This window comes from Paenibacillus allorhizoplanae, from assembly GCF_927798215.1.
In the GTDB taxonomy this organism is placed as follows: domain Bacteria; phylum Bacillota; class Bacilli; order Paenibacillales; family NBRC-103111; genus Paenibacillus_E; species Paenibacillus_E allorhizoplanae.
In genome coordinates this window covers 1-115,343 of sequence record NZ_CAKMMW010000010.1, presented here as the reverse complement: position 1 = coordinate 115,343, position 115,343 = coordinate 1, and the positions used below count along the sequence as shown (strand labels likewise).

Below are 115,343 nucleotides of genomic sequence, written 5' to 3'. Positions count from 1 at the left end.
AATTCCTTGCCATTTCACGCCCTCTGATCATATCCATTAATGCACCTTTGTAAATAAACGGCTCATAAGAGTCATATACCCATTGATAAACATTATTGATACCGCTGTAGGTAGGATACCATTGCGTTCCACCCAGTAAATTTAGGATTTTTGCCACATCCTGGATCAGGGCTGCTCCATAACCTCCATTATAAGCAAACTTGCCATGCATCACGAAAGAACCATCCTGATAGAACCCGTCACCCGTTGTCACATAGTCCATCACTTTAGACAAGGCGTCTCTTGCATTAGACAGCATTGTATCCGATTTCATAATAATGCCTTGCACAGCCAGATAGGATGCTTTCCAAACACGGTTAGTTCCTGTAAGTTCGGTTAAGTCTATACTCATTTTGGTATTATCGGGAGAAAAATGTTGAATCATATTCATATATTTCGTAATTCTTTCTGGCGTAGCTAACAGATCATCGTACATTAATAAAACAGCATCTGAGAGCTGAATGGGTGTACCGATCTCTAAGTCATACCATAGATCCCATGAAGATACCGGATATACCGTTTCGTTGTACCGATTCACATACATCCATTCCAAGGCGTCGAGGATGTCAGTTTTAAGCGTTTGATTCCCATAGAAGCTGGATCCAACGCTTTTGTAGGCGATCGCCATCTCTTTAATTCGAGTATAGTTCTGAGTAAGATGCAACGGCTTACCGATATTGGCTGGATCGTATATATCTGCCCATAAATAAAGCCTGCCTGATGCTTTATTCAAGCTACCCCAGCTGGATTGGGCTAACAAATTAACTTTATACGCAACATCGGGATCAGAAATGTTATACCCCGTACCTCCGGTCAAGGTAGCTTCATACTTTAATCTTAAATCATCATACACATCGTTTGCACTTACACTACGCAATCCTACTTGACCAAAAACTGAAAATAAGAGTGCTAAAATTAAGATCACACCTAATTTCTTCCTAAACCTTTCCAACATAACAAAACCACCATCTCTCTCATTGATTATTCAGCCATAGGCTAGAGATACAGAAAAGACGGATGAGCTAGGGCACGCCATACTGCCCTTTCTTCCGTCCTCTCCTTAGCTTATATGATCACAACTTTTCAGAAATTATTTCTTCTTATTGCTGTTATACCAGTCCGTTTCATATTTGATCCTTTCAGTACCGGCTTGTGCTCTCCATTGCTTCACATACGTATCAAAGTAATCGAGCGGTTGTTTGCCAAGCATGATCTGAGCGGCTGCTTCTTGGAAAAGCGTACCACTGAATTCCAACTCAGGCTTTGCGGGTAATTTTGTAGGAGGGAGACCCGCCACAATACTCTTCATTCCTTCTGAAGCGGCGACTTTATAAGCCGAATCCACTTTGTCGGCTGCTTCCTTGCTGCCCAATTGAATTTCCAGGAAGTCTCTGTTGTAGGCGACCAGATTGAAGGTACTTGGACGCCAAAGTGCCGTTTTGTCATCTGTATCCTTTTTGAGATCATAGGTAATTTTGCCGCCATCCTTCTTGTACGTTACGTTTGGTATCCCAAAATTAACATACTCTTGACCTTCCTGACTAACAAGCCAATCAAACATTTTGATGATCGCAGCTGGATCTTTCGCGGCTTTGGTGACCATGAACGACTTATTCGATGCACGAACCGAAGTGCCTGAACTTTCTACGCCAGGCGCTTTTGGCGTTTTAATGGCAATCACATTCGCTCCAATACCCGGAAGAGACTTGTTCAATTTGTCCTGCCAATCCCAAGCAAGCGAAGGTGTGTGCACCCAAGCACCAACCAAGTTATTCTGGATCTTCTGCTCCCAGACATTCCGTTTGTTTGTCAGAAACTCGCTGTCAATCAGCTTTTCTTCAACTAATGTCCGGAAAAATCCAAGCGCTTGCTTCATATTAGGACTAATAACCGATGGAACTACCTCGCCATTAACTAATACACGGTTAAAAGCATCCACACCGTACATGGTCATCACATTGTCAACCCAACTGAACTTTTCACGACCCGAGATCGCCATCTCATCTTTTTTGCCGTTGCCATTCGGATCCTTATCACGGAATGCCCGCAGCATCGTCAACAATTCATCAGGCGTTTGGGGCGGGTTGGCAATACCAACCTTATCCATCCAGTCTTTACGCACATATAGAACATTATTTCCTAGCTGTCCTTCTGGAATCGCCATGATTTTACCATTCGTTGTGACTTCGTCCCAAGCGGCTTGCGATATCATTTTTTTCAAATTAGGCCCGTATTTATCAATATAATCGTTTAATGGGATAATCTGTTCATTTTGCAATAGTTCATAATTAATACCCCAACCTCCGACGACATCGGGAATATCACCGCTGGCAAATTTAATTCTAACCTGCTCCCCATACTGCCCATGCGGTAGGAATACCCAATCCAGATCCGTATTCGATTTTTGAGCCAGGTATTTCATCGTTGGGTCATCCATCGTCTTCCCACCTGGAATCGGTTGGTTAACATCACTTGCGAACACGCGGATTTTGACCGGTGCTGCTGCTGGTGTGGCAGGCGCTTGCGAAACGCTTGTTTGCGTACTTGTTTGACTCGGTGTTGTGCTAGAACTGCTTCCCTCATTACCCGAAGAACATGCTGTGAGAAGCACGATTGTTGACATTGTTAAGCAAACCGTACTCCCCCATTTCTTTTTGAAACTCATATTCTTACCCTCCCTAGGTTTTCTTCATGATCTATAAAGGCATATGCCTGAATATTCAGTTATTCTTTGACAGAACCAAGCAACGCTCCTTTAACAAAATGCTTCTGTAAAAAAGGATAAATCAGTACAACGGGCACGGTGGCTAATACAATCGTGGCCATTTGAATGGCGACCGGAGAGAGCTTGATGCCGCCTTCTGCAGCAGCACCTGCCGTCGAGTCCGAATCTCCATTGGCAATCAGCGAGTATAGGTACATTTGCAGCGTTTGTTTGTTGCGGTCATTAATGAACAAGAGCGGTCCAAAATAATTATTCCAATGGCCCACTGCATAAAACAAAAGGAGTGTCATGACAATCGGCATGGACAAGGGGACGACGATACGCCATACCATGCCGTATTCGCTCATGCCATCCACACGAGCTGCATCGAATAAATCATCGGGTACCGTACGAAAAAACGTCATACATAGAATCATATTAAAGGCACTAATGGCACCCGGCAGGATGAGAGCCCATATGGAATTTAACAGAAATAAATTTTTCACAAGCAAATACGATGGTATGATTGGCGCGCTAAAAATCATCGTAAAAATGATTAACAGCATAAAAAACTTTCTTCCTTTTAAATCCATCTTGGACAACGGATAAGCGGTAATCATTGTTAGTACCATATTGACCGTGGTACCTATCACTACGATTTGGACTGTCATCCAACCTGCCTTCCAGAAAGTGCTATTATTCGCGACTAATTTGAAATTATCAAGGGTCGCTTCTACCGGCCATAAGATGACCCTATTATGAATAAGAGCATTCGAGGAACTGAACGAGCCTGCGATAACGTAAAGGATGGGAAGCATGGCTGCAACTGTAATCAGGATGAGAAAACTGACGTTAGAGACATCGAAAACCTTTTCACCGAATGATTTTCTAATTTTCATATACGACCACCTAGAATAACCCTTCCCCAGAAACTTTTTTACTGATTCGATTTGCCGTAATTAAAAGCGTGAAGCCGATGACAGATTTAAACAGCCCTATCGCGGTTGTGACGCTATACTGCCCCCCTAAGATACCTTGCCGATAGGCATAAGTATCCAACACTTCACCTACCTTAAGCGTAGTTGGGTTTAAGAATAAATACACTTGCTCGAAGCCAACATCCAGTACGTGGCCAATTTTGAGCAGCAGTAGAATAACAATAGCAGGTAGAAGTCCTGGGAATGTGACATGCACGAATTGCTTCCATCGTCCTGCCCCATCAATTCTCGCTGCCTCATAATAGGAAGGGCTTATCCCCGCCAAGGCTGCCAAGAAGATGATGGTACTCCACCCCATCTCCTTCCAGATGCCAGAACTGATTAGCAACGTGCGGAAGTATTCCGGCATCTGCAAGAAACTGATTGGCTCATATCCGATCCATACCAACACCATGTTAACGAAACCTGTCTGGCTAGAGAACATCATATAAACTAAGCCGTATACAATCGTCCAGGATAGAAAGTGAGGCAAGTAAAGCAACGTTTGCACCAAGCGTTTAAACGCGAAATGTCTCAGTTCATTCAACAAACAAGCGAGTATAATTGGAGCAGGAAACGCAAAGATAATTTGGTAAAAACTTAAGATGATCGTATTAGCGATTAATCGCTTGAATTGTGGATACGTAACTAACTGCTCGAACCATTGAAATCCGACCCAATCACTCTTAAGGAATCCTTTGTAAATATTGTAATCTTGGAACGCAATGACACTTCCTAGCAATGGAATGTATTTAAAGATAACAAAATACAAAATTCCCGGCAGCAGCATCAAGTACAACGGATGATTTCTCCTTAGATATCGGAAAAGCGACGACTTAACAACACCTGTGGAGCCTTCAGACGCTCCTGCAAGTAATGCCTCATGTTTTGTTGATAGCAACTTATTGTTCAATCCATTCCATTCCTTTCTCTATCTGTATGAATTTATTATAAGGGACTTGCAACTTACCTCATACCGGATAAGCGTTCGTTTATACCTGACGATATTCGGGAGATTGGGCAAAAAAAGACACACCTTTCGGTGTGTGGGGTACTTATGAATTATGATTCCATTCGCTTTTTGTAATCCAACGGATTCAAACCGAAATGTTTTTTGAATAATTTCGTGAAATAGTCGACGTCTTCGTAGCCGATACGATTTGCGATTTCGTACACTTTTAATTGGGAGTTTAGCAAGAAGTCACGCGCATGATTCATCCGTTCTACCACGATAAATTGCCAAACAGTCATGTCCGTTTCCTGCTTGAATAAGGTGCACATATACGTTTTATTGTGCGAAACGAAGTCAGCCAAATCCTGCAAATTGATTTTTTCACCGTAATGGCCCCGAATATATTGTTTCACCATGTCCACAACCTTACTCGACTGATTGTCACGGATGCCGCGCATGGCTGACATTAAGCTATTGGAGCCTTCCTCCAGCCTTCGAACTGCGCATAAGCGAAAATAACTGCGAATAGCATGAAAGTGCAGCAGGTTCTCCCCAAGCCCCAAATCTTTCCCCTCATCCAACTCCAGTCGAATCTTATCCTTCGCCATCTCTTCAATGACCGTTTGCAGCCATAGATTGGAAAGCACATGTAATAAATAGTAGTTGCCTGCCACCCATCCTTCTAGTAACTCAAGCGTTTCGACAATGAGCAGCGGCATCCTATCACTCCGCAGCGTTTGGATATGCTCGATCCATCGTTCCATCCACATTCGGTTCATCGGCAGCTTGCGCAATATCAATTGGGCAGCCTCGTGGTTTCGTTCCTGTATAATGCGATCCGTCGCCGAGCTCAAGGACTCATTAAAGGCTCGTGGATCAATCGGTTTTAAAATATAGTCCAGCGCAAAGAGCTTGATGCTGCGTTGCGCATATTGAAAATCGTCATAACTAGAAACGACCATACATTTCATCCACGGATAGAGCCGATTGATATGTTCAATCAATTCTAATCCATCCATAGCCGGCATCCGGATGTCCGTGATACACAAATCTGCATAATTTTCCTCTAGCCATTCCAATGCTTTAACACCGTTTGAAGCGGTTCCCGAAACCACCGTTGTATCGGTATGCCCCGATACAAATTTAGACAGACTGCTGCAGATTAACATGGAATCATCTACAATAAGCACGCGAATCATGTTATACCCCCCTCTAAGGATCGATAAGGAAAACGAATGATAATACGCGTCCCGCCTTCTGGCAATAATGGCTCGACAGAAACGCCTGTTTCCGGCTCCGTATAAAACATTTTCAACCGATAGTGAACATTCAATACCCCAATTCGGGAAAAGCGCATGTAGTCTTGCTCCTTTTCCCCCATGCTCAACGCCTGTTGAATCGTATTCAGCCTTTCCTCGGTAAATCCGATCCCGTTATCCTCAATGACGATTTGGACATATCGATCCTTCCAACGCGTTGTCGAAATTCTAATCAGCAAACGATCCCCTGTCACTTCATAAGCATGTTTCACACTGTTTTCAACGAATGGTTGGATAATGGCTTTAAGACATTGCGCGTCCTCTACGGAACTATCTTGTTCAAGACTTAACGATATATTGTCACCGTACAGAATACGAATGATAAAAAAGTAATTTTTTAAGTGGTCAAACTCATCCTTTACGGTAACAATGGTTTGCTGATAATTGGATGTGTACCGCAGCATGTTAGACAAAGCAATCGTCGTCTGTTGAATATCGGGTTGTTCGGCCAAATGAGCCATAGAATTGATTGATTCCAGTGCGTTATATAAAAAATGGGAATTAATTTGTGATTGTAGGGCAGACAATACCGCATGCTGCTGGACAAGACGGGTCTCAGCGAGCTGAATAATGGCGTTTTCTATTCGATCTAGAAGTAAATTATAGGCGGATGCAAGCTCGGCCACTTCATCGATCCCGCTCACCTGAGCACGGACATCGAATTGATCCAATTTCGTCATTTTGATCGTCCTACGCAGTTGTTTAAGTCTTCGAGTTATGGAATGAGAGGTTAAATAGGCAAGAATTGAAGCTATCAAAAGCCCCGCAATTGTAAGCGTTATCGTCAAATGACGAATATTAGATATACTTTTAGCCAAATCTCCGTAAGGTACGATAACGATAACTTTCCAATCGGTACCTGTGATCGTTTGATAAACGATCATTTGTTTCGATTTCGCGCTGTAATAGGAACCAGAGAGGTTGGAACTGATATTCGTAAAAATACCCGGATCCAGCTTTGTATTGATTTGTTCTGGGTCGGGATAGGACACAATCGTTCCAGATTGATCAACAATCATGCCAAGCCCGTGCTCGCCAAGCTGGATTTCATTTAGTATTTCTTGCGTAGCCAGAAGGGAAATATCGATGGCCAAGTAACCATTTTGTTCGGCAAAACGAAACTTTTGCGCATAAGTTAAAATAGGGATGCTCTTCGGCCTCCCCGCTTTGTCGGTGTACTTATCATCCATACCATAATAACGTGAAAACTTCCCTGTCAGATTCATACTACCCAGCCATGACTCATTTTTCATCGAATAATAAGGTGCCAGAATCGATTCCCACATGTATTCGTTGCGATATGTGCTCTCGTTCCCACTCTCGTTATACAACTTGATAGACAAGGTCTCTGGATGATAGGTGGAGAAGGGTGTAATCCATGTTTTTTCTATCTTTTGATAGCTATCATAGAGGCCATATGGATCGTTAGGTCCCGTCTTTAACCAGTCCTGAAACTCCCTACTTCCGCTAATTGTGCGAAAGAACTGTTCATTATCCCTGATATATCGACTCAAGTTCAGGTTCGCTTGCTTCAGAATCTGGTTACTGAAACGCACCACATCATTATCGATCGCCTCAGAGCTTTTAATGAAGCTGAATGTGCTGACCCCGGTTACCGTTATAAAGATAGTGGCAAAGATAATTAAAATGAGCTTCCATTCCAATGAACTCCGGATTGCTTGAATCATGCTCATTTCCTCCTCAAACAGATGTCTGCGCTTTCAGACTCCTTTTTCAAGATTTATGTTACCAAATATTACCTACGATCACCAGAGTTTAATAGATAGAAATCCAGTTAACTAAGTTTAGGTAATGTTAAATGCCAAAAAAGCCAACTGACAGGTAGTTGGCTTTTGGGTATTTTATATAGAGAAGGCTCTTTGAAACCCTCGTCATTCCTTAGTCGCCTGCAGCGAGAACGTGAGTGGAATCTCGTTTGCTGAGTCATTCCATCGCCACCGTCCGTCCTCGCCCTGCGACATGAACGGAAAACGTCGGTTGCCCCCGTGGGAGAACTCATGGAGATAGTCCAAACGCAGGCCAGCAGCAATCAAGGCGTTCAGGATATCGCTGAAACTATAACTCCAGGCATACTCGACGCTCCGCTGATTGGCCGCTGGATCAGAATATGGCAGGAGACCCTCGATCCGAATTGGTTGCTCCATGTGAAAGTAAGGGTAACGTGTGTGCAAATCCGTCACATCGGCAGTATCATCAAAGACATTGAGAAACGGATGCTCATCCTGTAGGTACAAGACGCCGCCTGGTTTGAGGAAATGCGCGATGATTTTCGCCCACTGACCAAGATCGGAGAGCCAACACAAGACACCGCCTGACGTAAAGATAATATCGAACGTATCATCCAGAACCTGGGGCAACTTGTAAATGTCCGTGCAGAGAAAACGCGCGTCTAGTCCTGTTTCCTGGCTCAAACGCTCGGCGAGCGCAATCGCATCATCGGAAAAATCTACCCCGGTAACGTGCGCACCGAGACGAGCCCAGGAGAGCGTATCCAAACCAAAGTGACATTGGAGGTGCAGCATCGACTTTCCCGCCACATCGCGCAGTTCCTCGTGTTCAATCGGGCCAAGGGTGGATTTCCCTGCCTTGAACCCCGCGATATCGTATCTGGCCGTGCTCCCGGCATTAACGGCGGTGCGGGCGTTCCAATGCGCCCGGTTAAGTTCCGTATAGTCAGTCATGGATGAATCTCCCCCTCAATAGTGAAGAAACTTATAAATCGCCTTCCTATTAGACATATAATCCTATCCAGTAATTAACATCTAATTATACTTTACTAGCCAGATTCAATTTATATTCAATATCCGATAATTTGCAAGAAAAAGCAAAAGGGCCAAAAAGTATATGAATTACGGTACAATGGCGGTGCTATTCGATAACCCCGTTCTATTCCAAAAAAAGAGGAGCTGCAGTTATGAACTGCAAGCTCCTCAACTATAGTTTCCCGCTTGTTGAACGAAATTGTTTGGTTAATTCAGAGAACGAGGATGTTGACTGAGATTATGTGAAAGATCTTGTTCTATCGGTATATTTAATTGCTTTAATGCTAACAATACTGCGCCAGCTACTGGAGAAAATGCGGGTTTAGTAAGCCTATACTTCTTGTTATTACCATTACTCATTTGGGAAGCAAGCCTTAATTGTAAATAGTCACTGTTAACAACACTGCCTATTAAAAAAACATTAACTTCTGCATTAGTGAAGTAGGATGCGAGCATTTCTACTCCTACCATTATCTGATGGACTGCTCGGTCGCAAACAAATTTAGCCAAATTACTACTTTGAACAGCGGCTTTGGTAATTAAGGGTGCAAGTTGAGCAAACTTTCTATTACGTTCTCTCTGATCATCAACAAACCCCTGCAGCGCGAGTTGAGACAACTCTTTGACAGTGGACAGTTCCCAAAACATTAGGATGTCACTGACCAAATCATGATCGCTAGCATCGATGTTGCCAGAAAGTAACTCGAATGTTGTTTCATAAGCAAGAAATCTAGCCGCACTTGCTGCATAATGATGCAAGTCATAATTCCTAATCTGCTGTCCTTCCTCATTTACTGCATAAATAATGGACCCTGTCCCTGCAATCACAATAATTCCCGGCTCAGTAAGAAGTGCTCCACTGTGAGCTACTACTGCATCGTTGACGTGTTGCTTCAGGCAATCTAATCCCTCTATTGCTGTCAGCGGGCATACCCATTCGAGATCGGCTTTGGAATCTAAACCAGCAATACCAGCAGTCAAAGCCTGTACATGTTTCACGTTTCTTCCTGCCTGTTGTAATGCTTCCTCAATTGCCCCTTGTACATTTTCCCTCGCATGTAAATCCTTATGAATGGAAGATGCACCTTTCTCAACATATGATAAAACATGTCCTGCGAGGTCTACTGCCATTACCCGCGTATGAGTGCCACCACCATCAATTCCTATAACAATATCTTTCGTTCTCTGGACTATGATCGATCTCTCCTCATACTCAGTGAATTAAAATCCGGGTAAACACATCAAATATTTACATTCGCTACACGATTCCAAAACCCTGCTCTTACTTGAATAGGCTAACGCGTATGCCGGAAGTCTTATCCTCATCGTGTCCGCTTCTTGAATTGATACAGACAATGCGTTTATTTAGTTATTTTGCAAATTAAAAAAGCACCCCTATGTCTGATATCATGAAGTTTGAAAATTCATGTTCAGCCACAGAAGTGCCTCTTCTTTATGCTGTTATAGTCCCAATGTGTCAAATATCTTTATTTCCTGATTCCCATTTCCGTAATATTCACTTTAACAGCCAATCTAACGTTCATCGTTTGGTGCTCTTGCTTCCATTCCTCTGCATTCACTGCTAATCACCTTTTCTAATCATAATTTCTAATTCATTGTGTCTCGTCAAGGGAAAAATTATACAGAATCCAAGCATGAAAAAAGGAGCCCGGTGCTCGGTGCTCCTTCACTTTTCACACAGTTATTGTTTTAGTTGATTACACATGGACTATTGTACGATTAAGCCAATCCTTAAAGTGTGTCGTGGTAATTCGAGCATTGCTACCAGTTGGAACGAGGGATTGATCATTCACCTGTACGGATCCATAGTAGGGCGCTTTGGCGTCAGTGACAACCTGGCGTGGGTCTTTCGTTGCGCTAAAATATTGTCGAACGAGCTCGTCCATACGAATCTGATCGGGCCCAGCCACATCGACAATGCCATTCACTGGCGCCGCCAGTGTGAAATCGACGAGTGCAGCTGCAACATCATCTGAAACGATAGGTTGCATTAGGGCGGAAGGCAAACGAACGGTTTCCCCTTCTGTAGCCACATCAGCAATGCCGCCGATGAATTCGAAGAACTGTGTCGCGCGGGCGATCGTATAAGGCACTTTGGACTTCTGAATGAGCTCTTCTTGCGCCATTTTTGCGCGGAAATAACCACTTTGTAGAAGACGTTCAGTACCAACAACCGACAACGCAATATGGTGACTTACGCCAGCGGTTGCTTCAGCAGCAAGAAGGTTCGTATTTGATGTAACGAAGAAATCCAAAACTGCCTGATCTTCCCACGAAGGCGCGTTTGACACGTCAACGACAACCTGTGCACCGCTAAGCGCTTCTGCCAACCCTTCACCGGTGATCGTGTTGACACCTAAAGATGGTGATGCTGCCACTACCTCGTGACCAAGCTGACGAAGGTTGTTTACAAGTTTTTTCCCAATAAGCCCACTACCACCGATAACCACAATTTTCATGTTAATTCCTCCTAGTTGTATAGCTATAAATTATTTTATATTTTCCCCTTCGCTCATATGGGGTATCCATTTCATTTAATTCCTAGCCGCCCGTCTTAACCTCCTTTTGTTTTGACACTACTAAGACAATTAGCAACTTCAATTTGTGACATGTTTCAATGTCGGGCAATGAAAAAAAAGAGAAGTCATGTAACTGACCTCTCTTTACCTTTTAACTGAATCGTCTTTTTGAATGACGTTCTCTCTATAGCTTTTACCCCAATCGTACATCATCTGCAGTAAAGGCATCAGACTTTGCCCATACCCCGTCAGGGAATATTCCACTTTAGGAGGATTCTCCGCATATACTTCACGACAAATGAGAAGGTCCTCTTCCAGCTCGCGAAGTTGATTCGTTAACATTTTCTGTGTAATGCCGGGGATGAGCCGCTTTAACTCTCCGAAGCGCTTCGTCCCTTCCAATCCCAGATGCCACATAATGATTAACTTCCACTTTCCTCCGATAACGGCCAGTGTAAGTTCTTTCTCACAATTAATATCCTGCAAATTAATGCGTTCTTTGACTTCAAGTGCCATTCTGTTGCGGCCTCCTCTCTACATACTCATTATACAGTAGTTAGGAAGAAGCCTTCTACCTCATGATATTATTCTAAATTTGCATGATTTTCATACATCCTGCTCGCATCCATTTCTAGCATTTGCATGAGGCTTATGATCACAATATCGTAAAATAAAAGCAGCGTTTGCTCATATAAACTCCCCATAGGCTGTACGGAAACATCGGCATCAACTTGATCTTTGCGAGCTCCAGTCAGCATAATCGTATGATTCGCCATTCGCCCTATAGTCGAGTGTGCAGACAGCGTAATCAAGACAACCTCCGCATGAAGCGAAGCGGATTTGTTCGCAAAAGCGACTAGTAGGGGGGTCTCCCCTGACCCTGAGCCAATAACGAGTAGATCGCCGGCTTTTATCGCGGGTGTAACCGTCTCCCCAACAACATAAACGGGAATCCCCAATTGCATGAGTCTCATGGCAAAAGCACGTCCCATTAGTCCCGATCTTCCCGCTCCCGCAACAAAAACCCTGTTCGCTTTTATAATCCGCTCGGCAAGCCCTGTAACTTCATCTTCATTGATTTGCAGAAATGCTTGATAAAGCTCAGATGCTACCTTTGATGACCCTGCCGTTTGAGAAGGAATCATGCACTCACCATGCCGCTTGCACCAACCGTTGCATCTCCGCAGCTGCTGCTTGTCGATTCTCTTGCCCCGTAATTCCCCCTCCGACAATGACCAAGTCAGGTCTTGCCGCCAATACCTCAGGTAGTGTATGCAGCTTAATTCCTCCAGCGATAGCTGTTTTAGCATGTTTAACCACTCGTTTAATTGTGGCTAAGTCTTCTAACGAGTTTTTCCCAGCGGCTTGGTGATCGTAACCGGAATGAACGCAAATATAATCTACGCCTAGTGCATCAATTTCTTGTGCTCGTTTTGCCATATCAGGCACATTGATCATGTCGACCATAATCTTGGTTCCCTGCTTTCTTGCTTCAGCGACAGCGCCGCTGATGGTCGTATCATCTGAAACCCCCAGCACCGTGATGATGTCCGCTCCTGCTTCAGATGCCTTCATGACTTCATAACCGCCCGCATCCATAATTTTTAAATCTGCCAGTACTTTGACATGAGGATATGCGGCTTTCAATTCTTTGACAGCACGTAAACCTTCATTAATGATAACCGGTGTGCCAATTTCCACAACATCAACATAGGCTGCCACTTCATTTACAATCTCTTTCGCTCCTTGAATATCCACTAAATCTAGTGCCAATTGCAGTTCCATCTATAATCTCTCCCTCTATTTGCAATTCTGGTGAATGCCATAGACCCATTGTAGGGCCATGACGCTCATCAGAAAAGTAGGCACTTCAATGTGCGTAGTTACTTGAAAGTAACTGGATTTAGAAGGAATTCGTGCAGATGAATAGCGCCAACAAGCCGCCCAACGCAAAAATGACCAAGCCTCACCTCTCAGAGTGCCTGGTCTTTTCACATTATCAATCTAGTAGTTACGCTATTAATTTCAATCCTACTGCAGCACTTAGCACCATCGAAATGAACACAATTCTCTTCCAATTCTTAGATTCTCCATAGAACAGCATCCCCACGATTGCACCTCCAACCGTCCCAATCCCTGTCCAGACCGCGTAAGAGGTACCCATCGGTAAGCTTTTCATGGCTTGGCTTAAAAATCCAAAACTCAGAACAATACCTACGATGAAAATAGCAAAGCTGCGAATATTCTTCGCTTTATTAATTTGGTTCATTCCGACGACACCTACAACTTCAAACACCCCAGCAAATATGAGAAAAAACCAACCCATTAGACTGCAGCTCCTTTCTCACCGCTTGTCACAAATTTCAATCCAAACACACCGGATAATAGAAGTAGAATTAGGAATACTTTAAGTAACTGGAAGGGCTCTCCGAAAAATAGCATTTCCACGATGACCGTTCCCGCTGTCCCCATACCTGTAAAGACGGCATACACGGTTCCCACTGGCAGTTTGGTAGACGCACTAATAACAAGATGAAATGAAATGTACATAGCAATGATCGTAGCGATCCACGTCCATGCCGTATCCGAATGTTTTAAACCTGTCACCCATATCACTTCAAAGATGACACCAACGAAAATATAGATCCAATACCGATTCATGTGAGTAACCCCCTGCTGCTTTACTTTACTTTTTGATACCGCGCCAAAAGACGAACCAGGATGATTCAAGCCTTTTCATCGACCGAGCAGAACCTCCAAATAGCAATTCCACAAACATGCCATCTAATACCGCAGAGAACGCAACCGTGGCCGTATCGCTGCTTACTTCAGGGCTAATAGTTTCATTGTGCAAAGCTTGATCAAATAGCGGCATTATCATGGTTTCAATCGTATCTAGATGGCAGTAACCTTGCTTAACAATCTCATCATAGAGATGGGACGGCGGAAAAAAAGCCACGCGCAAGAAAAATTTCGTATTATCATCCTGTTCATAACGTTCTTGATATTGGATCAGAAATCCATAAAGAAGTTGATCAATGGAAAGATCCTTATTTTTATTGAGATACGTACGAACAAAATGTAATTCTTTCTCCAGCACCTCATCAAAAAGAGCAAGAAATAGTTCATCTTTACCTTTGAAATGCGTGTAAATCGATTGTTTTTTGATACCAACATCCGTAGCAATATCTGCAAGCGATGCACCTTCATAGCCATTTTTAGCAAAATGAGTGCGCGCTACTTCTTTGATCCTTGTTGCTGTCATAACATCTTCCCTTCCGAACGTTCGTCAGGATTATGATAACATGTTATCTTTCGGAAGGCAACCTGCGATCGTTGAGCATACGTAAAGAGCCCACAATTATTCCAATATACAATGCGACATCACCTGCAAAAAAACATCATCATCGGCTTGTTCGCATGCTTTTCCAATTATTGAATACATATGTAAGTATTCGATAACCAGGAGGACACACGTCATGTCACAACATGGGCAATCGTTCATGAAAGGAACGTTCGTCTTGTCTGTCGCTGCTTTCATCAACCGTATTCTCGGTTTTATCAGCGGCATGTATATCGCTCGTGTACTGGGCGCAGAGGGAATCGGCATCTTGATGATGGCTCATCCACTCGTCCCGCTCGTCATTACAATTACGGAGCTTGGATTGCCGGTGGCCATTTCCAAATTGGTCGCAGAGGCCAACGCTCGCGGCGAACGGATGAAGGTGAGGCGCATCCTGCATGTCTCTCTCGCAGTCACGGGCTTCTTAAGCGTAGCACTCACGACCATATCGTTATTCGGCTCGGAGTGGATCGCATCCATTCTGCTTAGCGACCAACGCGCGTATTACGCGATGCTGGCCATTACGCCGATCGCGCCGATTGTCGCTGTTTCCGCCGTTTTGAAAGGATATTTCCGCGGTATGCAGCAAATGAAAACCATTGCCGCTTCCGATGTACTGGAGCATACAGTTCAAATTGCCTGCGTACTTGCGTTAGTCCACCTCTTACTCCCTTATGGCGTCGCTTATGCGGCTGCCGGAGCGATGGCTGCCTCTGTCGTCAGTGAAGCGATCAGCCTCCTATTTCTAGTGGCAAGCTACAAACTTTACGGCGAATCCAAGATGCCTGGCGAGACTTGGGCAAGCCACTTGAAACAAGGAAGAAGCACGCTCGGCGAGCTGCTTCAAATCGGATTGCCAACGACGGGGCACGGCGTTATTCATTCGTTGTACAGCACCTTCCAACCGCTGCTCATTACGACCAGCCTAGCGCTGGCCGGGATCGGCACGGCGTTAGCCACGAAGCAATTCGGGATGTTGGCTGGCTATGCGTTTCCGTTACTGTTCATGCCAAGCTTTATCACGCAGTCCTTGTCCACCGCTCTCATTCCTGCAATTGGCGAGGCCGCAGCGAACAAGAACAGTCTGCTCATACATGAACGGATGAATCAAGCGATGATCCTGGGACTCCTGATCGGCGCACCGGCGACCGTTATCCTCTACGTATGGGCAACTCCACTAACGACACTTGTCTATCATGCACCGGAAGCAGGCGTGCTGCTACAAATACTGGCGCCGATGTTTTTCCTGCATTATTTCGACGCGCCACTTCATGCGATTCTACTTGGGCTCGGCCGTGCGAAAGCTACCCTGTGGAACTACGTAGTAGCCACCCTATTCAAGAGCGTCGCGATCTTCGTGTTCGGCAGTCAATATGGTATTATTGGCGTTGCGTATGGTATAGGTATCGGCATTGTGATACAAACACTGCTGAACTTCTTTTCCATCTCAAGCTCGATCGGATTTTATTGGAGCATTCGTCCGTATGTCAAAGTTGCGATCTCTATGATACTGATGATGCTTTGCGGAAACTGGACCTATCACTATTTTGTCAGCAATGGTATGCCACAATTATGGTGCGTGATCACTTCCATCGTCTGTTCCCTGTTTCTCTATTTCGCCACACTCGTATTCACGGGTACATTGAGTCGAAAAAGTACGCGCCACCGTTTTTCGTTCCCCTGGTAAGTGGCTAGACTCTTTCTCACTCGAGTTAGTCGGTTTTATCGACTAACTCCAGGGTGTTGCCCTTGATCTCGCTCGAGTTAGTCGGTTTTGTCGACTAACTTCAGGCTGTTGCCCTTGATCTCGCTCGAGTTAGTCGGTTTTATCGACTAACTCCAGGTTGTTGCCCTTGATCTCGCTCGAGTTAGTCGGTTTTGTCGACTAACCTCAGGTTGTTGCCCTTGATCTCGCTCGAGTTAGTCGGTTTTGTCGACTAATCCAGCAAGTAACGCAAAAAAGCAGCCAGTACTGGCTGCTTTTTTCACTTTCACACGCCTCCTGACTATTCGCCGGCGAGCATCTCCCCAGTTTCAAGAAACTCTTCATACCCGAAAGCACGATCGGCAGCCCGTTTTCAAGAATCTTCGAGGGGTGTTTATCGCCATGTCGAATCCATCATGTACATCGGTTACGAGTGTCACGCCAGTCAGTTCCGCATGCGGACTGATCTCCCACGTTATGCGCGACGGGGCGTCACTTTCTGGGAGTCAAATTCGTGGTAACCGGTAACTAACTGCCGATAGCTTTTCTAATAAGCTATACTCATAATTAATGTGGTTAACAAACCCATACAAAGCCCGGATGTTCTTTCCCCAAGGGCTTCGTTTTAATGATCTAGCGTAAAGATACCGCAATGCTTTTCTTAACTACCTTAACAAAAGCAAAGCGAACAAGCGGCCCCATAATGAGGAGTTGAAGAGGAAAAGCGAAAATAAAATTTTTAAACACTAAAGTAAAGTAACTCGCAAGCAATGATTCTCCATGCAAGCTATCCGAAAAAAAAGCATTTCCCAATCCATACAAGGACATACAGAGAACCATGCCACTTACCATAAAAAATGCTAAAAAGAGAATCACAAACACCTTGTTAGATTTGTCATAGGGTATTGATAACGCCAATTTTTTGGCCACAGGACCAACAACAAATAATTCCAATAAGGTTGCAATAATAAAGATTTGTATGTTCTCCAAGGATAATCCATTATGATGAATGGCCGATAGAATGTCTTTTCGGTCGATATTAGACAGTATGATTATCGGAGTTCTATTACTTTCCAAGAATAGCTTTGCATCCTCAAATAGTTGTGGGCATTGCCAGTGTTTAAATAAAATTTCACTAAGTTCTCTTGGATTTTCAGACGACTTGTACAAAGCTATTGTATCCTCTAAGGAACAAATCTCGATCTCACGTTGGGTTTTAATGTTATCACCGTACGAGGATTGAAATTTTTGAGAGAAAGCATTCCACCAATAGTTCCCAATGTCTCTTGTCGTAGTTTGTATTGATGTCGATGTCAAAATCCTTTGGCATATATCCTCAATGAATCCGCTCTTTTAATAATAAATTCGCAATAGGATGATTCAGTTCTATCGAGATGGTTTACATATGTTGTATAAAGTTAAAATAAATATTACAGACTGGGAGAGTGGTACAAATGAAAAAATTCCTCAAAACAAAATTGGCTTTGCTTCTTGCAACTTCGTGTTTAATGGTTCCGAGCGTCATTAGCGCCGCAACCGAGACTGTGGATGCACCAACCTACACGTATCAGAATGGCTATATTTACACCCTTGTCCATGATATTTATGTGCCTGGCCGTTATTTAATTGACGAAGATACAATAGCAGTTTATATCCCCGGAGGAGTAGGCATCATTGCGGTCGATAAGGATACTGTTTTACCTGAGGGTTCTGTATACTTAAACTAGGATAATCCTAGTTCCCAAAAAGCATCGAGCCTTGGCTCGATGCTTTTTTCACTCAATCATATCCTGCAAATACCGCTGTTTGGTGTTCTGCGTTAGCATTGTTAGCCATTCGATCCAATTTGGTAGATAGCTGGCCTAAAATATTTTCCTACTTTCTCCAGTTCATTCATTACATATCTAATTTTATCTTCATCTAGATACCAGTTATCTTTGGAGGTACCTGTCTTATCAATCACTGGACTAACGTAAAAAATGGTTTCTCTTGGAAAAATAAATTGATAGGTTAGAAGTGCTCTCCGCGCGTGATAGTTTTTACAAACCAATACTACTTTATTAGGAATAATACTTTTTTCTTCTAAAATTTTCAAAGAGAATCGTGCATTTTCAAATGTATTCGTCGCTTTATCTTCTTGAAGTATGGCTTCAGAAGGAACACCTAGTGTTACCCCTACATTTCGCAAAAATTCCGATTCAGTTGTTTCTACATGTGGAGTGGCACCACCTGAAGGTAGGATCAACGGAGCTATTCCCTGATGATATAACATCGCAGCTCTTTCCATTAATTGAGGATGGCTTGCACCAGGAATTAATATAACATCTGCATAACCCAATTCAGTTTCAAAAAACATAAAATCACTAATACAATCGAATGGAAATGACATATAGAAGCTCCCCTCCCTCTAACCTCTTAGGATACATTAATTCAATTTATATCTAAGAATTTAAAATCCTTGGCTTATTACTTTTCCATGATACTCCCAACTTGTGCGTTAATACTACTATGATCATAAAATCCCATTAAAACAGCATCTAGAATTTCTACTAAAAATAGAGACCATCTCCTTAGTGGAGATGGTCTCTATGTGTGTGGTGCTTGAAGCTATATTCCCAACGCGGCCAGCAATTTGTAAATCATAGCAGCTGCTTCACCTCTCGTTGTTGTTTGGCCCGCACGGAATGCGCCATCCTCGTAACCATTCAGGATGCCCGCAGATAGAGCCTTATCGATCGATGGTTTCGCCCAGGACGGAATGTCCGAAGCGTCTTTCAGGCTCAATGCTTTGCTCGTCAAGCCCGCGGTACCGTTTCCGTAAATCTGCAAAGCTCTTGCCGTCATCACGGCTGCTTCCGCCCTCGTCACGGTGAGCTCGCCTCTGAAGCTAGTCGTGCCGGCTTCCTCGTAACCTTGAATTAGGCCCGCTTCCACTGCGGCCACGATGTGCGGCTTCGCCCAAGACGGGATGTCCGCTTCATCCGAGAAGTTCGTGACGCGGGAAGCTGCTTCAAGACCTAAGGCCGAAACCAGCATCTTCGCGAATTCGGACCTCGTTACGGTTGCCTCCGGTCGGAAGCTTTCGTCTGGGTATCCGGCTGCGACATTCATCCCTGCGAGGCGACGAACGTAGCTTGCTGCCCAATGATTCGCCATATCCTTCATCTCTGCCGGTTCATAGGAGAAGACAGCGAATTTCGTGAAGTGATCGACATTCACCTGGATCGTTCCAGCTCCATTTACAGTTCCGCCGATAAATATCCAACGCTTCTGGCTTTCGTGATAATAGTAGACTGCGGGTTGGCTACCTGGCTTCAATTGCTTGGCTTCGTAGACGAATGAAAGCTCAAGCGGCTTTGAAAACCGATTGCCCGTCGTACTGGATAATTCTAAAATTTGACTGACCGATTGAAGATCGCCATTCGCGGGAATCTGGTCTGGTGCGACGACCGCGATATGGATCGTCCCCTTCGAAGACACGGCGCCGGCAGGAATTTGAATCTTTACTCCACCTTCCAGCTCCAACTGGTTGCTTGCTTCTGGGCTCACATCCGTTTGCTGTTCCTTGCTCCCGGAAGATGGCGGCACGGTGCTTTCTCCGGCAGGGGTTTCCTCTGCTTGGCTGCCTTCGTCAACAGGCTCCTCAGTTCCGGAAGAATCCTCTTCCTCCTCGATTGTCACCTTGCGTACCGCTTCCACAGCAGCGTTCCCCGCTTGGTCGATGACATTGTATCGCAGCGTATAGGTACTTGCCGTGTTGGTATTCACTTCGCCTGTGACAATAATCTCGCCTACTGGACCGATATTATCCGTTGCTGTTGCGCCTTGATCGCGATAAGTTCCGCCGAATGGCACGGTCACGTTGGACAGTCCATTTAACGTGATGATCGGTGCCGTCTTATCGATGCTGATGGTCATTGTTGAGATCTCTGTTGTATTCCCAGCTCCATCATCGGCGTGATAGCGAAGCTCACTAAGGCCCTCAGCGGAAATCGTAATCGGCTCGCTATACGCATGCCATGTGTCTCCCGCATCTAGGCTGTAGAACATGTTGGCACGTTCCGAGCCTTCGCCTTCCGGACGCAAAGTGACCTGTACATCCGAAACGTACCATCCGTTGCTGCCGGATTCACCGGCAACCTCCGCTTTCACGGCCAAGGAAGCACCGCCGCTGTCGCTAGTGGAGAGTTGTCCCGATACATCGAAGCTGGTAAAGGCGTTGTAAGTCGCCTGAATCCCATCTGAATAAAGGCCTGCCTGTGCGGGTTTATTTTCGAAAGGATCCTCTGCATCAAAGATCAGATTGTTGTTCACCCAGACATAGATTTTCCCCTTTGACCGAACCACCTTATAGAAGTTTTGCCCGCTGATCTCTTCACGAAGGGCGAAGGAGAATGGGCGATTCAAATCTGAAGGCACACTCAGTCGAAGTTGACTGGTTTTTACAGGGGCGGTAAAGTCGGCATTATGATAATCCCCTTTTCCCTTGTCTTGATACGTGAACGGCACCGCATTCCAACCGTCCTTCTGACTGTCGAACTTGAAATCTGGCGAGTTCGATTGCGGCAGTTCAAAGTTCTTGTTCATGTACGAGAACAGACCGTTGAACCACAGAATTTTCGCCGATGAAACTTCCGCTTCGCCACGCAGATCGTACACATACTCGCGCTGTCCGTTCTCTGCGTAGTTGCTGTGCCCATAGATCGTATCTCTTGCTGTGGGAGCGACGGCCATGATCTCCTCCTGACCATCCACGATCTTGCGCAACTCGAATTCGTTTGTGGCATAATTCGTACTTGCCGTCACGTAGTTTTGGTCGTCAACATACGCGAGAATGACCCCCGCTTTACCACTGTCTGGCAAGGACCCTGTATTTACATTGACCGAGAATTCATGGCCGAGCGTCCGATCACCCTTGACCGTGATCGCTTGCCCGGACACAGGGGACTGCAAGCCCTTCTCGGAAACCGACCACGCTTCATCCCAACCATTGATGTACGCACCGTATTCGCTCCAACCTGTCGTCACGGTCACGTTATCCATCCGAACCTTTGCCTTGTTGCTGATCAAGCCGATTCGCCCTGGAGCAGCCATCGCCTCCTGCTCAAACACCGGCCGATCGTCGTTAAGCGTGTAGTGATCCAATTCCGCAAACAATTTGGACCCGTTCTTGTACACTCTGAGCGTATGGTATTGCTCCGCAAAGTCTTGTACACGCGAGTCATCGGACAGGAATGCAAACGTCGACGGCAAATCTGTGACCGCGCTTTCCGAAACACTGTCTATGCGGGAATTGACGATAAGTTTCCGGTCATCGCGGTCGATCAACACATTCACATAGTTGTTCTCATCCTGATGCCAGGCAACAATACCGGCTTGCCCCTCATCGCCAAAATCCTTGTCATCGAATCGAAGATTAGCCTCTACAAACATATTTTCCGCTTCATATCCGTTCAGCAGCACTTGTTTCGAATCGCCAGGAGCGTTAATGTACAACGCCTCGTTGTCGATCGATACGCCTGTTTCCGGCATTTCGTATTGCTGCAAGCTGGCTTCCGAATCGAACCGATCCTGGAACGTCGGTGTCCAAGCCTCCGGATGAATGCCTTCCGAATCATAGGAGGTTGGTCCATCAACGACCATCTCTTGATCCCAGAAGTAGACACGATCCTTCCCTTGCCCTTCATCACTGTTCCAAAAAGCTTTATAGGTGACCCAATCCTCAAAACCATTTGGCCCCTTAATCATATTCGGTTGCGATGGTCCGATAATGTCGGGTTCCACAGGATGTCCGTTCGTATCATACAGACCAAAATCTAGATGGTAGTAATTCAATGCGGCTCCGCCATTTTTACTGATCTCTACGGCGATCACATTCTCGCCGGGCTGAAGCATATCAGCGGGAACTTCAACCATTTTATAGGCTCGCTGCTGACCACCGAATGTGTAGAATGGCTTGCCGTTCACATACAGCTTGCCATACCCTTCCAGACGGTAGCGAAGAACCGTAGTCTCCGGTACAGCATCCAGATGGAAGGAGCGTTTCGCCCACATGGAGGCTTGACCGCTCGGGTGCGCCCAAATCTCGGATGGCGCCGTTTTCCCGTTGTTGATAATAGTCGGGATTTTCCCCGTTCTCGTATCCGGCCAGCCGAAGCCGCCCTCCCCGGTCATCCAACCGTTCACATCTGAGCCAACCGCGTTCCAGCCTACCTGAGGCGCATTAAAGGTATATTGATATGGCTGGCTGCCATGCTCGGCCGTCGGCAGGATGACGTTGTATTTCAGGAGCAGCCCCTCAATATTACGTGCCAGCAGCTTGCCTGGGTATTTGGAAGCATTCGTTATTTTATCGTAGCTATCGGCTTGCGCTACCCCGGTCTCATAAAGTCCTGTTTCCGGGAACATCTGATTGCCGACATACAGCATGTAATACTCGCCATTATGGTAAAATAACTCCGGTCCTTCGAAATTGACGAAGTTCACATTGGCCCAGTGGCCCTTCTGTGTATGAACCGTTTCAATCGCTTTGCTTCGGCCCGGATTGCCCTTCTCGTTAAAGAAGGATTGCACGTCCCAGAGCCATGCACCGGCATTCGCCGGCTTGGCTGCCCCTGTATTAGGGTTCACCTCGTCCGGATTTACCTTGCGCAGTAAGATTAAATCTCCGTTGTGCGCAACGAATAATTGAGGGTCAATCCCATCATCATATTTCTTATCCTTGAGGGCATACTCGAAATTCGGCGACGTATTCATCTTGCTAGGGTCCCCGTAGATCAATGAGGTACCATTGTAGATATAGAACATCACCCCGTTATGGAAGAACAAATCGGATGCGCCTAATTCGTTGTGATCGGATGGAGTCACTGCCTGCGGCATCGTACTCGGGTCATTCGAAATTAACCGATACGGGCTTTCCCAGTGAATCATATCCTTCGAGCGATACACTTTCCCCAAAGTTCCGGTTCCCATCGCATAATAGTATCCATTATACTTCTCAATCGTTCCGTCGTAGAGGGTAGCCTTCTTGCCAAGGTCGGACCCCGAATCGACTCTGAACAGGTTATCTACTTTCTCAATGGCGGAAGAAATGACGGTGACTTCACTGCTCGCCGACAAGCCTCCGTCCTCGGTTGTTCCCGTAATGAACGCTCTGCCCAGACCGACAGCTGTCACCCGGCCGTTCGGATCAACCGTTGCCACAGAAGCATCGGAGGTTGACCAGGATACATTCCGATTCGTGGCGTTCTTAGGCCAGATGACGACTGACAACAAATGTGTCCCGCCCACCGCTAACTCAACTTTTGAGTGATTTGGTGAGACCGTCAAGACTGAGATCCCCCTAACTGTCACAACCGCAGAAGCCGTATGAGCGCCATCTACTGTCGTTACGGTAATCATCGCTGTACCTGGCTGAAGTGCCGTAACGACACCCGCTTCGTTCACCGATGCGATAGTCGGGTTGTCAGAAGACCAATTCACCCTCTGGTTCGTCGCATTCGTCGGTGTGACTGTCGATGTTAAGGCCTGTGTCGTTCCCATCAGAATTTCTGCTGCCGCAGGTGTAAGACCGACCCCCACTACCGGAATATTCTCAACGGTCACGCTACTCTGCGCCGAGTATTTCCCATCGACCGTCGTCACGGTAATGGTCGCCGTACCTACCGATACTCCTTGCACAGATGCCTTCAGACTGTCCTTCGATATCACCTTCGCAATGGATTCATTGCTGGAAGTCCAGATCAGATCTTGATTCGTTGCGTGCTTCGGGAAAACCGTTGCAGTCAGCTCCTGCGTAAGGCCGGCCCCAACCGTGACCGCAGCCCGATCCAGACTGACGCTTTGCGGGTGGACGGTGCCCAAGATAGGCTCGACAGCGGCATTGTACAATCGTACATCATCGATAACCCCGCTAAAATAAGCCCCGGTTGCCGGTCCTTCGAAAGCGTCAACGGCGAATCTCGCACCGAGCGCCCCTTCATTAGCGGCTGCGGCAACTTTATCGAAAGACGTCGTGCTTTCTTTCGCCAATTGTCCGTCTAGGAATAACTTAAAAGATTTGTTGCCAAATGAGACAGCTACGTGATGCCACCCGTCTGCACCAGTCAGCGCTGTCGAAAGAATAACGCGATCAATGGCAGGTTTGTTATTCACAATCGCTGCCTCTAGCTTGCCTCCATTCATTTGAATCGCTAGTCCTGCCCCATTGCCTCCGCGCTCGAACAACACCTGTCTGGTGTTTAAATCTGTCGGTTTGAACCACATTGAAGCTGTGAATGCGGAAAACTCATCCCTCAAGAAGGTCATTGTATTCGTATTGAGTTGAATGGTGCTTGTCAATCCGTTGAAGGAGAAGGCTCCTCCATCAACACCACCATCCGGCACCCAACTTCCGATAGCGCTTACAGAATGATGCCCATTACCTGTAGAGTCCTCTGCCACTTGCTTGCCATTATAACTGAATGGCGCATCCAGCTTGTACCAGGCGTCCAATCCCTCGAAGGGCATGGAAATTCGTGCAGGAAGTACGGTTACAACGCTTGCAGCCGTATAATTTCCATCCTCCGTTGTCACGGTTACGGTTGCACTGCCTGCTTTTTTCCCTTCGATAGCAGCTTGTGTTGGACCATAAACGGCAACCGTCACGACAGACTCATCACTGGACGTCCAGGTGATATTTCGATTCGTAGCGAATGACGGCTGAAGAGAAGCGTCCAGATACACCGATTCACCGACCGTCGTGGTCAACCGCGTCTTGCTCAAGCTAACGCCTGTTACTTCGATTGCTGGTGTAACCGCTTTGTCGTACAAACGCACATTATCAATCATCCCGTTGAACCAAGCCCCAGTCTGGTTATCCCCACCAAATGCATAGACCGCGTATTTTGCACCGATGGCCGCTTCGTTAAGCGCCGTATTCACTTTAGTAAACGGCACAGTCTTAGTCGCTGCTACCTTCCCATCCAAATAAAGCGTGAACACGCCGTTGTTGAACGTAACCATTACATGGTGCCAAGAGGTGGTATCCGTAAAATCGACCGATATAATTCCTCTCACATCAGCGCTCGCAACTGCGGCCTCCAGCTTGTTCGCATTCAATTGCAACGCCATACCCGACGCATTGCCTCCGCGTTCGTACAGCACCTGCAGCTTTTGCGTGTCGTTCGCTTTAAACCATAATGAAGCCGAATGCTCAGTGAAGGCTTCTTTCAGGTACGATCCTGCCGGCGTCGACCCCAAGTTCAGCTGAATCAGATCAGAGACGCCGTTAAATGATAGGGCTCCTCCGTGTACCCCGCCATCCTTGACCCAAGTGCCGATTGCACTGATGGAATGATGACCCTGGCCGGAGGAATCCTCTGCCACGGTTTTACCGCTAAGTTCATAAGGCGTATCCAGTTTGTACCAAGCCAGTAACCCTGGCTCTTCGCTTTTCTCCAAAGCATACGCTTTGCCACCCGGAATAGCACTGCACACGAGCGCTATGATGAGGATGAATGCGAATAACTGCTGTAAGTTTTTGCCCAATTTTTCCCCTCCCTAAAATGTTGATATCGCCCCAAATAAGAAAGCGCTTACCAATGCGCTTTTTCATTATATTTTATGAATTTCCCTGGTAGGCTCCAATAATATGACATTTCACTCCAAAATTTTGACTTTTCACATCATCCGCATATAAAAATAAAACCACTCCAATGGAGTGGCTTCTTTGATAAGACTTACTCTTTAATCTCTATAGTTTTGAAATAGCAGCTTTAATTTTCTGATCTAATTCGTCGCCTTGTTTCTTCCCATAGACATAAAATATAAGTACATTATTGATAACGAACGCTTGATGTTTTACAAATTCAACGGGTCTATGATAAAAATCTTCACGACCTTTAATCCGTTCTTTCTCTGAATTAAATATATAATAGTAAATTACGCCATCAGACAACTGGTAAAAGCTCGGAGTTACCTCGTTTATGCCTTGCTGGAATATATTCTCTTCATTTCCATCTGCTTTATGGAGTTGCATCTCCTCATCTTGAAAAGCTGCAATTACTTGCTCAAGGGTCAATGCTTTGGTTGTACTAGTACAACCTGCAATCACCATAAGAAACAGAATAATCATTATATGAATTCGCATCTTACCTCCATAGAACCACTTCGGATTTTATTATATCTGCCATATATTTTTTGAAGATTTCCTATATTTCTCATTTTACCAATTGCCTGGATTGGAAATCCAATACGAATTCGTCATGTACTGCGGAATCGTCGTAATCATCTGGTTGAAGTCTGCGCTTTTTGTCGGCAGCAGTTGGCCCGCGATGGAAGGTACGGAAGGACTAACTGATCTTATTTTTCCGAAAAAGAATAGACCGATTTGGCTGAAAAAGTTTGCGTAAACGATCCCCCAGAGAGTGTGACATCCGTCATGTTCGTAAGGTTATCAGTGACACTGGTTTTGAGCTTGGACGCCGCCGTGGAGGATGTACTGAACCCACTCACGGTAGCCGTGATATCCGACGATGAGGTGTTGATGACGACGAGCTGCGCTTTGCTGGTTGAGTTGATTCTCGTCGCCACGACCAATAAAGACGGGTTGCTGGATACCGTTTGAATACGAACATAGCCAGGCCTCATTACGCGACTGAAATTGCCCATCGCATACAAAACCTTACTCGTTGCGTACGTGCCTCCGCTCGTGTCCAAATTAATCAACTGTTGCGCCAAGCTCTCATTGCTGCCAACACTCCACCAATACAAGAACCCTTTGGCCGCATTCGAGCCGCCGGTGGTCAGTGCACGATGAATTCGGACTGCGAGATCAATCGCTTGTTGGTTATCGTAGGTCGTGTTGCCAGGATCCCAGAGATTATTCGCCTCGTCCTTAAAATTATATTCCGTCATTAGTTTTGGCTTTGTTTCCGCATACAGCGTGCTATTGTCATTGCCATAATTATGATAGGCCACATAGTCGACGAGGCCCTTGTTCGTTGGCATATTGTTCAGGAAATTCATCGCGACATTCTCCGATGTGGCCTCAGGAGACGTTAGCTTAACCTGCGACCTAATCCCTTTGTTGGTTAGAGCGCTATCAACCTCACCAATGACACTGTCCATTTCTGCGTTATAGTACCGCGCAGTTGCCCATAGGGGATTCTCATAATCAGGTTCATTTTGAATGCTTAACCATTTGATGTTGTATCCGAAATCTTCCCGATATTTCTGGACCCATCTCGCCACATAGTTCGCATAATCCGCATAACGGGCGGAAAGCAAATGGCCTCCTTTTACAGTAGCTGTGTCTTTCATCCACGAAGGAGGGCTCCATGGAACGGCATAGAACTGCATAGCACTGTAGCGCGACAACGCCTGGTCCGCAAACCACCGTTGGTGCGAATCCGTGGTCCAGTCTTCCGTGCAATTGTTCCATCCACAATAGGAAATCTCAATGCCCGAAGCGTCCTCGCTTAGCTTGTAGGGATTAATCTCCCAACGAATCATCGTAAGTCCAGCGTTAGAGCCACTGTTGAGAAAAAGTTTATCCAGAATAGCGCTTTGATTCCCCGTGCTCATAGTGTGCTGCAAGTCGTACACGGGCTTATTCGCCGCCGCTCCAAAACCATCAATTGATTGATAGGTCGTCCCTTTCGTAAGGGTAATCGTATCGGCCGCTGCGGCAATCGGAATGCTGAGTGGTAAACATGTGAAACCTATCACAACAGTAAAAAGCATCATCACTACTTTGATCAAAAAGCTCGAACGATTCATGTTCAACTGAGTACCACTCCTCACCTATAGGGTGCTTCCTCGGCCGCGCGTACCGCTGAAGACAACGTAATTGTAAGCGGATTCAAACATTGTCGTCTATAGTCATATCTCGACTTTCATCAGAAACAGGCCATAACCACGACGCTTATGTCGGATTACGGCCTGTCTATTTCATTTATTCCATATCCAGCTTATTCGATAGTGAAATCGGCAAGCTTTCGTTGAGAAGATCCCATGAACTAACCACGAATGCATGAACGTGATAGCTCAGATTATCAGGGTCCGCTACATCGAAGTGTCCAACTACACGATTCCCGGTGCCAATATCGTTTTCCATTGCGACATAAGAAACAGGTGTTGTGCCTTTGAACAGTTGATAAAAGACAACTTCTGTACCCGCATGATCAGCTGCATTTGGTGTACGGCTAACAAGTACACTCGCACTCAGCCCATTGCTTCTGTTCAATTGACCTTCTAAGGAGAAAGGTAATGGCGTTTCAACCGGCGGTACGACAACGACCTCATCTGTCAATTCAGTCACGAGAAAATCATCAATTCTAGCTGCTTGGTTGGCGACTCGAATACCCGCTTTCCCTTGCGTTAACATAGGTGGATTCGAAGAAAATAATGTGCCATTATCTATTTCATCGAAAATAAGATTATCATCGACATAGCCCTTGATCTGATTGCCATCCACGACCAGTCTCAATTGATACCAATTCCCGACGATGTAGGGATAAGGGATTTTTTTGCTGTCCAGCTCCTTCAGACTGCCATTCACCATACGACCCAGGGCCACATAGCCTGTACTGCCGCCCGCTAAGCCATTGGTGCCATTGTGAATACGCAGCATATAGAAGTTCTTCGCATCATCAGAAGCCCGTGCGATTACACCTGGCAGGGAAGTTCCGACCTGCGCTTTGACTCTTGCCCGCACATCGTAATTCGTCCATGCGCTTTGACCAACGGTAAAGGCCATACTTGTCGTTGTATATTTCTCAAGCACCTTACCTTGATCTTCATCCACGATCCGCAAATGAGATGAAGCACCATTCGGGGTAGCTCCATTGTTCCAACCTACCGAAGGATCAGAATTGAAGCTGCCATTTTCAAAATCTTCTTGGTAGAGCACCGCTCCGATTGGCGCTTCGGCATTCGCTACCAAATGCAGCGTGTATACCATAGTTGTACCGGCTTCTGAGGTAACTGTCACCTTCGCGGTACCCGTTCCATTCACCATAACGGCATCTGAGATCTGCGCTGTTGCCACATTGCTCGCTGTCGGTACAGCCTCGACGACTTTCACATAATTCGTCCTGGACGGTACGTGAATTGTATAATCCGTTTGCCCTGGGATGAGTGCAATACTCATAGCTGGCAGCTTCTGACCTGGAGATGTCAATGGATCAGTGACCACAGACAGCCTCAAGCTGCTTAGCGTCGCATCAGAGCTGGCTTGCTTAATCCTAAGCGAATAATAATTCGCGCCATTCCCTTCACTGGATAAGGCCGCAATCGTGTAAGTTTTCTCTTGTCCTACCGCATCAAATGTCACTTGCCCAGAAGCTGGCGCAACGGAGATGCTGCCAGTCCCATAGGCAGAACCTGTAACCGTGACCGTGCTCGTCGAAGAAGGCACAAGTACCGTGTAGCTGTTGATTTTAGGATCAAAGCCGTTGATCGTCACGCCATCTACTTTAATACTGCCAAGCAATGGTACGATCGGATAAACCCTCACATCATCGAAGCTTGCTAAGGCTTCATGACTGCGCAATCCGAATTTGCCACTCGTTCGGCTTGCATCTGTCGTTTCACTGACTAGTTCACCATCGACATAGCCCTTGATTGTCGTGCCGATCGTCTCCAGATTGAGCTTATACCATTTCGACGAGTCAATCGGTGTCGGTAAATCAATCGTCGCCAGAACCGTCGTCGTTCCGCTGATTCTTTTTTCCAGAATCGCTTGATTCGTCGTACTCGTTCTCATTAATTTAAAATAATACTGACTATTATAGGTGCTCGCTCTAGCCAACAACCCCATCTGCACATTACCTGTGTAGCTGCTATTCGCCACCTTTACACGCGCTTCCACCCCGTAGTCCTTTAAGTCATCCCCTAGGATGGCAAAGCTAGGCGTTGTGCCATACGTATTTACCGGAATTGCGTAAGTGTTGTTCGTCACGCTGTCGGTTGCGAATGTCCATGGCGTGGAGGCGCTGCTATACCCTGTCATCGTCCAAGCGGAAGTATCCCGATCGGCGACGGATTCGAACCCATTTTTGTACATGCCATCTGCAAATACTTTCACTTCATTAATCGATAGCGGGCCATCGTACGTAGAGCCTGTTACCGTTAGCTTGACGTAACGTGCTTTCCCCGTGAACCACGCCAGACTATTTCCCATAGGCGGCACATAGGCCGGGTTCGAGCTAAATGTCATATCCGATGCTAGCATAAAATTGACACCGTCCACGCTGGTCTCGATTTTATAGGTGTACCCTCTGGAAGCGCTATTCGTCCAATCGATGCCCATCCCCGCAAGTTGGTAAAACTTGCCTAGATCGACTGTTACCGTTTGCGGATACGTGCTAGTAGCAGCGACAGCTGCCGTTGTCTCATAGCCATCCACCAGGTTGGCTCCGCCCGTCATGCCGGGAGATAAGGTCACTGTTTTGCCTGCGGACACGATGTTTTTGATGCTCGGATCAACAGCCTCCAGCTCGATGAGCATGACCGCGTTTTTCTCTAGTGTTTGGCTTAACACGATTGTGTCGGTGAGATTGACGATCCCTTCATCGACCATTTGCAGGTCATCTATTTTGTTGTAGGCATGATTGCTATGAGACTCATCGACAAGGAGCTTTTTGTAGCGTACGCTTTTTCCCTGAAAGCCTGCAGGTAAATTCTTGACGCTAATATCCACATTGGCGGATGCTGTGCCGTCACCTTGCTTGTTCCAAACCATCATCGTAGCCTTGGTATCGCTATTCTTCGTGGCTAACATCCGCGTCCCATAGATGTCCGTGCTGCCGCCACTAGCTTTGACACGCGTATCCCCTAACTGAGCAAACATGCGCATGGTGTTGAAAAAAGGTGTGAAAAAGGTATGACCGAGCACCTCATAATATTTCAGCTTATCACTCGTCCCAATCAGTTGGAACGTGTTAATGTCTGTGTTCCCCCATTTAATATCCACTCTTGCGATCGCTGGCGCATTCGAGCCTAAATCAAACTTCAACCATGTCCAATAATCGGATTGTGTGAATTGCGTTGCATCGTCATTGTCTGTTACAGCAGTAATGCTAGGATCATTTAGCGCATTCGGGATCTGGATCGGATTATTGCTGCTGTCAAAGAACCGAATCTCCTTGATTTTCATAGGCTTCGAGGTCGAAGCGGATTCGCGCCAACCGCGCAAGTTCAAATACTGTAAGGATTTCGGATCGCTATTGGTAAAAGATTGCCAATTCGTCGTATCCCCGTTGCTTAACGCGTAGTCGACATCGAATTGGTTTTTGAAATAGGCGTTGAGTGTATGCACCGCGACCCAGTTCATTGGGATGTCGGTGCCTCCACGCGCATAGAAGTACGCTGAATCGGTCATGAAGGCCGCTTGCTTGGCGAGGCCGACATTGTTCGTCGCATCGCTTAAGCCTCCACCGCCCTTCCAACCGTACTCACTCACGATCGTGGTCGCATTCGGATAAAACTGATGCAGGTAGCCCTTCATCTGAATTTCCTGTGTCTCATTCATCCGCACATCCTCTTGATAGCGGTGCCAAGAAACGAAATCCACTTGATACCCCTTGGCATAAGCGATATCAACAAACTGCTTCTGCTTGTCAAAATTATACCCGGATAACACCGGTCCTCCAACCTTAATGGATTGGCCCGTGAGTCCTTGTGTATTAACCCATTTCACCGCTTCCGACATGCCTTGATACATGCGCATATAACCAGGAATATCATCCTTGGTATGCCCGTAAAATGCTGGCTCCAGGTTCGGTTCATTGCCGACCTCGATATATTCGAGCTTTGGATTCTTTTCCTTCAGCGTATAAATAATTTTCTTCATGGCCTTATCAAATTCTGGCCAATTCATTGTCGTTTCACCCGCGATCAAACGGTTCTTCTCTGGATTCGCATCGCCGCCATAGGAATAAGCTAAGGAGATGAGGAGAGAATCCGAAAATTGGGACATGAAGTCATACGTTTCTTTGCGTGCGCTCAGCAAATCTGGATTCGTCGCATTCCGCGCATCGTCGATGGAATAGGCCAAATAATCACTGTTCGCATTATCTTTATTGTAATACCAGTTGATTTTGACAAAATCCCGTACGACCTTCGTCTTAATCCCTTTCAATTCATCCACGACATGTACAGGCAAAGGGGTGTAATTCGTATTGTTAAATTGCTCTGTTCGCACGAGCTGCCCTTCTGAAACCGCATAGTCCGCCTCCATGTTCACACTCGCTGCATGCGCAGATTGCGGGGCAAAGCTAACGGCAACTGAAGTGAGCATGAGGGCTGCGGTCAGCGCAGCACAATGCTTTTTCAATAATCCCATCCTTACCTACCTCCCGATAAATGATAAATCCGGTACAGCATAACGGCTGTTTCTGCTCTACTCGTACTAGCCAACGGTAACAGCAAGCCATCGCTGCCTTCGATGATCCCTTGCTGAATCAGTGCTTTAATGCTCTCTGAAGCGTAGCTCGCTACATCAGCTCCATCCTTGAATGCGGACAAATTCATACCAGATCCTGCAGACTTCAGCTTGCCCGCGATGGTCAGCGCTCTCGCTGTAAACGTCATCATTTCCTGTCTGGAAATGGTTTGGTTCGGCTTGAACTGGTTATCGCCAAAGCCTTGAGTAATGCCAAGTGTTCTTGCCGTCTGAACCGCATCGTAATAGTAGTCACTTGCGTTAACATCTGCAAAGCTTTCCCCAGCTGGCGCTGTTATGTCTAGCGTCCGCACGAGAAGAAGGACGAAATCAGCTCGCTTGATCGAGGCTGCCGGAGAAAAATCCTGCTCCGAAGTTCCTGCTATGATTCCTTTGGCTGCGAGCGCCTCTATCTGCTTCTGAGCCCATGGAAATTTGGCGATATCTCCAAATGTCTTCGTCACGTAAACGACGACATATTGGCTAAAATGTGTGGTGGTGAACGTCACTAGCCCCGTACTCGCGTCGTATTTGCCACTTGTCACTGGTACGGGCTTTCCACTCTCATCAAGATACCAAACCGTGATGTTATCCGGGTGATTCCGCTCCGTTACCGTAGGCTGGTACGGGATCGCTACGTTCACCGATGCTTGGGCATTGGCCCATGGTACCAGGTTACCGTCGAGCTTCACTTGGATGTCCACGACGGGCCGATCGCCAATTGCTGCCTTCACTTGCTCCGAGAAATTATCTGCTTGGATATGACGCAATGTGATAGACACATTCGCTTTCCCTGCCATTTCCTCTGTCGTAAACATGTTGCTCGGCAAAGTTAACGACCCGAACTCGGTTTGAAGCTTCAGCTGTCGCACCCTGCCTCCTTCGGTAAGGGCTGCAGCAGGAAGGGTGGTTTCATAGGCTTGCGCGCCCTCCACTTTCTGCACGTCGAGCGTCAGCTTGGACAAAGCAGCGCCCTGCACGTTCGCGAAGGCTTGGTCTAGCGCTTCCAGTGTCACAGCCGCTTTCGCCACGCCAGCTGCGTCAGGCCTACTCACAGCTTGAAGCTTCAGCTCACCGATGCCGTCAGGCTTCACGGCAGGGAGCTCAGAATTTGTCGGGGTATCAGTTACAGGATCTGTTCCTAGATCTGTTCCTAGATCTGTACCTGGGTCTGTACCTGGGTCCGTTCCCGGACCTGTTCCTGGATCTGTTCCTGGTCCCGTCCCCGGATCTGGATCACCGCCCCCGCTTGCAATGACTACGAACGTTGCCACACTCACATCGCTTCCAGAACCAACCTTCACCGTATAACTCCCCAGTGGTGCATTCGTCGGCAATGTTACCCTCATTCCCGCGAGCAGCTCCGCCTTCGTCAGTTGGTCCAATTCCATCATCGTTTGATTCGGTCGCATAATCTGAACGAGGACTTCCTGCAAGCTCGTTATTCCTTGAATCGTCAACGATTCGCCCTGCTTTTTCTGTCCGATCGCAGCAAGGCTCGTTGAGGGCTCAGCTGCATCGACAATGCTTGCCGTGAACAGCAATACGAAGAGCAATAGCATGCTTGTTAATCGTTTTATCAACACCTTATTACCTCCTGTTCCCATAGAAATAGTCAGATATAACTTGAGGAAGCGCTTTCCAATTCGCGAGTTAAGAAAAACTCTGTCGAAATCCTAGAGGATGAGCAGCGCTATCTCCCCCACAAAGTAACGATAAGCAGAAAGCTACGTTTTTATAACTTGTATGAAACAGCCGCAACACTGCCAACGACAACCACATTCTACTCGTCATGGGCTGAGAAATGCATAAGTACAACTTTTCTCTACTAAATAAACGATTTCAGCTAAAATTGATGCGAAAAGGCATCAATTTCTGTGTCTTCAGCTCTTTTTTAACTTTTTCGAATCAAAAAGATGCTCTTTTGCATTTATTTAAAATAATTAAGAGCATTCTCCCCAAAAGGGTGCTCTTTTGCACTTTTGCCACGGGTAAGCTTCGCTTACCCAAAACTTATAATACGTGAAGGTGGACTTTAGGTCAGTACGCTAGCTGTGCCTAAAGTCCTTTTCTTTACTTCTCTGGTTTCCCCCGATACTGTCCGGGAGTTATGCCTTCCATTTTGCGGAAATAGCGAATGAAATTCGCCGGATTATTATATTTGAGCTTCTCCGCGATATCCGTGACCGTCATATTCGTCTCACGCAGCCACCGTTTGGCAATATCGAGACGGTATTGAGCCAAATACTCGGCAAAGTTAATCCCTGTCTCCTGACGGAACACCCGACTGATGTACTGCGGGTGATAATTAATGCGTGCAGCGCATTTTTCCAACGTTAAATCCGTATCAAACGCTTCCTCAATCAGTCGCTTCACCTCATCCGAAATCGTGCGGAACTGCGTATCTCTCCGCTCTTCCAGCAAACCGATGCTAGGCTCCACAATTTGCTCGTAGAACCAAGCTTCAATCTCGCGGGCAGCATGGAGGTGCAGCAGTTCATCGAACAAGGAACGCTCCTTCTGATTCAGCGCATATAACGAGATGCCGGAATCTTGTAGCAGACGGATCAAATCGACCAACAGACGCACAAGTGAAAGCTGATAATCGTTGTGGTTATCGACGGACTTGGATGCATTCTCAATGAATGTCGCTAACGCCTCATGTGCACGCGTCTTATCTGACGACTGAATCGCATCGATTAATTGCGCTGCTGCTTCCTTCGGATATTGACTCTCCTTGCCTTTCTTAGGCTGCACGTCCTCAATGAACAATGCCGCCTCCCTCCCAAGCTGCACGCGGTATTTCAGCGCTACTACGCATTCCGCGTAGCCTTGCTCCGCATCCATCCAATGCGTGAAGCTCCGGCTAATGCCTACACTCGCTTCTACGGATAAGTAACCTTTCACCGCTTCTTGAATCGCTACGGCCATATCGAACACGTTATCCTTGAAGGCTTCTTCAGAGCCTGTCTGCGTCCCAGCAATCAATAGCACCGCATCTTGAAAAACGATTGGAGCCAGCCGCTCTTGACTTGGCACTAGTTCCGAAACAATATTGCTGATAGCAAAGAGCAGTAAATCACGGTCCTTCTCATCAAACCGACTTTCCGCTAAATCATCGATTTGGAAGAGCAGCACACGCATTTTATCCCATTCTAAGGTATAGCCATAATACTGGAGTCGCTCTTGAATCTCGGATGACTTCGCCTCGCCCGTGAGCATTTTGCGAACAAGCAGCTCCGTCATATGCTCCTGTTGGCCCTCTAACTGAAATTGCATACGCGATTGATTGGATAAAAGCGATTGAATGCCTTCGCTGATAACGCCTAATTCGTCCTTCGCCTCGCGGGAAGTTTTGGCATCTGCAAGGGAGCGATAAATGCTCCTTACAGGCCTATACACGCTGCGTGTACCAAGTACCGCTATAATAACAGAGGTACATAAAGCGATGACACTGACCCATAAGGAGGTCCATGCAATGCTTTTAGCCCGCTTCGTCATCTCGCTGATTGGGAGCACAGCTACGTACGTCCAACCATTGTAAGCTGATTTACGATAAGAAATAGACATGTCCTCGTCCTGCACTTTGGATTTGAACAACCCAGTTGATTCGTTAGATTCCGCGATGTGACGAATGAACGCCTCTTGCGACATATCCTGACCGATCAATGTTCGGTCCTGATGAGCGACAAGCTTGTTCATTTCATCCACGATGTAGATCTGTCCCATGTTGTCATCTTCTAAATCGATCAGGTTGTTGGTTTCCTTGCCTGACAACAGGACCGCCATCATCCCCTGAGGCTTCAGGGAGTTGATCGGCCACTTTTTCACATTCATAATCGTGTAGTTATTGCTCACGACCGATGATTCCGCATCATACCGCTCGGATAAATCCATGCTAACCCACTTGGAGCCAGGCTGCATCGTGGCGAACTCACGCAACAAATCTTTCATTTTCACATGACTATATTCGTTAAAACCTGAATTGCTAATTAACCAATCATTCTCCAGACTAAACAGGAAGACGTCCTTAATCCCCAGCTCGAAGGTCTGTATCCCCAGAAGGTTATCATAGAGATCATTGATAAGCTCCGAATCCGTGATGGTTAGCCGCTTGCCAATCGCGCTCGTCATGAGCGGGGTGTTCAGCAATTGCGACGCCGTGTAATCAATGGTCTTCAAGGTCTGCTCGACGCGCAGCTGCGTTTGACGCAAGATTTGTGCGTTGCTTTCGTTTACCTTTTCCAGAACGGTATGAGAGGAATACGTGTAGGAATACCACCCCAAAATGAGAACTGGAAAAGCCCCCACAACGAGCGTCAGCACGATTAATTTGCGTAAGTACGTATGTGTCTTCATGCCCCGGTTGTCTCCTTCAGCAGGCTAGTCTTGGTTACTGTCAATTCCTCTAGTATAACAAATAGGATCTGTGTCATGGGGAAAAACACAGACCCTGACAGCGGGGCACAAGACTTTTTATTATTTCTTGGCTGATTTGTTATATTCGGCTGTGTACTCTTCGATTACCTTGCTGCCGCCATTTTGCTTCCATTGTTCCACGACTTTGTTCCAGCCGTTCTCATCAATCGCGCCCATAATAAATTTCGTTCTCGCGTCCTCAATCAATTTATCCAGTTCCTTGCCTTTTTCGCTAGCCGTGTCCGAAATAAAAGCGTTTACTGGATTCTCAATCGCGATTTTCGCATTTTCTTTCCATACATTGTCCCGTTGATGCACAAGCTCAGGACCGAACGTTGTCACTTGATCTCGCAATACCGCCAGTTGAGAAGAGTCGCCCATCCCGTATTCGACGAGTAATTTAGGATCCGCGGTTTTCTTGTATTCGCCGTTTTCAACCGTGTATTGACGGCCTTCAATACCGTTATAAAGCATATTCTGCATGTCTTTATCGGATAATTTATCAAAATAGTTCAAAATCGCTTTCAGCTCAGTTTCTGTTTTTACAGATGTCTTAGGAATCATGAAAATCCCATAGGATCCTGTTCCAGCAATACTGCGAAGTCCCTTCGGTCCTTCCAATGCACCAATTATTGTGACTTTAGCTTTCGGATCTACCTTCTTCGCTTGCTCTTCAATTCCGTTCGCATCATTCAAGTTAGCAACCCAAGCTCCAGCTGTTCCTTTGTTCATCACTTGGCGACCGTCTTTGACTACAGCGAAATCAAGATTGATCAGCTTCTCATCGTACAGCTTTTTGTAGAACTTCATCGTTTCCAAATACGCCGGTGACAGGTGCGCTGGGCTCATCTTGCCATCTTTCAACTCCCAGTCTGCTGGTCCACCATGCCAAGCCAACATGTCTCTCCAACCCGCTGGCGTTTGCTGCTCGACGAGTCCGACCGTATCATTTTTACCATTCTTATCGGGATCATTATTCGTAAAAGCTTTCAGCACATTGTAGAACTCATCAATCGTCTTCGGTACCTGTAAGCCCAGGTTGTCTAACCAATCCTTACGCAGGGTAATCCCGTCTCTCGCCAAATCGCGCTCTCGATAAATCCCGTACACTTTCCCATCGATAGAAATCGCGTTCAAGGCAATCGGGTTCATGCGGCTCAAGTTTTTGTAATCCTTCAAGTAAGGGCCGAGCTCCCAGAACATGCCTGAGCGGACGGAATTCACGATGAAAGGTACCTTCTGATTCAAAACGGTAATGACACTCGGCAGCTCACCTGAGGCAACCGTTGCGCTCAATTTATCCGAATAGGTCGCAGATGGCACCCAATTCAATTTCAGTTCTGTGTTCGTCACGCTTTGAATTTTCTTGAAAATCTCACCGTCAGTTGCCATCGGCTCCGGATTGAAGCTCGGCATCATGATTGACATTTTATAAGGAGCTGCCGGCTTCGCGGCTTCCGTTGTTGCAGCAGATGGCTTCGCGCTTGCATCGGCGCTTACCGCTTCCTTGCTTCCTCCGCCACAACCTGCAGCCACCCCAGCAGTTAGTGTTAGAACGGAAGCTAATGCGATGGATTTACTCATTTGCGGATGTAACCTTTTTTTCATGATAAACGTCCTCCCTTTTTATATGATACATCTATCGAGAAACTGTGGAAACAGTTTACCCTTTAACGGAACCAAGCAACACGCCTTTGGCGAAATGCTTTTGCAAAAACGGATACACAATCAGGATCGGCAATGTGGAAATCACGATGACAGCCATCTTCACACTCTGCTCAGGCGGTTGTACGAAATCAGCTGCGAGTGAAGTCGAATCTCCTAGCCCGCCGCCATCTGACATGATGACAATTTGTCTGAGCAGCACCTGAATCGGCCATTTCGTGGAATCATTAATATAGAGCACGGCACTGAAAAAAGTGTTCCAATGGCCCACCGCGTAAAACAGTGAGAAGGTGGCAATGGCCGGCAGGGAAAGCGGAATGACAATGCGGAACAAAATTCCCGGATCGGAGCAGCCATCGATCTTGGCAGATTCCTCTAGGCCATCGGGCAGCTGCTGAAAGAAATTTCGCATAATGATAAGATTGAACGCGCTTATTGCACCGGGAATCAACAAAGACCAATACGTATCAATCATGCCTAGCTGCTTAATCACTAGAAACGTCGGAATCATACCGCCGCTAAACAACATGGTGAAAATCACAGCGATCTGAATCGGTTTGCGGTAATCCAAATCCTTCCGCGCCAGCGGGTAGGCCATCAAACACGTCATTATGATATTAATGAGCGTACCTGCAATCGTGATGAAAATTGTGACGCCCATGCTGCGCATCAACGTACCGGTGGAGAAGATGTACTCATAGGCACTCATCGAAAATTCCGTCGGGAACAGGATAAAGCCTCTCTGTAGTAATTCTTTTTGGGTCGCAAACGAGCCCGCAACAATATAAATAAATGGAATCAATGTCACTAATGCAAACACCGTTAACAAAGTGATATTGACCGTATCAAACAGTCTACTGCCAAACGAACGATCTTTTACCATGGGATAACCTCCGTTCCATTGTCTTACACGACACCTTCCTCGCCCATTCGCTTGGCGATAAAGTTCGAAGCTGCCACCAGTACCAGTCCAACAATTGATTTGAACAAGCCGACAGCCGTGCTATAGCTATACTGTCCTTCCGAAATCCCTGTCGAATACACATACGTGTCGAACACTTCGCCTACCTCGCGATTCATCGCATTCAGCATGAGCCAAATTTGTTCAAATCCGGTGTCCAGGAAATGTCCAAGCCGCAGGATGAGCAGAATCACAATCGTGGAGCGAATAGCGGGAAACGTCACATGAAGCATTTGTTGCATGCGGTTCGCACCATCGATGCGAGCAGCTTCATATTGCTGGGGGTCCACACCCGACAACGCAGCTAGGAAAATGATCGTCCCCCAGCCTGTTTCCTTCCATATCACCTCTGCTGTGATGAACGTTCGGAACCAATCCGCGCTGAGCAAGAAGTTAATCTTTTCACCACCAAGTGACTTAATCCCCTCATTCACCAGTCCCCCTTCGGTTGTGAAGAACAAGTAGACAATGGATACGATAACGACCCAGGACATGAAATGTGGGATGTACACCACGGTTTGAATCGTTCTTTTGAACAGCTCAATGCGAAGTTCATTCAGCATCAGCGCGATAATAATGGGTAATGGAAAAAAGAACACAATATTATAGATGGCTAATATGAATGTGTTGCTGAGCAGCCGCCAGAACAGCGGGTCTCCGAAGAACCGATCAAAGTGCTTCATCCCCACCCACTGGCTGTCCCAGAAGCCGAGGAACGGCTGGTAATTCTTGAATGCGATGAGGACGCCGTACATAGGTACATACTTAAAAATAAGAAAATACAAGATGCCTGGGAGCAGCATCAGATACAGCCATCGGTTACGCAGCATGCGCTTCATATGTTGCTTCCGATGTATCCCTCTCGCGGATGTCGCGGACGCCTTGGTCGCGGCTAGGGCTGATTCCGTGTGCATAACTGCACTTCCTTTCCTATCAGACTGAAGTGGTGATGTTCATGTTCGAACACGTCAATTGCTACCTCTGCATCATAGGGAACACGCGCCATTGCCGTCCATAGTCATTCCTGCACGTGTTTCATTGGAGTGCGCAAAGCCAGTCATACCAAGGGTTTTCGCCGCATTATAGTCATCATCGAACACCGTATAGTCATTGTTATACTCGGCGATGAGGGAAAAAGAAAAGACGAGGACAAGCCCTACCCGCTCGGCGATGGGCAGGTGGATTGAGCTTTGTTTCAAACAAAGTATTTTATTTAAAATAGTACCTTGACAGTCATAGTACTATGCCGTATTATAATAAATGTGAGGTGATGATATGAGCGAGAACAAAATTACATCCGACCTGCTCCGCGGACATACCGATACGATGATACTACGGCTCTTATCCGAAGCTGACCGCTACGGCTACGAAATTGTCAAATTGATTGCTGAACGCTCGGGCGGCGAATATGAATTAAAGGAAGCCACCATGTACTCCAGCGTCAAGCGGCTTGAGACAGACGGCGATATCGAGTGGTATTGGGGTGATGAATCTCAGGGAGGAAGACGCAAGTATTTCAGGATTACCGAAAAGGGCAAGAGTGCTTACGTCCGCAACAAAAACAATTGGGAGTATTCGAAGCGCGTACTAGAAAATTTATTATAAGGGAGAGATTGCTAGGATGAATCAGAAATTAACGAACTATTTGAACGGAGTTTTCACACCATATGATGGGGTAAAAAGTGTCACTGAATTAAAGACGGACCTGCACTCCGATCTGCAGGAGCGCTACCGTGAACTCAGAGCTGAAGGCAAAGACGATGAAACCGCGTTTACGATGACCATTGAGAGCATCGGCGACATCGAACAAACGATCTTGGAAGTCGCCAACCTCTCCCGCTCGCTGGAACGGCAATTAGTGACTAACTTTAGCGCAAGCAACCTGGCAATGAGCGACTTTGCAGGCGTTAAGGCTCATAAAGGTCAATTTAATGCTAGCGCGTTACGCGGTGCCGACTTTGCAGGAGCTGACTTAACCGGAAGTTCATTTAAGACCAGTGATCTACGTGATGCCAATTTTGACCGCGCCAATCTGACGGACTGTGTCCTAACTGCAACTGACCTTACAAATGTAAGCTTCAACGAATCGACTCTTGTACGTACCAACTTCAGCGTTTCGGGGATGGAGGGTGCCAAATTCACAGGTGTAAAGCTAACCGATGTCACACTAAGCAAGATCGACCTTAGGAAAACAGTCTTTGAAAATTGTATTTTTGACGGCGTGAACTTTGAATTATCCGACCTGAGCGGGCTGAATTTTGACGGGCAAACCTTTATCGGCGTTAAGTTTGATAAATCGGCAGTAAACGAAGTTTCATTTAAAGGCGCTATATTCAAGAATGTGTCTTTCCAAGCGTTCTTTTCATTGACCAATAAGTATTACCGTGCCTTCAAAACCATCTGCTTTGACGGCGCAGTCATGGATAAACTGACTTATGCTTCGCTTAAAGGCATGGGAGCCGATTTGTCTAAAGTTACTGTTCGATAAAGAGGAGGGAAACTTATGCCAACTAATTCGATTCAAGTCGTTGGATTGCACAAGTCCTACAAGCAGCATCAAGTCCTGAAAGGCGTTGATTTCGAGGTGGAAAAGGGCAGTATTTTCGCCCTTCTCGGCTCCAACGGGGCTGGGAAAACAACGGTTGTCAAAATCCTCACTACGCTGCTCAAACAAGACAGCGGAACTGCCACCGTAAACGGATTCGATGTTGCGTCAAAACCCGATCATGTTCGGCGGGCAATCTCTCTGACGGGGCAATTTGCCGCGGTGGACGAAATTTTGACCGGACGAGAAAATCTGATTATGATCGCCAAGCTGCGATACCTCAAAAATCCGCGTCAAGTTGCGGACGACTTACTTACACGCTTCGGCCTGACAGACGCCGCCGACCGCAGAGCGTCTACGTATTCGGGTGGTATGCGCCGCAGACTCGACATCGCCTTGAGCCTTGTGGGTAATCCGCAGATCATTTTCCTCGACGAGCCGACAACTGGGCTTGATCCCGAGGCGCGCATCGAGGTTTGGAAGATTGTTAAGGAGCTTGCGGGCGGCGGCACGACGGTACTCTTAACCACGCAGTATTTGGAGGAGGCTGAGCAGCTTGCTGACCGAATTGCTATTCTGCATGAGGGTAAAATTATCGCCAGCGGCACACTCTCGGACTTAAAGAAGTTATTCCCATCTGCAAAGGTAGAATATATTGAGAAGCAGCCATCATTAGAGGACATATTCCTCTCCATCGTCGGTAAAAAGGAGGCGAAGTAAATGGAAACGACAAAAAATCATTTCTTCACCGATATTAGCGTTATGCTTGGACGCTCCATGCGCCATATTTTCCGCAGTATGGACACCATCATCACGGTCTGCATCACACCAATTGCGATGATGCTGCTGTTCGTCTATGTGTTAGGCGGTGCCATTCAAACTGGAACAGATAACTATGTGAATTATCTGTTGCCAGGCATCCTGCTTATGGCGATCGCAAGTGGAATCGCCTATACGGCTTACCGCCTGTTTATGGATAAACAGAGAGGTATATTCGAGCGGTTTCACACGATGCCGATTTCACGTTCCGCCTTGCTTTGGGGGCATGTGCTGACCTCTCTGGTGTCCAACGCCCTATCACTGATCGTCATCATTCTCGTCGCATTGATTATGGGCTTTCGTTCGTCCGCGGGCATATTGCCATGGCTTGCCGTAGCAGGCATACTCGCATTGTTTACACTGGCCTTAACTTGGGTAGCGGCGATTTCTGGACTGACCGCAAAAACGATTGAAGGTGCAAGCGCGTTTTCCTATCCACTTATCTTCCTGCCGTTTATCAGTTCGGCGTTTGTGCCGACCGAGTCGATGCCGACGGTCGTTCGCGCCTTTGCCAATAACCAGCCGGTGACCTCGATCGTGAACGCCATCCGGGCACTACTGACAGAGCAGCCAGTGGGCAATGAGATATGGGTCGCGCTTGCGTGGTGCGTTGGGATTTTAATTGTAGCTTATTTCTTTGCAATGCGAGTGTACAAAAATCGGGTGTAAAAAAGTCAGCTTCTTCTGAATTGAACATCCAGCTGAATCCAACAAAGCACCCAAGTGGTGCTTTTTATTTTGCCCCGTGGGAGTCATGTATATAACAAAAAAGGAATCCCGCCGCTAAGCTGAATTCCCCATTATTTATTAACGTGATACCTCTAACGATTTCTTTCCACTTAGACCAAGAATCCGAGAAGTTGACGTATGAATTTCATCAATAAGCTCTGGATGTTTCAGAAGTGACACACCGTAACTCGGAATCATTTCTTTAATTTTCGGTTCCCATTCCTTAACATGTTCTGGGAAACATTTCGTTACTAGCTCAAGCATAACTGAAACCGCAGTAGAGGCTCCAGGAGAAGCACCGAGCAAAGCTGCTAAGGAGCCGTCAGCTGAACTAATTACTTCCGTACCAAACTGAAGCGTACCTTTGCCAGCAGCCGTGTCTTTAATAACTTGTACACGTTGACCCGCTACAACTAACTCCCAGTCCTCGGTTTTGGCACTCGGGATAAACTCCCGCAGCTCTTCCATCCGCTTTTCTTTCGATAGCATCACTTGCTCGATCAGATACTTCGTCAATGACATGTTCTTGGCACCAGCCGACAACATCGTCACGAGGTTATTCGGTTTAACGGAAGTTACCAAGTCGAACATAGAACCGGTTTTCAGGAACTTCGGCGAGAACCCGGCAAAAGGTCCAAATAACAACGATTTCTTGTTATCGATAAATCGTGTGTCCAGATGCGGAACTGACATTGGCGGTGCGCCCAGCTTCGCTTTGCCATATACTTTGGCATGATGCTGCGCGACAACAGCTGGATTATTACATACCATGAATATGCCGCTTACCGGGAATCCTCCGATATTTCTACCTTCCGGAATACCAGATTTTTGCAGCAGATGCAGGCTTCCACCGCCACCGCCGATAAAGACGAATTTAGCTGTTTGGCGCTCAACACTGCCACTATTGATATTACGTATTTTCAATTCCCACGAGCCATCGCTAGTACGTCTCAAATTATCAACGCTGTGTTTGTATTTGATATCAACGTTCTTCTTCTTTAAGTGATCAAATAGTATACGCGTTAAAGCGCCAAAGTTAACGTCCGTACCGGAGTCAATTTTGGTTGCCGCGATAGGTTCATTCGATGGACGATCTTTGATAATCAACGGAATCCATTCCATTAGCTTTTTAGGGTCATCGGAAAATTCCATCCCTTGAAATAGGGAGTTTTTCGACATCGCTTCATGCCGTTTCTTCAAAAACGATACATTTTGTTTCCCTAGAACCATACTCATATGAGGCAATGGCATGATAAAGTCTTGCGGATCATGGATTAACTTACTGTTTACAAGATAAGACCAGAACTGCATGGAATGCTGGAACTGTTCATTAATTTGGATTGCTTTACTGATATCTATAGATCCGTCTGGTTTTTCGGAAGTGTAGTTAAGCTCGCACAGTGCCGCATGACCTGTACCTGCATTATTCCATTCGTTAGAACTTTCCTCTCCAGCATTTTCGAGCTTCTCAAAGACTTTAATTTCCCACTCTGGCACTAATTCCTTCAGAAGTGTCCCTAAAGTCGCACTCATGATGCCAGCACCGATTAAGATGACGTCTGTTTTCGTTTGTCTGTTGCTCATTTTTACCATCCTTATACCCTGAAATTTGCAGAAAGGATATAGGCACGCCTGCTTCGCGTTACAGCAAGCCAAGTCGCGGCCTAGACACACACCTTTTCTGTATCAATTAATAAGCCAATCGATAAAATATTATTACTATTATATGATAGTTATAAGCACTACGACAAGAAGTGTGTCGAAGAAGTCTTGTCGATTAAGCGAATAACTACTAAGAAAGACCTGCAGCATTCAGCTGTAGGTCCATAGATAATCAATTTCAGCACATATTTACTCAATCGATGACGAAGTCTGTTATTTTTTATGCCCCGAAGGGCCTCGAGCCAAACTTCGCGCAATTCATTATAATCGAAACCGTGCCCTTCAGCAATACTTCTCCCCATAGCCATAAAATAACTTCCTCCCAATTCCCATCATCTCTATATCCTGCTCCTCCTACCTGGAATCCATCCATCGTTTTCCTATGGCACTTACGGTTCTAGACATATACGATGACATCGCCCCTTTGCACCTTGGCAGACAATTGTTTAATATAATTAAATGAAGGTAATGTAAATAGTTTGCACGACTGCCTTATCTTCCTTAGATCTGATCGACTGGGGCTAACTTCACGATGCAACCAAAATCAAAATTAAAAATAACTGTTTTCTTAGTCCTAAGCATTCTTTCGGTTATCTGCTTTAGCGTAGTTGCTTCCCTTATAAAAGGGCGATGGATCGCACAATTCGACAGCAGAGTTATTTCTGCCGTTCAAGGAATGGAATCTCCCTGGCTGACTACCGTCATGCATGGCTTCACATTCATCGGTTCGACGCCCGTTGTGATTGTCATTTCCGTATTTTCCCTATTCCTCTTCTTTAAGTTCCTGCATCACCGACTTGAATTAGTTTTATTCCTAGTCCTCGTGGCTGGGACAGCCATCTTGAATCAGCTCTTGAAGTTAGTTTTTCATCGGGAGCGCCCTACGCTTCACAGACTGATTGAAGAAACCGGATATAGTTTTCCGAGTGGTCATTCCATGGCGGCCTTCGCGCTGTACGCTGCTCTTTCATTCCTGCTTTGGCGACACGTCCCATCGAAAAGTGGCCGAACGATCGTCATTTGTATTAGTATCCTAATGATTCTTATGATTGGCAGCAGTCGGATCTATCTCGGTGTCCATTATCCGAGTGACGTTGTCGGCGCCTATTTAGCTAGCGGATTCTGGTTCACTTTCTGCGTTTGGATCTTCCAATGGTATATGGAAAATCGAAAACATCTACCCTCAAGTAAGGAGTGAGATTCATGAACGCTGTGATACCCCTGCCTGTCCTAGCGGCAGGTTACCTTCATACCGTCGGGCTTAAATCAGACGGCACGGTGGTGGCTGTGGGTCGAAATAAAGAAGGCCAATGCCATGTAAGCGACTGGCGCGATATGGTGGCGATAGCTGCGGGTAGTCATCATACCATCGGCCTTAAATCCGATGGCACAGTGGCAGCTGTGGGTTGGAATAAGCATGGGGAATGCCATATAGGTGACTGGCGCACTATTGTGGCTGTGGCGGCCGGTTGCATGCATACCGTCGGTCTTACATCGAAGGGCACGGTGGTTGCTGTGGGCAATCATGCCTATGGCCAATGTGATGTAAGCAGCTGGCGTGGCATCATCTAACTACCTGGTATGACTTTTCAACATTTAAACATACAGCGACAGGTCTAGGACTTTATTTACTCGTCCAAGACTGTCGCTGTTTCGATTGTAGCAATCTCTGATTATTCTCCTCCCTTTCAGGGCACCCTAAGCCGCATGGTAATGTAAGGGAATTTTGGGGGGATTAGCATGATTGAACGCATCCGTGCTGAATTGAATAATCCAGCTGACTTATTCTATGACACCCTAGATAATGGCTATATACAAATGGAAGTGATTTACTTCCCCTCTCTTTGTGACCTTGCACTAATCAAAAATGGATTAACCGTCCCTTACTCTTACTGCTTTAATCCTGAAGAATTCGATCGCATGCTGAATTCGAACCCTGCCTTCGGCAAAGCGGATCACTCGGAGCACTGGACGTCTTTGCTGCTCAAAGGCACTGTCCTCTTTCAAATTGAAGAGCAGGTCTACCGCTTTGATGTACAACGGAAATTCCAGGACAAGCCCGATACCGTTCAGGTTGAGGTTGCCATACAGGGGCCGCAGAGTGCGCTTACCGAAGATTTGGATTTAAATATTAGCCTCGTTCGGGTACGTTATAATGCGCCCTCCCTTTGCGTAGAAACACATACGATTGGACAAATTTCGAACACGCGAGTCAGCGTTCTTTATGACAAGGATCTTGTCAATGAAGATGTACTTGGACTTTTAAATGAGCGGATTTCCACCATACAAATAAAGATTCTCCAAGCTGCCGGCCAGCTCATGCAATCGTTATCGGGGCGAAGACATCGTTTTTTCCCCATCATCCTTCAGACAGAGAGACCCGACCGTATCGCAGCCATGCTCGAACGAGGGAAAATTGCTCTCCTTCAAGATGGAAGCCGCTTCGGACTCGTTCTTCCTGTACGGCTCTTTGATTTCCTTCATGCCATGGATGATGACTATGAATCCTATTGGATGAGCAAATGCCTCGTCCTGCTTCGCTATTTCGCCATGCTTTTAACGATTACACTACCTGCTCTCTATATAGCGATTGTCTCTTACAATCCTGAAGTGCTTCGTGTCCAATTGACCCTTTCAATCGCAGGAAGCCGTGTCGTCGTCCCCTACCCGTCCTTTATCGAAGTCTTCATCATGCTATTCATGATCGAAGCCTTGAACGAGGCGAGTCTTAGGCTACCGCGCTATGTAGGTTCGACCGCCACAACGGTTGGGGGCCTCATTCTGGGTCAAGCTATCCAACAGGCTGGGTTAGTTAGCAGCATTATGATTATTGTGACCTCCGTTGTCGCGATCTCCAATTTCGTAATTCCGAATAACGGCTTCGGCTACTCAGTCCGCTTCGTTAAATACATCTTTGTGATAGCTGCCATTTTCTTCGGGTTGCTTGGTGTCGTCGTCCTTGGCTTCATCTTAATCACCTATTGGTGTAGTCTTCGAAGCTTTGGTCAACCCTATTTGGCCTTCTACATCCCCAAACTTGAGGCGAAAGCACACCACTACAACCTTAGAAAGGGGTCAAAGTAAATCATGTCGCGCTATACCTACTATCATGTGCTCTATGTAGGCCTAATTAATATCATGATGTTTGTCCCCTCTCTGCTGATTCGGGATCGGTTCAATGGTGCCGTTTCGGGCATGCTGGTCGCGATGGTCATTGGCTCCATCCTCTCGCTTGGCACCATGGCTTGCTTCGAACGGTTTCCAGGACTCGGCTTCCCGGAAATATGTGATCGATATACACCACGTTGGTTTAGTCAAATCAATATCTTGTTTGCCGCGCTGTGTCTTTGGTTACCGGCTGGAGTTATCGTGATTTATGCTTATTCAGAAACGGTTCGTATGTTCTTTTACCCCGACATTAACCCCTTTCTGAACCTGCTTCTCATGGCAACCGCGGCCATATGGGCATGCAGCCGATCTACACGTACTGTCCAATTCGTACATGAAATTATGGTCATTCTTAGTTCGCCATTGCTCATTTTGTTTATCATGAAAGCCATTTTCAATGAAAACATTAATTGGGATGCGATTCGTTATGTAGCTGGTTATGTCAATAAGCCTCCTTCTTTCATGACGATTGCTGCCTCTACCTTTCTGTTCTCTGGCTATCTCAGCCTCCTTATTTTTAACCGGCTGTATACCGTAGGTTTTAAATTTCATTTTCGCTGGATCGTGCCGCTATTTGGCATATTATTCTTGCTGGTTACTTTTTTTGTGCCTATCGGTTTTCATGGTACGGTTGGGGTTGAAAATTATGTGTACCTATGGAGCATGACGGCTGATTCCATGGTCACGGAATACGGGTTTATTAACCGTGTCTTGTTCGTCTTCCTGCTCCTCTTCACAGGATTATCGCTGTTGTTCGTCATGAATACCTGGCACACGACGATCATGTTGCTTCGCTACTCCATCAATCGCGCAACTGAAGTTGAAGAAGACCCTGTTCCTTGGCTGAACGTATGGCTTGGAGTAGGCATTGGCTTACTTGCACTCCTCTTCATGCGCGTTGTCAATCTGGAGCGAAATCAGTATTTTTCTGAGGGCTGGCTAATCCTTCGATTTTTCGTTGAAATCTATTTCCTTTTCATGATGCTTTATTTCGTATGGAAGCAAAAAAGGGAACAGGTACGCCTATGAAAACATTTCTCACCTGTATTTCCCTTCTACTTATCTGTACATGTCTTGGCGGTTGCAGCTTTAAAGATATCGACAAGCGTTTCTTTGTCGTCGCCATGGGTGTCGATTGGACAGGCAAAGAGGATAAACCTTATCTCGTCACTTTGCGACTTGCCATTCCTGCTTCTAAAGTTGGTGAGGGGCTGTCAGAGAGCCAGATCGAATATCAAGAAGCCAAAAGCATTGCGGAAGCCGTTAGAAATCTTAAAGCTCATGTCGATAAAGAGCTTGATTTCGGTCATTGCCGTATGCTCCTATTCGGGGAAGGCTTAGCGACGAGGTCCCTTGAAGAACCATTGAATTGGCTTACGCGAAGACGCGATATTCAACTCATTTCTTACACAGCCGTTGCTGACCCTACTGCGCGCAAGTTGCTAGAGTCCAACCCAACTACCGAGAGACTTGCTGGTAATTCCTTTTTTCTTACTTTTGGGAAAGAGGGAACGGTGTCTCCTTACACAGTAACAGAGCTTTTGTTTGACACCTTCCGACGTTTTAAAGAAAAAGGGTTAGATCCCTATTTTCCGATTATTAGCTTTGATGGTGATTCTTATGTCGTTGAGCATCTTTCTTTGCTGAATAAAACCAATCAGTCTATCGTCCTCAACCCACAGGAGACTCAGCTTTATAATATGAGTGCGAATGCATTCAGCAAATCGGGACTCGCTATCACTTTTAATGGGGAACCACTTGCCTTCTATGTCGCCAGAGTCTCCCGCCATATCTCGATTTCCAAAGCAGATATTCCGGTCGTCAAGCTGAAACTCAATCTTACAGGTATGGTTGAACAAGGTACGTTAGGCTTGGATATTCATAAGGTTCAGCCGCAACTTGAACAGCATGTCAACCAAACCGTTGAGGCTCTCCTCTACAAAATCAGAGATGCCAAGGTTGACCCTTATGGCTTTGGGCTTCATTATTTGGGACAGTATTTTGGCAAAGAGAAGGATTGGGAGCATTGGCAGTCTGTTTATCCAGAGGTTAAGTTCGTGGTTGAGACTCATGTAAAAATCGAGAGCACGGGTTTGGTGCATTAAAGAGCGGTAGGCCACCATCGAGCCTGCGTGCCCCCTCGCCTGAAGTTAGTTGGTTTCATCGACTAATTCCACTTGCAGGGCCTCTGCTTCCTCCGTGTTAGTCGCTTTTATAGACTAACTCCACCTGCTGGGCCTCTGCTTCTCACGAGTTAGTCGGTTTCATCGACTAACACACCTGCGTGCCCCCTCATAAAAAGAGGGCTTCCCCTCACCTCATCGAGTTGTGGGAAGCCCTCTAGCTATTCATATATATTTGATCAAAATACTTTCCACATGCTCCAAATGCTCGCGCATCGCTTGAGATGCCAGCACCGGATCTCCGTTGACAATCGCTTCATAGATGACTTTATGCTCCTTCAGAAGTTGGACCGCTACTTCCTGATTCGCATACAATTCTGCGCGCCGAATATCGCGAATCATCATTTCCATCGCATTGCGGATCGAGTCACACGTCTGCACCATGATGGCGTTGTGTGTCGCTTGCACGAGCAGCTCATGAAAGGCAAGATCGGTTCGTTCCCCCTCCGCATCATCGCCCACGGAGTTCTCCATGTCTTGCATGATTCGCTGGAGCTGAGCTAGGTCCTCCGTCGTTCGCTTCCGCGCAGCTATAGCAGCGATCGAAATCTCAAGAGATTGACGCACTTCCATGAGATCCAGGAGCGTGGTTCGATTCATCCGCAGCGTTGTCCACTCGGGCAAAGAAACCTCCGCTGGCGCCTGCCGGATGACACGGCAAGCACCCCCTTGCCTAATCTCGATGAGGCCCATCGCCTTTAAGGCGCTGAGGGCTTCCCGCATCGTAGAACGACCGACACCGAAGCGCTCAGACAGCTCTTTGGTAGAAGGAAGCTTATCGCCCATCTTCAACTGACCCTGAATGATCATCTCTTTGATCTGCTGAGCGATCTCATCATAGTGATTCTGTTTCTGCAGCTTCGTAACTTCCATAGGAATACCTCTTCTATCCGATAAGTAGCACGTGCACAATCCCTGGACCGTGAACACCGATTGTCAAATCGTTCTCAATATCCGCCGAGCGGCTTGGACCCGAGATGAAGTGAATGCCGGCAGGCAGATCCTTCCTTGCTATCTGATCAAGTGGGGCGAGAATCTCGCCTAGTCTTGTTTTCAATCGTTCAATCGGCAACAGGACGATTAATGCTGTAGGGAGCAAGCTCACCGATCGGCCCTTTTCTTTCGATGATAACACAGTTAGCGAGCCTGTGTAAGCCGCTGCATGATCGGCTAGGACAATCCCCAGATCAGCATTCGCTGCGCTAGCCTTCCAGTTCGTATCCTCATCGGTGTTCCAGATCGCGAGGTCTACGTCCGGAAGAGCTTCTTCTAGTTCCAACGCATGTAATTCCGCTTGATCCTGATGGATAACTCGTTTAACACTTAACATGCCCACGAGTCCTTGGATGGTTGCCTTCGCCGCCTCCATCGAAGGTACTCGGACAACGTGCCCGCCTGCTGCATGGAAGTTCGCCGTGAAGTTCTCGATGCGTTCTTCTGAAGACCAGTTGAACGCTTTCCAGCTATCCGAAGCCCCTTGGAAAGGATGGGCTGGCTTCTCGATCACACGAGCGCGCCCTAACTTCTGGGCGATGCCCTGGATGAAACGCTCCTGCTGGGCCAGCGATTGCTGGTCTAGCTTCGTTAATTTCTCCTGCCACTCTGGCGTTATGTCGCGTTTAGCCATGATGATGTCCTCCCTTTTCGCCTCGTGCAGCCAGTGCTTCTGCTAACCTTGCTTGAATCGCAGGATCAGCCTCTGTAAGCCCATGGCGAATTTCTTGCTCGAGTGTTTTCCAGCCATCTCGGAAAGATGCCTTCGGCAAACTTGGCGTCACGCGGTAGGAGTTCCACCCTTTGAGCGGTCCTACCTTCAGGCGGATGCCGCCGTCACGAACGACGAGCTTTTGACCGATTCTGCCCAGCTTGAGCACGGCGTTCATACGCTTCGAGTTCCCCATCAACGCAGCAAATCCTTTCATTCCCGCGGCCTCGATCTTATCACCGTGGCCGCTTTCGACCTTACGGCGGCGCAGCGACACGAGCATGTCGTGCAGCGGGATCTTTACTGGGCATGCCTCATAGCAGGCGCCGCACAGACTTGAAGCGTTGGCGATGTCGTCCCATTCCGCCACGTTTTTCTTGAGCGCCGGCGTGAGCACCGCGCCGATCGGGCCGCTGTACGTGCCGCCGTAGGCATGGCCGCCGATGTGGCGGTACACCGGGCAGGCGTTCAGACAAGCACCGCAGCGTATGCAGTTGAGCAGCTCTTGGAACTCGGGATCGCCGAGTTGCTGCGAACGCCCGTTGTCGACGATGATGATGTGCATCTCTTCCGGCCCATCCGCATCTGCGTCTCGTCTCGGACCTGTGATGCCGGACATGTACACAGTGAGCTTTTGCCCTGTTGCTGAACGCGGGAGCAAGGTCGCCATGACCTCAAGATCCGCCCACGTCGGGATAATACGCTCCATCCCCATGAGCGTGATTTGTGTCTTAGGCACCGTTGTGACCATGCGGGCGTTGCCTTCATTTTCGAACAAGACCATCGATCCGCTCTCCGCAATGGCAAAATTGCAGCCCGTCATCCCAATATCCGCTTCAAGGAATTTCTCTCTTAATTTCTTGCGAACGTAGCCAGCCAGAATCGTCGTGTCGGGAGCCAGCGTCTCCCCAGCATCTTTGGATAGCAGTTCGGCGATTTGATATCTATTTTTATGAATCGCTGGAATAATGATATGGGACGGTGTTTCGTCCGCCAACTGAATGATGTACTCGCCTAGATCCGTCTCAATCGCTTCAACCCCAATGGAGGCCAGCGCCTTGTTCAAATGCAGCTCCTCGGTCACCATCGATTTGGATTTGACGACAGTTTTGGCTTGTTTGGCAGCCGCGATTTCCAAGGAAATTTGAACAGCCTCGACATCCGTATCGGCAAAATGCACATGAACCCCATTCGCTCTGGCATTATTCGCAAACGTCGTTAAGTAATAATCCAAATGTGCAATCGTATGCAAACGAATCTGTCTGCCGCGTTCGCGCCAATCGTCCCAATTGCCGTGATCTGCTGCTGCTTTCATTTTACCGCCGCGAAGCCGCTCTGTCGTGAACTTGACCGCTTTGCGCAGAAACTCGTCATTCAGCGCGAGATCTGCCCGCTCCTTAACTGTTGACTTACTCGTCGTGTGACTCATGCTCGCTTCACCCCTTCATATAGCAGCTCAGCCAGATGCATCACCCTCACCGGCTCATTCCGATAGCGCAAATTGCCCGCAATATTCATCAAACAAGCCAAATCCAGACCGACCAGCACCTCAGCCTCGGTTTCCTTCACATGATCGACCTTTTCCTGCACCATCGCACCAGAGATATCGGCCATTTTCACCGCAAAGGTTCCACCGAATCCACAGCAATCTTCAGCAAAGGGAAGCGGCACAAGCTCCAAATCTTTGACGCTTTGGAGGAGTGCGAGAGGCTCTGACTTCACGCCGAGCAGCCTGCTTCCGTGACAGGACGGATGATACGTAACTTTATGTGGGAACACAGCACCCAAATCTTCGATGTTTAGAACATTGACGAGGAACTGTGTAAATTCATACGTTTTGTTCTGAAGCTGCGTGGCTTTCTCCAACCATTCCGGTTCATCCTTAAATAAATTAGGATAGTGATGAATCATATATGTGCATGAGCCCGATGGCGAAATCACAAAGTCACTACCATCAAATGCGGTAAGAATCGTCTTCGCTGTTGCTCGCGCCTCATCCCAGTAACCGCTGTTATAGGCAGGCTGGCCGCAGCACGTTTGCACCGTCGGCAATTCTAACAGGACGCCATAATGCCCGAGTAGACGTGCAATTGCCTCGCCAACTTTCGGATATAGTGCATCACTTAAACACGTAATAAATAAGGAAACCTTCATAAGGAGAAGCCCCACTTTCTTTCGTTAACTTATCAGGTTGTCAGACAAGTTGAGTGTATCATAAACCCCCTTGTCTTGAGAAGGGGGTTATTGCGGATAATCCGATCATTATCCAAGTTTGCGCTCAAAAATAATTTCATAGGCCATGGGTTTCCCATGACCGTTATAATTGGTTGGCAGTGCCTGCACCAATCACCATACTACCCCCGCCGCTGCAGCACCGGGAAACGAAGCATCATCTTCGTTCCCTGCCCCAGCACACTAGACGGGGTGATTTCACCGCCGTGCGTGGTCACGATCCACTTCGCGATCGCGAGGCCGAGTCCCGTGCCCCCCGTGCTGCGCGTCCGTGACTTGTCGCCATGATAGAAGCGGTCGAAGATATACGGCAGATCCTCTGCCGATATCCCAGCTCCCGTGTCTTCTACCACCAACTCAATGTCGTTGCCCTTCTTCCAAGCAACGACACGAATCGTTCCGTCAGCAGGTGTAAACTTCATGCTGTTGTCGAGCAGAATCACCAGCAGCTGATGGATCCGTTCGGCATCCCCCAGCAATTCAATCCCGCACTCGACATCCAATTCCAGATTCTGCTCCTTCAGCTCTGCTAACGGCTCGAATTTCTGCACGACTTCGTGGATAACCTCTGACAGCTGCAACGGCTTCAGCATGAGTTCCTCTTGATTGGAATCCGCTCTCGCCAGCGTCAAAAGCTGTTCCGTCAGCCTGCCCATACGCTTCGACTCCTCCAAAACCACCGACAACGGCTCACTCATGTGCAGAATCGAGCGTTCCGGATGACGGAAAGCGAGCTCGACATTCGCTCGAATGATTGATAACGGCATCCGCAGCTCATGGGAAGCATCGGCAACGAACTGCTGTTGCTTGTCCCAGGACTGCTTAATCGGACGCAGCGCTTGATTGGCCAGATACATCCCTGCCAATACCGTTACAGCACCACCTACCACGATTCCTATCAAAATAAGTTCGAACAATTGCTTCAACATATTTTGCTCCGAGTCGATGAGGCTTATGGCTTGAATAGATACGATCTTGGTCGTAGCATCGGTAAAAATCGTTGAGGGAGTGATGGCATCTAGTCCCTTCGCCTGGGAAATATCGGTCAACACTTTCAGATTCATCAGTTTCGGCTGCTCGTATTGAACAGCATATACACGATATGAATGATTAGCTATGTTAACCGTTTGAGGCATGGAGAGGGATCGATAAGGCTTGAAGGCATTCACCTCTTTGTGCATCCCTGCCCCGGTTAATATGGGATAGGAGTTCCCTTGATCATCCCACATGACCAAAAACACACGAGGATCAATCCCTTGAACCTGAATTAATGTCTTCTTCATCGTTCCATCTGCAGGATCATCCGGATTAGGCGTCAACATTTGAGATTTGGTATAGAAAAACTGTGTATCCTGCTGGGCTCTCTGCTGTAACGATTCATCGACCTTGGCATATAATTGATGTCGCAATTCGGTATAGACGATCACACCCAGACAGACGATGATGACGAAGAAAACAACCGCGTTCAACACTGTCAGACGAATTCGGGTCTTTTTGAACATACTGCATTCTCCTTTAAAATGTACCCGACATTCCGAATCGTATGGATCATGTGATCGTAATCGAAAGGCTTCAATTTTTTGCGCAAATAGAAGACGTAGACATCTACAACATTCGACCCTACGTCCGAATCCAGTCCCCAGACCCGTAGGCAAATTTGCTCACGCGTCAGAATTTGCCCGCGATTGCGCAGCAAATATTCGAGCAGCTCGAATTCCTTCAGTGTCAGCTCCACCGGTTGCCCAGCAATCGCAACTTCCTTCGTTCTACCTATCAGCACAAGCTGGTTGTAGGATAGGCGATCTTCGACCTCGATCCCTCCGCGCCTTCTCAGCAGCGCCCGTACCCTTGCGAGCAATTCCGGTACCCCAAAAGGCTTCGTCATATAATCATCGGCGCCGGAATCCAGCCCTTTTACCATATCCTCAACGCTATCTCTGGCCGTGAGAAACAAGATCGGCGTCAGAACTTGCTTAGTTCGCAAACTATGCACAATCTTGACGCCATCCATCCCAGGCAGCATCCGATCAAGCACGACCAAATCATAGATGCCTTGCTCCGCCAAATAGCAGCCCTCTTCGCCGCAAGCTGTCGCATCCACTTGGTAGCCTTCTTCCTCCAGCAACGTTCGTATCGTTTGCAGCAAAGGCAGCTCGTCTTCCACAACGAGTATTCTCATCAACTTTCCTCCCAAGTGTTACCCGCAACCTCACACATGGCTTCAGTATAAAGGGATTAGATGAATGCTAGCTTAAAATTAGCTTAGGCTAGTCTGTATAAATGAACCACTCTAGTTCTTTGGTTGCTAGTAATTTTTTCTGTCCATTTTGGAATTGGTGGTAGACATTTAATTGATACGACTTCATATCACGAATTTTATAAATGGTATCTTTGTTCGTGTACGTGATCGTGGCATCGTGGAAGCCCACTTGCAGGGATTTGATCGGATCGGTCCCATCCAGCTCATACGTTTGGCTCACGATAATCTCCTTCCCGCTCTCACTCAATTCATCTCTCAGCTCAACAATCAACGAATGGTCCTTCATGCTCGTTTCCACTAGGGTATCTCTTTTTAGATCATAGTCGAAATCAAGCATGACGGTTCCTTGTGCAAAATTAATCTGTGTACCGATATGACTTAATGTCAGTGAATACGGGTACACATCCAGCTCAGCGAAGCCATTTTTCGGCTCTTCGATTTCGTCTGGTAACTGGAAGGACGCAGCATTTACGTAGCCCTGCTCCTCTTGAGCGGCACTTTTGTCCGATCCCGTGCCTTGGAACGTTGCCGAATCCCCCAGAATAAGTTGCAAATCTGCCGTTTTATACCCCTTCGGGATCGTACCATAGATATAGATAAGCGCCTTACCACCCGGAATGATCTTATTGTTGATCGCCGTCATATGCGCAGGGAACACTGTGCCGTCTTCCGCCTTAAATTGGGCAACCTGCTTCCGCAGATCAGTGAACCGCTTCTCCAAATTTTCAACACGCAACTGAACCGTGAATAAATCAGCACCTTCACCTTCGAACGTTTGAGTGGAGCGAACAGAATAAGCAGCACTTTGACCAATATCTGTCAGTGTTCTCGTCCCATCAGTAGGAATCATGTTCATCCCCATCAGCTCTTTATTATGATGAAACGTGAGCAAATCACTCACTTGGTTATCCGCAGCCTTCTCTTGCAAAACAAGATTCAAGTCCTTGAAATCACTCGTGTACGGTATTTTCCCCGCTAACTGTAGATTGACTTCTTTGCCTGGCTGAAGGCTAATCACACGGTCTGTCCGAATTAAACTCGCCTCGACAGTAACCGCATCATCCAATTCAAAGTAACCTTGCAGATCTGGAATGGGCAGCGCCTGATTCCCTTTATTCATTAACGTGATGTTCGCCGCCAAAATGTCTTGATCTTCCCACGGCAATCGCTGTAAGGATGTCAACCGTGCGGTATAGGTGCCTGACTTATTGGAGAATTCATAGTCATTACCCAGTGAAACCTCAACTTCCACAGCTTCGGGCATTTCGAAAAAGGCGACCGGCAGCTTCAAGCTGCTTTTGCCGTCACTTGTGGTCGTAGTTTCCGTGATGACAAGCTGCCAACCCTCCGCACCCGCTTCCCTAGGAATCGACCCGCTAAGCAGCCCTTCCTTTTCAACTAGAGGTTGCAGCTCCATGCCTTTACCCACTTTCGTCGCTTGCAGCGGATACATGTGCCCCTGGGCCGTGCGAATGAAATAGCTCAGATCTGGCAGCTTGATAGTGCCTGTACCCTTATTTTCCATCTGAAAATAAATCGACGGTAAATAGTAATCCTCATTTCGACTAATGGACGTACGATTAATGTTCATTTGAAATGGCGTACCGTCAACTTGAACCGAACGATTCGCTCCCACTGGAGTCACCACACTGTAGTCCGTAGAAGGAGACATCTGACCCACCACTCGCTCAAAGCCAGACACCGAGAAATCCAACTGAACGAGCTTAATAACGAGGTCCTGAAGCTTGGTTGTTGCGTTCACTTTGGCATAAAAGCTATACGTTTCACTAGTACCTGGTGCGATCCGGTTCGTATCACCGCTCTGCGCTAACTGGTTGGCTGTAAAGGTACTTCCAGCCTTGGACTGCAGGCGCACCCAATAATTCTTGAAAGACAGCTCGCTCACACCACTGTTATGAACATGTACCGTGAAGGTAACCATCCCGTCCTGATCGCCAGGCAGCAGCAGGAGATCCGTAACTTCCATGTAGCTGTCCCCGCCGATGGGAGCCTTCCCTAGCGAAGTTGATCCTACGACTTGCTCCTCGGCAGTAGACGAAGCAACCCCAGTACCGGCCAAAGCCGAAACGGGGGAAACTACGCTGCTTAGGAGGAGGAACAGAAGCAAATACATGATTTGATGATGACGAATCGTCATGATGACAACTTCCTCCTTAGATGATCTTCACTTCATGTTACTCTTGCAAATAGGTGCTAACCTTGTTTTGAATCACCTTCGCAACTTCCTCTGCCGACTTCTGACCTTGGAAGAATGGGGCTGTTTCTTCTACGACAATGTTCGTAATTTTCGGATCGCTTTCCCCATTTACGCTAATATTGTTCAGCACCTTCTCTATAGCGGCAGCTTCTTGCTCTGTAGGAGGCGTAACAGCCATCGCTTTGCCATTGATGTTAAGCTTCATGCTTTTGCCAGCGCCACCTTCACCGGCTGTACCCAACGATTTCAACAAGTCGATTTGCGCTTTAGCTCCGTTCTTGTTGACTGCAATCCCGCTCAGCTCTCTAGACGATTGCATCTCATCGGACAGCAAATACTTCACGAATTCCCAAGCTTCCTTCTTGTTGGCTGACTTGCTATTGATTGCGAGTGGCAACGAGGAAGTGAACTGCGTTCCCTTGGCTTCGCTCTCAGAAGGCAGGTTATAGTAAGCTCCCTTGCCATCAAAATTCATCTTCGGCATCATATACATATCCATGTACATCAGCACGTTCCCTTTAGGTTGGAACACAACATTGTCAGGGTCCGAGTTGTCCGCAAGAATCAATTTATCGTCATACAAGGATTTTGCCAACTTTAGCATGTTAATAAAATCGGGTGAATCGAACTTCGCTTTCTTTGCGCCAACATCGGCGAATTTAGAGAAGCTGCTGTTCAGCATGGAGGTAATCAACTGGTCAGGCTCAATTTTACCGAGCGGATACGTGTCCGGCTTGCCGTCATTATTTTTATCCGAGACCAACGCGCTTGCCTTTTTCTTAAAATCGGACCAAGTCCATTTGCCGTCATCGACCTGTTGACCACTCAATAGGGCTTGATTACCAATCCACATATTTAATCCCACTTTAATAGGGACCGTGTATAAGGAACCGTTATATTTCATAGCATCGAAAATACCTGCGTAATAGCTGTCCTTTTTGAAAGAAGCATCTTTACTCATCAGGTCACTAATGTTCTCTAGCAGCTTCTTGTCCGCATATTTCTGAAAAGGAAGTCCACTCGTTACGATCACATCCGATGCTTTGCCGCTCATAAGCTCTGCGCCGACCGAACTAGCGTATTTCTCGATGTTTTTCGGATCTGGCTTCTTCACCATTACCATCTGCTGCTGTTGTCCTTGTCCTTGCCCCTGTCCAGTCGCCGTTTGGGGTGCAGCCTCATACTCCTTGATGTTGATTTTGGTATCTGGATGCAGAGCCTCGTACTTCTGTTTGGCTAGCTCGAGAAAGCGATCGGATGTCATGACCGATAAAGTAACGGTTTTATTCCCTGTAGCAGGTGTTGTCGTGCTTCCCGTGTCACCTGTCGTAGTCGTCGTATTGGACGAACAGGCTGTAAGAGATAAGAGAGAAACGAGCGAGCAAGCAACAACCGATTGTTTAACTGTGAGTTTGCGCATAAGAAAATTCCACTCCTTCTGATGGGTTAAAATGAATCATAGCAATGGTGCATAGCGCACCTACTACCGCATAATCCAGCGGCTCGATCTGGTAAGACAACCCCGCCCACTGGGCAATGGCGAAAATAATAACAGCTGCAGACGGCACATAGATGAACACACGTTGCAGTTGGACATACACGGGTACTCGTTCCAGTACCCATAACCGGGCACCAAGCATAAACAGTGGCAAGCCGAACAACATGCCAGCGATAAACAACCTGCCTGTAAGATGGTTAGCGGCATCCGTCAAAAGCTCCTGCGGCGATGGGACATATCCCATCTGTGCCGCTTCTTGCTGCCAAAGGCCTCTCAGCTTTTCCATATAAAATGAAACATCAATAATTTGTTCTGGCACCCATTCCAACGGAATGTAGAGGTGAAACCGGATGCCGTTCCAGAGGGCAATGATGCAAGCGGCCATGCCGAGTATAGCGAGCGTAATTAACAGCAATGCTTTTCGCTCGTGAATCAACACATCGGTCCAATTATCTCTAGTCAATCTGCTTCTTAGAAGCGTTTGCATAACGGATAATTGCCGCACCATCAACCTCACGAGCAAGAAGATCACGATCATCCCACAGACAAACAATTGAATGAATCGCCACTGTGTCATGCGCGTATAAGCAAGCTCGTGGTTGACGATGTTGAATTGTGTAGGATTGTGACCGATTGCTCTGAGCGCTTCCCTCACTTGGCTTTCTCCGCCGTCAACCGCGCTAGACTTCCTTGCCATTTGAATCGTCTCAATGACTGCATTCGGTTGCACATCGAACAAGGTCGTGACAGGAATCAACACATTCGGGCTGCCATCGTCGGACATCTGCCGAAGCAGAGAGCCTTCATCGTCAAACACTCCGATGACGGTAAAATTCACGCCGAAGAGCTCAATCGTTTTACCTACGACTAGATTGGCGCGGAATAGCTGCTGAGCAACTGTAGCACTTACTAAGGCTACTCGGCTGTGTTCTTCCACCGAGTTTGGCCCGAACGAAGCACCTGCCTTCAGCTTCATCTCGTTAAAATCCGTGTAGGCGCCGTTCACACCGAACACATCGGTATTCAGCTTCGCAGCGCCATATACCGCGCGAGTTTGTTCTTTCGCTGTGTAGGCGATAGGCAGCGGCGCCCACTTTTTCGTCAGCAGCTCCGCATCTTTCAAGAACAAGCCTGCACGGCCTGCGGAGCCAACTGGGCTTGCTCGCGCAGCGGATGGATCCACATTCACCGTTAGCTGTTGCACGCCGTGAGCACCATTTGCCTGCTCCCAGTCGTTGACGACGGAAACGATTAATCCACTGCTAGCCAGCAACAACAGCACACCAGCAAATACCATCCATGCGGCCAATCGGGAACGCTGCATATCCTGCTCTCCTCTCATTTATGGATCTGCGCGGACACGGTCGCCATCAGCAATTGACTTCGAGCTCGACACGATCACTTTATCGAGCGGCGTAATGCCATTCTCGATGGATGTTTTCGTATCATCCGCATCTCCGATCTGGACATTCGCCCGCTGCGCTATGTACTCTGTGCCAAGCGGACCCTTCTTCTCCTTCAAGAGCAGCACATAAGTTCCTTGATCATCCTCCCGCACAGCATCGTTAGGCAGGAGTGAGCGGAATGCGGCCGTTTTTTTGACAATATCGAATTCGCCCGTTTCCCCGCCCTTCAAACGATCATCCTTCAGCGTGAATGTCAGTTCCTTTCCCTTTTCACCAGACTGACCGTTAGCGCTCACCGCATCCCGAATATCTGTGATCTGCGCTGGAATTCTGGCATTGTTTAATGTGGCAAAAATGAGCTCTGTCTTATCTCCCACAGCTACATAAGGTGCCTTAGCATCGTCAATGGTTGACTTCATCTGCTGACCCTTGGACAAATCGGCGATGCTCACCGCAGCTTTCCCGCTCTGAACCGGCGCCCCCTTAACGGCATTAACTGCCGTCACAATGCCACTGACAGGTGCAGTCAATCGAGAGGATTCGGCAAGCTGACGCTGTTGATTCGCGATTTGCCGCTCTAGGATTTGCATGTCCAGCTGTGTGCTTTCGATATCACGAGCCGTGCTGCGCATAAGTTTCTCATCACTGCTGCGGAAAGTTTCCTGGTAGTTTTCCTGAAGCTTTTCCAAGCTCAACTGCTTCTGGGCATATCGCGCCTGATTGTCTTTCAACGAATCCTCAGTCTCTCTTGTTTTAAAAACCACAAGCTCTTGGCCAGCCTTCACCTTATCCCCGACCTTCACTGCAACTTCGCTGGCTACCCAGTTAGTCTCCACATAGACATCTGCAGTTTCCGCCGACTCGACAGTCCCCGAACCCGTCACCTCGTGTGACAACGTGCCTGCCGCAGACTTCTCCACCGTTACCTCAGCCAGCGATATGCCCAGCAAAGTATTGGAGAAAAATGTTAATGCCGCCATAGCGATAATAAAAGCAAAGATGGCCTTTCGGATTCCTTTCTTCTTGGCGCGTTCGCCGTCGGCGGCGGCCATTAATGCATCCATACAACGTTCCTCCTATGTATAATCCATTCGTCCTTATCCCTTAATACCCGAGAGCTGGATGCCCTCGACCAAATACTTCTCTGCATACAGCGCAACCAAGAGTGGCGGCAGCATATACACCACCGAAGCAGCGAAGGCAATGCCTCGCTCCTCGTCGCCAATGACGGCTAGGTACACAGATAATGGCTGTTTGATCGCATCATTTAAGAAAATCAGCGGCTGCTCCACCATATTCCAGTTATCTATAAAGACGAGGATCGAAAGTGCCGCTACGCCGGTCCCGCACATTGGCAGCACAATTCTGGTCCATATGTAGAAATGACTCGCCCCATCTACACGCGCTGCTTCGATATAGCTGGCAGGCACGACCATCATGAATTGCCGCAACAGGAACACGCCAAAGGCGCTGAAGATGCCGGGATAGATTATCGCCCCATACGAACCCAACAGTCCAAGCTTTTCCGCGACAATAAAGTTTGGCACCAGCGTGACCTGAAAGGGCATCAGCATCGTGACAATGTACAGGAAGAAGAGCGGCTCGCGAAAGCGAAAACGCAAATGGGCGAAAGCATACGCAGCCAACGATGCCACAAGCAGTTGACCTGCAATGATTGGCACGGTCATTTTCACCGAGTTCCAGAACATGAAGAGGAACTGCGGCCTGCCAACCAATACGGCGTAGAATTGGGATAAGGTGACACGATCAGGTATCCATTTCATGGTGATGAATTGACCATCATCCATATCTCCCGAAAGGGCAGCGTAGTTACTTGAAATTTCTGTTTCCGCCATGAAGGAGTTCGCAATGGTCAGCGCCATCGGGAACAGAAATCCCGCCATCAGCGCGGTGAGCACGGTAATGAGCACGATTCGTGCAGACTTCCGCCCTATGCGAATGGTAAGCGGCTTTAAGCGAATTTCTTGCATGCAGGGTCTCCTTTCTAAGCGCCAATCCTCCGCTACCCGATTGATTTGCTGATGCGCCTCTCCACCACAAATAGCGTTAAGACGAGTAGTACAATCACCACTGCCATTAGAAATGCAGCAGAAGTGAGTTTCTGATAATCCAGTGATTTGAACATGTTGTTCATATAATGCTGAAGCATATAAATGTTTTCATCCGGGTAATTTCCGGCAATTAAGTAGGTTTCTCGGAACATTTTGAAAGAGTTAATCATCGACATGATGAAAACGAAGAAAGCCGTTGGCGTCAAATACACCAAAGTAATCGATCGCCATTGCCGGAATTTTCCGGCTCCATCCATCGATGCTGCCTCGTAATAATCGTTTGGAATATTCTGAAGTCCCGCTAAGAAGAGGATCATATTGTAGCCGATGTTTTTCCACAGATAGACAATAATAAGCACGTACAAGGAGGCCTCACTTTCCATCCAGTCATGCGGACGGATCCCCCAGCCCGCGAGCCATGCATTGATCGTCCCGTGAAGGTCGAACAGGGCATTCCATACCAGCACCACCGAGGCCACCGGCACAACAAGCGGGCTCAAGAACGAGATCCGGAACGTTTGGCGCATCGGCAGCTTCCTATTGAGCAGCATAGCCAAGCCTAGTGCAATCAACATGTTAAGCGGTACACAGATCGCCATAAACAAACTTGTATTCACGGCTGCCCGCCGAAAAATGGGATTCCCCAGCAGCTCGCGATAGTTCTCTATCCCCACGAATGAGCCATCCACAGGGCTGTCCATGAGCGAATAATAAAACCCCATCCCAAAGGGTATTAAGAAAAACACTGCAAATCCGGCCAGACTCGGCCAAAGAAATAGAAGTGCTGTAAGACCCTCGTTGCCCCGTAACCATCTCATACAATAAACGACTCCTTCGTCCCTACAGGACGATTGCGTTTATCCAAAAATATAGCCGGTTTATACTGTGAAACGACTAATTGTTTATATTTGCACAAATGCGTTCCTCCTTCCCTCAGATCACATTCTCTCATCTGAAAATTAGAAATGGATTAGAAGGTGATGCAGATGGAATTTAAAGAATCACACACGACAAAAAGCCCAAGACAGATGTCTTGGACGTGATCCCAATTACTTCAATATATTTAACCCCATTAACCATTCCAGCAGCTCTATCCCCCAGCGAGTTCATTTCGCTGCTAGTTCTTCAGCTAATGCCTTGCCGATTACGGCTTCATTCCTGTATACTTTGGCTGTATCGAGCGCCTAAAACCCTACGTATTGCTAAGGAAGTGACCCTGATGTCCTATGTTCGAAATATCGGTTTGAACGAGAATCCACTCTATTTTGCCTATCAGAGAGAAACCATTGGATCCGAGCAATTTCAGGGCACGTTCCACGCCCATCAAGGGATAGAAATCTTAATTGTCCACAAGGGACATGGCACGTTGATTGTTGATCAGAAGAGCTATGAAGTAACCTCCGGGATGTTATGTGTGTTTCAGCCTTATCAGCTGCACCATATTCAGGTAGACCCTGAGACGCCATTCACGCGCACTGTTATTCAATATGAACCATCTGTTTATGAATCCTACTTCGCGCATTGGCCGCGATTGTTGGCTTTTTTCAAGCATATCCATACCAGCACGTTACATGCCCCTTGTCTCTATGGACTAAACGAGGTGGATCAGTTTCATTCCCTATTCCAAAGCTTAGAAACGAAGCAGCCCTCTATAAATAAAAACGATGAGTTAGAGGAGTACTCCCTCTTTCTCATCGCTTTTTTCCGAAGCTTTATGCCACTGTGGGAGCAGCACGATGGCCAGATTCGTTCTGGCCCTACGCGCAAAACCCATCAAGCCGAGCGCATCCTAAGCTGGTTGGAGGAGCACTACACCGAACCACTGCGTTTGGAGCAGATGTCAGCAGAGCTGCATCTCTCCCCTTACCACTTGTCCCATCTGTTTACCGAGTGCACGGGTACCAGCATTTCCGATTATGTAACTGCTCGCCGACTGCAGCAGGCCGTTAAGCTGCTTATGTCAACCGATCAGACGGTCGCTCGCATTGGCGAGGCGATTGGTGTGACGAATTGCTCTTATTTTTGCAAAATGTTCAAAAGCCACATTGGCATTACGCCGCACCAGTATCGCAAGCAAATACAGAAGCAGTACGAGGCTACTCTTGCTTAGCTGCCGTAATGATCATAGCATCGCGCTGGGCAATAAGGCATAGCTCCGCTGCTTTAAAGGTATGCTCCTGCGTCATCGCGACTTCCGTACGATTCAAGCAATCTAAGATCAACTGACCAAAGTAAGGGAAACCAACCTGGCCGCTGACGGCGAAATGCTGCTCCCCATCCTTGTTCACGAGGTACACATGATTACTCGTCTGTTCTCTTGCAATATCGACATATTTACGAAGCTCAATGTACCCGTCGCTGCCCAGAATCGTCATACGGCCGTCGCCCCATGTGCTCAAACCGTCCGGGGTCATCCAGTCCACTCGGAAATAGCCGGTTGCACCATTGTCCCCGACCAACGTAGCATCGCCGAAATCCTCAAAACTCGGATACTGAGGGTAATTGTAATTCGCTACTTTACTGTGTACAACCTTCGCGTCTTTTGCCCCCGTAAAATACAAGAACTGCTCGATCTGATGACTCCCAATGTCACACAAAATACCACCAAACTTCTCCTTCTCAAAGAACCAATCCGGTCTACTCGACAAACTAATGCGATGAGGCCCTAATCCAATGACTTGATGAACGCGACCAATCGCGCCTTGTTCGATTAATTGGCCAGCATATATTGCGCTTTCCACGTGTAAACGCTCGCTGTAATAGACGGCATATTTCTGTCCTGTCTCGGCTACCTTCGCACGTGCTTCATCCAGTTGCTCAAGTGTTGTGAACGGAGCTTTGTCCGTGAAGTAATCCTTCCCGCTATCCATCACGCGCAGTCCAAGCGGCCCGCGATCGCAAGGAATCGCCGCAGCTGCCACAAGCTTTACCTCACTATCGCCTAGAATCTCCTCCAACGAGCTTGCCGCACGCACACCTGGGTACGTGCTCAGGAATTTATCCACTTTGGCCGGATCCGGATCGTACACCCATTTTAATTCCCCGCCTGCTTCCCGCAGACCATTGCACATCCCATAAATATGCCCATGATCAAGCGCCGCCGCCGCAAAAATAAACTCCCCTGGCTGACAAACCGTATTAAAATTTCCTTGTGGTGCGTAATTCATGCCATCGCTTTTTTGCATTTACGTCAGTCTCCTCTGATGTTTATTTAAAAGTACTTCCCGTAGTAATCGTCTGTGGCGCGAAATTCTCGATAGACGTATTCTTCTCGTAAAAATGAGTCGCCTTCGCCATCACACCGCTTCTCGTATAGAACGCGTCTTGCGCATCAAGCGGGAATTTCACAAGCTCGTCTGTGCTCGCTGATTTGTAAATCCCCGTAATAAGCTCCAACGTTTGACGACCGCTAATCCCATCGATCAGCACGGGTGCACCGGTTTCAATCGCGGTTAACACATTGTCGATTTGGCCAGCATGTCCTTCATAGATGACTTCTGGGAGTTGGTTGTAGAAAGTCTGCAATTGCTCCTCCAGCTCCGTGTTCGGCTCTGGAAAACCGTTCGACGTTGAATTCGACGCTTTCACTTTCCATGGCGCAGATACACGTGCTTTCGCTCCTTGGAAAATCAACTGCTGCTCCTCACCATGATGAACGACTGAGCTCGTGATTTGCCCTAGAGAGCCGTTCGCGAAACGAAGCATTCCGATCGAGAGATCCTCAACCTCGGCGTTATCGTGCGACACGTTGCTCATGAATGCTTGTACTTCCGTTGGACTGCCCATCATCCAAAGCATGGCATCGATATGATGCACCGCATGGTTCAGCGTCGGGCCGCCGCCTTCTTTCTCCCACGTGCCACGCCACCAGAGGTCGTAATAACAATGGCCGCGCCACCAGAAGGAATCAACTTGGACGTGGACAACTTTGCCCATCAGGCCGCTTTCCAGGACGGATTTCATTTTCATCATTGGCGTCTTGAATCGGTTCTGTGCCACAACGGATAGAAGCTTACCCGTGCGGTTCGCAGCAGCATTCATCAAATCACACTCCTCGAGCGAGGAGGCCATTGGCTTCTCAACCATCACATGTGAGCCTGCTTCTAGAAACTCAACCGTAAGCGAAGCATGCGTGTACGGCGGTGTACAGATGGAGACGAGATCAATGTCCTCCAGCAGCAGCTCTTTGTAATCTTTTACCGCTCGCGCTTCATCCAGCTTAAATTGATCAATGCGCTCCTGCGCTTTATCCTCATAAATATCGCTAATCGCGACAATTGTACATCGCTCCGGAAATTGTAAATAAGCTTCAATATGCGCCTTCGAGATCGCGCCAGCACCGATAATTGCTACCTTCAGCATCTATTTCATCTCCCTGACATTTGTTGCTCCTAGCATACCAAGAATGCGATTACAATTGTGACGCTATCTTGTGCAAAAATACCGTTACTTTGCGGTTTTGGTCAATTCGTTTAAGCGATGATCCTTTATCCACTCGGAGACAATTAAATAAACATTGTCCTTCATCAAAGAACTAAATGTTGGGTCATTCATGATCTCAAACTGCTCCGGAATTGTATCTAACAGCATGATACCATTCGTTTCATATCCAACCGGTAACTCCCTTAGAATACTTACTTTTGCAATATATATATTTTTCACATATACGAGTTGGTCCTTTTCAAAAATCAAATATTGTCCAACCGTTTCAATCGACGCGAGTTCTCCTCCCGCCTCTTCATACATCTCTCTGATTACCGTTTGTATAATCGACTCGCCTTCTTCCCTGGTTCCTCCAGGTAATTCCCAGCCGCGAGCATGATGTCTAACAAGAACCAACTTTCCTTGATAGAAGGCGAAAATCAGGACACAGTTCGCTTCTTCAATGAGACATTTCTTTGATAATATGATTTTTTGATTTGGCAATGCACCAGAAAACTCATACTTCACGATAATCACCAATCCCTTACTTATGTGATCGTCTTCTTAATCCGCTCATTCCGATAAGTCAACATTATGAGGGGAAACAAAAAAAGTATTTGATCCAAAGATCAAATACTTTTCCCAACTAAATTCAGTGAATCTAGTAGCTCTGCCCGGATAAAGCGGGAATTGCACAGTTTAGCTAACTCCTTTGGTTCCATAACGTTTCAAACGATTATACGAGCGCAGCATGCTTGTCACGCGCAATTTTTGTTGCGTCCACCATGTTGCGTAAGGAAGCAACCGTCTCTTCGAGTCCACGCGTTTTCAGACCGCAATCTGGATTAATCCAGAATAGCTTAGGATCCAGCACACGCAGGGCGCGTTCGATCATGGCTGTCATTTCCTCAACACTTGGAACACGTGGACTGTGAATATCATATACGCCTAATCCAATTCCCAGCTTGTAGGTATTCAACTCGAAACTATGAATTAATTCACCATGGCTACGTGATGTTTCGATTGAAATGACATCGGCATCCATCGCCTCGATCGAATCAATCATGTCATGAAATTCGCAATAGCACATATGCGTATGAATTTGTGTTGTGTCTTGTACGGTGCATGTCGCAATGCGGAACGCTTTAACTGCCCATGCCAGGTAACCGGCTTGTTCTTCTTCCTTCAGCGGCAAACCTTCACGAACGGCAGGCTCGTCAACTTGAATCATGCCAATACCAGCACTCTCAAGTGCCTCTACTTCTTGTCTAAGCGCGTACGCAAGTTGGTAGGCGATATGTTCACGAGGAATGTCATCACGGACAAACGACCAGTTCATAATCGTGATCGGACCAGTCAGCATGCCTTTAACAGGACGGCTTGTGCGTGACTGTGCATACTTGGTTTCTTCAACAGTCATTTCCCCTGTGAAGGCTACATCCCCGAAGATCACCGGCGGTTTCACACAACGGGAACCATAGGATTGCACCCATCCATTTTGCGTAAATGCAAATCCTGCAAGCTTTTCTCCAAAAAACTCGACCATATCGGTACGCTCAAATTCACCATGCACAAGAACGTCCAATTCGATTTCCTCTTGAAGCTTGATCCAAACATCGATTTGCTCACGAATGAACGCAGCATACTGCTCATTGTTCCATTCGCCTTTACGCCATAATTGACGCGCCTTACGAACTTCTGCAGACTGCGGGAAACTACCAATAGTCGTTGTAGGGAAAAGCGGCAATTGCCATTTGGCTTGTTGTGCGACATGACGCTGGGCAAATGGACGGGAACGTTCTGGCTGCTGAACACTTAGTGCAGCTACGGACTGCTGAATATCGCTGCGGTTACGCTCATCCGATTGTTGAAGTGCTTGGATGGCGCGATCACATTGTTCTATTTCTTCAAGTACCCCAGCTTTACCCGAAGCGATTGCTTTCGTGATAAGAACAAGTTCATCCAGCTTTTCTTCTGCATAAGCTAAAGCATTCTTCAGCTCAGATGTAAGCTTTGTCTCTCTTTCAGTCGTTACCGGAACATGGAGTAAGCTGCTCGACGATTGAATAACCAGATTCTCCGTTGCAACGTGCTTAGTGAGTTCTTCCACGAGCTCAAGCTTCTCCCGAATCGATGCTTTCCAGATACCACGGCCATCAATTACGCCTGCACCCAGAACCTTGTCTGCAGGAAAACCAAACGTTTTAATGTTCTGTATGTTAGCGCCCAGACCATGCACGAAATCCAGTCCAATCCCCTTCACTGGCAGAGAGATGATGTCAGCATAGCGATCTACGGATTCAAAATACGTTTGCAGCATAATGTTTAGGTTTGGCACAGCTGAGGCAAATGTTGCATATATGTTTTTAAGTCTCTCAATGTCAGCATCGCTTAACTTCGTTACGAGAATTGGTTCATCGATCTGTACCCATTGAACCCCTTCTTCTGCAAGCTCCTGAAGGATCTGTACATAAAGCTGTGTCAATCGGCTCAACCAAGCGTCCGTTTCTGATTTACTGTATCCTTTGGATAGCTTCAAGAAAGTTAAAGGACCGACGATGACCGGCTTTCCTTCGATTCCAAGCTTTTCCTTCGCTTCCCGGTAGGCTGTTAATGGCTTGTTTTCCGTAATGACAGGAGATGCTCCGGTCAGTTCAGGCACAATATAGTGATAATTGGTGTTGAACCACTTCGTCATTTCACTTGCTGTAGCATCCTTCGTTCCTCGGGCAACTCCGTAATAGACTGACAAGGGTACTGCGCCCCCCTCAAAAGCAAAACGTTCAGGAATAATGCCAAACATAGCAGCTGTATCAAGGATATGATCATAATAGCTGAAATCGTTAACCGGAATCAGATCGATGCCTTTTTCCTTCTGCTTGCGCAAGTGATTTAAACGAATCTCCTGCAGCTGTAACTCAAACTCTGATTCTTCAAGCTTGCCTGCCCAGAAGGCTTCGAGTGCTTTCTTCCATTCCCTGTCAGCACCAATACGCGGATATCCCAAACTACTACTTCTTACCATTCGACAAAACTCCTCTGCAATAATTTGTTACACCAAAGATATCACAGAGGATTAGTTATAACGTAACTGGATTTATCTATATCTAGATATAGCCGTAAGCTATATCAAAATTGGGTCGATTGCCTGTTGGAGTGCTGCTACGTAAGCTGCACCGAGCTTGGATAGCGGAATATGGCTATGGGAAATCCACCCGACATTGATCGTTTCGTCACAATCCAAAGGTACGGGAATAATCTCATTTCCATTCAAATCTGAGCTCAAAACCCCGGTCGATATGGTATATCCGTTTAAGCCGATCAACAAATTAAAGAGTGTGGCTCGGTCATTCACACGGATGCTTTTCTGATGTGACATCGTACTGAGAATTTCTTCGGCAAAATGAAAGGAATTATACTCCCCTTGATCAAAGGACAAATAGGGATAGTTTTGCAGCTGGTCAATGGTCACGATGGATTGCTTCGCGAGGGGATTTTTAATGCTGATAAAAATATGCGGTTTGGCGATAAATAAACTGTTGAATTGCAGATTCCCGCTTTTAAGCAGCTTGTTTATGACCTTCCCATTAAATTCGTTCAAGTATAAGATGCCAATCTCACTGCGCAGGTTTTTGACATCTTCAATAATTTCGTACGTTTTGGTTTCTCGCAAAGCCAACTCATATTCATCCTGACCATACTCCGAAACAAGACTTACGAACGCATTTACCGCAAAAGCATAATGCTGAGTCGACACAGAAAAATGCTGCGATGAAGGCTTCGCATTCAGGTATCTACTTTCCAATAACTCTGCCTGCTCGACGACCTGCCGCGCATAACTAAGAAATTCAACACCTTCTTTGGAAAGTGATATCCCTTTATTTGATCTTTCAAAGATAGCGATTTGAATTTCTTCTTCCAACTCCCGAATCGCATTTGAAAGGCTTGGTTGGGAAATAAACAGCCTTTTGGCAGCCTCATTAATAGATCCGCGATTTGCTACCTCGATTACGTATTTTAATTGTTGTAAAGTCATGGATATCCCTCCTTCGACTATAATCCGAACCGGCAGCTTACTTAATTTTGAATATTGTAACACAAATTATGTGAATCACCGTATCTTGAATGACATCTATACGAGCCACATCAATACTAAACTTCCATAGACAAACAATTGAACTGACTATATGATTAGACTAATTAAATAATTGATAGTTAAGGTGCATGCTTATTAGGAATAAGCAATGCTTAATTGGGAAGTCTGGTGCAAATCCAGCACGGTCCCGCCACTGTAAATGAAGAGCAACTCTAAGAATTGCCACTGGTATTCCTATACCGGGAAGGTTAGAGAAGCGTTGACGCATGAGTCAGGAGACCAGCCTTAATGTGTATTCACAAACTCTACGGACGATGGAGGGGGTGCCTTTTTGTTGTCTACGACCTATATTGACATCACAGCCCTTGATTCTTTCAAATCAAGGGCTTTTTTGTATGCTCATCATCCCTATCATTTTACTAGGAGGACAATAATGAAACTAACCTATAGGATTTTCACCCTATTCATGGCTCTATTCCTATTTACAAGCAGCATTAACATAATTCATGTATCTGCTGCCTCTGATACGGCTGTAGACAGTGCTGTAACAGACACTGCCGCCTATTTACTTGAAACGGTAAACAAACCAGAGGTAGGCTCTATAGGCGGTGAATGGGCCATTATCGGGCTTGCCCGTTCCAACTATGACGTACCTCAAAGCTACTACGATGATTATTACAAAAGCGTTGAAACCTATGTCAAAGATTTGAAAGGCAATCTTCACGATAAAAAGTACACCGAATACTCACGTTTGATTTTGGCCTTAACCGCAATTGGCGCAGATCCCACTCATGTTGCAGGATATAATCTACTTACGCCGCTCGGGGACTTCGATAAAACCATCTGGCAAGGAATCAATGGTCCTATATTTGCATTAATTTCCCTCGACAGCGGCAATTACAATATCCCGGTTAATCCAACCGCCAAAACGCAGGCTACCCGAGACATGTATATAGATGAAATCTTATCGCATCAGCTTCAGGATGGCGGATTTGCACTTTCGGGCGTATCGGCAGATCCTGATATTACGGGCATGGCCTTACAGGCACTAGCCAAATACCAAAATGATACGAGAGTAAAAACAGCTACGGAAAAGGCAATTAACCTTCTTTCCAAATTACAGGACAACGATGGCGGCTATGCAAGTTGGGGCTCGAAAACTTCGGAGAGCACCGTGCAGGTACTGATGGCGCTATGTGAGCTTGGTATCAATATTGAAGATAGTCGTTTTATTAAGAATGGTCATACCATTGTTGATGATTTGCTATCCTTTTATTCCAAAGGACAGGGATTTAAGCATACTTCTGACGGCAGTGGAGTAACGGGGATGTCGACAGAGCAGGCATTGAATGGGCTAGTGAATGTACAAAGAATCCTCACGAATAAGAGCAGCCTATATAGAATGAACGATGTCAAGCAAGCTACCTCAGCAACACCTGACAACAATAACGGCTTACTGAACAAACACAAGGATATACAAGTTATGCCTGTTACCGATGCGAATAAGACTTTCTCTGATATCGCTAACCATACAAATAAAGCAGCCATTACATCCCTTGCATCTAGAGGAATTATTAACGGTATGACTGACACTGAGTTCGCACCGAATCAAACAATGACGCGTGCCGAATTTTCAACCATTATAACCAAAAGTTTAGGCCTACCTATGCAAGAGCAATCTAAATTTCATGATGTCCCTGCTACAGCCTGGTATGCGGACTATGTAGGCACAGCTTATTCTTATGGCATCGTAAGCGGAACGTCAGAGACCACTTTTACACCGGACAGTACGATTACAAGGCAGGAAGCTGCTGTCATGATCGCCAATGCAGCTAAGCTCACTGGCATGGATACCCATTTGAACACAGTTGAAACGAGAGATATGTTAGCTCAATTTGGAGATTACACACAAACAGCCGAGTGGTCGAGGGATGCGCTAGCTTTTAGCTATCGAGAACATATTCTATCCCAAGATATGCTGAATATTGAGCCGACTACAGCAGTCACACGAGCTGAAATAGCCGAGATGCTCTACCGCTTACTCTCTACCGCTAAACTTATTAAAGAGGCGAACTAATGCGATTAACGAAAAATAAAATAATTGCCGCGACGATCATATTGATCGTCTTGGTGGCAGCTTTCTTCAGTAGCGGAATGCCGCGGCAGCAGACCACGACGTCCTCGCCTTCCTTATCTGAAGCAATCGAGCTAACGCCACCTCCTATTGAACTGAAGAATTCTAATTCTTCTGATGAAGAAGCGATGACGTCAAGCACTCCTGCCCTATCTCAACCGTCATCAACTCCTGCTATGGAAAATAACCCCAAGTTGGAGAAGGACCAAGAATCTCCTCCTGTATCTACAGCGACGGCGAAACCTACTCCTATTGCGACTCCGGATACTGCATCGTTGAACAAGGAAACGCTAAAATCAACTACGCCTGATGAAACCAAACCTACGCCAACCAAAGCGATGGACCTTGATCCTAAGACGGGTAAGGACCAATACCTTACCGATCCTATTCCTGAGGGGAAACCACTTCCTATCGAACCACAGAACACGAAAATCACTGACAAACAAATGACAGTGACGCTTTCGGTGAACTGCTTAACGATTCTAAATAATATGAACTTGCTTGATCCTGAAAAGGTTGAGCTTGTGCCGAAAGATGGCATTATTTTCAAATCACAACAGGTTACATTTTATGAGGGAGAATCCGTATTTAACGTCCTACAAAGAGAGATGAAGAAGAATAAAATTCATATGGAATTTGTGAACACCCCTATTTACAATTCAGCCTATATTGAAGGTATCCATAATTTGTATGAATTTGATTGTGGAGAGCTATCCGGTTGGATGTATAAAGTGAACGGTTGGTTTCCTAATTATGGAGCAAGTCGTTATCAGCTGAAGCAAGGTGATGTCATTGAATGGGTATACACCTGTGATTTGGGACGTGACGTTGGGGATACGTATAATTCAGCAGGCGGTGGTAAGAAGCAATGAGGGATTCCTTTTCAAGCTACCACCCCCTTATTAACTTTTTGTATTTTACATGCGTCATCTTGTTCTCCATGATTTTCATGCATCCAGTAAGCCTAGTTATTTCTCTTAGCTTCTCCTTTGCCTATTCCATCTATCTGAACGGAAAGAAAGCAATCAAGTTCAACTTTCTCTATATGCTCCCTTTTCTTGTCATAACTGCATTAATCAATCCTGCCTTTAATCACGAAGGCGTTACGATATTAACGTACTTGCATAACGGAAATCCGCTAACCCTAGAATCTATTACCTATGGTCTTGCAGCAGCAACCATGTTCATTTCCGTTATCTGTTGGTTTTCTTGCTATAACGCTGTGATGACTTCTGATAAATTTATTTATTTGTTCGGGAAACTTATCCCCGCCTTATCGCTCATTTTTTCGATGGTGCTTCGTTTTGTACCCCGGTTTAAGGCTCAGTTTATCATCGTTTCCAATGCACAAAAATGTATCGGTCGGGATATATCCACGGGTAGTCTCATTCATAGAATCAAGCATGGTATTCGGATTCTATCTATCATGGTGACCTGGATGCTTGAGAATGCCATTGAAACAGCAGATTCGATGAAAAGCCGAGGGTACGGACTAAAGGGAAGAACCGCGTTTTCCATATTTACTTTGGATAGCCGCGATAAAACTGCACTAATCACGCTAGTTGTAAGCGGAGGTTATATCCTGATAGGAGCCGTTGCGAAAGCCATGTATTTCCGGTACTTCCCTTCGATGCGAAGTGCAGGGCTCTCTGCTTACAGTATAAGTGTCTTTCTGACATATGCATTCCTATGCGCAATACCGCTTATTATCAACATTTCGGAGGATAACAAATGGAAATCTTTACAATCCGACAAGTGACATTCTCCTATCCAGGATCCATTAGGAATGCGCTACATGACGTTAATTTGACTATAAAACAAGGCGAATTTATAACCATCTGCGGTAAGTCAGGTTGTGGCAAATCAACCCTCTTGCGACATTTGAAAACAGATCTAACACCGCACGGAACACGAAGTGGGGAGATTTTATTTGATGGGATGCCCCTTGAACATCTAGACAGACGTATGCAAGTCGCTCAAATAGGCTATGTCCTACAGTCTCCTGACAACCAGATTGTAACAGACAAGGTCTGGCATGAGCTTGCTTTCGGTCTTGAAAGCCTTGGTTACGACACCCCCGAGATTCGGCGGCGTGTTGCGGAAATGGCCAGCTTCTTCGGCATACAAGAGTGGTTTCATAAACCAGTTACCGAATTATCAGGCGGTCAGAAGCAGCTGTTGAATCTGGCTTCCATTATGACCATGCAGCCAAAAATATTGATATTGGATGAACCTACCAGTCAACTCGATCCTATTGCTGCAGCAGAATTTCTAACTGCCATTGGGAAAATCAACCGAGAACTTGGGGTCACTATTCTCATATCCGAGCATCGACTCGAAGAGGTCCTTCCGCTGTCAGATCGCGCAATTGTGATGGATAATGGTGAAATACTCATAGCTGGAACACCGAAGGAAGTCGGTGAACAACTTCGGGATATGCAGCACGACATGTTTTATGCGATGCCCACTCCCATGCGTGTGTATGCAAGAATTGAGAACCAGCTCCCTTGCCCCATTACAGTCCGTGAAGGTAGAGAATTCTTACATTTACTTGCACAGAATCACACATTCAAGAAAGACATTCGAACCGCTGACATGCCAGTGCGAAGGGCAGAACCGACAATTGAGCTAAACGAAATATGGTTTAAATATGAAAAAAGTTCCCCTGATGTGGTGAAAGGCCTGAGCTTACGTGCATTTCCAGGTGAAATTTATGCAATTGTTGGTGGTAATGGAACGGGTAAAACAACCACCCTTTCTCTGATAGCTGGACTTCGCAAACATTATCGTGGAACTGTCCTGATAAATGGAAAACCCATTGACAAGTATTCGGACAGTGAGAAATTCAGTGGACTCCTTGGCGTTCTCCCTCAAAATCCACAAGCACTTTTTGTACAAAAAACAGTTCAAGCTGATCTTTTGGAGATGCTATCCGACATCAAGATGGACATGCCATATAGGCAACAATGTATCGATGAAGTTTCAGAGTTATGTATGTTACAGCAACTTCTCGACCGACATCCTTATGATTTGTCTGGAGGGGAGCAACAACGTGCCGCTCTTGCTAAGATCTTACTTCTTCAGCCTGCCATTCTTCTGTTGGACGAACCGACGAAAGGTCTAGACGCACATTACAAATTGATGTTTGCCGAAATTTTAATCAATTTAAAACAACAAGGAACTACCATTGTTATGGTCAGTCATGACATCGAGTTTTGCGCTAGCTTTGCTGACAGGTGTGCGATGTTCTTTGACGGGGCGATCGTATCCGAGGGCAATCCCCAGGAATTCTTTGCTGGAAATAGCTTTTATACGACTTCTGCAAGCCGAATGGCCAGAGATTTGATTCCAAAAGCCATTACAACCAATGACATCATTAAGGCCTTTAATGGCAATGAAGAAATGCATATGGTGGACACAAAACCAAAGGTGCAACTACCTCCATCGTTCCGTAAACATAGCCATATTTCAAGCATATCAATCCCTAATGAGCAAACACCAGTCGAACACAGAAGCCTCTCCAAACGCACATTGACTGCCATGCTCATGATTCTTTTATTAATTCCGTTAACCATTTGGTTTGGCATTTATTATCTGGACGATAGAAAATACTACTTTGTCAGCATGCTTATCATTTTGGAAACCCTGCTGCCTTTTATGATGATTTTTGAGGGGCGAAAGCCCCAGGCAAGAGAGCTTGTGGTCATAGCGGTGCTATGTACGATTGGTGTAACTGGCAGAATGGCATTCTTCATGGTTCCTCAATTTAAACCAGTTGTTGCGATTGTTATTCTTTCCGGTATCGCATTAGGAGCTGAAACCGGCTTTCTAGTCGGTGCAGTCACAGGTTTTGTATCGAATTACTTTTTTGGTCAAGGGCCTTGGACACCCTGGCAAATGTTCGCTTTCGGGATTATTGGATTTCTTGCTGGTGCACTGTTTCGAAAAGGAATTTTACGTAGAAACAGAATTGCTCTTTGTTTGTTTGGAGGATCAGCGACATTTCTCATTTATGGCATAATCATGAATTTCTCATCCGTCGTAATGACAGGATCAAAACCCACAATTGGCGCACTTATACTTGCGTGTATTCGAGGAGTTCCCTTCGATTTGATTCATGCCATAGCCACTGTCATATTCCTATATTTCCTAGCAAGACCCATGCTTGAAAAATTAGATCGAATAAAAGAGAAGTATGGGTTAGTTTCGTAAAAAAAAAAGAACAGCACCTCCATGGTTAATTTATAACCATGGGGGTGCTGTTTTTTACTTCCAAATGCGCAATTGCATCCGACCGGGAATGAAGAGGATTTCTCCCCTTCTTCGTTAAAGTCCGTTCTACTTTTTCTGCTCGTGCAGTCTCATAATAACCACTGCGACCATCTCTCTGGTTACAGGAAGCAACGGGTTGAAATATCCGTTATCCTCTGTCAATAATCCGGATTTAATAGCTTGATTAACGTATGGTAATGCCCAGTCAGCAACAAATGATTGGTCTTTAAGGTCAACCGCTAGCTGTCCCTCCATCGCAATACCTTGTAAACGACCCAGAATTACAGCCATTTCCTGTCTGGAAATCGTTTGATTCGGTGCGAAGGCATGGGCTGAAATCCCTGTGATCAATCCCTTCGATTTCGCGGTTACGATATACTTGAAATACCAATCTTCTGTGCTAACATCGTCAAAATCTGACTCACCAGTTACTAACTCACTTCCTGTATAACGGACTATGAGTGCCGCAAACTCTGCTCTTGTTAATTCGCGTTTCGGCTCGAAATTAGTTCCGGTACCTTCCATATATCCCAAGGTAGTGACATTAGCTACAGCTTCCAGTGCCCAACTGGAAATAGCAACAGCATCTTCATATTTTGTAGCCAGTGTTGTTTTGGTCTCTTCGGTAGGTTCCGCTGGCTTACCAGGGTTATTAGGGTTAACAACGTTACCACTACCCCCTCCTACTGGCGGGGTATAGGCATTACCAATGTCTTTTCCAAGATCTTTCGTGTACTGCCAACGAAGAACGTCGTTATTCTGTAATGTGTAGATACCCGCGCTGTATTCTGGAAAGACCCCGTTAACGGAGTACATCCAGCCACTTAGCTGTCCTTTATCAAACTCCCCTAAGTGATCAATCGATTGTACATAGATGCTTGCACCTGAACCTGTATAAGACAGAGCTGTACTTTGGGTGCCAAGTACTCGTTGTAGCAACGTAAACGCTGTATCGCCAGATTGCAAGGTAACCGTTATTGGAGCAATGATATCTCCTTCACCCAGAGAGCGTTTTTCAACAGAAAGTGTAACCTTTTGTGTAGTACTAGGTCCAGGTCCACCACCAGGACCAGGCGCTGTTACTAACGTCGATTTAAAGGCTAAGAACTCCGTGAAATGCTTCGTTTTAATAATTAAATCGCCATTCTCACTGTAAGCATACACATCATCGTTTCGATAGTTGCTGTTGTCATATTTAGGTATTGCAGTGAAATTACCGTTTTCATCTATGAAACCGGCGTTACGATCACCCATCCCCTTCAATTTCAGTGTAACGTGTTGATTAAACTGGATGCGGCTATCACCACCCACTTTAATGCGTGAATCGATACTGTCTAGTCTACTACCGCTGCTGGTTAGTACTCCGTTCACTTTATTCGTTACGGAATTATCGGTTGTACTCAGAATGCTTGGCAATTGAATCTTATTATTCCACGCAACTGATTTAACTTCTGTATAAGCCGGTATGTCCAACTCCGTACTGCCTCGTTTAGCAATAACCTCTGGCAAAAATGGTGTCGTGAATGAAAGAGTAATTTTGTTCGTGGCTGGATCATTTTCATCGGTCGAAAAGGTTACATTGGACTCATTTGCGCCAACATTGACAATCTGATCACCCGAAGTGCTCACATTATGAATGGTCAATTTATTACTTGCCGAACTACTGACCAAAGCTGCAGGTAATGCTTTGAGTGTTAGCGTCCCTTGTTGTCCTTGACCTGCAAATGTAATAGTAATATTTTGTTGGTTGCTTTCTTGCGTTATATGATCAATCGTCAAACCTGTAGTGCCAGGATCGAAGCTCCAACCCGCTGCTATATTAGCACCAGAGGTGAACGTATCGCCAACTAGCTTAATCTGCAAGCTCGGGTTTAGCGTTCCGATATTCGTTTTCGAAGCGATCGCAATGGAAGGCCAGCGCCCATAATAAAACGTAACGATATCATCGTCATTTAAAATATAATCTGCTGCACCGACTTGCGGTGATACCCCGTTAACTTTGTACATCCAACCGTCGTATCCGCCAAGAGTTCCTGCAGCTTGACCTGCAATTGAGGAGAGATAGGGGCCATAACTACTGTTTTGAATGACAAAGTTGATGTTGGACTTCTCAAGTACTTGTTTCAAAGCATCCATGGCCGTTGGCTGACTGCCATAGACTGCTGCAGTTATCGACTGTTGTGGCAGTATCGGACTATTAATACCATTAACGTTTATTTGTACGGTAGTTAGATTTGGCTTATCCGCCAAACGTTGCCAAACTGATTTACCCTGCTGAATATCTGTTAGTGCGATTAACACTTGTTCTGTTGCCATTAAGTTCTGGCTAGGTTCATCTACTTTCCAAGTAAAAGCTCCATTTGGCAGTTGGAAACTATACACCGCATCAACAACAGTTTGACCCTTAACCAACCAATTTGCGGACAACATGTCTTCTCCAACTGCGACCAAACCTGATACCGATGTGGCCCAACTGTTCGAGTTGTCGCCGTAACCCCATTGACCCGCGGAATTAAACCCAGCATTGTCTAACTGCCTTTGCTTCAATAACGTTTTTGCGCGTACTATTGCAGCTGCTGCTGCGCTATTGGATTGATAATTACCAAGTGCAAGCAACGCCATTCCTGTAATGTCTGTATCTGATTCACTTCCAAAGAAAGCAAACCCGCCATCAGACAACTGTAAGCTAAGTAAATAACTTAACGCTTTTTCTTTGGCTGCATCGTTCCAGCTCCCAACGTTATGTCCCCTTTTCTTGCCTGTATCCAGAGCAAGCATCGCCCAAATCTGTCGATTAGAACCACCGAAGGAACCCGTTGAAGGATCTTGCTGTGCTGCTAACTCTTTATACAAATTACGATTGGTTTCCCATGCGTGAGAGGGATCGAGATTCATAGCCAACAAACCAAAAATTAAATTGATATGGTATGTACTACTATCTGTTTCTAGTAAATCGCCAGGATCACTTTGTTCCCAAGAAGGCAGCGTCCATTTGCTACTATGCAGATCTTCCCCTGATCCCCATAGCGCCACCATCTGCCACCAAGAATTGAGTTCAGACCGATTTTGCTCATAAAATGAGACGGTATCCGAGATCATAGTATCCAATTTCGTACTTGGATTTGCATCGACTGCTCTCGCAGATTGCGGGACGATTAATAAAGTAATGAGAGCCAAACTTAATAGTGCTGAAACACCTTTTTTCATCAAACGGAACAAACTAATCACCTTCATCTTCCTTAAAATAGTGGATAAACAAAAAAAACACCCTTCCCCGAGTTCCAGAGGAAAGATGTCTTTGTAAGAATCGTGTTAATCTAACGACTAACCATTCTTTTTGGCAAATGCAAAGAAACATCTTCCTCCCATCCTCGTGAGAAAAAAAATAAAATACTTATCAGGCAGGTCTCCTGGCTTCGCTTCATCGCTTGTACAATCTCCTTCCCCTCTTGTTATCGAGAGTGGCTATGATTGTTAGCTCAGCGTTACAGTGGCGGGACCGCATCGGAATTGAACCGAACTTCCCTATTAAGCTTCCGCTAGATTCAGCAGAAAGCACCTATTAAGCTAGTTTATGAAATTGTTTGTAATCATGACGAATTGTACATGACTTCATCGTAATAGACAATCCTTTTTTTCACACACCCAAAAAGGCAACCCCACCAAGACCCCTAGGTCCTGCGGGATTACCTCTCTTTTTACCCGAGCAATCCGTAAATTAATATCTACAAATGCTGCGTGTAATAATTACTAACAAAATGAAAAGTACTAGGATACTAGCGGCTGAATTGTTTTTCGGAGGACAAGCAACAGCTTGCGTGTGAACCGGTTTCGGGAACACAAATTCAGTTTGTTGGTAGGACGCGTGCAGGTGGATATTATTGTGCATCGGTTGTTGCATAATTGGCGCTGGCGCTGGAAGCGGTGTAGGCATTGGCATTGGCATCGGGGTTGGCATTGGCATTGGTTGCATTGGGTAATTCGGGACTTTAACATATTCCATGGAAGAGCACCTCCTTCAAATTTTCCCCAAAGGGACTTTCTCAAGCTTACGGTTAACTCAAAGGTTATTGTTGGAGTTGGGTGAATAGCTTACAACATCAGTCTATGGGGAAGCACCTACGTTGCACACGGTAAATACCCAGTTTATAAATAAATTGGGTGGGTGTCATGGGCGAACGAGCATAATCAGGAGATAGTCGAATATTTCGACTTACAACAGCTACATCTCCACTTGCTCATCCTGCAACTCGATTATTTCGACTTACTCCTCTTCCCCATCCATATAACACAAAAAGGACCGCCCCCTCATCAGAGGGAGCAGTCCTTCAAATAATTACACGTATGGGTTATTCTCACGTTCGAAGCCAATCGTCGTCTTGGCGCCATGCCCCGAATAGACGATGACGTCGTCATCTAGCAGGAACAGCTTATCCTGGATGGAATCCAGCAGGGTATTGTTGTCTCCACCAAGCAGGTCGGTACGACCGACCGATAGTTTAAACAACACATCACCGCTGAACAGGTGTTTGTCATATAGTAAACTCACACTGCCCGGTGAATGCCCTGGGGTGTGGAACACCTTGAGCTTAATACCTAGGAACTCCAGCACTTGCCCCTCATCCAGCGCGAACTCTGCCGGATCCGTCTCAACTAAAGTCCCAAGTTCAGGCCAGCGAGCGGAGCCATTTTTCTTCGGATTCGTCAGCCAATCGGCTTCCAGGTCGTGAATATACACCGGACAGCCTTTGAGCTTACGAATCTCGTCAACGCCACCGATGTGATCGAAATGCGCATGCGTCAGTAGAATCGCCACGATGTCCATGTCGGCAATTTTTTTGATCAGCGACTTCGGATTCATACCGGGATCGATAATAATACCTTGATTCGTCTCTGGATTCGACAGTAAGTACGCGTTCGTCTGAACCGGACCCAGGACGAAGGATTGAATGTTGATCATCGTGATGCCACCCTCACCTTTTAGAACGATTCGATCAATGAACGAAGTTCCTTCACAATAACAGCATGATATCCGTTACCTTCGCCATATTGACGACCCATTTCGGCTCTGGCTACTTGAATTTTTTCGTTATAATCTGCCGCATCGCGATCTGGATTTTCTTTCTTGAATTGCGTCATAACCGCTTGCACGTTCTTCGGACGAGGTCCCCAGTGTCCAAGTGAGAAGCCGCCAGTATCCGTGAATACGACGATTGGAATCCCACGTCCGCCGCCTGTCAGGAACTGATCAATGACATCATAGTTTTGTTCAATGATAAGAACTTCCGTTGGAATGCCGCTATCTTCCAAAGCCTTGAAAACAACAGGCACGTTGCGAACAACGTCGCCACACCAGTCAGCAGCAATAATCAAGCAGCGAAGATCATCGCGATTGTTAAGGGATTCGAAATATTCCTTATCCTCTTCATTGTCCCAAGCAAAGCCATCATAATACGCTAAGAATTGCTCTTTATTTTTTTCCATACTTTCGATAAACTGTTTCGGCTTCAAGCCCGTACCCAGTTTACTAGCAAGATTTGCACCCATCGTTGTCATCCTCCCAGGATCATCCTATTTCTCATTCATTGTATCAAAAGCAAGGCGAAACCGCCAAATCAACCTTCTAGACTTTCGTTTTTCTTTTGAGATAAAATTGATAGCCCGCATAAAGGATCGTCAGCACGACAGCAGCGATGATCAATGGTTTAATATAAGGCCCCGCGTACTCGCCAATCGTCTCCCAGTTGTCTTTCAATTTCATGCCCAAATAAATATATAAGAATGAATAAGGAACTAAAGCTAATGCCGTGTAAAGGGAGAATTTCCCCAAAGGCATCTTCGCCATACCGCCTGGCAATGAGATCGCATGACGCACAATCGGAATAAATCTCGCTGTAAAAATCATACCCGTACCGTATCGATTAAACCAGCTTTCCGCCACATCGATATGATGCTTGCTGATCAGCAGGTATTTGCCGTATCTCTCCAGAAAAGGCCTGCCGCCATAACGCCCGATCCAATATAGCACGATTTGGGCCAACGTCCCCCCGATAACCGCACAAACCATGCCACCTACGAAGTTAATTTGACCTTTGGATACGAGATACCCTGCGTAGGCTAAAAGCAATTCGTTTGGAATGACCTCCAACATGAGTCCAAGGAAAATCCCCCAGTACCCCAAACCTTCCAAATATACCAAAACACTTTGAATCAAATCATGCATGCGTAACCCTCTCTTCGTTTCACTTTCCCTTACATTCGCTACTTACTTAGCTGGAAAAAATACATCTAATTGGGCCCAAAGGAGCAAAAGAAAGAGAATAGCTTGATTTTATCCATCTAAATTCGCCTATTCCTCTCGAAATTACCTATTATCCGCAAAATAGCTGGTTATTTTCCATGTATACTAATTATTCCGTTGAAATCCTCATATTTAGCTGTAGTTTTTCCTGTTAAATGCCTAATACTTCCCCTATGAGGTCTAACTTGTACGTGTTGCCTATTCTAATCCCATCCACATTCTATCATAGACATGCCGCTATCCTCTACTTGTATGCAACTCATTGCTGAAATAAGCCAAGATATGCGATTTACAAGCTTCCACAGGTGCGCTGAGCTCTTTGCCAGCACGGTGAATCAGCCCATGTTCCAACGGAATCGCTGTCTCCGACGCAACGCGAAGCAACTGACCCGCTTCAAGCTCTTTCTGAACAGCAGTGACAGGCAGCAAGGAGAGGCCCATGCCGCACATCATCGTCTGTTTGAGCATTTCCGTACTGTCGAAGGCCATTTCGGTAAACGTAGAGAGCCCTTTGTCCGTCATCAGTACCTGGGAAGCCAACGATTGATAAATGCAGCGGCTGCCAAATCCAATGACCTGTGTCTGTGCGATCGCTTCCCAGCCTTCCAGCTCGATGCGCTTCACTAGCGCCGGAGCCCCTACCCACACCAATTCATCCGCGAGCAGCGGAATAAAAGTGAGATTCCGCACCTTAGGATCACGCGGCACAATGCCTAGATCCACACGGTACGCCGACACCTCCTGAATAATGTCGCGTTGAAAGCCCGTTTCCAGCTGCAGCTGTATGTGCGGAAACTGCTCGAACAACGTCGGCAGCATCATCGGTAGATGCGGCACGCAGAATGATTCCAGCGCGCGCAGGCGCACCACACCTTTGGGCTCCTGTAAGCCCGTTAGTTTCTCCTGCAAGGATTCTCCCAACTGCAAGAATCGATACGCAAAAGGCGCCACCTCTCGGCCCGCCGCTGTCAATTCAACGCCACGCGGCAACCGTGTAAAGAGAGCTTGTCCTAAGGTTTGCTCCAGCTGCAAAATATGCATCGTCACCGTGGATTGTACATAACCGAGCTTAAGCGCGGCTTTGCTGAAGCTTTTCTCCTCCATCACCGTAACGAAGGTTTTCATACTTCGACCATCCAGTTGTTCCAGCATAACCAACGCACCACCCATCGGATTATCAAATGTCATCTATCGCAATCATTCGTTATTCAAATACATATTCTCATGATACCATATGAAAATGAGAAAACCATTAAAGAAAATGGGAAAAACAACAGAGAAAAGAGGCCCCCACATGTTCACTCGTCTTCGACTACAACTCTCTCCCATGTTCATCAAACTCCTCCCCGGCATCGGCGGCTTCATCGCCATCCTGCTGTGCAGCTTACTCGGCGACCTTGCTCGCACCTCGCTGCTGATGGCCCCCTTCGGCGCCTCCTGCGTCATCGCCTTCGCGCTCCCGCAGAGCCCGCTCGCTCAGCCCCGCAGCCTCATCGGCGGCCACGTGCTGAGCACGCTCGTCGGGCTCTGCGCCCTCACCGCGTTCGGCGTGCACGCGTGGAGCCTCGCTCTCGCGGTCGGCGCCGCTATCACGCTCATGCAGCTGACGCGCACACTGCATCCGCCCGCAGGCGCCGACCCGCTGCTCGTGATGCTCACCGGCGCCGGCTGGAGCTTCCTGCTCACGCCGGTGCTGCTCGGCGCAGCGCTGATCGTGCTCGTTGCCTGCGGGTATCACCGGGCAACCAAAGCCCACTACCCCACGAAGTGGTGGTGACACGGTCTGTGCAATTCCAATTCATGCGCTGACAAGCCTCCGCATAAGATGTACAAGACCCTTGTACAGGAGGCGGACCCTATGTCCCGAGTATGGATTGTCAAACGCAAACATTTTTATCAGCTATCAGCCGCACTTCTACTCATTCTTATCGGTTGGGTGTATCTAAATCGGGAAAACATCCTGCCAACCTTAGGTGAACCCACATCAGAACGCACCATTCACATGGTTGTTGGGGAGTTCAAATCCACCACAGCTGATGGCAAAACCATCGAGGCTTACCGCTGGGATCCCGGCTCCATTCCCGTTAAGAAAGGCGAGCGCATCAAGCTTAGCATCCTTGGCATCAATGGCGAGAGTCACCCCTTTTTCATCGAAGGACTCAATATCAGCGGTGAGATCAAAAAAGGCAAAGAAACCATCGTTCATTTTACCGCGGGCCAAGCGGGGACGTATCGCCTCATCTGTATGACGCATACCGATATGGCGCATAATGGTCCGATGATCGGCTATATCGAGGTCTATTAGAAACCTCCCTGGTTCTGTTTTATTTCAGCGAAACCTTATGCTTCCTTCTGCTCTTCGAATCGTCACCAGCAGGCGACTCGATATCAGAAGTGGCATTAAGGTTTTTTTTCGTTTACACTGATGCCAAGCTCAATTGATTCCCAATGAAGAAGGTGCTTCCCCTGTGAAAACACACATTCTCGTCGCCGACGACGATGCCCATATTCGCGAACTAATGCGCTTCCTTTTTTCCAAAGAAGGGTATGCGGTCTTTGAAGCAAGTGACGGTGAGCAAGCTTCGAAACTGCTGGAAACCGAACAAATCCATCTCGCCGTTGTTGATGTCATGATGCCGCTGCGTGACGGCTTGGAGCTATGTGCGGAAATCCGCGCGCACTACGATATTCCGGTTCTTCTTGTGACAGCCAAAGGTGAGATTGAAGATAAAGAACGTGGCTTTGCTTCAGGCACCGATGATTACGTAGTAAAGCCGTTCGAGCCGAAAGAGCTGCTCTTCCGTACGCGTGCTTTATTGCGGCGATACCAGTTGGTTTCTTCGGAGATGATTACACTTGGTCAAACGGTCATCAACCGCAAAAGCTATGAAGTCACGATCGCAGGAGAAACGCTGCTGCTGCCGCTCAAAGAATTTCAGCTGCTCGCCCAATTGGCGAGTCATCCAGGGCGCATTTTTACGCGTGAGCAGCTGATTCACATGCTGTGGGGCACGGATTATGAAGGTGACAGCCGAACCATCGATGTTCATATCAAGCGACTGCGGGAGCGTTTTTATGAGAAAACAAATGACTTTATGATTACGACAGTGAGAGGACTTGGTTACAAGCTTGAGGTGACGGAAGGGTGAAAACATTATATTTTCGCATCGTTGTTACGTTTATTCTCATCGCCATGGTCAGCTCGGTACTCGCACTCTTTCTTTCGAATTGGTATTATCTAACGAAATTAAGGGATCAGAACGAGGAACAAATTTGGAAAATCACGACCGAAATCCGCTCTCTTTATGAAGAAATGCCCAACGTCGAGCCTGCCACGTATTTCACTCATATCGCCAATATGGGGTTCCAGTTGTATGTCGTGAATGACCAGATGGCAGGGACCTTCTATGGGACGCCATATAAACATACGCAGTTCGATCCGGAACAGATTCAGCGTGTTTTAGCTGGCGAAACGTACCGTGGGATGCTGCAAGAGCGGCATGTTCTGATGGTGATCGGCTATTTTGAAAATAGCCTGCGCAACAGCATCGGTGTCCCTGTTCAGGTGCAGGGGAAAACGTATGCCTTGTTTGTTCGGCCTAATCTGGAACAGCAGATCGGCGGCGTGCGCGTGCTGATGGCTTTTCTGCTCGGACTTACCTTCCTGTTCAGCATCGTTCTTATCATTATTTTCTCCCAATTCATCGTGAAGCCTGTCAAAAGATTGCGAGAAGCCACACGACGAATCGTTGGCGGCAGTTACGAGATGACGATGGATGTTTCCCGTCAAGATGAAATCGGGGAGCTTGCACGAGATTTCACCTACATGGCGCAATCGCTCAAACAGGTAGAAGCTATGCGACAGGAATTCGTGGGCAATGTCTCCCATGAAATCCAGTCTCCGTTAACCTCGATTCAAGGCTTCGCCCAATCCATATTGGATCAGACGACCTCCGAAGAGGAGAAGGAGCGCTATCTTCATATCATTTTAGACGAAAGCAAACGATTGTCCTCCCTCAGTAAACAGCTGCTAACGCTAGCCTCATTAGATAAAGAGAGTCATGTAGTTAAGCGCACTATGTACCGGCTGGATGAACAAATCCGCCAAATTCTCATTCATACGGAGTGGCAATGGTCGGAAAAGGCACTCGACATCGAACTAGATCTACCGGAAACTGATGTCTCGGCCGACCACCAATTGATGCATCAAGTTTGGCTTAACCTTATTACGAATGGTATCAAATACGCTCGTCCTCATGACGCCTTACACATTGCGATTCAGTCCTCAGAGATGGAGGTCACCGTCGTGGTGAGCGACACAGGGATTGGCATGTCGGAGTCGGAGCTACCTCATATTTTCACCCGCTTCTACAAAGCGGATCGCTCCCGAAACCGCGCCAGTACGGGCACGGGCCTTGGTTTATCGATTGTTCAAAAAATTATCGAACTGCACGGTGGCAGTATTCATGTGCAGAGTGAGCTCGGCAAAGGGACAACTTTCACTGTCCACCTGCCCCGAATGTAATCTTGCATTCATCATCCGTTCATATTCCTCTCCTACTATTTGAAGTAGATTTAGGAGAGGGGATTGAACCTGCCATGAAACATGCTTTATCACGTCTTGCCCAGTTCGTAAGCAGTTCCAAAGGTGTCAAAATCGTACTCATCAGCTGGCTTGCTGCCATCCTTTTATTAAGCGCATTTGCGCCATCTTCCAAAGAAGTCGCCCAAAGCGGCGGTGAAGGCAGCTTAGCTGGCCATACACTATCGGAAGAAGCTAAACAGTTATTACAAGAGGCCTATCCTTCCTCGGACGGCTTAACTGCCATCCTCGTGTTCCATTCCGAGCACCCTATCACGGATGCTGAACGTGGCGCTATAACTAGTATCAGTGCGTGGCTGTCTTCTGATCAGAAGCCGTCATACGTCACGCGTTCTATACCCTTCCATCAAATGCCCGCCGCGCAGCAAGAGCTCTTATTTTCCGCTGATCGTACAACGCTCTTGTTAACGCTCTCCCTCCAGAAGGATCTGGCATCTGGTCCTGTCTATGATACGCTCGAACAGATTCGTCAAACGTCGGATCAGATTGGTTTAGGGACGATGAAGCTTGACATCACAGGTCCCGCAGGTATCTCATCCGATACCATTATGCTCTTCAAAAAAGCCGATTTTGTGCTAATGCTTGCTACACTCGGTATCATTCTCATCATTTTAATCGTCATCTATCGATCACCCCTGTTGGCCTTATTACCCTTGATTATCGCAGGCATGGTGTATGCAGTTGTCGATAGAGTCATAGGCTTAGCAGGCAAGATGGGCTGGATTTTCGTCGAGAAGCAGTCCCTTTCCATCATGATGATCTTGCTTTTCGCTGTGTTGACCGATTACTGCTTATTTATTATTGCGCGCTATCGTTCCGCCCTGCGGACAACTGATTCTAAGTACGAGGCGATGTCGAAGGCTTTCTCCAACGTGGCTGAACCGATTTTCTTCAGCGGCGGCACCGTTCTCATTGCCATGCTCACGTTATTTGCAGCTGTATTCAAGCCCTATCATAACTTTGCACCTGTCTTCTCCATCGCGATGGTGGTTATTTTGCTCGGTGGACTGACGCTGATTCCTGCAATGTTTGCCTTAATTGGGCGAAAAGCTTTCTGGCCGTTTATTCCACGTACGGATGACGCGGTTCTTGTGAATGAAGAGCCTCGCGGCTTCTGGGCTTGGGTCAGTACTCGCGTTACCTCAAAGCCGCGGATAACCGCTCTTGTTCTCATTATCGTTCTGGTGGCACCTGCGTTATCTACACTAGGCATGCGCTATTCGTTTAATCTCATGAAATCCTTTCCTAGCGATATTTCTTCTAGACAAGGCTTTGACACGTTGGAGGCGCAGTTCCCCCCTGGGCAATTAGCGCCAGTCACTGTTCTTTTGGACTCAAAGAAGGAAATCGTTTGGGATGAGGCTTTTATTAGCAAAATGAATACACTAACCGGACTTATCCGGGAGCATGAGGGGATTAGTTCGCTAACACCGGGGGTCAATCAAGTTGAGTTCACTTCTGCGAATGCCAATTTACCTAAGCATACGATGAAGTTTCAATTGATTTTGAAGATGAATCCCTATAATCAAGCTGCCCTAGAGGTGATCTCCGGCTTACGCAAGGATAGCGATGCCTTGCTTGGGCAGAGTGGATTCGAGACCGGTCAGTACGCCCTGCATTACGCAGGCCAAACGGCGGAGCAGCTTGATGTCCGTACCCTGAATAAGCGGGATACGTTGGTTATTTTCTCACTCATTACGTTATTGATTACCGTCATGCTGATCTGGCAAGCCCGCTCCCTACGATTGGCGCTTACCATGATGGCTACCATGTTGCTGTCCTACGCAGCTACAATGGGAGTGGTCTGGAGTGTGTTTCATTTCGGATTTGGACACGATGCCTTCAGCTACCGTCTGCCCGTGTATACCTTTATCTTCCTCATCTCGTTAGGCGTAGACTATAACATCATTTTGGTGTCTAGGGTGCAAGAGGAAGCGCAGCGCCATCCTTGGCGAAAGGCTGTGCAACGCGGCGCGGCGTTAACGGGCGGCGTCATCTCTTCCGCCGGCATCGTGCTGGCGGCGACCTTCTGTGTCTTAATGACGCAGCCGTTGCAGGAGCTGCTGCTGTTTGGTTTTGCGATGGCTGCTGGTATTCTCATCGACACCTTCCTCGTTCGAGGCATGCTGCTGCCAGCGCTGATGAGCTATATGGAGCCGCGTAAGGTGAGGCATTCTGTGGTGTTGGAGAAATAGTTGTGCATTTAAAAACATACCATGCTGCATACTGTTTGCGCCTATATCACTCCAAGTGAGCGAGACTCCTCTTCTGCCACGAACTTGGGCGCTGTAGGTCCTTGTCTCGAGTCGCTCTCCGCCCTCTCTGTGCATACACATAACAGAGAGAGGAGCGTCGATCCCTGTATGGTGTATCAGAAACAAAGTGAACGACATAAACAGCAACTTCCCAACGCTCGTGCCATTCGGAGAGCATGCAACAAGGAGTTATATCGAACAGTGAAGCGGCTCAAAATTTGGCTCACCCCCGAGCAACTCAAGTCCGCTGAAACTATCTACGTGAAAAAAGTGATGCTGAATCTCCCCTTCATCGTCGAGAATGGCAGCAATCGTCGATTGCTCGCCGATTGGTTTGGCGAACACGTAGGCCCCGAGATCGCTCCTATATGGAACGTCGAATTGGAAACCTTAAAAGAAGCATTTCGCGATGCGTTTGGTGGGTAGAGCGAGCCAGTTGATGTGATAAGAGCGGATCATCCGCTCTTATTTGCGTTGATGACGATCACTTCCTGCTCCTCCTAGCTACTCCTAGACCATGCATTCTCCTACTATTCTGCTCCTTGCCTGCTTTTTACCTTTACTACTCCTATTCCACTTAATTTCCCAAGCCACCGCCTCTTTGTCTCGTCTTCCACCAGCTGTTATAGCTGCTAATGCCCCCGATCAGCCAATTAGAGGGAAAAAGTACAGTTAAATCCTCGATATTCCCTCTTTATTATCAAATAACTGGAAAATATGTAGTTAATTCCAACCATTTTCATCAGATCAGGCAAATATGATGAAAACAACTACCTTTTTTCCATCTAATTGTAATTTTCATCCGTGAAACGCGAATTTAGCTGTAGATTTTCCAGTTAAACGTGGCGCCTGCCACCTGTCGAGGCATGAAAGACAGCCCCGTCTAGAGATAGCCCTTCCACCTTCATAAAAAAAGGCCGCGGGGACCATCATCCCCACGACCAAATTTCTTACTTATACGCTGGCAACCACTTGCCATGAGCCTCAATCAACTCATCGCACATTGCGATGATATCGTCTATCGACAACTCAGCTGAGGTATGCGGATCCAGCATAGCTGCGTGATAAATATGCTCACGCTTACCTGTAATTGCTGCTTCAATTGTCAACAACTGCGTGTTGATATTCGTGCGGTTCAGCGCCGCCAGCTGTGGTGGCAGATCCCCTACGTAAGTAGGTGTTACACCGTTACGGTCAACCAAACATGGCACTTCCACAACAGCTTCGCGCGGTAAGTTCGTGATTAAGCCGGTATTCATGACGTTCCCGCCGATTTTGAACGGAACATCCGTCTCGATCGCTTCGAAAATGTACGAAGCATACTCATGTGAACGTACATGCGTCAAATTCGCATCGTTCACAAGGTCCTCACGCATTTGTTTCCAGCGACTGATTTGATCAATACAACGACGCGGATACTCATCCAATGGAATATTGAAGCGATCCACGAGCTCTGGGTAATTCCGCTTGATGAAATACGGATGGTACTCAGCATTATGCTCAGAAGACTCCGTAATATAATGGCCGAATTTCAACATCATTTCGTAGCGAACCATGTCTTTGTGCTTCTCTTTTTGCTTCTCAGCCGCGCGTTTCTTAATCTCCGGATAGAGATCGACACCATCCTTGGACACCTCAAGCAGCCATGACATATGATTGATCCCAGCGATTTTCGCTTTGACCCCAGTTTGATCAATTTCCAAGTGTTTAAATAGCTCCGGTACACAAGTTTGCACGCTATGACACAAACCAACTGTGTTCACACCGCCATACGTGTTCATTACATTTGTCAAAACAGCCATCGGATTTGTGTAGTTGAGGAACAGCGCATCTGGACACACTTCACGAATATCCGCAGCGAAATCCAGCATAACGGGAATCGTTCTCAAGTTTCTGAAAATACCGCCAATCCCGACCGTATCGGCAATCGTTTGACGCAAACCGTACTTTTTCGGAATTTCAAAATCCGTAATCGTACATGGATCATAGCCACCTACTTGAATCGCGTTTACCACGAATTTGGCGCCACTCAAAGCCTCTTTACGGTTTGTATACGCTTTAATAGTGGACGTACTTCCACTCGTTTTCTTGATGTTATTCAGCATGTTAGCAGAATCTTGTAACCTTTCATGATCAATATCAAAGAGAGCGATTTCATAGCCTTGCAACGCGGGGGTAAGCAAACAATCACCTAGTACATTTTTTGCAAAAACCGTGCTTCCTGCACCTAAAAAAGTAATTTTGGACATGTGAGATTCTCCTCCAATAGTTCATCTATTAACATATCCTTACTATAGCGCAAGCCCGATTTGAAAAATATGGATTGAAACAACTCTAATATGGACATTTGTAGTTTTTTGGATTACGCTACATGTAAAAAACAAAGTGAGGCTACTATGCAACCAGATCATACTTACTTCGACATAAGCATTAATCCTTTACATAGCAATCCAGACTTATCTGTCCTTTTCAGCGGCGAAGGCAAGCCCAACCCCCAACACAAAATGGGACCTGCCGTTCACGATTATTACTTGATGCATACAGTTCTCTCGGGGAAAGGCACCTTCGAAATGGGTCAGCGAACCTATGCTTGCTCTACAGGAGATACCTTTATTATTTATCCAGGTGAGTTATTTTCGTATACAGCAGATAGTACTACACCTTGGCACTATGTCTGGGTTGCCTCCACTGGTCGATCCGTCGATTCACTACTTTCACAAATCGGGGTTTCCCCACAGCAAGCCGTGGTATCGGGGAATAATCCGCGCACCATTCGTCACTTTTACCGACATTTGCGCGCATGCTTCAGCCAGACCTCTTTTCCCCAGTTAGAAGAGCTGGAAGCTGAGGGTTGGCTGCGCCTTCTTCTTCGCGAGCTTGGACGGGTGAACACGCGCCATATTTCTGCCAAGCCAGCGATTGAAACCGATATCCAACGCCAGATCGGACAAGCTATTCGCTATTTAGAATTGCAGTACACACAATCGGTCTCCATCGAGCATCTCGCTCGCAGCTTGGGGTATCACCGCACCTATTTGTGCAAAATGTTCAAACAATCCACCGGATTATCTCCGATGCAGTATCTATTCAACATCCGGATGGAACGGGCCAAGCAGCTACTGATGACAACAGCCATGACCATTGATCAAGTCGCCTCCTCCGTCGGCTTCAATGATGCCCTATACTTCTCAAAGCAGTTTCACAAGTGGAGCGGTTCAGCACCTTCTGTATATCGGAAAGAGCTTCGAAGTGTATAACTCAAAAAAAATCCAGCTATTACTGCCTAATTTCATCGAAAATAGGAAGATAGCTGGATTTTCTCTTTATTTTAAGTCTTTCCACGGAAACGCCAATACATTTCCTCTAAATCTCAATATCCACGATTAAGCTGTCCACACGGCCAACTTCACGAATATACGCGGCTACTGCCTGATGCTCCGGGTTCGGACCGTAAGCTGCCAATGCAGCTTTATCTTCAAAACGAACGGAAAGTACGACTTGGAAGCCTTGATTTTTCTCGGAGAAGTTAATACCCGCTTGGATATCAACGATACCTGTCAGATGAGAACGAAGCGCTTTGAAACGTTCAACTACCTCTTGCAGCTGCTCTTGCGTAGTTGTTTCTGCAAATTTAACAAGGACAATATGATCAATCATGGTGTGAACCTTCTTTCTATACTCATTTAGCACATTAATAATGAACGACACTAATCTTATCAAAAACGCAAACCGAGTACCACTCCCATTTTCGTGGAGCTGAGGCAGTCACGCGGCTGTACTAGCCGATCATCTACTCGCAATCGAGGCGATCCGATCCGAGCTCAACACCTGAACGCCTGTTTTCCCCGATTTCGCGGCTCTTATTAAGCCTGTAGCAATCGTTCGTGCATGAATGGGACGATACTTGCGAAGACGACCCGTCATTAGCGGAGCAATGGCCCGCGAAACGATGCCTCCCAGTTTCTCACCTAATCGGAACTCCCCACGGTTACCAAGAATGAGAGAAGGCCGAAGCAAGTGAAGCGCGCGAAGTCGCATCCCCCGCAGCTTGTCTTCCACTTCTCCCTTTACCTGATTGTAGAAAAAGGAGGATGTGCGGTCTGCTCCCATCGCTGTCACAATGGCGAAGCTATCTGCTTGTCCCTTGCTCGCCACTTCAGCTAGCATGAGGGGATAGTCTCGGTCTACTCTGCGGAATTGCTGTTTCGAGCCTGCTTTTTTGATCGTTGTTCCTAGGGTACAGTAGACATGAGCACGCGCGAATTCCGAGGACTTCAGACTCTCACCCAGCTTAGCGAAATCAATCACTCGCTGTTCTAGTTTCCCTTGTCCATTCGGCAGATCTAGATCCATTTTCTTACGAACTAATGCAATGATCCTATCATAGTCCGAATCGTTCAATAGCTGTTTGATCAGTTCCTTGCCGACTAAGCCAGATCCTCCCGCAACAATCGCCGTTCTCCCTTTCATAGCACACCTCCGGGTCATATTTATACATGATCATCTTCATCATACAACCTTTTGGTGTCAACTACGACACGATTTCTTCCGCCTGACTTAGCGCGATACAGCGCATGGTCTGCCCTAGAAACCATATCTTCCAGCACCATCGTTCCGTATTCCAATGTCGGTGAGTACTCTGCGACTCCGATGCTTGCAGTTATTTTGACCGTTAACGACTCTTTGCTAAAGGGTTCTTCTAATATAATATTTCGTAATTCCTCAGCTACTGCAGCGCTCTCTTGCGCATCCTTCCGCAGTAATAACAGAATAAACTCTTCGCCGCCATACCTTGCCACAATCGCATCCTCTCCCGCATACCGTCTTAGGATACTCGCGACGTGATGGAGAACACCGTCACCAACCAAGTGACCATACGTGTCATTAATTTTCTTAAAATGATCAATATCCATCATCAAGACAGAGCAGGTCTGTCCGGAGTAAATACAAGACTGCAATTGCTTATTGCCTTCTAGCATCATATAGCGTCGATTATGAACATCTGTCAACTGATCCATCCATGCCGAATGCTCCAGCAACGAAATGTTAGATTTCAAACGATCGGACATCAGATTGAATGTAGCCACTAATTGTCGCAGCTCCACGGGAGCTTTTCTAATTTTATCCACATTGATCTGATAATCATAATTCCCCTTCTGAATGATCTTCGTGGCACGCAGCAAATAGCGAATCGGTCTCTCAATCTTGGAGGCAATCATCACCGCAGCCGCGACACTGAGAAGCAGTGCAATCAAGGAAATGATAATAATCGTCATACTTAATTCATTTAGTTTTCGAAAAATTTCTTTCTGGGTAATTTCCCCAACAACAAGCCAGTTTTTACCCTGTGACCATCTATACTGACCATATACGCTCTCTCCTCGGAAACCAATATACGCACTATGATCCTTACTATTCGACACAGCACGTTGATAAATTTCCGATGTAACAGGTTGTATAATTGTACTATTCTCTGCGCGGTTTGAGGCTGTTACAATGTTGCCTTCATCATCCAGCACATAGACTTCCCCCGTATCCCCGAAGCTAAGCTGAGCCATCAGTTTGTTCAACATTTCCAGTGTAACAATCCCCAGCACAATCCCCTTGAATTCACCGTGATCGCCAAGTACCGGAGAAGAGAATGTAATCACTGGTGCGCCATTATCTTTCGACATCACGACACCCGAAACTAAGCTTTTCTTTTCCTTCCCGAGCCTGTAGTACTCACGATCGCCCACATAAATCGAAGTCCTATCTGTGCGGATGTTACCATCCGGCTCAACAAATGTAATCGAATAAAACTCCGAATTCACCTTTGCATAGTCTTGAAACTCCCGTTTCAAATCGCCAATGCGATGGAACTTGGCATTATCTGAAAGCGCGAAACGTTTAATCGCGTCCAACTTTTCCTGATTCCAGCGTTCGATATATAAGCTCTGTAACGCAATCACTTGTTTGAGTTGAACCCTAGCTTCTTCTAACCGATTGCTCTTCTCTATAAAGTAAAAAGGAACGATGATTGAAAAAGCCAGCAACAAAATAATCGCGCTTATCCAGAGTTGAAGTCTTGTTTTAATGGTGTGATCGGAAAAAAGAGAAAACAAACGCCCCATCGAGGTTTCCCCCCTTTTTATTCTATGTATGTCCATTATACCTTATATTAGGATGAAAATAGACAAATTTCGCTGATTTTCGGCATAAAAGTACAAATATTTCGAAAGATTATCCGTTTGAAAAGTAGACCCCTTTCGCTTATGCTATTTGGTATGTAGAAAAGAGGTAAATGCCCCCATGAAAATTCTTGTACTGACTGAAAAACCAAGTGTAGCCAAAGAAATTGCTCGTGTACTGGGCTGTAACCAGAAGCAAAAACACCACTTCGAAGGTGCCAAATATGTCGTTACCTGGGCACTTGGCCACCTCGTAACGCTCGCTGAGCCCGATGATTACGATCCCAAGTTCAAGACATGGAACCTTGAAGATCTGCCCATTATCCCTGGCAAAATGAAGCTCAAAGTCATGAAAGAAACCTCGCAGCAGTTTCGTGCGATCGAGCATCTCAGCCGCCGTGGCGACCTGTCGGAGCTGGTCATCGCAACCGATGCCGGGCGCGAAGGCGAGCTCGTCGCGCGCTGGATTATGGAGCTGATCCGCTGGAAGAAGCCGTTCAAACGGCTTTGGATCTCGTCGCAGACGGATCAGGCCATTCGCGAAGGCTTCGCGCAGCTGAAGCCTGGCACCGACTACAACCGGCTGTATCAAGCAGCCGTCTGTCGTTCCGAGGCCGATTGGCTCATCGGCCTCAATGTAACCCGCGCGCTGACCAGCAAGTTCGGCGCGTCGTTATCCGCTGGGCGCGTGCAGACGCCCACGCTGGCGATGATGATCAACCGTGAGGCGGAAATCCGTGATTTCCGGTCCGTCGACTATTGGTTGATCGAAGCCGAGCTTGGGTCCTTCCGCGCCCAGTGGCGGGACCCGAAGACCGGCGACTCGCGTATCTTTGACCGCGAGCGCGCCGATAGCTTGAAAGCCAAGCTGCAAGGCCAGAGCGGCCGCATCGTGCAGGTGAATAAGACCGAGAAGCAGATCCCGCATCCGCTGGCTTATGATTTGACGGAGCTGCAGCGCGACGCGAACCGTAAATTCGGCTTCTCCGCGAAGCAGACATCGAATGTCCTACAACGGCTTTATGAGCAATACAAATTGGTCACTTACCCGCGAACCGATTCGCGTTATTTGACCTCCGATATGGTACCAACCTTGCTTGGCCGTTTGAAAGGAGCTGCTATTGGCCCTTATGCGGCGCTTGCGGCACCTTTTATCCGCAAGCCGCTGACCATCACGAAGCGAATTGTCGACGACACCAAAGTCAGCGATCACCATGCCATTATTCCGACAGGTGAAGCCATCTCACTTGCTACGCTAAGTGCAGATGAACGCCGACTCTATGATCTGATTCTTCGCCGTTTCTTAGCTTTATTCAGCGGTCCTTGCCGCTACGATGAAACGAAGCTTACCATTGAAATCGCTGGAGAGAAGCTTTATGCTTCAGGCAAAGTCGTGAAGCAAGCCGGCTGGAAAGACGTCTACGGGGCCACCGATTTCACCGATCCCGATCGGGAAGACAATGAATCCGAGGAAGACACCGGGCAGCTGCTGCCCCAAGCGTCTGAGAAGGACGCAGTTACCGCTCGCAACGTTCGGCAAGTTAGCCGCCAAACGAAGCCGCCTTCTCGCCATAATGAGGCTTCCTTGCTGTCGCAGATGGAGAAATTCGGTCTTGGCACACCAGCAACTCGTGCCGATATCATTGAGAAGCTTGTGTCCTCTGACACGATTGAGCGCCAAGGCTCCTTGCTCATCCCTACCGGCAAGGGCACACAGCTCATCGAGCTTGCCTCCGAGGAGCTTCGTTCACCCGAGCTTACAGCACGCTGGGAGCAGGAACTTGAGCGCATCTCCAAAGGTAAAGGAAGCATGGAAGCTTTCCTCAGCGGCATTCGCAAGAAAGCTGCCGAGCTAGTCGATGAGGTCAAACGCAGCTCTGCAGCGTATAAACCGCATAATTTAACGGGCAGTAAGTGCCCCGATTGCGGTGAATTCCTTCAGGAAGTCAAAGGCAAACGAGGACGTTATCTGGTTTGTTCCAGTCGTGAATGTTCCTATAAACGTGAAGCTGACGGGCAATTAACGAACCATAGATGCCCACAGTGCCATAAGAAGATGGAAATCCACACGGGTAAAGCAGGCAAATATTTTCAATGCCGTCCCTGCAATGTCGTTGAGAAAATCGACGGCGATTCTAAGGGGGGTGGCGGTCGCAAAGCTACAGCCAAGATCAACCGCCAACTAATCGAGCAGTTCTCTGACTCTGCCGGGGTTGGGAACTCCCTCGCAGACAAGCTGCTCGCTGCCCTTCAGCAGAAGAAGGAAGACTAATATTAAGAATAAAGCCCAAGCGATGAATCTTCGCTTGGGCTTTTATATATGACGACATTTTATGCTCTGGTTAATATCCTGCCTTTAACCGCTAATTCGAGATCTTCTAACGTTGTGATCCCCAAGCTAACCAGTGCATCTCCTGCTTCCATGTGAACATTGGCTAGGATATGCATGCTTGTATGAGGCACTAGTGATTTCCGAAACTCGTGAAAAAGCACCGCATTATAAGTTTTGAGAACCGTCATAAACTCAACATTTGGCGGGACAAATCCGCGAATTTCAGAAGATCGCCAGAAAAACTCCCTTACATGCATAATATCCGATCCCGTGCGGTTCAATTTTCGAATCATCGCAAAAAACTCATCAACAAGCACTTGTCGATCTGTTTTCATGTGACCATCCCTCCAATGACGTATTCCTACTTGAAGGATACCACAAATAGTCCTTTAGATCTATACAAGCGCCCCATTTAAGGGCTTAAATACCTAGTTAATTTGTGGATTCTTTCTATTTCCCTTCCATCTGCCTCTCTGCGATACAAGCATGTCCACCACATACAGTACAACACCCAGATTAATGGCAATATCCGCTAGATTCATAATCCCATTCCCGGAGTTAATGACGATGAAATCGGTGACTTTCCCGAATAGAAGCCTTTCAATTCCGTTCCCAATCGCCCCACCAACAAGGAGTGCAGCTGCACTTTGTTTTAAAGTCCCCGGAAAGCCTCCTTTTTTACGGTACCACCAAATACCTGCGACAATGAGAGCGGCTAGAACACCGAGTATAGGAGCCCATCCCTGCAGCGAACTTCCTGCTGCCCCGCTATTTTGATAATACGTGAATGAAATGAAATCTTTATAAAAGGGCATGGATTCACCAACCGTCATCACCGAGCGTATCCAATACTTAGACAACTGATCAATGGCTGTAATCACAACAATGATTGAATAAAATAACATGCTACCACTCCCATCAACTCTCAAACTTCACCTTCACTCTTATTTTACTTGAAACGGATGGCAACCTGTTAATTCTGCGATTTCCGATTTTCTTGCATGGTAAAAAGCCCCCTCAGTCCTCCCTGTGGCGGCTCTTGACTATCTCATCTGCAGTCCTCAACTTAGGTTTATTAGTGTTCGGTATAACTCACTAGGCGTATTGGCCATATGGTCCGGATTTCCACTGAGGAGTAGCTGAGGTGAATCATATCCCCATGTCACAGCTACGATTGGCACACCTAACTTTTTACAGGATTCAATATCCCGTAACTCATCCCCGACATAAATCATCCGTGTAGGCGTGGTTCCCCATTGCTTCATCACTTTGCGGATCGAGTGGTGTTTACCGAAAATATGCTTCGCTGAAATGATCTCTTTAAACGCGCCTTCCAGCTTATTTTTTCTTAAAAAAAGCCGAATATTCGCCTCTGAATTGGATGAAAGAATCGAACTCTTAACCCCTTGTGTGGAAAGCTTCGCAATAACCTCTTTCATACCAGGCACAATTTGCAGAGATCGAATGTTCTCGTGGTAGAGCTGCCGCCCTGCCACCATCAGCTTAGGGATTTGGAGCACGGGTACCCCTAAACGATCTACGCGTTCAGAAATCGACATCGAGCGTAACGGACCCAAGTCCTGATCGCGGATGGGACGGAAACGATATTGGGTGGCCATTTCATTATAAAGCTTAACCAGGAGCGCCCTGGAATCGACAAGTGTCCCGTCAAAATCAAATAGGATGTGTTTTACCATCTTGGTGTATATACAAATAAGGCCGGACCCTCGGGCGGCACTTGGCGAACTTGGTTATGTTTAAACTCTTGGGCTGGATCTAGGACCACATGCGGATTACTTACGGTTCGCAAATCCTCCCACGTACAAGAAACACCGTGGTCGTAACCCATTGCACCACCTGAGAACATTTTACAGCCATTGCAGAATTGCTCCTTTTGCTGCGCATCCAGTTTTACGATTTTATTACGAAGACAACAGTAAATTTCATTAACTGTGTTACATACATTAACATGAGTGATCATAGCCATTTACCGTCAACTCCTTGCGGCACTTTGAGTGTGTAATAGTAAGTTTATCGAACTACTATTAAGTGTATGACACAATTTTGTAAACGGAATAACATTTCTCACGATGGGCCGTCCAAATTTGCTACAATTAGGAAATACAATAACAGGTTTGGAGGTTCTTCCCCATGCAGGACGCTTTGCATTATGTAATTCCGATTCTTATCTTTGGCTTTTTCATTTATCGACGGGTGAAGCGCACCATTGGCTTTCAAAAGCTTACCCGTGGCAGGCTCATCTTTCGTCTGTCGCTGTTCAGCCTCTTCGGAGTGGTCATCTTCCTCTTGGGCTTCGTTCATCCCATCCACTTCATCGGCTATTTGATCGGGCTTGCTGGCGGCGCCTTGCTCGGGCGAACAGCGATTCGCCATACCCGCTTCGAGCATCGAAGTGATGGCTGGTACTATCGCACACATCTTTGGATTGAGATCACCGTCCTTGTTCTCTTTCTAGGTCGCATCGCGTATCGCTACGCCAGTGTGGCTATTTCTACGGAGCCAACGACTACCTTCAGCCCTGCTGAACTCTCACAATTTACCAAAGATCCCGTCACTGCAGGTGTTTTCTTCATCATCGTGTCGTACTACGTTTTGTTTTTCAGCTACTTGCTGCGCGAAGGAACCAAACTGGATCCAGCAGGATTGGCGGATGGCGACGATGGCGTGATTGGGAGCCATGGAACTCCCGACACCGGGATTTCTAGTCCGCAGGTGAATGTTCGGGTGGAGTAACGGAACGTGAGGACACGATTTCAGATCGATACGGCGATTTCTTCCTTTTCCCTCCACCACTCGACTGCTGCTGTCTATACCCATTGGATATGTCCACTGTAACTTCCTGATCGGGGCTGAGATTAGGCTTATCATTGGATTAATCCAGTCTACTAGCTCCTTTCGAGCCGAAAATAGACCCTTTTCTGTGATTTGAGTGGATTTTTCCAATCAAATTAAACAATTGGCTCCTTGTAAGAGCAATACATTGGATTTATCCAATGGGCAGGATGGGGGCAGGATGGGGATGTCGGTATTTGCCTCTTTTGGTGGTGTATAGTAACTTCTCTCCCTCTACGCCTACGTTATTCGTACGCTTACGCACACACTATATCATTTAAACAAATTAGTAGTTACAAGAAAGGGATATTCGCCTAGGTCAATTGACCTAGGCGAATATCCCTTTTAATCACCGGTAGGTGGAGTAATCTGTCTGTCTGTCTGTCTGTCGCACATTCAGTGGCAATACTCACAAATAACGCCCTTTTGGGGCGTTATTTGCTACGCCGAGGACGTCCCGCTCTGCAATAAGACCCTTTTTGGGCCTTATTGCCCGCATTTCAGCGGCTAGCCTAAGCCGCCCTTCGCTGCCTCCTCGGCAACCTTCGCGAACTGCGTGCTGTACAGCCGCGCGTACAGCCCTTCCAATGCGAGCAGCTCGCTGTGCGTCCCCCGCTCCACGACGCTGCCCGCTTCGATCACCAGAATGTGATCGGCGGCCAGCACCGTGGAGAGCCGGTGCGCGATCACGAGCGTCGTGCGCCCTTGCATCAGCTCCTCGAGCGCCGCCTGCACATAGGACTCGGATTCCGAGTCCAAGTGCGACGTCGCCTCATCGAGGATGAGGATGCGCGGGCGCTTCAGGATCGCGCGAGCAATCGCGATCCGCTGGCGCTCGCCACCGGAGAGCCGGTGGCCGCGCTCTCCGACCATCGTGTCGTACCCTTCGGGGAGCGACACGATGAAATCGTGGATGTAGGCCTGCCGACAAGCGGCCTCCATCTCCTCACGCGTAGCGTCCTCCCGCGCGAAGCGCAGGTTGTCGCCAATCGTCGCGTGGAACAGAAAAGACTCCTGCGTCACGTACGCGATCTGTGCGCGCAGCGACGCTAACTCCACGTCGCGGACGTTCACCCCGTCGACCTCAACAACGCCAGCTGTCGGGTCGTACAGCCGCGCAATCATCCCGATCAGCGTCGACTTCCCGGCGCCGCTGGGTCCAACAAGCGCAACCATCTCACCTGGCTGCGCCTCAAAGGTGATGTCGCGCAGCGCATACTGCACCTTCTCCCTTTCCCCTCCTCGATCCGCAAGCCTCTCTCTCTCTGTTCCTTTGCCTAGATCCGTCAGCTTCCCTCTCTCTGCTCCTTCGCCTCGATCCACCAGCCTCTCTCTCTCCTTGTTCCACCGTTCTTCGCTTCTGGCCTGACTCCAATAGCTTCTCAGCTTCTCCGCCCTGCTCCTCCGCTTTCCCTCTCTCTCCTGCTTTCGCAAGCTTCCCTTTCTCCTTCGCTCTACTTTGTTCCCCAACCTTATAAGCAAAAGACACCTGCTTATACCGCACATGCCCCGTCACAGGCCCTAGCTGGCGCGCACCCTCAGCATCCATGACATCAGGCACCATATCCTGATACTCAAAAATCCGCTGGAATACCCCCAGCGCTGTCGCTACCTCGACGTGTAGATTCAGCAATGTCCCTACAGGCATATACAACCGTCCCAAATACGCCGTGAACGCGACGATCGAGCCTAAAGTCATATCCCCCTGAATGACGGAGTAGCCGCCATAGATATAAATAATGGCCGTACCTAACGGTCCTAACGTGCTCGTTGCCATTCCGAACCAACGACCGACCAGATTGAGCCGCAGCTCGAGATCCATCACCTTTTGATTCATCGTTGTGAATTCTTGCTCTTGTTGCTTCTCTCTACCAAAAATCCGCGTCAACAACGCACCCGAAATGCCAAAATTCTCATTCAGCTGCGAGGTAATGTCGGAACGCACCTTTTGCGTTTCAATCCGTAAGTCTTTCCGCAGCTTGGATACTTTTTTCACAGGCAGTACGAAAAGTGGCAGGATAAGTACCGATATGATCGCCAACTTCCAATCTAACGCAAACAAGATACCTATGGTTGTGAAAACAATGACGATTTGCGTGATCGAAGAGACGACAATGGACGTAACCACACTCTGTACCGACTGCACGTCCCCTGTGATCCGCTGAACAATTTCACCAGATCGCGCGTCCGTGAAGAACGACATGGATTGCCGCTGCAGATTGTGAAACAACGACTGCCCCAAATCCCGAATAACCCCTTGGGTTACTTTGGTATTGAGATGGTTCTGCCATACGCCTACCATTCCGCTCAACACAGGCAGCACGATTAACAGCAGCGCCATCACGGACAATAGCTGAACACGTCCCTGCGGAATTGCGGTATCAATAATTTCCTTCATGACTAGAGGGGGGATCAACCCCATCACTGCCGCAAGCAGTGCCAAGCCGATAATGACCAAGAGCTGTCCCCAATACCTTTTGAACAATAACAAAATCCTTCGTACCGATACATCCTTCAACTTGGCCTTTGGACGATTCCGGTCGGAAAGCCGCCCCATTCCTCCTGGCCCACCTGGTCCGATCACTCACCAATCACTCCGATCTTTCTCCTCTTTGCTGCCCCTCAGCTACAAAGGAATTGCATAAACAATTGCACGGATTACTTCTTCTGCCATCTGCATAACACGAAATAACGAAGTCGTTTGCAGGACATTATACTGTCTAGGTCCATCCACGTTCACGATCGCAGCAATCGTGTAATCACCAATAGGCGGTAAGACTTTTCCTACTGATTTCCCTGGAGCCAGTGGCTGGTTCGACAATTGGTACAATCCCACACTCAATTTCCTACCTAAACACGCATCTATCGCAATAACAACAACACTCGGTGGAATTTCCTGCAAGCGCAAAGCCAAATTAGTAGCATCACACGGTGCTGCCAGCGTACCGATGACATAAGGATAGCCTAGCTCTGCAAGCCTACTTCCCACAAGTGGACCTAGTGAATCGCCTGTTGAGCGATCTGTTCCTATACATACAAAAGCAACCCCACTAGGCTCCAGCCCCTTACTCACCGTAATCATTTGTAGAAGCTGACCTAACTGCTCGCCATCCACTTTTTTCCAAAACTGCTCCTCCAGCCCCATCGGTTCTTTCTCCATCTTTGCCTCCCTTTCAGGCATGTACACCTAACCTTTCACCTCATGCATGATAGTTCCATTCTTTCATATGGAGGTGGGCTGTGTCCACTTGCATACTTCCGTATTCACATACACCAAATAAGCGTTACTCGACGACCGAGCAAAGCCTATTCATGCCGCTTATAGTGCTTAAAACCGGACTTTTTGAACACGCACTTATAGATCTGACTATTTAACCATCTTAATGTACGCGATTCATTCGAACGATGCGATAATAGAGCTGACCGCTGACCTCTTGCTCCACTTCCAGATAGCCTTCAGAGTGAACATAATCCCCTAACATAAACGTGGAAGCATCCGCCGAATCGGCATGTGTTAGAAAGAGCAGTGCTACTTTATCATCCCCAACCACAAATCCTACCTGTTCCTTCACCTGAAATTTCTCAAGAATTTTGCCATGATGCGATCTCACGATATGATGGAACCGCCAAGTGCCTTCTTCTTGTATGATAAAATAAAGCACACGATTACGATGCGCATTGCTAAACTCCCGCGTCACACCGATCATACACACCTTCTCACCAACACGTAAATATTCATCAACTACATAAGATTTCAGTCGTAACCGATTCACATTCTTGCTCTGAATATAAGTTTCCATCTCATCTATGGAGCGCTGATCCCTTGGATCTTGTTTTGTTGCGTAAAATACTTCTTTAATAAACGTATCTGTTTGGTATTCCCTAGCCCCTTTGAAATGGTTATACGTATGAAAAAATTGTTTAATCACAACCCGAATGTCTTCCGGTATGGCAGGACCTGTTTCCACGTTATACATGCGATCTGTTCGACCCGACAATTTAATTTTATGAAACCAGCTTTTCCAGACACTGACTTGCATGTCGTACGCGTCACCTACTTTCTTCCAACCATTGTTCCATTATAGGCTATAATTCTCAAAAATTCGATAAAAATCGCACAAATTCGCGCAAAAAAAAGAGCATCTGCCGCTTTGCCTTCCATACAGAAAGACATAGCGAACATACGCTCTTACACCGGTACTTATACCTGATTTCGTAACTATCTTATAACACCCGTTTGGCACCTACATATCTCGAGCCCCAATAGGAGCTAGCGAGACTATCAACCGTTACACCAACGGACGTTGTCGAGGAAATGAATTGATTATTTCCGATGTAAATGCCTACATGATTGACGATACCAGAAGCAAAGAAGACGAGGTCCCCCACTTTCAAATCCGTCACTCTTGCCCCCGCTTTATCGTACATTTGCACGGAGGTGCGTGGCAACTCGATCCCTTTGGCCTCGTATACATAACGAACGAATCCTGAGCAATCGAAGCCCTTAGGTGTAGTTCCTCCCCATCGGTAAGGTGTCCCTTTAAATGTCGTTGCTGCTTGAATAATTTGAGCTGCAATGGATGACTGAACGACCTTGGCCACTGGGGCTGCTAAAACTGCTGGTGGCGGTGCAATCCAGGCTGGCTTATGAGTCTTGCCGTCCACTTCCACGATGGCGATTTTATTCGCATCGTTCCACTCAATTGCAGAACCAAACGTCTCTGTAACAAAGCGTAGAGGGACATAGGTACTCCCCTTAACCAAAGTTGGACTGCTCTCTAATTCAACTAACTTACTGTTCACGACCGCTTGCTCATCGTCCGTTGTGAGTTGAATCGCCTGTTCTTTGTTCTTAAGCGTGACGACGACTTCATCGCCTTGCTTCGCCCATCCCACTTGGTAACCTAATTTCTCCGACAACACACGTAGTGGCACCTGAAGTGTACCTTCCGTATCAATAAACGGCTGTACTTCCGGGAACTGCACCAATTCATCATTGACTTGAACCTTCACTGAAGAAGTGTCTGGGACAGCAGCATGCGTGGATGGAGCGGCGAACAGAGAATTGGCTGCGCCTAGAAGAGCGCATGAACAAATAAAGCTTTTGGTAAAAAGTTTCAAAACGTTGTGCCTCCTTGAAGCCTCCGAGGTTAGTTGACGGGTTCGGGAAGAGGTTTTCCCTAGTAAGCCCCATTAGCCTATGGCTAACTGAGCATTCATTCACCCCAAGTAAAGAAGTCCCCCGTACCAGAGCTTTCGATGCTCTGAGATTCGGCATTTTTTGTCTATGTTAGACTAGCATAGTTCGTTTTGCCCTGACAACTTTTGCGAGATGGTAAGTGTTTCCTTTTCTATGTAAAAGCACACAAAAACAGCCGCTCTTCTCAGAGCAGCTGCTTATACACTTCGGTAAACAGGATATGCTTACTGGGATTAAACTCTTTTTCCGTCATTGGACTAGGATAACTCATAATGTTGAGAGGCAATGTGAGTTGCCCTTCTCTGAGGGGAGGCTGCGCATAAGGGAATAGGTTCAAATGGAAACCGCAGCGCTTATAGAATTCAATTCTCCGCGTAGCATCTGAGGCAGTCGGAGGCTCGACTTCAAGTACGATAGGCGTGCTTGTGCGGCTCATATACGTCGTCAGCATTCGCTTGCCAATCCCACCACCTCTTGTGGCGGCATTGACTGCGATATGTTCCACGAATCGAAACGTGCTAAAGCTCCAACTGGCCAAGAAGCCAAGCAGTTGCCCTTGTGCATCTCTCTCGACATCGATGCTGTAATTAGGATGAGATAACAGCGCCCGCTGACCTTCATATGTCCTTATTTCGGTTACAGGAAAAGCCGCTTCCATCAGCTCGAATACCTCTTCAAATGAATCCACTTTTTCCATCTGTCAGCACCTTCCTTCAAGTTAGCTATAGGTTATCCAACCAGGAAGCTTCTTACTTCAGTCCCTACCATTTTGAGAAAAAGGCATGTGCCGCAGCGTGGGAGCCTGGAGGTGTCGCATGTCCCATGAAGGGGTACACTTCAATTGATTTGTGTGCAGATTCGATTCGGTTATACGCAGCAAAAATGGCTTCTGGTAAGCAGCACGTATCCTTCAACCCTACCGTAACGTGAACAGGCTGCTGAATACGATCACCCAGATTCATGATATCGAAATAAGAAACTGTTCGCAGTACATCCGGCAGATACTCTGGGAACCGAGTAACGAATTCAGCTGCCTCACTAAGTGAGCTCACCGATTGCAATAAACCTAAATCCATATGGCATAGATTCGGTACATGGGCAATGGTTGCCCGAATACGCTTCTCTAGCGCAGTTACGAGTAGGGCGAGCCCCCCGCCTTGGCTTCCACCGTATACGAATACACGCTCACTGTCGATCTCTGGCTGCTCTAACGCGCATTGCACAGCACGCAAAGAATCGATCGCAACCGCTCGATAATAGCTCGTCTCGGCGTCTAGAATCCCCTGTGTAATCCATCCCCTGGTCATGCCTGTCTCCTGTGGCAGCAGATTACCGCTATCGCCACCTTGCCCGCGTACATCAACTGCAAGTACCGCATAACCCATAAGCAACCAAGCTGCATGATCTTCAGGTCTTCCTTTGGAGCCCGTATAGCCTGGGAATGTAACAATACAAGGTACCTTAGACTTGCTCTCCGCATTAGGCAGTAACAACCAAGCATGAATTGGTGTTTCTGCAGCACCCTGCAAGACGATCTTATTCACTTCCGCTTGTACAAAAGGTGATGCCACCGACTCTCTTGTATAAGAAGCTGCTTGCGTAGCTTCCGCGTATGTGCGCTCCCAGAATGCAGCCAGATCAGCAGACGCCGTTAACTCCGAATGATACTGATGTAACCCATGAATACGATTTTCAATAGCGTTCATTTCGGTAAGTCCCCTTTGCATGTTTTTCCCATTTTAACCTAGATACACGTGTATGACTATTGGAAAATATGAAAAAAACTTCTAACATAGTTCCTTCGAGGATGAGCGACTGCGTAATTGCTGATAAACTCTCACTCGTTCTTATCCAGCGACAGTTCACGATTGTCCAACCTTTGCGTTCTCGCATCTCTCCATGCAAAAACAAAAGACCACCCGAAGGTGGTCTCTTTCTTTCTTAAGCGGGCGGCGGGAATCGAACCCGCGCGATCAGCTTGGAAGGCTGAAGTTCTACCATTAAACTACGCCCGCATATAAAAAATTCTAAAATGGTCGGGACGACACGATTTGAACATGCGACCCCCTGCTCCCAAAGCAGGTGCTCTACCAAGCTGAGCTACGTCCCGTAGTGAATATAAAGTGTAAATGGCGCGCCCTGAGAGATTCGAACTCCCGACCTTTTGATTCGTAGTCAAATACTCTATCCAGCTGAGCTAAGGGCGCAAATATTGGAGCGGAAGACGGGGATCGAACCCGCGACCCTCGCCTTGGCAAGGCGATGCTCTACCGCTGAGCCACTTCCGCACGGTGTAATTTCTCTTTCGCTCAGCAAGTGTTTCTCTGAGGCGACAAGGAATAATATATCAGGTATTCAAAACAAATGCAACTATTTTTTATATTTTTTTATTATTTTATGAAAACGCCGCCAAATGGCAGAACTTCCCGAGCTATGCGGCGCAGCAAGCTATCCGATTTCATATGCTCATCCAACTTGGGATCTGGTTTACAAGGCTGCATAAGCACATGACCATGCCCCGTAATCTCCCAATGATAATTCATGTGCTGGCTTGCTAATGTATTGCCATACACACATAGCCGTAGATTCGCCTGCCGCGGATACGCCACCAGACAGCTAACATCTATAAACAAAGGCTGCTTCGGATCTAAAGCCATCTGATGCAAAGGACCTGCTGTTAATAAACCTAGCGTACCTGGGCCATGAAATTGCATTTTGACAAGATCCTGCGTAATCAATGTATTCTTGACGCTCTGGAGATGCGTTGTGAAGGTCACACCTTCCGTATAGAAGAGAACATGGCGAAACTCAAACAAGAGGTCATCTTCCGCTTCTAAAGGCACTACAGCCAAACTATACGCTTCAGGCAGTCCCATAAGTAATTGGCCTGGTCCTCTCACACGTGATTGGATCAAGCGCTTTTTCCTATACATACCAGGAAGCTTCATCAAAGCATCCTCGCGCAGCTCTGGCATCCCTTGAAACGCTACAATTTGGTTGGGATGAAGGACATAAACTGCTTCGCCATACTCAAGCTGAAGCGTAGCCATCCTAGCTTGCAAACTCGCATTTTCAAAGATGACCTCCATGACACAACCTCCTCACACTAGCCTGCTAACGCAGCCCGCGTTTCTGTCTACGCCAAACGAAAAAGCGAAACACACGTCCAAGCAAGAAATAGCCTACAACCAACGCGGCAGCCGTAATCACCATGTAGGTTATTTTGCGATTTCGTTTATCCTTATCCAGAGCTACTTGTTCCATCGCTTTCAACCGTTCTTGTAACTGCTCGTTGTCCTTCTTGAGTGCCTCGTTCTGACTGAGGAGACGATCCTCAATTTCTTGAGACTGTCTCACGGCTTCAGACAATTTGTCCTTCTGCTCTTCTAATTGCTGCTTCGTAGCTTCATAATCCTTCTGAATCTGCTCTACATTGCTTGGCAATTGGTAGATTTCTTTTACCCGATCCAGCCAAGAGGCATGGGCAGCGGGCGTTGGATACATGAACCCAATAATGATGATAAGGACACCTAAAGCTTGTCCAAACCTAGATATGTGACGTATTTGCACCCGCTATCCCTCCCCCTGGTTGGCTGCTCGACATTATGTTCTATTTTACAGCAAAATTCACCCTATCACCACTTCTACCGCTTCTACAGGATATCGCAAAATTGTTTTCATTTTGGCAGGCTCTATCTTCCTCGGATCGGATAAGTAAATCTCATGATGAAGACCACAGTACCTTAGCTGATTGTCCTCTATAAATTGCTCCATTCGAGCAAGTGTCTCTGGTTCTGTTGCATACGGACCTACATGCAGCATTTGGACACAGGTTCCCTCATTCAAGGATTCATAGCCAACATCAGATATCACCTTCAGCTCCTTTTTCTTAGCCATTGCAGTTGTACGCGCTTTTTCCACAATCTCAGCTGACACATATGTCGGTATGCGAATCAATAACTTCCAATGCCATTCTTCCCTCGGTACCTCCAAGGCAGTTCGGGGATCTCCATCAACCCACCATTGCCCTTCCAGCTTCGCTACTGTGAAATCTTTCTCCAGCTTCTTGTAATGTCCTTTAACGCCGTACGCGACCGTATACAGTGCTTCTGTGGCGTTAGCAAAGGTTGCACCATCGGGATCTCCTTTGCCTACAATGGTTACATAGGAAATAGGTTCAAAAACAACGAGTTCTGGCTTCGTTGGAGCTGTGTAATAAGCTTTATAGGCCTTGGCTAGATCTAATTTATTCATGATGCACTTCCTTTCCTTTTCTATTACTATATAAAATGAACCCTGACAACCTTATGTCAACAAACAGAAAAAACTTACCTTTCGCAAAATTGCGAAACAAGTAAGTTTTTGTCTCATGAATAGGGTATGTAATTATTCCGCAGCTGGCGGCGTGAAGGAACGTTGTGCAAATTCCGCATCCAACATGTAGAAAGCATTGCTATCTTTATCGATACGTTTCAGCTTGTTGATAATGCTATCGAACATCGCTTCTTCTTCAACCTGCTCGTCAATGAACCATTTCAAGAACTGCATCGTCGCATGCTCTCTATCATTCAATGCCAAATCGGATAGGTGATAAATCCGTTTCGTTACTTCCTGCTCATGCAGGTAAGCATGTTCAAAAGCATCCAAAATCGATTCGTACTGATTCACAGGCGTGTTCATACCAGCAAAGCTGACTTTTTTCCCACGGTCATTAATATATTTAAAAATCTTCATGGCATGGAACTTCTCTTCTTCTGCTTGTACTTTAAAAAAGTTCGAAAATCCATCCAAGCTTTCCGCAGCGCAATAACCAGCAATAGCTAAGTAGACGTGCGCGGAATAAAACTCATAATTCATCTGCTCATTGAGCGCTTCTGTTAGTGTATCGTTTAACATCTGTGCACACACCTTTCTGTATGGTTATCTCTTGCGTATTCCCCATACATACAAGATTAACAGAATTGTGCATAGAAATACAAACGGAAGTAACAATTTCACCAGATTTAGGTTCAAGCTGTCACACTTTTGGCCTTAGATGCCGAGATTATTTCCTTTAGTTGAGCATACAAATGGTCAGGTGACTCCGCGCAAAGCAGCTTCTTCTTCCCGATCATCGCAATACATTCTTTCTTGCAATGTCTGCAATTGCCGAGGCAATCTTTCTTCTTCTGCTTCAAGTCTGGATACTCGTGCTTCAATGACTTATATATTTGTTTCGATCCGAATTTCTCATTTCTGCAGCAGTATTTAATCGTTTTCAAATGCGATCTCCTCCCGCCATTTCGCGTCAATCACTACTCTTGATATTAGTGATAATAATAATCAATGTCAACCATATTTTATATAAGCTTGTATGCAAAAAAAGAGCTTTCTTCCATCCCGTTAAAGGATGAAAGAAAGCTCTTTTTGTTTGGATGCGCGTAGAGGGACTTGAACCCCCACGGTCGCCCGCTAGATCCTAAGTCTAGTGCGTCTGCCAATTCCGCCATACGCGCATGCTGGTAAATAAGGCAAGTGGTGAGTCATGTAGGATTCGAACCTACGACACCCTGATTAAAAGTCAGGTGCTCTACCAACTGAGCTAATGACTCATATTGTATAGATAAAAAATGGCGGAGCTGACGGGATTCGAACCCGCGGTCTCCTGCGTGACAGGCAGGCATGTTGGGCCACTACACCACAGCTCCACACTATGTAATTCTCCTCTTTGTAAGAGGTTGGTTGCGGGGGCAGGATTTGAACCTGCGGCCTTCGGGTTATGAGCCCGACGAGCTACCGGGCTGCTCCACCCCGCGACAATACTAGCATGATATTTAATATTCCCAGAGAAAATTCAAGACATCCAAACTTTCTTCTGAAAAGATAAAATGGTGGAGGCTGACGGGATCGAACCGCCGACCCTCTGCTTGTAAGGCAGATGCTCTCCCAGCTGAGCTAAGCCTCCATGGGATAAAAGTAAAACTAATGGTGACCCGTAGGGGACTCGAACCCCTGTTACCTCCGTGAAAGGGAGGTGTCTTAACCACTTGACCAACGGGCCTCGTAAACAGGCTTTTCTAGTTTGAAAGCTCTTATGGCGGAGAGAGAGGGATTCGAACCCTCGAGACGCTTGTGACGCCTACACGATTTCCAATCGTGCTCCTTCGGCCAGCTCGGACACCTCTCCATAAAAAAGGCCTGGTTTGTAAAAAATATATGGCTCCCCGAACAGGACTCGAACCTGTGACAACTCGATTAACAGTCGAGTGCTCTACCAACTGAGCTATCAGGGAACAATGCTTGGCAACGTTCTACTCTCCCAGAACCCTGCGGTTCAAGTACCATCGACGCTGGAAGGCTTAACGGTCGTGTTCGAGATGGGAACGCGTGGGTCCC

96 protein-coding genes, 12 tRNA genes, 1 rRNA gene, 2 pseudogenes and 3 riboswitches (1 of these 114 running past the window's edge) are annotated in these 115,343 nt (G+C 46.9%); of the genes and pseudogenes, 26 read left to right on the top strand and 85 right to left on the bottom strand.

Going from position 1 to position 115,343, the window contains the following annotated elements; translation table 11 throughout:
* From L6I86_RS17930 to L6I86_RS17860, 15 genes are all read right to left on the bottom strand, one after another.
* Positions 1–964 carry the beginning of a polysaccharide lyase family 8 super-sandwich domain-containing protein gene (locus L6I86_RS17930; RefSeq protein WP_236289239.1) on the bottom strand. It extends 4,184 nt beyond the left edge of the window, so 964 of the gene's 5,148 nt are visible here — the first part of the coding sequence; its start codon is at positions 962–964; its stop codon lies off the left edge, out of view.
* Positions 965–1,129: 165 nt separating this feature from the next.
* Positions 1,130–2,704: an extracellular solute-binding protein gene (locus L6I86_RS17925; protein WP_236289237.1), complete on the bottom strand. Its 1,575-nt coding sequence runs from the start codon at positions 2,702–2,704 to the stop codon at positions 1,130–1,132.
* Positions 2,705–2,763: 59 nt separating this feature from the next.
* Entirely contained in the window at positions 2,764–3,642 is an 879-nt protein-coding gene (locus tag L6I86_RS17920) for a carbohydrate ABC transporter permease (protein WP_236289235.1), read from the bottom strand.
* A gap of 10 nt (positions 3,643–3,652) precedes the next feature.
* Entirely contained in the window at positions 3,653–4,621 is a 969-nt protein-coding gene (locus tag L6I86_RS17915) for an ABC transporter permease (protein WP_236289233.1), read from the bottom strand.
* Between the two features lie 161 nt (positions 4,622–4,782).
* A complete protein-coding gene (locus L6I86_RS17910; protein WP_236289230.1) occupies positions 4,783–5,871 on the bottom strand; it encodes a response regulator in 1,089 nt (362 codons plus the stop codon).
* Complete coding sequence (locus L6I86_RS17905; RefSeq protein WP_236289228.1) at positions 5,868–7,679, bottom strand: sensor histidine kinase; 1,812 nt, start codon at positions 7,677–7,679, stop codon at positions 5,868–5,870. Before L6I86_RS17905 ends, L6I86_RS17910 begins: the two co-directional genes overlap by 4 nt.
* Before the next feature lie 204 nt (positions 7,680–7,883).
* Positions 7,884–8,693, bottom strand: a complete 810-nt coding sequence (locus tag L6I86_RS17900) for a class I SAM-dependent methyltransferase (RefSeq protein WP_236289226.1) — start codon at positions 8,691–8,693, stop codon at positions 7,884–7,886.
* Between the two features lie 288 nt (positions 8,694–8,981).
* Entirely contained in the window at positions 8,982–9,935 is a 954-nt protein-coding gene (locus tag L6I86_RS17895; protein WP_276574877.1) for a BadF/BadG/BcrA/BcrD ATPase family protein, read from the bottom strand.
* A 557-nt stretch (positions 9,936–10,492) separates the two neighbouring features.
* A complete protein-coding gene (locus L6I86_RS17890) occupies positions 10,493–11,254 on the bottom strand; it encodes an SDR family oxidoreductase (protein ID WP_236289222.1) in 762 nt (253 codons plus the stop codon).
* Positions 11,255–11,458: 204 nt separating this feature from the next.
* Entirely contained in the window at positions 11,459–11,830 is a 372-nt protein-coding gene (locus L6I86_RS17885; protein ID WP_236289221.1) for a winged helix-turn-helix transcriptional regulator, read from the bottom strand.
* Positions 11,831–11,898: 68 nt separating this feature from the next.
* On the bottom strand, positions 11,899–12,459 hold the full coding sequence (gene hxlB, locus L6I86_RS17880) for a 6-phospho-3-hexuloisomerase (protein WP_236289219.1): 561 nt from the start codon (positions 12,457–12,459) through the stop codon (positions 11,899–11,901).
* A 4-nt stretch (positions 12,460–12,463) separates the two neighbouring features.
* The gene (gene hxlA, locus L6I86_RS17875) at positions 12,464–13,099 is read right to left on the bottom strand and encodes a 3-hexulose-6-phosphate synthase (protein WP_236289216.1); all 636 of its coding nucleotides are present in this window, start codon (positions 13,097–13,099) and stop codon (positions 12,464–12,466) included.
* Positions 13,100–13,325: 226 nt separating this feature from the next.
* Positions 13,326–13,640, bottom strand: a complete 315-nt coding sequence (locus tag L6I86_RS17870) for a DMT family transporter (RefSeq protein ID WP_236289214.1) — start codon at positions 13,638–13,640, stop codon at positions 13,326–13,328.
* Entirely contained in the window at positions 13,640–13,975 is a 336-nt protein-coding gene (locus tag L6I86_RS17865) for a DMT family transporter (protein WP_236289212.1), read from the bottom strand. The genes L6I86_RS17870 and L6I86_RS17865 overlap by 1 nt, the downstream gene beginning before the upstream one ends.
* 25 nt (positions 13,976–14,000) lie before the next feature.
* Complete coding sequence (locus L6I86_RS17860; RefSeq protein WP_236289210.1) at positions 14,001–14,579, bottom strand: TetR/AcrR family transcriptional regulator; 579 nt, start codon at positions 14,577–14,579, stop codon at positions 14,001–14,003.
* A gap of 214 nt (positions 14,580–14,793) precedes the next feature.
* Between L6I86_RS17860 and spoVB the strand changes: the two genes are divergently transcribed.
* Together spoVB and L6I86_RS35685 are read left to right on the top strand one after the other, a co-directional pair.
* Positions 14,794–16,344 carry a stage V sporulation protein B gene (spoVB, locus tag L6I86_RS17855; RefSeq protein ID WP_236289209.1) on the top strand — a complete coding sequence of 517 codons (1,551 nt, stop codon included), beginning with the start codon at positions 14,794–14,796 and terminating at the stop codon, positions 16,342–16,344.
* A 420-nt stretch (positions 16,345–16,764) separates the two neighbouring features.
* Positions 16,765–16,890: a hypothetical protein gene (locus L6I86_RS35685; protein ID WP_276574874.1), complete on the top strand. Its 126-nt coding sequence runs from the start codon at positions 16,765–16,767 to the stop codon at positions 16,888–16,890.
* 105 nt (positions 16,891–16,995) lie between these two features.
* On the opposite strand, the gene L6I86_RS17850 is transcribed toward L6I86_RS35685, so the two are convergent.
* Positions 16,996–17,679: a DUF2798 domain-containing protein gene (locus L6I86_RS17850; protein WP_236289207.1), complete on the bottom strand. Its 684-nt coding sequence runs from the start codon at positions 17,677–17,679 to the stop codon at positions 16,996–16,998.
* A gap of 137 nt (positions 17,680–17,816) precedes the next feature.
* Between L6I86_RS17850 and L6I86_RS17845 the strand changes: the two genes are divergently transcribed.
* Complete coding sequence (locus tag L6I86_RS17845) at positions 17,817–18,089, top strand: hypothetical protein (protein ID WP_236289205.1); 273 nt, start codon at positions 17,817–17,819, stop codon at positions 18,087–18,089.
* A 101-nt stretch (positions 18,090–18,190) separates the two neighbouring features.
* Here the strand turns inward: L6I86_RS17845 and L6I86_RS17840 are convergent, their stop codons facing one another.
* The 11 genes from L6I86_RS17840 to L6I86_RS17790 form a co-directional block, all read right to left on the bottom strand.
* On the bottom strand, positions 18,191–18,751 hold the full coding sequence (locus L6I86_RS17840) for a YdcF family protein (protein ID WP_236289203.1): 561 nt from the start codon (positions 18,749–18,751) through the stop codon (positions 18,191–18,193).
* Positions 18,752–18,969: 218 nt separating this feature from the next.
* Entirely contained in the window at positions 18,970–25,890 is a 6,921-nt protein-coding gene (locus L6I86_RS17835; protein WP_236289201.1) for an Ig-like domain-containing protein, read from the bottom strand.
* A 205-nt stretch (positions 25,891–26,095) separates the two neighbouring features.
* Positions 26,096–26,458 carry a hypothetical protein gene (locus L6I86_RS17830; protein ID WP_236289199.1) on the bottom strand — a complete coding sequence of 121 codons (363 nt, stop codon included), beginning with the start codon at positions 26,456–26,458 and terminating at the stop codon, positions 26,096–26,098.
* A gap of 245 nt (positions 26,459–26,703) precedes the next feature.
* Positions 26,704–28,122: a glycoside hydrolase gene (locus L6I86_RS17825; protein ID WP_236289408.1), complete on the bottom strand. Its 1,419-nt coding sequence runs from the start codon at positions 28,120–28,122 to the stop codon at positions 26,704–26,706.
* A gap of 175 nt (positions 28,123–28,297) precedes the next feature.
* Positions 28,298–32,689 (bottom strand): 3-keto-alpha-glucoside-1,2-lyase-like domain-containing protein, encoded by a 4,392-nt coding sequence (locus L6I86_RS17820; RefSeq protein WP_236289197.1) that lies wholly within the window; start codon positions 32,687–32,689, stop codon positions 28,298–28,300.
* A 2-nt stretch (positions 32,690–32,691) separates the two neighbouring features.
* Positions 32,692–34,374 carry an S-layer homology domain-containing protein gene (locus L6I86_RS17815; RefSeq protein WP_236289195.1) on the bottom strand — a complete coding sequence of 561 codons (1,683 nt, stop codon included), beginning with the start codon at positions 34,372–34,374 and terminating at the stop codon, positions 32,692–32,694.
* 487 nt (positions 34,375–34,861) lie between these two features.
* Positions 34,862–37,147: a helix-turn-helix domain-containing protein gene (locus tag L6I86_RS17810; protein ID WP_236289193.1), complete on the bottom strand. Its 2,286-nt coding sequence runs from the start codon at positions 37,145–37,147 to the stop codon at positions 34,862–34,864.
* A 120-nt stretch (positions 37,148–37,267) separates the two neighbouring features.
* Positions 37,268–38,815, bottom strand: coding sequence for an extracellular solute-binding protein (locus L6I86_RS17805; RefSeq protein ID WP_236289191.1), 1,548 nt, complete (start codon positions 38,813–38,815; stop codon positions 37,268–37,270).
* A gap of 55 nt (positions 38,816–38,870) precedes the next feature.
* The gene (locus L6I86_RS17800; RefSeq protein WP_236289189.1) at positions 38,871–39,755 is read right to left on the bottom strand and encodes a carbohydrate ABC transporter permease; all 885 of its coding nucleotides are present in this window, start codon (positions 39,753–39,755) and stop codon (positions 38,871–38,873) included.
* A 23-nt stretch (positions 39,756–39,778) separates the two neighbouring features.
* Positions 39,779–40,747, bottom strand: a complete 969-nt coding sequence (locus L6I86_RS17795) for an ABC transporter permease (protein WP_420851905.1) — start codon at positions 40,745–40,747, stop codon at positions 39,779–39,781.
* Positions 40,748–40,819: 72 nt separating this feature from the next.
* Complete coding sequence (locus L6I86_RS17790; RefSeq protein WP_236289187.1) at positions 40,820–41,032, bottom strand: hypothetical protein; 213 nt, start codon at positions 41,030–41,032, stop codon at positions 40,820–40,822.
* Positions 41,033–41,108: 76 nt separating this feature from the next.
* Here L6I86_RS17790 and L6I86_RS17785 point away from each other — a divergent pair, with 76 nt between their 5' ends.
* From L6I86_RS17785 to L6I86_RS17770, 4 genes are read left to right on the top strand one after another with little or no spacing between them, the layout of a single operon-like run.
* Entirely contained in the window at positions 41,109–41,438 is a 330-nt protein-coding gene (locus L6I86_RS17785) for a PadR family transcriptional regulator (RefSeq protein WP_057308688.1), read from the top strand.
* A gap of 16 nt (positions 41,439–41,454) precedes the next feature.
* Positions 41,455–42,321 (top strand): pentapeptide repeat-containing protein, encoded by an 867-nt coding sequence (locus tag L6I86_RS17780; RefSeq protein WP_236289186.1) that lies wholly within the window; start codon positions 41,455–41,457, stop codon positions 42,319–42,321.
* A 15-nt stretch (positions 42,322–42,336) separates the two neighbouring features.
* On the top strand, positions 42,337–43,098 hold the full coding sequence (locus L6I86_RS17775; RefSeq protein WP_236289183.1) for an ABC transporter ATP-binding protein: 762 nt from the start codon (positions 42,337–42,339) through the stop codon (positions 43,096–43,098).
* Positions 43,099–43,866, top strand: a complete 768-nt coding sequence (locus L6I86_RS17770; protein ID WP_236289182.1) for an ABC transporter permease — start codon at positions 43,099–43,101, stop codon at positions 43,864–43,866.
* A 138-nt stretch (positions 43,867–44,004) separates the two neighbouring features.
* Here L6I86_RS17770 and L6I86_RS17765 read toward each other — a convergent pair whose 3' ends face one another.
* Both L6I86_RS17765 and L6I86_RS17760 read right to left on the bottom strand, forming a co-directional pair.
* Complete coding sequence (locus L6I86_RS17765; RefSeq protein WP_276574873.1) at positions 44,005–45,519, bottom strand: malate:quinone oxidoreductase; 1,515 nt, start codon at positions 45,517–45,519, stop codon at positions 44,005–44,007.
* A gap of 149 nt (positions 45,520–45,668) precedes the next feature.
* Entirely contained in the window at positions 45,669–45,896 is a 228-nt protein-coding gene (locus L6I86_RS17760) for a hypothetical protein (protein WP_236289178.1), read from the bottom strand.
* 224 nt (positions 45,897–46,120) lie between these two features.
* Here L6I86_RS17760 and L6I86_RS17755 point away from each other — a divergent pair, with 224 nt between their 5' ends.
* The 5 genes and pseudogenes from L6I86_RS17755 to L6I86_RS17735 all read left to right on the top strand — a co-directional run bounded on the left by L6I86_RS17755 (position 46,121) and on the right by L6I86_RS17735 (position 50,861).
* Complete coding sequence (locus L6I86_RS17755; RefSeq protein WP_236289175.1) at positions 46,121–46,786, top strand: phosphatase PAP2 family protein; 666 nt, start codon at positions 46,121–46,123, stop codon at positions 46,784–46,786.
* Between the two features lie 32 nt (positions 46,787–46,818).
* A pseudogene (locus tag L6I86_RS17750) lies at positions 46,819–47,160 on the top strand (chromosome condensation regulator); the annotation flags it as partial.
* A 168-nt stretch (positions 47,161–47,328) separates the two neighbouring features.
* Positions 47,329–48,672, top strand: a complete 1,344-nt coding sequence (locus tag L6I86_RS17745) for a spore germination protein (RefSeq protein WP_236289173.1) — start codon at positions 47,329–47,331, stop codon at positions 48,670–48,672.
* Between the two features lie 3 nt (positions 48,673–48,675).
* Positions 48,676–49,785, top strand: a complete 1,110-nt coding sequence (locus tag L6I86_RS17740) for a hypothetical protein (protein WP_236289171.1) — start codon at positions 48,676–48,678, stop codon at positions 49,783–49,785.
* Entirely contained in the window at positions 49,782–50,861 is a 1,080-nt protein-coding gene (locus tag L6I86_RS17735) for a Ger(x)C family spore germination protein (RefSeq protein ID WP_236289170.1), read from the top strand. Before L6I86_RS17740 ends, L6I86_RS17735 begins: the two co-directional genes overlap by 4 nt.
* Before the next feature lie 243 nt (positions 50,862–51,104).
* Here L6I86_RS17735 and L6I86_RS17730 read toward each other — a convergent pair whose 3' ends face one another.
* The 12 genes from L6I86_RS17730 to L6I86_RS17675 all read right to left on the bottom strand — a co-directional run bounded on the left by L6I86_RS17730 (position 51,105) and on the right by L6I86_RS17675 (position 65,148).
* Positions 51,105–51,812, bottom strand: coding sequence for a FadR/GntR family transcriptional regulator (locus L6I86_RS17730; RefSeq protein WP_236289168.1), 708 nt, complete (start codon positions 51,810–51,812; stop codon positions 51,105–51,107).
* Between the two features lie 13 nt (positions 51,813–51,825).
* On the bottom strand, positions 51,826–52,566 hold the full coding sequence (locus L6I86_RS17725) for a LutC/YkgG family protein (protein ID WP_236289166.1): 741 nt from the start codon (positions 52,564–52,566) through the stop codon (positions 51,826–51,828).
* On the bottom strand, positions 52,559–54,073 hold the full coding sequence (locus L6I86_RS17720) for a LutB/LldF family L-lactate oxidation iron-sulfur protein (protein WP_236289164.1): 1,515 nt from the start codon (positions 54,071–54,073) through the stop codon (positions 52,559–52,561). Before L6I86_RS17720 ends, L6I86_RS17725 begins: the two co-directional genes overlap by 8 nt.
* On the bottom strand, positions 54,070–54,798 hold the full coding sequence (locus tag L6I86_RS17715; RefSeq protein ID WP_236289162.1) for a (Fe-S)-binding protein: 729 nt from the start codon (positions 54,796–54,798) through the stop codon (positions 54,070–54,072). The genes L6I86_RS17720 and L6I86_RS17715 overlap by 4 nt, the downstream gene beginning before the upstream one ends.
* A 200-nt stretch (positions 54,799–54,998) precedes the next feature.
* Entirely contained in the window at positions 54,999–56,378 is a 1,380-nt protein-coding gene (locus L6I86_RS17710) for a sensor histidine kinase (RefSeq protein WP_236289160.1), read from the bottom strand.
* Positions 56,351–57,055: a response regulator transcription factor gene (locus tag L6I86_RS17705; RefSeq protein WP_236289158.1), complete on the bottom strand. Its 705-nt coding sequence runs from the start codon at positions 57,053–57,055 to the stop codon at positions 56,351–56,353. The genes L6I86_RS17710 and L6I86_RS17705 overlap by 28 nt, the downstream gene beginning before the upstream one ends.
* 88 nt (positions 57,056–57,143) lie before the next feature.
* Positions 57,144–59,294, bottom strand: coding sequence for a hypothetical protein (locus L6I86_RS17700; protein WP_236289156.1), 2,151 nt, complete (start codon positions 59,292–59,294; stop codon positions 57,144–57,146).
* A 37-nt stretch (positions 59,295–59,331) separates the two neighbouring features.
* The gene (locus L6I86_RS17695) at positions 59,332–60,774 is read right to left on the bottom strand and encodes an ABC transporter substrate-binding protein (RefSeq protein ID WP_236289154.1); all 1,443 of its coding nucleotides are present in this window, start codon (positions 60,772–60,774) and stop codon (positions 59,332–59,334) included.
* Positions 60,755–62,176 (bottom strand): ABC transporter permease, encoded by a 1,422-nt coding sequence (locus L6I86_RS17690; RefSeq protein WP_236289152.1) that lies wholly within the window; start codon positions 62,174–62,176, stop codon positions 60,755–60,757. Before L6I86_RS17690 ends, L6I86_RS17695 begins: the two co-directional genes overlap by 20 nt.
* 18 nt (positions 62,177–62,194) lie before the next feature.
* Positions 62,195–63,322, bottom strand: coding sequence for an efflux RND transporter periplasmic adaptor subunit (locus L6I86_RS17685; RefSeq protein ID WP_236289150.1), 1,128 nt, complete (start codon positions 63,320–63,322; stop codon positions 62,195–62,197).
* A gap of 33 nt (positions 63,323–63,355) precedes the next feature.
* Entirely contained in the window at positions 63,356–64,249 is an 894-nt protein-coding gene (locus L6I86_RS17680) for a carbohydrate ABC transporter permease (protein ID WP_236289148.1), read from the bottom strand.
* A gap of 32 nt (positions 64,250–64,281) precedes the next feature.
* Positions 64,282–65,148 (bottom strand): carbohydrate ABC transporter permease, encoded by an 867-nt coding sequence (locus L6I86_RS17675; protein ID WP_236289146.1) that lies wholly within the window; start codon positions 65,146–65,148, stop codon positions 64,282–64,284.
* Between the two features lie 401 nt (positions 65,149–65,549).
* On the opposite strand from L6I86_RS17675, the gene L6I86_RS17670 reads away from it, so the two are divergent.
* Positions 65,550–66,440: an AraC family transcriptional regulator gene (locus tag L6I86_RS17670; RefSeq protein ID WP_236289144.1), complete on the top strand. Its 891-nt coding sequence runs from the start codon at positions 65,550–65,552 to the stop codon at positions 66,438–66,440.
* Here the strand turns inward: L6I86_RS17670 and L6I86_RS17665 are convergent.
* The 5 genes from L6I86_RS17665 to L6I86_RS17645 form a co-directional block, all read right to left on the bottom strand.
* Positions 66,427–67,515: a Gfo/Idh/MocA family protein gene (locus L6I86_RS17665; RefSeq protein ID WP_236289143.1), complete on the bottom strand. Its 1,089-nt coding sequence runs from the start codon at positions 67,513–67,515 to the stop codon at positions 66,427–66,429. The two genes, L6I86_RS17670 and L6I86_RS17665, sit on opposite strands and share 14 nt — an antisense overlap.
* Positions 67,516–67,537: 22 nt before the next feature.
* Entirely contained in the window at positions 67,538–68,692 is a 1,155-nt protein-coding gene (locus tag L6I86_RS17660) for a Gfo/Idh/MocA family protein (protein ID WP_236289141.1), read from the bottom strand.
* 84 nt (positions 68,693–68,776) lie between these two features.
* A complete protein-coding gene (locus tag L6I86_RS17655; protein ID WP_236289404.1) occupies positions 68,777–69,289 on the bottom strand; it encodes an NUDIX domain-containing protein in 513 nt (170 codons plus the stop codon).
* Between the two features lie 199 nt (positions 69,290–69,488).
* The gene (gene metE / locus L6I86_RS17650; RefSeq protein ID WP_236289139.1) at positions 69,489–71,777 is read right to left on the bottom strand and encodes a 5-methyltetrahydropteroyltriglutamate--homocysteine S-methyltransferase; all 2,289 of its coding nucleotides are present in this window, start codon (positions 71,775–71,777) and stop codon (positions 69,489–69,491) included.
* Between the two features lie 99 nt (positions 71,778–71,876).
* Positions 71,877–72,788: a LysR family transcriptional regulator gene (locus tag L6I86_RS17645; RefSeq protein WP_236289137.1), complete on the bottom strand. Its 912-nt coding sequence runs from the start codon at positions 72,786–72,788 to the stop codon at positions 71,877–71,879.
* Between the two features lie 165 nt (positions 72,789–72,953).
* A riboswitch (cobalamin riboswitch) is annotated at positions 72,954–73,150 on the top strand.
* 131 nt (positions 73,151–73,281) lie between these two features.
* On the opposite strand from L6I86_RS17645, the gene L6I86_RS17640 reads away from it, so the two are divergent.
* The 4 genes from L6I86_RS17640 (at position 73,282) to L6I86_RS17625 (ending at position 79,194) form a co-directional block, all read left to right on the top strand.
* Positions 73,282–74,925: an S-layer homology domain-containing protein gene (locus tag L6I86_RS17640; protein WP_236289135.1), complete on the top strand. Its 1,644-nt coding sequence runs from the start codon at positions 73,282–73,284 to the stop codon at positions 74,923–74,925.
* Positions 74,925–75,854, top strand: a complete 930-nt coding sequence (locus tag L6I86_RS17635; RefSeq protein ID WP_236289133.1) for a DUF4430 domain-containing protein — start codon at positions 74,925–74,927, stop codon at positions 75,852–75,854. The genes L6I86_RS17640 and L6I86_RS17635 overlap by 1 nt, the downstream gene beginning before the upstream one ends.
* A gap of 173 nt (positions 75,855–76,027) precedes the next feature.
* Positions 76,028–76,741, top strand: a complete 714-nt coding sequence (locus L6I86_RS17630) for an energy-coupling factor transporter transmembrane component T (RefSeq protein WP_236289131.1) — start codon at positions 76,028–76,030, stop codon at positions 76,739–76,741.
* Positions 76,714–79,194: an ATP-binding cassette domain-containing protein gene (locus L6I86_RS17625; RefSeq protein ID WP_236289128.1), complete on the top strand. Its 2,481-nt coding sequence runs from the start codon at positions 76,714–76,716 to the stop codon at positions 79,192–79,194. The genes L6I86_RS17630 and L6I86_RS17625 overlap by 28 nt, the downstream gene beginning before the upstream one ends.
* Before the next feature lie 126 nt (positions 79,195–79,320).
* Here the strand turns inward: L6I86_RS17625 and L6I86_RS17620 are convergent, their stop codons facing one another.
* The 6 genes from L6I86_RS17620 to L6I86_RS17595 all read right to left on the bottom strand — a co-directional run bounded on the left by L6I86_RS17620 (position 79,321) and on the right by L6I86_RS17595 (position 86,743).
* Complete coding sequence (locus tag L6I86_RS17620) at positions 79,321–82,488, bottom strand: DUF4430 domain-containing protein (protein WP_236289126.1); 3,168 nt, start codon at positions 82,486–82,488, stop codon at positions 79,321–79,323.
* 149 nt (positions 82,489–82,637) lie between these two features.
* Positions 82,638–82,832: riboswitch (cobalamin riboswitch) on the bottom strand.
* Positions 82,833–82,972: 140 nt separating this feature from the next.
* Positions 82,973–83,257 carry a hypothetical protein gene (locus tag L6I86_RS17615; RefSeq protein ID WP_236289124.1) on the bottom strand — a complete coding sequence of 95 codons (285 nt, stop codon included), beginning with the start codon at positions 83,255–83,257 and terminating at the stop codon, positions 82,973–82,975.
* Positions 83,258–83,590: 333 nt separating this feature from the next.
* The gene (locus tag L6I86_RS17610) at positions 83,591–84,214 is read right to left on the bottom strand and encodes an MBL fold metallo-hydrolase (RefSeq protein ID WP_236289122.1); all 624 of its coding nucleotides are present in this window, start codon (positions 84,212–84,214) and stop codon (positions 83,591–83,593) included.
* 20 nt (positions 84,215–84,234) lie between these two features.
* Positions 84,235–84,801, bottom strand: coding sequence for a thioredoxin family protein (locus tag L6I86_RS17605; RefSeq protein ID WP_056618420.1), 567 nt, complete (start codon positions 84,799–84,801; stop codon positions 84,235–84,237).
* A gap of 76 nt (positions 84,802–84,877) precedes the next feature.
* Positions 84,878–85,477, bottom strand: coding sequence for an undecaprenyl phosphate transporter UptA (gene uptA / locus L6I86_RS17600; RefSeq protein WP_236289120.1), 600 nt, complete (start codon positions 85,475–85,477; stop codon positions 84,878–84,880).
* A 315-nt stretch (positions 85,478–85,792) separates the two neighbouring features.
* Entirely contained in the window at positions 85,793–86,743 is a 951-nt protein-coding gene (locus L6I86_RS17595) for a LysR family transcriptional regulator (protein ID WP_236289118.1), read from the bottom strand.
* A 106-nt stretch (positions 86,744–86,849) separates the two neighbouring features.
* On the opposite strand from L6I86_RS17595, the gene L6I86_RS17590 reads away from it, so the two are divergent.
* The 6 genes from L6I86_RS17590 (at position 86,850) to L6I86_RS17565 (ending at position 92,839) form a co-directional block, all read left to right on the top strand.
* Positions 86,850–87,332, top strand: a complete 483-nt coding sequence (locus tag L6I86_RS17590) for an HPP family protein (RefSeq protein ID WP_236289116.1) — start codon at positions 86,850–86,852, stop codon at positions 87,330–87,332.
* Between the two features lie 81 nt (positions 87,333–87,413).
* Complete coding sequence (locus L6I86_RS17585; RefSeq protein ID WP_236289114.1) at positions 87,414–87,860, top strand: cupredoxin domain-containing protein; 447 nt, start codon at positions 87,414–87,416, stop codon at positions 87,858–87,860.
* 163 nt (positions 87,861–88,023) lie between these two features.
* The gene (locus tag L6I86_RS17580; protein WP_236289112.1) at positions 88,024–88,704 is read left to right on the top strand and encodes a response regulator transcription factor; all 681 of its coding nucleotides are present in this window, start codon (positions 88,024–88,026) and stop codon (positions 88,702–88,704) included.
* Positions 88,701–90,080, top strand: coding sequence for a sensor histidine kinase (locus L6I86_RS17575; protein WP_236289110.1), 1,380 nt, complete (start codon positions 88,701–88,703; stop codon positions 90,078–90,080). The genes L6I86_RS17580 and L6I86_RS17575 overlap by 4 nt, the downstream gene beginning before the upstream one ends.
* 74 nt (positions 90,081–90,154) lie before the next feature.
* Entirely contained in the window at positions 90,155–92,353 is a 2,199-nt protein-coding gene (locus L6I86_RS17570) for an MMPL family transporter (RefSeq protein ID WP_236289109.1), read from the top strand.
* Between the two features lie 261 nt (positions 92,354–92,614).
* On the top strand, positions 92,615–92,839 hold the full coding sequence (locus L6I86_RS17565) for a dehydrogenase (RefSeq protein WP_338113421.1): 225 nt from the start codon (positions 92,615–92,617) through the stop codon (positions 92,837–92,839).
* A 524-nt stretch (positions 92,840–93,363) separates the two neighbouring features.
* Here the strand turns inward: L6I86_RS17565 and melA are convergent.
* The gene (gene melA, locus L6I86_RS17560; RefSeq protein WP_236289107.1) at positions 93,364–94,662 is read right to left on the bottom strand and encodes an alpha-glucosidase/alpha-galactosidase; all 1,299 of its coding nucleotides are present in this window, start codon (positions 94,660–94,662) and stop codon (positions 93,364–93,366) included.
* 147 nt (positions 94,663–94,809) lie between these two features.
* Here melA and L6I86_RS17555 point away from each other — a divergent pair, with 147 nt between their 5' ends.
* Positions 94,810–95,670 carry an AraC family transcriptional regulator gene (locus L6I86_RS17555; protein WP_236289105.1) on the top strand — a complete coding sequence of 287 codons (861 nt, stop codon included), beginning with the start codon at positions 94,810–94,812 and terminating at the stop codon, positions 95,668–95,670.
* Positions 95,671–95,776: 106 nt separating this feature from the next.
* On the opposite strand, the gene L6I86_RS17550 is transcribed toward L6I86_RS17555, so the two are convergent.
* The 3 genes from L6I86_RS17550 to L6I86_RS17540 all read right to left on the bottom strand — a co-directional run bounded on the left by L6I86_RS17550 (position 95,777) and on the right by L6I86_RS17540 (position 98,526).
* Positions 95,777–96,070 (bottom strand): Dabb family protein, encoded by a 294-nt coding sequence (locus L6I86_RS17550; protein ID WP_236289103.1) that lies wholly within the window; start codon positions 96,068–96,070, stop codon positions 95,777–95,779.
* Between the two features lie 129 nt (positions 96,071–96,199).
* Positions 96,200–96,883, bottom strand: a complete 684-nt coding sequence (locus L6I86_RS17545; RefSeq protein WP_236289101.1) for an NAD(P)H-binding protein — start codon at positions 96,881–96,883, stop codon at positions 96,200–96,202.
* Positions 96,884–96,903: 20 nt separating this feature from the next.
* Positions 96,904–98,526 carry a sensor domain-containing diguanylate cyclase gene (locus L6I86_RS17540; protein WP_236289099.1) on the bottom strand — a complete coding sequence of 541 codons (1,623 nt, stop codon included), beginning with the start codon at positions 98,524–98,526 and terminating at the stop codon, positions 96,904–96,906.
* 178 nt (positions 98,527–98,704) lie between these two features.
* Between L6I86_RS17540 and L6I86_RS17535 the strand changes: the two genes are divergently transcribed.
* Positions 98,705–100,855 carry a DNA topoisomerase III gene (locus L6I86_RS17535; RefSeq protein ID WP_236289097.1) on the top strand — a complete coding sequence of 717 codons (2,151 nt, stop codon included), beginning with the start codon at positions 98,705–98,707 and terminating at the stop codon, positions 100,853–100,855.
* 59 nt (positions 100,856–100,914) lie between these two features.
* On the opposite strand, the gene L6I86_RS17530 is transcribed toward L6I86_RS17535, so the two are convergent.
* The 4 genes from L6I86_RS17530 to L6I86_RS17515 form a co-directional block, all read right to left on the bottom strand.
* Positions 100,915–101,250 (bottom strand): hypothetical protein, encoded by a 336-nt coding sequence (locus L6I86_RS17530; protein ID WP_056620670.1) that lies wholly within the window; start codon positions 101,248–101,250, stop codon positions 100,915–100,917.
* Between the two features lie 93 nt (positions 101,251–101,343).
* The gene (gene lspA / locus L6I86_RS17525; RefSeq protein ID WP_236289095.1) at positions 101,344–101,820 is read right to left on the bottom strand and encodes a signal peptidase II; all 477 of its coding nucleotides are present in this window, start codon (positions 101,818–101,820) and stop codon (positions 101,344–101,346) included.
* Positions 101,821–101,976: 156 nt separating this feature from the next.
* Positions 101,977–102,612, bottom strand: coding sequence for an HAD-IA family hydrolase (locus L6I86_RS17520; protein ID WP_056620667.1), 636 nt, complete (start codon positions 102,610–102,612; stop codon positions 101,977–101,979).
* Positions 102,606–102,902 (bottom strand): hypothetical protein, encoded by a 297-nt coding sequence (locus tag L6I86_RS17515; protein WP_236289092.1) that lies wholly within the window; start codon positions 102,900–102,902, stop codon positions 102,606–102,608. The genes L6I86_RS17520 and L6I86_RS17515 overlap by 7 nt, the downstream gene beginning before the upstream one ends.
* Before the next feature lie 164 nt (positions 102,903–103,066).
* Here L6I86_RS17515 and L6I86_RS17510 point away from each other — a divergent pair, with 164 nt between their 5' ends.
* The gene (locus tag L6I86_RS17510) at positions 103,067–103,669 is read left to right on the top strand and encodes a CcdC protein domain-containing protein (protein WP_236289090.1); all 603 of its coding nucleotides are present in this window, start codon (positions 103,067–103,069) and stop codon (positions 103,667–103,669) included.
* A gap of 606 nt (positions 103,670–104,275) precedes the next feature.
* Here L6I86_RS17510 and L6I86_RS17505 read toward each other — a convergent pair.
* From L6I86_RS17505 to rrf, 25 genes and pseudogenes are all read right to left on the bottom strand, one after another.
* Positions 104,276–104,983, bottom strand: a pseudogene (locus tag L6I86_RS17505) (ABC transporter ATP-binding protein); the annotation flags it as partial.
* On the bottom strand, positions 104,961–106,190 hold the full coding sequence (locus tag L6I86_RS17500) for an ABC transporter ATP-binding protein (RefSeq protein WP_236289402.1): 1,230 nt from the start codon (positions 106,188–106,190) through the stop codon (positions 104,961–104,963). The pseudogene L6I86_RS17505 and the gene L6I86_RS17500, both read right to left, overlap by 23 nt.
* 204 nt (positions 106,191–106,394) lie before the next feature.
* The gene (gene yyaC / locus L6I86_RS17495) at positions 106,395–106,949 is read right to left on the bottom strand and encodes a spore protease YyaC (protein WP_236289088.1); all 555 of its coding nucleotides are present in this window, start codon (positions 106,947–106,949) and stop codon (positions 106,395–106,397) included.
* A gap of 199 nt (positions 106,950–107,148) precedes the next feature.
* Entirely contained in the window at positions 107,149–107,808 is a 660-nt protein-coding gene (locus L6I86_RS17490) for a hypothetical protein (RefSeq protein WP_236289086.1), read from the bottom strand.
* A gap of 184 nt (positions 107,809–107,992) precedes the next feature.
* Positions 107,993–108,889, bottom strand: coding sequence for a C40 family peptidase (locus L6I86_RS17485; protein ID WP_236289084.1), 897 nt, complete (start codon positions 108,887–108,889; stop codon positions 107,993–107,995).
* 3 nt (positions 108,890–108,892) lie between these two features.
* Positions 108,893–109,055, bottom strand: a riboswitch (cyclic di-AMP (ydaO/yuaA leader).
* Between the two features lie 97 nt (positions 109,056–109,152).
* A complete protein-coding gene (locus tag L6I86_RS17480; RefSeq protein WP_236289082.1) occupies positions 109,153–109,665 on the bottom strand; it encodes a GNAT family N-acetyltransferase in 513 nt (170 codons plus the stop codon).
* A 64-nt stretch (positions 109,666–109,729) separates the two neighbouring features.
* Positions 109,730–110,674, bottom strand: a complete 945-nt coding sequence (locus tag L6I86_RS17475) for an acetylxylan esterase (RefSeq protein WP_236289080.1) — start codon at positions 110,672–110,674, stop codon at positions 109,730–109,732.
* A 238-nt stretch (positions 110,675–110,912) separates the two neighbouring features.
* Positions 110,913–110,983, bottom strand: a tRNA-Gly gene (locus tag L6I86_RS17470).
* 18 nt (positions 110,984–111,001) lie between these two features.
* Positions 111,002–111,078 (bottom strand) — tRNA-Pro (locus L6I86_RS17465).
* Positions 111,079–111,098: 20 nt separating this feature from the next.
* Positions 111,099–111,175: transfer RNA gene (locus L6I86_RS17460), tRNA-Arg, on the bottom strand.
* A 6-nt stretch (positions 111,176–111,181) separates the two neighbouring features.
* Positions 111,182–111,256: transfer RNA gene (locus L6I86_RS17455), tRNA-Gly, on the bottom strand.
* Positions 111,257–111,358: 102 nt separating this feature from the next.
* Complete coding sequence (locus L6I86_RS17450; protein WP_236289078.1) at positions 111,359–112,057, bottom strand: AIM24 family protein; 699 nt, start codon at positions 112,055–112,057, stop codon at positions 111,359–111,361.
* A gap of 25 nt (positions 112,058–112,082) precedes the next feature.
* Positions 112,083–112,538 (bottom strand): tropomyosin, encoded by a 456-nt coding sequence (locus tag L6I86_RS17445; protein WP_236289076.1) that lies wholly within the window; start codon positions 112,536–112,538, stop codon positions 112,083–112,085.
* Between the two features lie 57 nt (positions 112,539–112,595).
* Positions 112,596–113,222, bottom strand: coding sequence for a GyrI-like domain-containing protein (locus L6I86_RS17440; RefSeq protein ID WP_236289074.1), 627 nt, complete (start codon positions 113,220–113,222; stop codon positions 112,596–112,598).
* Between the two features lie 132 nt (positions 113,223–113,354).
* A complete protein-coding gene (locus L6I86_RS17435; protein ID WP_236289072.1) occupies positions 113,355–113,864 on the bottom strand; it encodes a ferritin in 510 nt (169 codons plus the stop codon).
* Positions 113,865–113,977: 113 nt separating this feature from the next.
* Positions 113,978–114,229 (bottom strand): DUF1450 domain-containing protein, encoded by a 252-nt coding sequence (locus L6I86_RS17430; RefSeq protein ID WP_056620643.1) that lies wholly within the window; start codon positions 114,227–114,229, stop codon positions 113,978–113,980.
* A 154-nt stretch (positions 114,230–114,383) separates the two neighbouring features.
* Positions 114,384–114,463: transfer RNA gene (locus tag L6I86_RS17425), tRNA-Leu, on the bottom strand.
* Between the two features lie 20 nt (positions 114,464–114,483).
* Positions 114,484–114,559: transfer RNA gene (locus L6I86_RS17420), tRNA-Lys, on the bottom strand.
* Positions 114,560–114,578: 19 nt separating this feature from the next.
* Positions 114,579–114,655: transfer RNA gene (locus L6I86_RS17415), tRNA-Asp, on the bottom strand.
* Between the two features lie 31 nt (positions 114,656–114,686).
* Positions 114,687–114,763: transfer RNA gene (locus tag L6I86_RS17410), tRNA-Met, on the bottom strand.
* Between the two features lie 73 nt (positions 114,764–114,836).
* Positions 114,837–114,912 (bottom strand) — tRNA-Val (locus tag L6I86_RS17405).
* A gap of 21 nt (positions 114,913–114,933) precedes the next feature.
* Positions 114,934–115,008: transfer RNA gene (locus tag L6I86_RS17400), tRNA-Glu, on the bottom strand.
* A 34-nt stretch (positions 115,009–115,042) separates the two neighbouring features.
* Positions 115,043–115,134: transfer RNA gene (locus L6I86_RS17395), tRNA-Ser, on the bottom strand.
* Between the two features lie 30 nt (positions 115,135–115,164).
* A tRNA-Asn gene (locus L6I86_RS17390) sits at positions 115,165–115,240 on the bottom strand.
* A gap of 5 nt (positions 115,241–115,245) precedes the next feature.
* A 5S ribosomal RNA gene (gene rrf / locus L6I86_RS17385) occupies positions 115,246–115,343 on the bottom strand; the annotation flags it as partial.

Coding starts and splice junctions, on each gene's coding strand:
- L6I86_RS17925 (WP_236289237.1), bottom strand. CDS start 2,704: ATGAGTTTCAAAAAGAAATGGGGGAGTACGGTTTGCTTAACAATGTCA.
- L6I86_RS17920 (WP_236289235.1), bottom strand. CDS start 3,642: ATGAAAATTAGAAAATCATTCGGTGAAAAGGTTTTCGATGTCTCTAAC.
- L6I86_RS17910 (WP_236289230.1), bottom strand. CDS start 5,871: ATGATTCGCGTGCTTATTGTAGATGATTCCATGTTAATCTGCAGCAGT.
- L6I86_RS17905 (WP_236289228.1), bottom strand. CDS start 7,679: ATGATTCAAGCAATCCGGAGTTCATTGGAATGGAAGCTCATTTTAATT.
- L6I86_RS17900 (WP_236289226.1), bottom strand. CDS start 8,693: ATGACTGACTATACGGAACTTAACCGGGCGCATTGGAACGCCCGCACC.
- L6I86_RS17890 (WP_236289222.1), bottom strand. CDS start 11,254: ATGAAAATTGTGGTTATCGGTGGTAGTGGGCTTATTGGGAAAAAACTT.
- L6I86_RS17885 (WP_236289221.1), bottom strand. CDS start 11,830: ATGGCACTTGAAGTCAAAGAACGCATTAATTTGCAGGATATTAATTGT.
- hxlB (WP_236289219.1), bottom strand. CDS start 12,459: ATGATTCCTTCTCAAACGGCAGGGTCATCAAAGGTAGCATCTGAGCTT.
- hxlA (WP_236289216.1), bottom strand. CDS start 13,099: ATGGAACTGCAATTGGCACTAGATTTAGTGGATATTCAAGGAGCGAAA.
- L6I86_RS17870 (WP_236289214.1), bottom strand. CDS start 13,640: ATGGGTTGGTTTTTTCTCATATTTGCTGGGGTGTTTGAAGTTGTAGGT.
- L6I86_RS17865 (WP_236289212.1), bottom strand. CDS start 13,975: ATGAATCGGTATTGGATCTATATTTTCGTTGGTGTCATCTTTGAAGTG.
- L6I86_RS17860 (WP_236289210.1), bottom strand. CDS start 14,579: ATGACAGCAACAAGGATCAAAGAAGTAGCGCGCACTCATTTTGCTAAA.
- spoVB (WP_236289209.1), top strand. CDS start 14,794: ATGTCACAACATGGGCAATCGTTCATGAAAGGAACGTTCGTCTTGTCT.
- L6I86_RS35685 (WP_276574874.1), top strand. CDS start 16,765: ATGTCGAATCCATCATGTACATCGGTTACGAGTGTCACGCCAGTCAGT.
- L6I86_RS17845 (WP_236289205.1), top strand. CDS start 17,817: ATGAAAAAATTCCTCAAAACAAAATTGGCTTTGCTTCTTGCAACTTCG.
- L6I86_RS17840 (WP_236289203.1), bottom strand. CDS start 18,751: ATGTCATTTCCATTCGATTGTATTAGTGATTTTATGTTTTTTGAAACT.
- L6I86_RS17830 (WP_236289199.1), bottom strand. CDS start 26,458: ATGGTGATTGCAGGTTGTACTAGTACAACCAAAGCATTGACCCTTGAG.
- L6I86_RS17825 (WP_236289408.1), bottom strand. CDS start 28,122: ATGAATCGTTCGAGCTTTTTGATCAAAGTAGTGATGATGCTTTTTACT.
- L6I86_RS17820 (WP_236289197.1), bottom strand. CDS start 32,689: ATGGGATTATTGAAAAAGCATTGTGCTGCGCTGACCGCAGCCCTCATG.
- L6I86_RS17810 (WP_236289193.1), bottom strand. CDS start 37,147: ATGAAGACACATACGTACTTACGCAAATTAATCGTGCTGACGCTCGTT.
- L6I86_RS17805 (WP_236289191.1), bottom strand. CDS start 38,815: ATGAAAAAAAGGTTACATCCGCAAATGAGTAAATCCATCGCATTAGCT.
- L6I86_RS17800 (WP_236289189.1), bottom strand. CDS start 39,755: ATGGTAAAAGATCGTTCGTTTGGCAGTAGACTGTTTGATACGGTCAAT.
- L6I86_RS17795 (WP_420851905.1), bottom strand. CDS start 40,747: ATGCACACGGAATCAGCCCTAGCCGCGACCAAGGCGTCCGCGACATCC.
- L6I86_RS17785 (WP_057308688.1), top strand. CDS start 41,109: ATGAGCGAGAACAAAATTACATCCGACCTGCTCCGCGGACATACCGAT.
- L6I86_RS17780 (WP_236289186.1), top strand. CDS start 41,455: ATGAATCAGAAATTAACGAACTATTTGAACGGAGTTTTCACACCATAT.
- L6I86_RS17775 (WP_236289183.1), top strand. CDS start 42,337: ATGCCAACTAATTCGATTCAAGTCGTTGGATTGCACAAGTCCTACAAG.
- L6I86_RS17770 (WP_236289182.1), top strand. CDS start 43,099: ATGGAAACGACAAAAAATCATTTCTTCACCGATATTAGCGTTATGCTT.
- L6I86_RS17765 (WP_276574873.1), bottom strand. CDS start 45,519: ATGGTAAAAATGAGCAACAGACAAACGAAAACAGACGTCATCTTAATC.
- L6I86_RS17760 (WP_236289178.1), bottom strand. CDS start 45,896: ATGGCTATGGGGAGAAGTATTGCTGAAGGGCACGGTTTCGATTATAAT.
- L6I86_RS17755 (WP_236289175.1), top strand. CDS start 46,121: ATGCAACCAAAATCAAAATTAAAAATAACTGTTTTCTTAGTCCTAAGC.
- L6I86_RS17745 (WP_236289173.1), top strand. CDS start 47,329: ATGATTGAACGCATCCGTGCTGAATTGAATAATCCAGCTGACTTATTC.
- L6I86_RS17740 (WP_236289171.1), top strand. CDS start 48,676: ATGTCGCGCTATACCTACTATCATGTGCTCTATGTAGGCCTAATTAAT.
- L6I86_RS17735 (WP_236289170.1), top strand. CDS start 49,782: ATGAAAACATTTCTCACCTGTATTTCCCTTCTACTTATCTGTACATGT.
- L6I86_RS17730 (WP_236289168.1), bottom strand. CDS start 51,812: ATGGAAGTTACGAAGCTGCAGAAACAGAATCACTATGATGAGATCGCT.
- L6I86_RS17725 (WP_236289166.1), bottom strand. CDS start 52,566: ATGGCTAAACGCGACATAACGCCAGAGTGGCAGGAGAAATTAACGAAG.
- L6I86_RS17720 (WP_236289164.1), bottom strand. CDS start 54,073: ATGAGTCACACGACGAGTAAGTCAACAGTTAAGGAGCGGGCAGATCTC.
- L6I86_RS17715 (WP_236289162.1), bottom strand. CDS start 54,798: ATGAAGGTTTCCTTATTTATTACGTGTTTAAGTGATGCACTATATCCG.
- L6I86_RS17710 (WP_236289160.1), bottom strand. CDS start 56,378: ATGTTCAAAAAGACCCGAATTCGTCTGACAGTGTTGAACGCGGTTGTT.
- L6I86_RS17705 (WP_236289158.1), bottom strand. CDS start 57,055: ATGAGAATACTCGTTGTGGAAGACGAGCTGCCTTTGCTGCAAACGATA.
- L6I86_RS17700 (WP_236289156.1), bottom strand. CDS start 59,294: ATGACGATTCGTCATCATCAAATCATGTATTTGCTTCTGTTCCTCCTC.
- L6I86_RS17695 (WP_236289154.1), bottom strand. CDS start 60,774: ATGCGCAAACTCACAGTTAAACAATCGGTTGTTGCTTGCTCGCTCGTT.
- L6I86_RS17690 (WP_236289152.1), bottom strand. CDS start 62,176: ATGCAGCGTTCCCGATTGGCCGCATGGATGGTATTTGCTGGTGTGCTG.
- L6I86_RS17685 (WP_236289150.1), bottom strand. CDS start 63,322: ATGGATGCATTAATGGCCGCCGCCGACGGCGAACGCGCCAAGAAGAAA.
- L6I86_RS17680 (WP_236289148.1), bottom strand. CDS start 64,249: ATGCAAGAAATTCGCTTAAAGCCGCTTACCATTCGCATAGGGCGGAAG.
- L6I86_RS17675 (WP_236289146.1), bottom strand. CDS start 65,148: ATGAGATGGTTACGGGGCAACGAGGGTCTTACAGCACTTCTATTTCTT.
- L6I86_RS17670 (WP_236289144.1), top strand. CDS start 65,550: ATGTCCTATGTTCGAAATATCGGTTTGAACGAGAATCCACTCTATTTT.
- L6I86_RS17665 (WP_236289143.1), bottom strand. CDS start 67,515: ATGCAAAAAAGCGATGGCATGAATTACGCACCACAAGGAAATTTTAAT.
- L6I86_RS17660 (WP_236289141.1), bottom strand. CDS start 68,692: ATGCTGAAGGTAGCAATTATCGGTGCTGGCGCGATCTCGAAGGCGCAT.
- metE (WP_236289139.1), bottom strand. CDS start 71,777: ATGGTAAGAAGTAGTAGTTTGGGATATCCGCGTATTGGTGCTGACAGG.
- L6I86_RS17645 (WP_236289137.1), bottom strand. CDS start 72,788: ATGACTTTACAACAATTAAAATACGTAATCGAGGTAGCAAATCGCGGA.
- L6I86_RS17640 (WP_236289135.1), top strand. CDS start 73,282: ATGAAACTAACCTATAGGATTTTCACCCTATTCATGGCTCTATTCCTA.
- L6I86_RS17635 (WP_236289133.1), top strand. CDS start 74,925: ATGCGATTAACGAAAAATAAAATAATTGCCGCGACGATCATATTGATC.
- L6I86_RS17630 (WP_236289131.1), top strand. CDS start 76,028: ATGCTCCCTTTTCTTGTCATAACTGCATTAATCAATCCTGCCTTTAAT.
- L6I86_RS17625 (WP_236289128.1), top strand. CDS start 76,714: ATGGAAATCTTTACAATCCGACAAGTGACATTCTCCTATCCAGGATCC.
- L6I86_RS17620 (WP_236289126.1), bottom strand. CDS start 82,488: ATGAAGGTGATTAGTTTGTTCCGTTTGATGAAAAAAGGTGTTTCAGCA.
- L6I86_RS17615 (WP_236289124.1), bottom strand. CDS start 83,257: ATGGAATATGTTAAAGTCCCGAATTACCCAATGCAACCAATGCCAATG.
- L6I86_RS17610 (WP_236289122.1), bottom strand. CDS start 84,214: ATGATCAACATTCAATCCTTCGTCCTGGGTCCGGTTCAGACGAACGCG.
- L6I86_RS17605 (WP_056618420.1), bottom strand. CDS start 84,801: ATGGGTGCAAATCTTGCTAGTAAACTGGGTACGGGCTTGAAGCCGAAA.
- uptA (WP_236289120.1), bottom strand. CDS start 85,477: ATGCATGATTTGATTCAAAGTGTTTTGGTATATTTGGAAGGTTTGGGG.
- L6I86_RS17595 (WP_236289118.1), bottom strand. CDS start 86,743: ATGACATTTGATAATCCGATGGGTGGTGCGTTGGTTATGCTGGAACAA.
- L6I86_RS17590 (WP_236289116.1), top strand. CDS start 86,850: ATGTTCACTCGTCTTCGACTACAACTCTCTCCCATGTTCATCAAACTC.
- L6I86_RS17585 (WP_236289114.1), top strand. CDS start 87,414: ATGTCCCGAGTATGGATTGTCAAACGCAAACATTTTTATCAGCTATCA.
- L6I86_RS17570 (WP_236289109.1), top strand. CDS start 90,155: ATGAAACATGCTTTATCACGTCTTGCCCAGTTCGTAAGCAGTTCCAAA.
- melA (WP_236289107.1), bottom strand. CDS start 94,662: ATGTCCAAAATTACTTTTTTAGGTGCAGGAAGCACGGTTTTTGCAAAA.
- L6I86_RS17555 (WP_236289105.1), top strand. CDS start 94,810: ATGCAACCAGATCATACTTACTTCGACATAAGCATTAATCCTTTACAT.
- L6I86_RS17550 (WP_236289103.1), bottom strand. CDS start 96,070: ATGATTGATCATATTGTCCTTGTTAAATTTGCAGAAACAACTACGCAA.
- L6I86_RS17545 (WP_236289101.1), bottom strand. CDS start 96,883: ATGAAAGGGAGAACGGCGATTGTTGCGGGAGGATCTGGCTTAGTCGGC.
- L6I86_RS17540 (WP_236289099.1), bottom strand. CDS start 98,526: ATGGGGCGTTTGTTTTCTCTTTTTTCCGATCACACCATTAAAACAAGA.
- L6I86_RS17535 (WP_236289097.1), top strand. CDS start 98,705: ATGAAAATTCTTGTACTGACTGAAAAACCAAGTGTAGCCAAAGAAATT.
- L6I86_RS17530 (WP_056620670.1), bottom strand. CDS start 101,250: ATGAAAACAGATCGACAAGTGCTTGTTGATGAGTTTTTTGCGATGATT.
- lspA (WP_236289095.1), bottom strand. CDS start 101,820: ATGTTATTTTATTCAATCATTGTTGTGATTACAGCCATTGATCAGTTG.
- L6I86_RS17520 (WP_056620667.1), bottom strand. CDS start 102,612: ATGGTAAAACACATCCTATTTGATTTTGACGGGACACTTGTCGATTCC.
- L6I86_RS17515 (WP_236289092.1), bottom strand. CDS start 102,902: ATGGCTATGATCACTCATGTTAATGTATGTAACACAGTTAATGAAATT.
- L6I86_RS17510 (WP_236289090.1), top strand. CDS start 103,067: ATGCAGGACGCTTTGCATTATGTAATTCCGATTCTTATCTTTGGCTTT.
- L6I86_RS17500 (WP_236289402.1), bottom strand. CDS start 106,190: ATGGGGTTGATCCCCCCTCTAGTCATGAAGGAAATTATTGATACCGCA.
- yyaC (WP_236289088.1), bottom strand. CDS start 106,949: ATGCCTGAAAGGGAGGCAAAGATGGAGAAAGAACCGATGGGGCTGGAG.
- L6I86_RS17490 (WP_236289086.1), bottom strand. CDS start 107,808: ATGCAAGTCAGTGTCTGGAAAAGCTGGTTTCATAAAATTAAATTGTCG.
- L6I86_RS17480 (WP_236289082.1), bottom strand. CDS start 109,665: ATGGAAAAAGTGGATTCATTTGAAGAGGTATTCGAGCTGATGGAAGCG.
- L6I86_RS17475 (WP_236289080.1), bottom strand. CDS start 110,674: ATGAACGCTATTGAAAATCGTATTCATGGGTTACATCAGTATCATTCG.
- L6I86_RS17450 (WP_236289078.1), bottom strand. CDS start 112,057: ATGGAGGTCATCTTTGAAAATGCGAGTTTGCAAGCTAGGATGGCTACG.
- L6I86_RS17440 (WP_236289074.1), bottom strand. CDS start 113,222: ATGAATAAATTAGATCTAGCCAAGGCCTATAAAGCTTATTACACAGCT.
- L6I86_RS17435 (WP_236289072.1), bottom strand. CDS start 113,864: ATGTTAAACGATACACTAACAGAAGCGCTCAATGAGCAGATGAATTAT.